Consider the following 113,075-nt stretch of genomic DNA (forward strand, 5'->3'; position numbering starts at 1 on the left):
GATCTGGCGCCAGTCGGTTTCCGCGGCGGAGGCTGCGTCGGTGTGTACGGCGTTGATCGCGGCCTGGAGCTGGTACGGACCGGGCTGGTTCCGGCGCAGGCAGCGCCGTACCAGGTCGTGACCTTCGGCGATCAGGCGGCGGTCCCAGAGTGTCCGGTTCTGGTCGGCCAGGCGCACCAGTGAGCCGTCGGGGCGTACGCGGGCCGGACGGCGCGACGCCTGGAGCAGCATCAGGGCGAGCAGGCCGACTGCCTCGGGTTCGTCGGGCATCAGCTCGACCAGCAGGCGGCCGAGGCGGATCGCCTCCGCGCACAGTTCGTCGCGGACGAGGGATTCGCCGGACGAGGCGGCGTACCCCTCGTTGAAGATCAGATAGACGACGGCGAGAACGCCGCGGACCCGCTCGGGCAGGTCGGCCTCGTACGGCACCCGGTACGGGATCCCGGCGGCGCGGATCTTCGCCTTGGCGCGGACCAGTCGCTGCGCCATCGTCGGCTCCGGCACCAGGAACGCATGGGCGATCTCGGCGGTGGTGAGGCCGCCGAGCATCCGCAGCGTCAGCGCGACCCGGACGTTGAGCGCCAGCGCCGGGTGGCAGCAGGTGAAGATCAGGCGAAGGCGGTCGTCCTGCACAGCGCCCTCCTCCACCGGTTCGGTCTCGGCGTGAAGCAGCGCCGCCTGGGCGTGCTTGTCCTCGCGTATCGACTCGCGCCGCAGCCGGTCGATCGCCCGGTTCCGGGCGGTGGTGATGATCCAGCCGGCCGGACTCGGCGGTACGCCGGTCTGCGGCCACTTCTCCACCGCCGCGGCGAACGCGTCCTGAACGGCGTCCTCCGCGATCTCCAGGTCGCCGAACACGCGCGTCAGTACGGCGACCGCACGCCCGTGTTCGGCCCGGAAGACACCGGCGATGTCCGTGCTCACGTGGCGAACGGCCGGACCTCGATGGACAGGGGTTCGAGGACCTTGGCCAATCGGCGCGCCCAGCTCAGGGCCGCGTCCAGATCGTCGACCTCGATCACGGTGAACCCGCCCAGGTGTTCTTTCCCCTCGGTGAACGGCCCGTCGGTCACCAGCACCTCGTCACCCGACGCCTTGAGCACGGTCGCTGTCTCCGGCGGGTGCAGCCCGGCCGCGAACACCCAGACGCCGGCCGCCTGCATCTCCTCGTTCAGCGCACCCAGCTCGCGCATGATCGGCTCGAGGACCTCGGGCTCCGGCACGGGCCCGTCGGGCTGGTAGATGCTGAGCAAGTACTGGTTCATCGCGACCTCCCGGTGAGTGTTGTCACCCCTAAACGAACCCGCTCACCCCGAATCGACAGCCAACGACAGACTAGTTCCACCACCACCCGCCGAGCGTTGTCCCGCCCGGAGCAGGCGCAGCGCTTCGCCGAGGGTCGGTACGACGGGCTCCCCCCAACGGTCGGTACGCACGGGTCCACCGAGGTCGGTAGGCGGTCATCCGTGCGCCGAAGGTGGTCGAGGCAGCCACCGCCAAAGTGGTCGAGGCAGCCGACGCCGTAGGTGGTGTTCCTTTCTCAGTCGGGATCGGCAGGTAACGACACCTTGATTTCCAGGCCGCCGCCTTGGCGGGGGGTGGCGATCACGGTGCCGTTGTGGGCTTCCGCGACCGAGCGGACGATCGAGAGGCCGAGGCCGGCGCCCTTGCCGGCGACGAGGCGTTCGGCGCCGAGGCGGTAGAAGGGCTTGAACAAGGACTCGACTTCGTACGGCGGGATGTCCGGACCGGTGTTCGTGACCACGACCTCGACCCGGTCGCCGACGGTTCTGCTGATCACGCGGACCCACCGGTCGCCCTCGGGCAGGTTGTGCCGGATCCCGTTCTCCACCAGGTTGTGGACGAGCCGTTCGAGCAGGAGCGCATCACCCTGCGTCGGCGCATCGCCCGGACCGCGGATCAGCTCAACGCCTGCCGCCGACGCCTCGGCCGACAGTTGGCCGGCGACGTGATTGACGACATCGCCCAGGTTCACCGGGTACCGCGCGGTCAGCTGCTTCTCCGAGTCGGCCAGGATCAGCAGCCCGTCGATCAGCTGCTCATGCCGTGCGTTGATCGTCAGCAGGCTCTCGCCGAGCTCCTTCACGTCGGCGGACGCCGTACGGCGATGCATCGCGACCTCGACCAGGGCACGGCCGAGCGTGAGCGGCGTACGCAACTCGTGTGAGGCGTTGGCGACGAACCGGCGCTGGCCGTCGAACGAGTGGTCCAGTCGCTCGACCATCGTGTCGAAGGCGTCAGCCAGGTTTTTCACCTCGTCATCGGGCCCGCGCAGCGCGATCCGCTCGTGCAGAGCCGCTGGAGACGCCGCAATGCGCCGTGCGGTCTCGGTGACGCGGTGCAGAGGTGCCAGCACGCGTCCGGCGACCAACCAGCCGAACCCGGCCGCAAGCCCGCCGACGACGAGCAAGGCGATGCTGCCCTGGGTGAGCAGGGACTCGACCGCCGCCTGCCGGACTTGCTCCCGCTGCTCCTGGATCACCCGCTCGGCCGCCGGGCCGGTCAGTACGTCGCCGTCCTTGTTCAGCACGAACAGCTGGTTCGGCGGCCTCGGCGCAGGACTAGTGACGGGCGTCGGACTCGTAAGCGGCGTAGGACTGGCAAGAGGCGACGGTGAATGGATGTACGTGCCCTGCACCAGCACCCGGTAGCCGCCACCGAGGTTCTGGCTGAACAGCACGTACGTCACACCGAGCAGCAGTACGCCGGCCACCATGAACAGTCCGCCGTAGATGAGGGTGAGCCGACCCCGCAGGCTCATCCGCCTCAGGGGATGCGGTAGCCGACGCCGGTGACGGTCTCCACCAGCCCCGGCTCCCCCAGCTTCCGCCGCAGCTTCAGGATGGTCAGCCGGACCGCCCCGGTGAACGGATCCACGTGCTCGTCCCATGCCTTCTCCAGCAGTTGTTCGGCCGAGACGGTCGCGCCGTCGGCTCGGAGCAGTTCCGCCAGTACGGCGAACTCCTTCTTCGACAGGGGTACGTACCGCCCGTCCCGGAACACCTCGTGCCGTGCCGGGTCCAGGGTCACACCGGCACGACGCAGTACCGGCGGGTCCGCCGGCCGGCTCCGCCGCCCGAGCGCCAGCACCCGCGCGGCCAGCTCGGCGAAGGCGAACGGCTTGGTCAGGTAGTCGTCAGCACCCAAGCCCAGTCCCTCCACCCGGTCGGTGACGGCGGCCGCGGCCGTCAGCATCAGCACCCGGGTCGCCGACCCGGACTCCACCAGCCGCCGGCACACCTCGTCCCCGTGAACGACGGGGATGTCGCGGTCCAGGACGAGTACGTCGTACTCGTTCACCGTCAGCCGTTCCAGCGCGGAACCGCCGTCGCCGGCCACGTCGACGGCATGCGAGTCGTCCCGCAACCACTCGGCGATCGCTGCCGCCAGCAACGGTTCGTCCTCGACCACCAGCACACGCACGCCTCCCATGATCCCCGACGGCCGTGTTTCCTCCGCGTTATCGGCTCCGGAAACGGCAGGGAAACGGGCCGCGGCCAAGGCTTACCACCCAGACCGATCCAAGGAGACGACATGCGTAAGACCACAGTGGCCGCTGCAACGCTGGCGGCCGCCGTACTGCTGCTGACCGGCTGCGGCTCGGACGAGCCGGCCAACCAGGTCGCGTCGGGTGCCGGGGCACGGCCTCAGGCGACCGCACCGAGCAGCGCGCCGGCCAGCCTCAGCCGCGACGAGATGGCGATCAAGTTCACCCAGTGCCTGCGCGAGCAGGGGCTGGACGTGCCCGACCCCGAACCCGGCAAGGGTCCGATGCTCAAGTTCGACCGGGGCTCGGGAGTGACCCAGGAGAAGGTCCAGCAGGCCATGGACGCCTGCAAGCAGTACAACCCGCAGGTCGAGGGCAGCCCGAACCCCCAGCAGGAGGAGAACGGCCGCAAGTTCGCCGAGTGCATGCGTAACAACGGTGTGGAGAAGTTCCCGGACCCGAAGCCGGGGCAGCGCGGGATCATGATCGGCCCCGGTGTCGGCGACGACCCGGACTTCCAGAAGGCGCAGGAGGCCTGCCAACCGATTCTGGCGGGTAAGTGATGCGTCGAGCACTCACCGCAGTCGTCGTCCTGGCCGCCGGAGGCGCAGCGAGCGCGTTCCTGGTGAACCGGGGCGACACCAGCCAGGCCGCGGACCAGACGGCGGCCGCAGTACCCGTCAACACCACCAAGGTCACGCAGCAGACCCTCAAGGACACCGAGACCGCGGACGGCGAGCTCGGCTTCGGTACGACGTCGTCGCTGGTCAACCGCGTCGCCGGAACGATCACCGCCGTACCGGACAGCGGACAGGAGGTCAGACGCGGCCAGACCGTCTACAGCGTGGACAACAAGCCGACCACGCTCCTGTACGGCGCACTGCCGGCGTACCGGAAGCTCGCAGACGGCACTGAGGGTACGGACGTCCTGCAGCTCGAGCAGAACCTCAGTGCGATGGGGTACACCGGCTTCACCGTCGACGACGAGTACACCGACGCCACCGCCGAGGCGGTCGAGGAGTGGCAGGAGGACCTCGGTCTGGACGAGACAGGGGTCGTCGAGCTCGGCAGTGTCGTGTTCGCACCGGGCCACATCCGGGTGGACAGCGTGGAGGCGCAGGAGGGCACTCCGATCGGGCCGAACCAGAACGTCCTCACTTACACCGGCACGAAGAAGGCCGTCACCGTCCAGCTCGACGCCGCCGACCAGCGGCTCGCGAAACCGCAGGCGAAGGTCGGGGTCGCCCTCCCGGACGGCAAGACCGTGCCGGGCCGCGTCGAGGAGGTGTCGACGGTGATCATCCCGGCCGAGAGCCCGGACAAGGACCCGGAGACCAAGGTCGAGGTGATCGTTGCCATCGACGACCAGAAGGCGGTGGCCGGCTGGTCGCTGGCGTCCGTCGACGTCACGTTCACCGCATCCGAACGCAAGAACGTGCTGACCGTGCCGGTGTCCGCGCTGGTCGCCCTGCGCGAGGGCGGCTTCGGTGTCGAGGTCACCGACGGTACGACGTCGCGCTACGTGCCGGTGAAGACGGGCCTGTTCGCCGCCGGCCAGGTCGAGATCAGCGGCACCGGGATCAAGGCCGGCACCGTGGTGGGGATCCCGAAGTGATCGAGCTGACCGAGGTGACCAAGGTGTACCCCGGCGGGGTGAGGGCCCTCGGCGGGGTCAGCCTGCGAATCGAGCGCGGCGAACTGGTCGCGATCGTCGGCCCGTCGGGATCGGGCAAGTCGACGATGCTCAACGTCCTCGGCACGCTGGACCGGCCGACGTCCGGCACGGTCCGGATCGACCGGTACGACGTGGCGCGGCTGTCCGACTCGGGTCTGTCCGCGCTGCGGGCGACCCGGATCGGGTTCGTGTTCCAGCAGTTCCACCTGGCCTCCGGCGTACGGGCGCTGGACAACGTCGCGGACGGGCTTCTGTACTCCGGTCTGCGGCCGTCCGTCCGGCGGAAGCGGGCGGCGGCGGCGTTGGAACGCGTCGGCCTCGGCCACCGGATGGACCACGAACCGCATGAGCTGTCCGGCGGTGAGCGGCAGCGGGTTGCCGTCGCCCGGGCGGTCGCCGGGGAGCCCGCCGTACTGCTGGCCGACGAGCCGACCGGGGCGCTCGACTCCCAGTCCGGTGCCGGGGTGATGCAGTTGCTGCGCGACCTGCACGCGGCCGGTACGACGGTCGTCATCATCACCCACGACCGGGACATCGCCGCGTCGCTGCCCCGCCAGGTCCGGATGCGCGACGGCCGGATCATCGAGGAGGTGCGATCGTGAACGAGTTGAAGCCGGCGAAGCTGTGGCCGCGGGACGTGGTCCGGGTCGGCGCGGTCGGGTTGCGCACGCGGCCGATGCGGGCGTTCCTGTCCGCGCTGGGGATCGCGATCGGGATCGCGGCGATGGTCGCCGTGGTCGGCATCTCGTCCTCGTCGCGGGCCGAGCTGGACAACCAGCTCGATGCCCTGGGCACCAATCTGCTCACGGTCGCGCCGGGCACCACGCTGACCGGCGAACAGGCCCAGCTGCCGTTGACCGCGGAGGCGATGGTCGGCCGGATCGGCCCGGTCCGGGCGCAGTCGGCGATCGGCCGGGTCGACGACGTCTCGGTCTACCGCAGCGACAAGATCCCGGCCGTCGAGACGAACGGCATCATCGCGTACGCCGCCCGGACGAACCTGCTGGACACCATCGGCGGCGCGATCCGCAGCGGCAAGTGGATCGACGCCGCGACCGGCCGCTACCCGGCGGCCGTGCTCGGGGCGAGTGCCGCCGAGCGGCTCGGGATCACCCGGGCGGGACCGGACACCCAGGTGCTGATCGGCAACAAGTGGTTCACGGTGCTCGGCATCCTCGAGCCGGCTGCCCTGGCTCCTGAGCTCGACAGTGCCGCCCTGATGGGGTGGCCGGCCGCGGACACCGCGCTCGACTTCGACGGGCACCCGACCACGATCTACACCCGGTCGGACGACTCCCAGGTCGAGGCGGTCCGTTCGGTGCTCGGAGCAACGGCCAACCCGGAGGCGCCGAACGAGGTCGAGGTGTCGCGGCCGTCCGACGCGCTCGCCGCCAAACAGGCCGCCGGTGAGGCGTTCACCGGGTTGCTGCTCGGCCTCGGCGCGGTCGCGCTGCTCGTCGGCGGGGTCGGCGTCGCGAACATCATGGTGATCTCGGTGCTGGAACGCCGGGCGGAGATCGGGTTGCGGCGTTCGCTCGGGGCGACGCGCGGTCAGATCCGGACCCAGTTCCTGACCGAGTCGCTGCTGCTGTCCGCGCTCGGCGGTGTCGGCGGGGCGATTCTCGGATCCGCGGTCAGCGCCGGTTACGCGTCGTACCAGAACTGGCTGACCGTCATCCCGCTGTGGGCGCTGGCCGGCGGGATCGCGGCCACCCTCGTCATCGGCGGCCTGGCCGGCCTCTACCCCGCCATCCGCGCGTCGAGGTTGTCGCCCACCGAAGCCCTGGCAACCCCTTAGCCGAAGACGGTGACCCCGATGCCGGTGAGCGCGAGCTGGAGCAGCGCCACCGGCACGAGGCCTTGCCAGGCAAGCTTCTGCAGCTGGTCGGCGCGCAACCGCGGGAACGAGACCCGCACCCAGATCACCACGACCGCCACCAGTGCCACCTTCAGGATCGACCAGATCCAGCCGATCGAGTCCGGCCCCGGCCCGCTCCAGCCACCGAGGAACAGCACGGCGGTCAGGCCGGCGAGTACGACGATGCCGGCGTACTCGGCGAGCAGGAACATCGCGAACCGGAGGCCGGTGTACTCGGTGTACGGGCCGAAGATGACCTCCGAGTCCGCGACCGGCATGTCGAACGGCGGCCGCTGCAACTCGGCCAGGCCGGCGATGAAGAACACGATCAGGCCGGGCAGCTGCCAGAGCAGCCACCACGGGTTCCAGGCCTCCGCGATACCGGTCAGGCTGAGCGAACCCGCCGCGACCGCGACGCTGGCGGCCGAGAGGACGAACGGCAGCTCGTAGCTCATCAGCTGGGCGGCGACCCGGAGACCACCGAGCAGGCTGTACTTGTTGCCACTGCCCCAACCCGCCATCAGCGAGCCGAGCACGCCGATGCTCATCACGGCCAGCACGAAGAACAGGCCGGAGTCCAGGTCCGCGCCGACGATGCCGGGAGCCAGGGGGATCGCGGCGATCGCGGCCAGGTACGGCAGGATCGCCACGATCGGGGCCCACTCGAACACCCGCCGGTCCGCGGCTGCCGGGACCACGCTCTCCTTCTGCACGAACTTCACGCCGTCCGCGACCAGTTGCGCCCAGCCGTGGAACGCACCCGCGTACATCGGACCGAGCCGCGACTGCATGTGCGCCATCACCTTGTGCTCGGCCTGACCGACCAGCAAGGGCGCCACCAGGAAGGCGACCACGACGCCCACCACCCGCACCACGAACTCGACCATGACCGCACCCTACCGACTCCGGCTTGACCTCAACCAACGTTGAGGTCAAAGGCTTGGTGTTCCACCGAGTTCACGAGGAGAACACATGATCGTCCTTGTCACCGGAGCCACCGGGCGGGTCGGCCGTCAGGTCGTGGCCGGCCTGCGAGCCGCCGGCGCGACGGTCCGGGCCTTGGTCCGTACGCCGGACGCGGCCGGGCTGCCGCCGGACGTCGAGTTGGTCCAGGGCGATATCTACGACCCGTCCGCCGTACGACGTGCCGCGAGCGGTGTCGACGCGGCCTTCTTCCTGTGGCCGTCGTTCAGCGCCGAGGGAGTCGCGCCGATCGTCGCGGAGTTGCCGAAGCGGGTCGTGTACCTGTCCGCGTTGAGCGCGGCGACCGGGGGTGTCTGGGGTGATGTTGAGGAACTGCTGCGGCAGGACAAGGACTGGACGTTCCTGCGGCCGAGCGGCTTCGCGGTGAACGCGCAGGGTTGGGCGGAGCAGTTCCGCAACGGCAACGTCGTACGACTGCCGTTCCCGAAGGCCGGGCGGTCCCTGATCCACGAACACGACATCGCGGCGGTCGCCGTACTCACCCTCCTGAACGACCACCACCTCGGCGAGACCTACGACCTCACCGGACCCGAAGGACTGACGCAGGCCGAGCAGGTCGAGACGATCGCACGGGTCATCGGCAAGGAGATGCGCATCGAGGAACTCACCCCTGCGGCCGCCCGCCAGTCCATGCTCGACCTGGGCGCCGACGCAACCCTCGCCGACAGTTCAGTCGCCTACTGGGCCTCCCTGGTCGACACCCCCGAACCAGTCACCCGCACAGTCCCCCGCCTGACCGGCCGCCCAGCCCTCACCTTCGCCGAATGGGCCCAGGAACACGCCACCGAGTTCATCTGACCCAGCGTCAGGCTTGCGCCTCGGTCGGAGGTGAGGGTTCTGATTGTTTGCGGGTACGGCGTTCGGTGGGGGTTCGGCGGGGGCGGGCCGGGGTGGAGGCGGCCTGGGCGGGGGCCAGCGGGTCCGGGTCGGGTGAGCCGGGTGGGCGGGGGCCCCAGCTGTCCGGGTCGGGGACCCCTGGCGGGAGCGTGCGGCGGCGGCTGGGTGCGCCGTGGGAAGGAGCGTGGTCCGACTCACCCGGCTCCTTCGCGCCCGGCCACGGCTTGGCCACTCGGGACGCGAGGACGAACTCCTTGCGCAGCGGGTTGCCCTCGAAGCCGTCCGGGAGCAGCAGCGGAAGAAGGTTCGGGTGATCCGTGAACGTGATGCCGAACATCTCGTATGTCTCACGCTCGTGCCAGTTGGCCCCGGCGTACAGGTCCGTCAGGGTCGGCAACTCCGGTTTGTCCCGCGGGACCAGCGTCCGGACCAGCAGGTGCTCGACGTGCGCGCCACCCCAGAAGTCCGCGAGATGCGACACCACCCGGAACCCGTCGGTGAGTTCGTCGCTCGCGGTCAGGAAGTCGAAGAACGTCAGCCCGACCGCGTCCCGCAGGACCTCGTGCGCCGTCACCCAGGCCGGCGCCGGTACGTCGATCGCCACCGGACCGAAGCTGTCCGCCTGGGTCGCCTCGATCCCGGCGGCGGTCAGCGCACTCAGCGCGTCGTTGATCACTGCGGCGTCACCAGTCCGCGGGTCAGCGCCGCCGCGGACGGCTCGTCGTACCGGCTCGTCATGTCCTCGCCGGCGATCTTCTCCTGCAGCTTGAGGATGCCCTGCAGCAGCGCCTCCGGCCGCGGCGGGCAGCCGGGCACGTACACGTCGACCGGGATGATCTGGTCGACACCCTTGGTCACGCAGTACGAGTCCCAGTACGGGCCGCCGGAGTTCGAGCAGGAGCCGAACGAGATGACGTACTTCGGCTCCGGCATCTGGTCGTAGAGCCGCTTGATCGCCGGCGCCATCTTGTCCGTCACGGTGCCCGACACCACCATGAGGTCGGCCTGCCGCGGCCCGGGCGCGAACGGGATCACTCCGAGCCGGATGAAGTCGTGCCGGCCCATCGACGCGGCGATGAACTCGATCGCGCAGCAGGCGAGGCCGAAGTTGAACACCCACAGGGAGTACTTGCGGCCCCAGTTCAGCAGGTACCGGACCGGCTCGGGCGCGAGCTTGGCCAGCGCACCCACGTCCGGGCGCACCGCGGGCATCCCCAACTCGGTCTGAGCCATGCTCGACAGCCTAGTGCGTCCACCCGCTGCCCGGTACGACGCTCGTCCTTGACCGTCTCCGCGGCCCGTCCTACCGTGATTGAACAGGACTGGACAGGTTCACTTCGGGAGACGGCATGGCCGACCGGCTGCAGGCAGAGCCCCGCGTGCTCACGGTGGAGAGCAACGGGCTGAACGTGATCGCGGACGAGGAGCGCAAGGGCCGGCCCAGCCAGTTGTTCTGGCCGTGGTTCGGGGCGAACGTCTCGGTGCTCGGGCTGAGCTACGGCGCGTTCGCGCTCGGGTTCGGCATCTCCTTCTGGCAGGCGCTGATCGCGGGCCTGGTCGGGATCGTGTTCTCGTTCCTGCTCTGCGGGCTGATCTCACTGGCCGGCAAGCGCGGTTCGGCCCCGACGATGGTGCTCAGCCGGGCCGCGTTCGGTGTCCGGGGCAACAAACTTCCGTCGCTGGTGTCCTGGTTGCTGACCGTCGGCTGGGAGACCGTGCTGACCATCCTCGCCACCCTGGCCACCGCGACGGTGTTCGAGCGGCTCGGCTGGGGCGGCGGCGGGTTGACGAAGGTGATCGCCCTGGTCGTCGTCGGCCTACTGATCGTGGCCTGTGGCGTGCTCGGCTTCGACCTGATCATGCGGGCGCAGGCGATCATCACGATCGTCACCGGCGTCCTGACCGTCGTCTACATCGTCCTGGTCGCGGACCGGATCAGCTGGAGCACGGTGTCCGGGCTGCAGAGCGGCTCGAGCCAGCAGCTGATCGGTGCCCTGGTCTTCCTGATGACCGGCTTCGGTCTCGGCTGGGTGAACCTGGCCGCCGACTACTCGCGCTACCTCCCGCGCCGTTCGTCCAGCGCGGGCGTGGTCGGCTGGACCACGTTCGGGGCGTCGATCGCGCCGGTGATCCTGTTCGGCTTCGGTCTGCTGCTGGCCGGGTCGTCGACGGACCTGAGCGACGCGATCGCCGCCGACCCGATCGGCGCGCTGGCGGAGGCGTTGCCGACCTGGTTCCTGGTCCCGTTCGTGATCGTCGCCGTCCTCGGCCTGGTCGGCGGCGCGGTGCTCGACATCTACTCGTCCGGCCTGGCCCTGCTCTCGATCGGACTGCCCGCACCCCGGTACGTCGCGGCATTCATCGACGGCCTGGTGATGATCGCCGGCACCATCTACGTGGTCTTCTACGGCGACGAGTTCCTCGGCGAGTTCCAGGGCTTCCTGATCACACTCGGCGTACCGGTCGCGGCCTGGTGCGGCATCATGCTGGCCGACATCGTGACCCGCCGGCGCGACTACGCCGAGGCCGACCTCTACGACCCCCGCGGCCGGTACGGCGACGTGCGCTGGCTGCCCGTGCTCACCATGCTCGTCGCCACCGCCATCGGCTGGGGCCTGGTGACGAACGCGCTGGCATCCTGGCTGACCTGGCAGGGTTACCTGCTCGAGCCGTTCGGCCTGGGCGGCAAGGAAGGCGCCTGGGCCTACGCGAACCTCGGTGTGCTGTTCGCGCTGGTCGCCGGGTTCGTGGTCCAGCTGGCCGGCGGGACGTCCGCCGTACGCAAACAGGAGAGGGAGGCCTGATGGCGCCGGTTCTCGCGCTGATCGACCTGCAGCGGATCTTCGCCGACCCGGACTCGGGCTGGGCCGCGCCGGACTTCCAGCGGGTGGTGAAACCGGCCAAGCAGCTGATCGAGATCCTGTCCCCGAACGTGGTCTTCACCCGGTTCGTGGCCCCGGAGAAACCGGCCGGTTCCTGGGCGACGTACTACGAGCTCTACCCGTTCGCGCTGCAGTCCCCGGATGCTGAGGACTACCAGTTGGTCGACGAGTTCAGGGGTACGTCGACACTGGACAAGACGACGTTCGGCAAGTGGGGTCCCGAGCTGGCCGAGGCGGTCGGCACCGGCGGTCATCTGGTCCTCGGCGGCGTGACCACCGACTGCTGCGTGATGACCACCGCGCTCGCCGCGGTCGACGCCGGCGTCTACGTCCAGGTCGTCGAGGACGCCTGCGCCGGCGCCGACGAGGACAGCCACCGCAAGGCGATCGACATCATGCGGCTGTACTCGCCGATGCTGGAGATCGTCACCGTCGAACAGATCCGCGCGCTGAACCAGTGAGCCGCCGATGCCCGAGGTCGCCCTGAAGCACGAGCGCATCGCCGCCGTGCTGGCCCGGGAGATTCGTTCCGGCCTGGTACGGCGGGGCGCTCAACTGCCCGGTGAGGTCGAACTGGCCAAGCGGTTCTCGGTCAGCCGGAACACGGTCCGCTCGGCGCTCGCCGTACTGGCCGAGGAGGGGCTGATCACCACCCGGACCGGCAAGGGGTCGTTCGTGCTGTTCGACGGGCGACCCGTGGACAGCGGGCCCGGATGGTCGTACGCGCTGGCCGAACAAGGGGTCGAGACCCGGATGCGGACGGTGCGGATCGAACTCGATCGGGACCCGGAGCTGGCCGGCCGGCTCGGACTCGAGTCGCCGGAGGTGATCGTGATCGAGCGGCTCCGGCAGCTCGCGGACGGCCCGGCGATCTCGATCGAACGCAGCCGGCTCCCGGCACTGGAGTCTCTCCGCGACCTGCCGGAGCGCGGGCTGGAGAACGGCTCGATCACGGCCACGCTGCACCGCGCCGGGCTCCATCTCGACCACTGCGAGCAACGGTTGCGCGGCCGGCCGCTGGACGCCGCCGAGGCCGAGCTGCTCGGGCGGCCGGAGGGGACGTGGTTCCTGCACACCGAGCGAACCAGCTGGACCGCTGACGATCGGTTCGCCGAGTACGCCGACTGCCTCCTCGACCCCGAACACTTCGAACTGAACCTCACCGACGCAGGCTGACAAGTCGGGGGTCAGTCGGGGTAGACGGCCGGATCAGCCACGACGGCCGGTGCTGTCCGGGGCAACAGCGTGGGATCGGAGCGGGCGGCGTCGGCCAAGTCTCGGCAGCGGGCGAAACGGACATCACCGCAGGACTGGGCGTACTCGATCAGTTCACGCAGGGCCAGCAGCCGGCTCGGCCGACCGGACAGGAAGGGGTGCAGGCACAGGTTGAACAGGCAGCGGTAGTGCCGCATCGCGTCCAGTTCCGCCCGCCACAGCTCCAGCACCTTGCGCGGCGACTCGATGACCGACCCGATCTGGGGCGACGGGAGATAGGCGTACTGCTCCCAGTCGTCCAGCGACCAGTGGACCGGGAGCTCGACGACCGGTCGACCGTCCACCGCAAGGACGTACGGCCGGTCGTCTCCCATCAGCGAGGAGTCGTACGACAGGCCGTACGACGCGATCAGGTCGAGGGTGACCCGGGTGGCTTCCCCACAGCGCGGCCCGGTGCCCGCGAATCTCGATGCCCTGAGCATCGAAGACCTCGAGGGCGCGTTCGAAGTCCGCCCGTTCCTCCGCCTCGGTCAGCGACGTCGGCGCGCGGTGACTGTACGAGTGGTGCGCGACCTCGTGGCCCCGCTCGACGATCGTTGCCGCCAGCCCCGGTCGCTGCTCGGCCACCCAGCCCGGCACGAAGAAGGTCGCCGGTACGCCGAGCTCCGCCAGCAGATCGAGGATCCGCGGTACGCCGACGTCCGGCCCGTACGCCTGATGCGACATCGTCATCAGGTGATCGGCGTACCGTCGTCCGGCCGCGAGGATCGGTGTCTCGGCGTCGACGTCGAAGGTCAGCGTGACGACGGCTGCTGCTCCGCCGTGCCACGTCGTACCTGTCATGACCGACCAGTCTGCCACTGCCTCGCGTTGGCCAGCGTCGCTGCCGGCTCCAGCATTTCGCGCTCGAACCGCGCCAGTTCGACGCCCTCGGCCAGCCGTCGCGGCAGGTCCGGGTTCGCCAGCGCGCCGCGGGCGACCGAGAGCACGTCGGCATGTCCGTCGGTCAGCACGCGGTCGGCCTGCGCGGGGTCGTGCATGCCGCCGTTCGCGATCACCGGCAGGCCGCTGACTCGCCGGGCCAGTCCGGTCAGCGTCTGGCCACCCTGCAGGCGGGCGGTCTCGAGCCAGTTGCGGCCTTCGCTCGCGATGTGCAGGTAGTCGATACCGGTTTCGGCCAGAGCGCCGAAGATGACCTCGGCGTCGTACGCGCCGCCGGGCCAGCGGTAGTCGAGGTCGTTCACCTTGGTCTGCGACAGCCGCACGCCGACCACGAACTCGGCCGGGGTCGCCGCGACGACGGCGCTCGCGACCTCGGCGGTGAGCCGGATCCGGTTCGCCACCGGTCCGCCGTACCCGTCGGTGCGGTGATTGGTGTAGACGGTGAGGAACTGGTCGAGCAGGTACCCGTTCGCGCCGTGGATCTCCACGCCGTCGAAGCCGGCCTCGCGAGCCCGCACCGCCGCGGCCGCGAAACCTTCGATCACCTCCTCGATCTCGCCGATCGACAGCTCACGCGGGACGGGCCAGGGGCCGTGTCCGCCGTACTCGGTGAGCATCTCGCCGATCGGCTGCACGGCCGACGGCCCGACCCGCTCCGTGCGATGCGGGTTGCCCTGCGAGATCGCGCCCGCGTGCATCAACTGGGCAATGATCGGCCGGCCGGCCGCGTGGACCCGGCGGGTCACCTCCCGCCAGCCCTCGACCTGGGCCGCCGTACTGAGCCCGGGCTGGTTCAGGTACCCCTGGCTGTACGACGAGTCCGGGTACGTCCCCTCGGTGATCACCAGGCCGAAGCCGCCCTCGGCGAACTCGGCGTAGTAGTCCGCCATCTCGGCCGTCGGTACGCCGTCCGGCGTGGCGGAGACCCGGGACATCGGCGCGACGGCGAAGCGGTTGGCGAGTTCGAGGCCGCCGAGTACGGCCGGCCGCAGGGCGGGATGAAGACGAGTCGTTGTCAGATCCATGCTCGCAACTCCATCACCCGGCGACACCGCCGATCGATGGACTCAACCACAGTAATGAGGGCCAAGATTGGATGATTCTCCACTGAGCCCGCTCGGCCGCCCTGCTTGAGTTGTCGCATGACGCACACAGTTGTTCGTACTCTCGTGCCCGCGCGGACCGGACGAGCCGTCCGGGTCGACCGGGGCAGTCACGTCCGGGTCGTCGACCTCGCCGGGCAGCAGGTCGGCGATCTCTTCGCGTACGTCGCGTCGCCGTCCGGCATCACCGGCGAGCACCTGAGCGCGTCGCACACCAGGACCGCGACCAGCAGGCTGTTCCCGGCGATCGGCGAGGCGTTCGTGACGGACCGCCGCAGGCCGATCCTGACCCTGGTCGAGGACAGTTCACCGGGACAGCACGACCTGCTCATCGCCGCCTGCGACGAGGCCCGGTACGCCGGCCTCGGCGCACCGGATCATCCGTCGTGCGCCCGGAACCTCCGCGACGCGCTCGGCGCCGAGGTCGTCGTACCGCAGCCGGTCAACGTCTTCATGCGCGTGCCGGTCGCCGCCGACCAGACACTGGACTGGTTGCCTGCAGCAACAGCTGCGGGTGACTCGATCACCTTCCGCGCCGAGCTCGACTGCGTCGTCGTGCTGTCGGCCTGCCCGCAGGACCTGACCGTCATCAACGGCGCACGGCCCACCGATCTGGCGATCGACGTACTGCGCTAGCGGGCCCGGGACATCTCGTCCGCCTCGAGGGCCAGGAACAGGTCCACCCGGTCCTCGGTGCGGGCGACGTCACGGCCGGTCAACTCGGTGATTTTCGCCAGCCGGTTCCGCAAGGTGTTCACGTGCACGTAGAGGGCGGCCGCGGTCGCGCCGAACTGCCCGTCGTGGGACAGGAAGGTCCGCAGCGTCGTCTCCAGCCGGCTGTCCCGCAGATTGTCGTGTTCGCGCAGCGGCCCGAGCACGCCGTCCGCGAACCCCTGGAGCGTCCCGGCATCCTGCAGACCGAGCAGCAGGCGGTGCGTGCCCAGCTCCCGGAACGACGCCACCGCCTGACCGGCCCGTCGACGCCGCAACACCTGACAGGCCTCGCGGGACTGCACCAGCGGCTGCCGCAATTCGCCCGCCGACGGCGCCGGGTCTCCGAGCCCCACCACGGGACGCCGGTCGGGGAACCGCTTGCGGACCACCGAGCACAGCGCCTCGGCGAGTTCCTTCAGGTCCTGCCGCGGACGTTGCAGTACGGCGACCACGTCCTGACTGCCACCGGCGACGACCACGGCCAGGGTCTGCGCCAGGAAGAACTCGCCGACCGTCTCCGACAAGCCCGGCAAGGTCGGCTCCGCTCCGTCGGCGAAGGCGACCGTCAGCACAACCAGCTCACCCGACGGATCGACCCCGAACGACCGGAGCCGGTCAGGAACCTCGGCCGCCCGCTGCGCACCGGACAGGATCATGTCGAGCAGCTCGCTGGCGAACCGCAGCTCGATGGCCTGGATCGCCTGCTGCTTCGCCACCTCCAGGCTGAGGAACCGAGCGGCCTGATCGAGCGCGTCCTGCTCGGCCCTGCTCAACCGGCTCACCGGCCGCAGGCACAGCAGCGCGGCGTCGGTGTCCCCCACCGCGCCGACCAGGAACACCGTCGCCCGCCCCTCCGGTTCGCCGAGGTCCATCTCGAGTGGCGGTGGGTGCCGGGCCAGGCCCTCTGCCACGATCCGGCGTTGCTCGGCCGACAGTTCCACGCCGGCGGCAGCCAGCGGCCGCGCCATCCGGTCGACGACGGCGAGCGGCAACTCGTGCTCGCGCCGCAGCACCGCCAGTACGCCGGAAGCCCCGGCACCGTGCGAGATCGCCGAGGCCAGCGCGTCGCCCCGCCGTACCATGCCGAGCAGGGCGTCCCGGCGCTGATCGGTGTGGATCGCCGACGCGGCCTCCGTCACAGCGGTGAACGGAACCTCGATCGAGATCTCCGCCAGCGGCAGACCTTCGCGCCGGCAGGCCTCGATCAACTCCGGCGGCGTGGCCGGCGTTTCCTTGCGCAGACCGAACACGATTCCCGCGGCACCCGCACGCCGGACGCTCGCCGCGAACTCCGCCGCCGTCGTCTGGTGCTGCCACAACCCGTTGGTCAACACGATCTCGCCCTCGCGCACGTACGGCGACGGGTCCGGCAACTCGGTGTTGTGCACCCACAACGCCTCGCGCTCGACCGCACCGGGCGGACCCGGCACCAGCAGCCGCAGTTCGAGCGCCGGGTTCGCGATCAGGGCGGCAAGACTCAGCATCCTGTGAACATATCCAGCCTCCGTCCCCTGGCAACGTCATCCCTGGGCCGTATCCGCTCCCACCTGACGTAGCTAAGGGGTCCGGGGCCGGGGGGATAGGGAGTTGTGCCGATGTGGCGGGCCTCCTCAGGCGAGCACTGTCGAGGCATCGACCAAGGCTCCCGGAGGAGACCATGTTCCAGTATTCAACCGCCGCCGTCCAGGCAGAGATCAGGTACCGCCAGGACCGGATCAAGCGGGACTTCCAGCGCCCGTTCTGGTTCCAGCGCACACCCAAGCGGCCGGTCCCGGAGCCCTCCACCCCCGAGCTCCGCGCCCGCCCCGCGATGTGAGCACCGAACCCCCCGGCGCGGCCGGCTCCTCCGAGCCGGCCGCGCCGGCGTTTCAGGAGTACTTAGACCGCCCGGACGCCGTACCCGGCCTCCCTAGGACCCCCTAGGGACCAGGGATAGGGAGGAGTCCCGATGTGCGGGCCTACCTCAGAGGAGCAGATTCGAGGCATCGGCAGGAAGCCGACACCACATCAGGAGGAACACCAGATGCACACGAACGAATCGGTCAAGGCCGAGGTCGACTACCGCAGGGAGCGCCTCAGCCGTGACTTCCGGCAGCACCGGACCCCCCGGACCCGCCGGAACCTCGTCCACCTGTTCGGCCGGAAAGCCTGAGAGGAGGAACCCCATGTTCATGACACCTCAGTCGATCAAGGCGGAGACCACCTACCGGCAGGAGCGGCAGTACCGGGTGGCGACCCGCCGGGAGCGCGCCGAGCGCACCCGGCGGCCCCAGCCGCGGCACGCTCGCCGGGCCCTTCGACCCACCATCGCGGCATGACCGCCGAGACCGCCGTCCCTGATCCGATCGCAGCGGACAGGGACGGCGTTTTCGTTGCCGCCGGCGACCACCGGAAGGGATGCCGTCGATTTGTGTCGGCGCCAGGGGCGAAGATGGACGACGTGCCCTGGACTTCGACACCTTTCGTCGGCCGCTCCGCCGAGATGGCCGCCCTGCTCAGCGCCGTCGACGACGCCAAGACGCGTCGCGCCGGCGCCGTTCTGCTGTCCGGTGACGCCGGCGTCGGCAAGACCCGGCTGCTGGACGAGGTGGCCACGGGTGCGCACGAGCGCGGTTTCGGCGTCCTGGTCGGGCACTGCACCGACTTCGGCGACGCCGGCCTGCCGTATCTGCCGTTCACCGAGATCTTCGGCCGGCTGGGCAGCGACCGGCCGGACCTGGTCGAGAGTGTGCTGGCCAACTTCCCGGCCATCGGCCGCCTGCTGCCCACGCACCGGCTGATCGGGGCCCAGCCTCAGCCGCAGGAGGAGCAGCTGGACCGGGCCGCCCTGTTCGACGCGGTCCTGGGCGCGCTCACCGCGCTGTCCACCAGCGAGCCGCTGCTGGTGATCATCGAGGACGCCCACTGGGCCGACGACTCGACCCGGGACCTGATCGGTTTCCTGATCACCCGGCTCACCTCGCAACGGCTGGCCCTGGTCGTCTCGTACCGCAGCGACGACCTGCACCGCCGGCATCCGCTGCGCCGACCGATCGCCGAGTGGTCCCGCAATCCGCGGGTCCGCCGGGTCAACCTGCTTCCCCTGGATGCCGACGAGTCCCGCGTCCTGCTGAACTCCCTGCTCACCGAGCCGCTGCCCGAGCCGGAGGTCCGGCGCATCCTCGAGCGGGCCGGCGGGAACGCGTTCTTCACCGAGGAACTCGTGGCCGCCTCGTCGATGGGCGACGGTGACGCCGTACCGCCGGATCTCGCCGATCTGCTCCTGGTCCGGCTCGATCCGCTGTCGGACGCGGCCCGGCAGGTCGCCAGGGTGATCGCGGTGGCGGGCCGGCGCGTCCCGCACGATCTGCTCACCGCCGTCGCGGGACTGCCCGACCGCGAGCTCGACGACGCGCTGCGCGAGCTGATCGACGCGCACATCATCGACGTACCGAGCAACGACCGCTACTACTTCCGGCACGCGCTGCTCGCGGAGGCGGTGTACGACGACCTGCTGCCGGGTGAGCGGGTCCGGCAGCACGCGGCGTACGTGCAGGCGCTGAAGGACCAGACCGTCGCGGGGACGGCGGCCGAGCTCGCCGGGCACGCCACCCGGTCGCACAACCTGGCCGAGGCCTTCGAGGCGCGGATCCGGGCCGGTGAGGAGGCCATATCGGTCGCGGCCCCGCAGGAAGCGCTGAAGCACTACGAGCTGGCGCTAGAGCTGTTCCCGAACCGGTCCCCCGAGAGCACCATCGACAAGACCTGGCTGATCGTGCAGACCGCGACCGCCGCGACGCTGTCCTCACAGCACCTGCGCGCGCTGAAGATCCTGCGCAAGGCGCTGGCCGAGCTGCCTGCGGACGCGCCGAAGACGCAGCGGGCCGAGCTGCTGCTGCCACTGGCCGAGATCGCCCTGATCATCGACCAGGACCAGGAGGCGAGCGAGGCGATTTCACAGGCGCTCAAGCTGGTCAACGACGAGCCGGCCAGCGTGTTCAAGGCACGCGTCGCGTCACTGTATGCCCGGGTCTCGGATGCGATGGGCCGGCCGATGGAGGCCGAGCGCTGGGCCCTGCAGGCGCTGGAAATCGCCCGCGAGGCCGGCCAGGAGTCCGCGATGGGCGACGCCGGGATCACCCTGGCCGTGCTGCGGCGCCGGGCCGGTGACCCGATGGGCGCGGTGCGGCAGCTGGAGGAGGCCGCCGTACGGGCTCAGTTGGCGGGAGACGCCGCGGCGGAGGTGCGGAGCCGGTTCCTGCTCGGCTCGACGCACTACGAGCAGGGCGACCTGCACAGCGCGAAGGCGGCGCTGGCGGTTGCCATGCGGCGAGCAGCCGAGCTCGGCCGGCAATGGGCCGTGTACGGGTTCGACGCGCGGCGGATGCTCGGGTTGACCCAGTTCGTCCTCGGTGAGTGGGACGAGGCGGCGGCGACCGCCCGGACGGACTCGATGACGCCGAAGGCGTCCGCGGCGGCGCTGCGGGCGTTGGAGTTCGCCGTCCGTGGTGGGCGCGGTGACACCTCGGTCGCGGAGGAGCTCGGGCGGCTCCGCAAGTGGTGGGACCTGGATGTGATGCTGCCGATCATCGGATTGCAGCCGGCGGTGGACGCCTACCGGCAGCTCGACCAGCCCGCCGAGGCGGAGAGGCTGATCGCCGACGTGTCCGCGCTGTGTGCGGACGTGTTCCAGACCGAATGGTTCATGGCGCGGATCCGGTTCTCGGCGCTCGGGCTGCAGGTGCTGTGTCACCGGGCGGTGGGCGAGCCGTCGGGGGCTCGGGAGCTGGTGTCCAAGGGGGCGGAGTTGCTCGCGGCCGGGCAGGCGACGGCCGAGAAGGGTCTGCCGCCCGGGCGCTTGATGGGAGTCGAGGGCCTGGCATGGCTGTCGCGGCTGGAGGCTGAGTGGGAGCGCCTGCGCTGGCTGACCGGGATCGACCCGCCGTCGCCCGAGGAGCACGTGTCCGCGTGGGAGCGGACCGTCGACGGGTTCGGGTACGGCTATGTCTTCGAGCAGGCGTGGTCGCGAGTGCGGTTGTCCGCCGCGCTGCGGGCCGCCGGGCGGGTGGCCGAGGCGAACGAACAGGCGGCCCTGGCTGCCGAGGTCGGGCGTGAGCTGGCGTCGAAGCCGCTGCTCGACGAGGTCGGCGGTGTCGAGGCCGGTGGCGGCGCGGGCAGCCTGACGTCCCGCGAGAAGGAAGTGCTCGCGCTCCTGGCCGAAGGGCGGACGAACCGGCAGCTGGCCCGGGAGCTCTACATCAGCGAGAAGACGGTCAGCGTGCACGTCTCCAACATCCTGGCCAAACTCGGCGTCCGCTCCCGGACCGAAGCCGCTGCCGTCGCCCGCCGAGACGGCCTCCTGGACTGACCGCCCGGACCGCTCACGTTCGGCGGTGTGCGTGTCCGCCGAACGTGAGCGATCGGTTGTGGGCGGTCCCGGGTGTGGGGCCCGGGCGCCTGTGACTCCGCGTGCGCGGAAAGCTCTGCGTCAACCGTGGCCGCGGCGGCGACCACGTTCGGGTTCGGCGCCGCGGGCTCGTGCCATGGCCCGCGCCCGGGCTCGGGCCAGTTCGTCACCGGTCAGGCCTGGATGATCGCTCTTTCCCGGGCGATCCAGCCGGGTGATGTCGGAGAAGACGTGCTGCGCGTGCCGCATCCTGGTCACTGCGAGTATCACGACCCCGCTCGCGAGCAGCGCGATGACCACCCACAGTTGCCACGACATAGCCTCACCGCCCTGTACTCACCCCGTTTCCCCGCGTGATCACCATAGCTGCGATCTCAGCAAATGGCGACGGGGTGTACGCATTCCGTTATCCCGGCGGCCGAACCTGTGACTTTTGTTGCCCGATGCAAACACAAAGGGTGATCAGGCAACGATCCCGGCGCCTGGGCGACGGCTACGGTCAGTCACCACGGGGCGAGAGCCGGCCGCCTCGAAAGAGGTACGCCGCCCGCCCGCCGGCCGGTCCACGGAACGCGAGCACCTCGTGCACGCCGTGCTGCGGCTCGGCCGAGATCAACCGCGACTCGTCCAGCGGCACGTACCGGATCCGCCGCGGTTCCGGCAGCACGACCTTCGCCGCCTCGCTCGCTGCCTCGTCCAGCACCCAGAACTCACCGTCCTCGACGGTGATCGTCGCCCTCAGCAGCACCCCGTCGTACCGGCCGGTGACGAGGTCCGCCGAGATCTCGGCCGGCTCCGCGGGTGGGACCGGACGCGTCGGCAGTTCGACCCCGGCGGTCTCCCGCAGGACGTGTCCGACGAGATCGTCGTACAGGGCTGGTGTGTCGCCGCCGTTGGTCAGCAGGGCTACCGCGACACGCTTGTCCGGGATCAGGCGGAAGTACGCGGACTGGCCGATCGTCCCGCCGTCGTGGCCGTACAGCGGGCCGCCCTCAGCGGTGAAGATCATCCAGCCGAGTCCCCACTGTTCCGCGAGCCCATCGGTCGGAGGTACGTCGACCTGCGGCTCCCACAGGCTGTCGACGACGGCCCGGGCGAGGAGGGTCCCATCCAGGTGCGCACGGGCGAAGCCGATCAGGTCGGTGGCGCTCATCGCGAGCATCGCTCCGGCCGGCGCCATCCCGTGCACGAGACTCCACTGCGGCGCGGCCTCCAGCGGCGCACCCGGGGTCGGCGAGACGTGCCCGAGCGCGGCGCGATACAGCAGCGCCTCGTCCGGGATCGTCGCCACCTGCTTCAGCTCCAGCGGTACGACGATGTGCTCGCGCAGGAGCTCGTGATACGGCTTCCCCCGCAGGACCTCGGCGATCCGGCCGAGAACCACGAAGCCGGCGTTGTTGTAGGAGAACCCGGCCCCCAATGGGACCTCCTGCGCGAGCCCGGGGACGATGTCGCGGACGTACAGCTCGACCCCGTCGTCACCGCGGGATGTCGGGGTGAAGGCGTCACCGGAGAAGCCGCCGGTGTGGGTCAGCAGATGCCGCGGTGTGACCGCGGCGGCGGCGACCTCGTCGGCGAGCTTGAACTCGGGCAGGTACTCGCGCACCGGCCGGTCGAGGTCGAGCTTGCCCTCGGCAACCAGTTGCGCGATCAGCGTGGTCGTCCACAGCTTGGTGACCGAGCCGATCTGGAAGACCGAGTCGGTGGTCGCCTCGACACCGGTGTTCAGGTTCAGCACCCCGGCGGCCGCCGCACTCACCTTCCCGTCGGCGAGCACCGCGATCGACGCGGCCGGTACGTCGTACTTCGCGATCAGCCGGGCGAGGTTCTCGTCGAGCCAGGTCTGCACGGTGTCACTCCTTCGACAGGACACGGATCAGGTTCGGGCCCAGGACCTTGCGGCCGGTCCAGAGTAGCCTCGGGGCGGTGAGAGTGCTGTCCGCCGAGGATGTACGCCGTACTGTCCCGATGAGTGTGGCGATCGACGCCGTACGGGATGCGTTCCAGGAACTGGCCGCGGGGAACTTCGTGGTGCCGGCGCGGCAGATCTTCGGGGACGGCGCGGTGCTGGTGATGTCGGCGTACCACTCGCCGAGCGGGACCGCGGTGGTGAAGAAGATCGGCATCGCGCTCGACCAGGTGCCGGCGATCCGCGCCACGGTGATCTGGACCGGCGGCGGTGACCAACTCGTCGCCGACGGCACCTCGATCACCACCCTGCGGACCGGCGCCGTCGTGGGGGTCGCCACCGACCTGCTCGCCCCGGCGGATGCGTCCCGGCTCACGCTGATCGGCACGGGTGCTCAGGCGACTGACCAGGTCCGCGCGGTTCTCGCCGTACGACGGATCGCCGCGGTGACCGTCACCGGTCGATCGGCCGATCGCGCCGCGGCCCTGAGTACAGCGCTGGCCGGTGAGTTCCCCGACGTGAAGTTCACGCCCAGCACGTCCGTCGAGGACGCGATCGCCGACACCGACATCGTCTGCTGCGCCACCTCGTCGTCCACCCCGCTGTTCGACGCCGGGGCCCTGCCGGACCGCGTCCACGTCAACGCCATCGGCGCCTTCCGCCCCACCATGCGCGAACTCCCCCGCGACCTCCTCACCACCGCGTCCACCGTGATGGTCGACCAGAGGGAAGCCGCCCTCGAAGAATCCGGCGAAATCATCGACGCCGTCGAATCAGGCGGCCTCACCGACCTTCTGGAACTGGGCCCCGCCCTCTCACAACCGCTCGACCCCGCCGGCCGCACGGTCTTCAAATCCGTAGGCATAGCCGCCCAGGACTGGGCCATAGCCGCAGCCCTCGCCCGCGCCTGAACCAGCCGCCGGGGCCCGAGCTCAGGTCCAGCGGAGGATGCCTTTGCGGTAGGCGTAGAGGAGGCCGACGGCGACGAAGGCGATGAAGACGAACATCTCGACGAGGGTGGCGAAGCCGAGGGTGGCGAAGATCGTCGCCCACGGGAAGAGGTAGATCGCGTCGACGGCGAAGATGACGTACAGATACGCGAACAGGTAGTAGCGGATGTGGACCTGCGCCCAGCCCTCGCCGACCGGGTCGACGCCGGACTCGTAGGTCTTGAGCTTGCCCTCGGTCGGGTAGGTGACGGTGAGCGCCTTGTTCAGCGCGAACGCGCCGAGCAGTCCGGCCAGGCCGAGGACGACGACCGCGGCGATGACGCCATAGCTCTCCGACACGGGCACCACTCTAATTCGTGCAGAGCATGATCGAGTCGACCGCGACGTACGGGCCGTAGCCGGAGCGGACGTCCGCGACCTGCAGCCGCAACCGGGTGAAGCCGAGGATCTTGTAGTTGAGCCATGTCTCCGTCTCCTGCTTCTGCAGCACCGATGTCATCGCCGTCGTCCGGTTGTGCAGTGAGGTCCGGACCGTCCCGTCGGTCAGGTTGCCCAGCCAGTTCCGCACGTAGCTGCAGCCGGTCGAGTCGACGTCACCCCAGACGTGCCCGCCCTTGTCGGCGAGCAGGTTGGCCTCCGCCCGCCGCGGCCCTTCCCTCGGCGGTACGACGTCGAACTGCGGCCTGCCAGTTCCGCCCGTGGCCAGCAAGCCCTTCTTGAAGATCCCGCGCCAGACGTAGTGCTTGAAACTGATCATCGGTGAGATGGCGGCCGGGTACGGCGCCTGGGGCCCGACCGCGATCCGGTAGGTCCGGACCGATCCCGGCTGCACGGTCCTGATCGTGACGCTGGTCCCGTTCGAGTAGCCGTGGGCGATCTCCTGCCAGCGGCGGGCCGACGGGATCCACTGGTGCAACGGAATCCGCGTGCCCGCCTTCGGGGCCGGCGACAGCGTGCCGATCACCGTGATCACGCCCTTGGTCGCGTCGGTGGTGCGGATGCTGTAGATCTTCGCGGCCCGGGCCGGCGCCGTCGCCGAGGCCGGCACCGCGGCCGCCGTACTGCCGAGACTCGGCGGACTGTCCGCGGGCGCCACCGGGGCGGCGGATCCGGCCAGCGCGAACGCCAACACCCCGACAACGCAACGCAGAGGGCGAATGCCCATGGGAACTCCAACCGGGATCACAAGTTGATGACGACACCCTGCCGGTTCTGATTCCGGATCGCAAGCGAACGCCTGCGGAGGGTGACACTTGATGGTTTTGTCCTACCCGACGAAGGCGCCCCGTAACACCACGTCCCAGGCTGTGGACCACCGGGGCTTGCACATGATTCCGTTCTAAGGGCGAACTAATATTGGGGTTATCGCCCTGACTGGGGGGATCGACCTGTCGTCCACGACGCGGCCGGCCGACCCAAGCTTCGACTTGGAGATGAACAGAACAGTGACCATCGAGGTCAAGCAGCTCGACCGCGTGGTGATCCGCTTCGCCGGCGACTCCGGCGACGGGATGCAGCTCACGGGTGACAGGTTCACAGCGGAAACGGCTTCGTTCGGCAACGACCTGTCGACGTTGCCCAACTTCCCAGCAGAGATCCGGGCACCCGCCGGAACCCTGCCGGGCGTGTCGTCGTTCCAGCTCCACTTCGCCGACCACGACATCCTGACGCCGGGTGATGCGCCCGATGTGCTGATCGCGATGAACCCGGCCGCGCTCAAGGCCAACCTGCGCGACGTACCGCGCGGCGCCACCCTGATCATCGACACCGCCGACTTCACTCCTCGCAACCTGAAGCGGATCGGGTACGACGAGAACCCGCTGGAGACCGGCGAGCTCGAGGCTTACCACGTCGTCCCGCTGAACCTCACCGGCATGACGGTCGAGTCGGTCAAGGAGTTCGGGCTGTCCCGCAAGGACGCGTCCCGGGCGAAGAACATGTACGCGCTCGGTCTGGTGTCCTGGCTGTTCCAGCGGCCGATCGAGTCGACGATCACGTTCCTGGAGACCAAGTTCGCCTCCAAGCCGGAGATCCGCGACGCGAACATCGCGGCGTTCCGGGCGGGCTACAACTTCGGCGAGACGGCCGAGGAGTTCTCGGTCCGGTACGAGGTGAAGCCGGCCAGCATGCCCGGCGGCACCTACCGGAACATCTCCGGCAACCTCGCGCTGGCGTACGGCCTGGTGGCGGGCGCGCAGCGTGCCGGCCTGCCGCTCGTGCTCGGCGCCTACCCGATCACCCCGGCCTCCGACGTGCTGCACGAGCTGTCCAAGCTCAAGCGGTTCAACGTCACCACGATCCAGGCCGAGGACGAGATCGCCGGGGTCGGCGCCGCGCTCGGCGCATCGTTCGGTGGCGCGCTCGGTGTGACCACGTCGTCCGGCCCGGGGATCAGCCTGAAGTCCGAGACGATCGGTCTCGGGGTGATGCTCGAGCTGCCGCTGGTGGTCTGTGACATCCAGCGCGCCGGTCCCTCGACCGGTATGCCGACCAAGACCGAGCAGGCCGACCTGCTGCAGGTGATGTTCGGCCGCAACGGCGAGGCCCCGCTGCCGGTGCTGGCGGCCCAGTCCCCGGCGGACTGCTTCGCGATCGCGATCGAGGCGGCCCGGATCGCGGTCACCTACCGCACCCCGGTGATCGTGCTGTCCGACGGCTACCTGGCGAACGGCTCCGAACCGTGGCAGATCCCGGCGATCGAGGACCTGCCGGCGATCGACCCGAACTTCACCCTCGAGCCGAACGCGACCGACGACAAGGGTCAGCCGACCTACCTTCCCTACCTGCGCGACCCGGAGACCCTGGCCCGCGCCTGGGCCGTCCCGGGTACGGCGGGACTGGACCACCGGATCGGCGGTCTGGAGAAGGAGGACAAGACCGGCAACATCTCCTACGACCCGGCCAACCACGACCTGATGATCCGCCTCCGGCAGGCGAAGGTGGACGGTGTCGCACGCTCGATCGACCCGATCGCCGTCGACGACCCGGACGGTACGGCGAACGTGCTGGTGCTCGGGTGGGGCTCGACGTACGGCCCGATCGGCGCCGGTGTCCGCCGGGTCCGCAAGGTCGGCGGCAAGGTCGCGCAGGCCCACCTGCGGCACCTCAACCCGTTCCCGCCGAACCTCGGCGAGGTGCTCCGCCGGTACGAGAAGGTTCTGGTCCCGGAGATGAACCTGGGCCAGCTGGCGATGCTGCTGCGGGCCAAGTACCTGGTCGACGTGGTGTCCTACGCCCAGGTCCGCGGCATGCCGCTCGGTGCGGCCGAGCTGGCCGAGGTGATCGGCAACCTGGTCGAGGAGACCGAGGGGATCGACGACGACGCCCGCCATCTGGGTGAGGCGGCCGCCAAGCTCACGCACGGCGAAGCACTGCACCAGACGGAGGGGGCACGATGAGCACGGTCGAACTCGGTATGCCGAGCCTGCCGGGCGGCCTGCGCGGCGTTCCCGCCGCGACCGAGCCGCAGAACCGCAAGGACTACGTGTCGGACCAGGAGGTCCGCTGGTGCCCCGGCTGCGGGGACTACGCGGTCCTGGCCGCCTTCCAGGGGTTCCTGCCGGACCTCGGGATCAAGCGGGAGAACGTGGCGATCGTCTCGGGCATCGGCTGCTCGTCCCGGTTCCCGTACTACCTGTCGACGTACGGCATGCACTCGATCCACGGCCGCGCGCCGGCGATCGCGACCGGGCTAACGGTCGCCCGGCCGGACCTGAGCGTCTGGGTGGTGACCGGTGACGGCGACGCGCTGTCGATCGGCGGCAACCACCTGATCCACACGCTCCGGCGGAACGTGAACCTGAAGATCCTGCTGTTCAACAACCGGATCTACGGTCTCACCAAGGGTCAGTACTCGCCGACCTCGGAGCCGGGGAAGGTGACCAAGTCGACGCCGATGGGCTCGGTGGACAACCCGTTCAACCCGGTCTCGCTGGCGCTCGGCGCGGAGGCGACGTTCGTGGCCCGAACGGTGGACTCCGACCGCAAGCACCTGACCTCGGTGCTGCGCGAGGCGGCGGAGCACCGCGGGACGGCGTTCGTGGAGATCTACCAGAACTGCCCGATCTTCAACGACAACGCGTTCGAGGCGTTCAAGGACCCGGAGACCCGGGACGACGCGATCATCCCGCTGGTGCACGGTGAGCCGATCCGCTTCGGCAAGGACGGCCGGCTCGGCGTGGTCCGCGACGGCTTCGCCTCGCTGGCGGTGCGCGAGGTCGCCGACCTGCCGAACGGCGAGGCCGACCTGGTCGTCCACGACGCGCACACCGACGACCCGGCGTACGCGTTCGCCCTGTCCCGGCTGACCGACGCCGGTGTCCTGCACCGGGCCCCGATCGGCGTCTTCCGCTCGGTCGAGCGCCCGGCGTACGACGACCTGGTCCGCCAGCAGATCACCACCGCCCAGGAAGCCCAGGGCCCCGGCGACCTGCAGGCCCTGGTCACCGGCTCCGACACCTGGACGGTCAGCTGAGAAACCCTCGGAGGGCTACCGTGAGCGGATGGGCGAACGGGTTGTCCTCGTGGTCGCGTACGACGGTGTCGAGTTACTGGACATCGCCTGTGTGACGTCGTGTCTGGACATCGCCAACCGGATCGGGGCCAGTCCGCCGTACCGGCCTGTGCTGCTGACGCCTGGCGGGCAGAGCGTCACGTGCGACTCCGGCCTGCGGCTGGAGTCGGACGAGGCGCTCGAGCGCTACAACGAGCCCTTCGACACCCTGCTCGTCTCCGGTGGGCTCGGGCATGAGCGGGCGGCCGCGGATCGGCGGCTGGTCGGTCACGTACGGCGTCTCGCCGCCCTGGCGCGTCGGGTCACGTCGGCCTGCACTGGCGCGACCGTGCTCGCCGAGGCCGGCCTGCTCAACGGCCGCCGGGTCACGACGCACTGGATGTACGCCGACCAACTCGCGGCCGGTTACCCGGACGTGCAGGTGGATGCCGACCCGATCTACATCCGGGACGGGCACGTCGCGACGTCCGGCGGTGTCACCAGCGCGCTGGATCTCACCCTCTCGTTCATCGAGGAGGACCACGGCGAGGCGCTCGCCCGCGGCGTCGCGATGGGAACGGTCGCCTACCTGCAGCGACCGGGTGGCCAGTCGCAGATGAGCATGTTCGTCGCGACCCGGCTGAGCGGCGACCTGCTGGTACGGCGGATCCGCGACCACATCCAAACTCACGTCGCGACCGACCTGACCACGCCCGCGCTGGCGCGATTCGCCGGCGTCAGCGAACGGCACCTGTCGCGGCTGTTCCTGACCCACGTCGAGCAGACGCCGGCGCAGTACGTCCGGCGCGTCCGGACCGAGGCGGCCGCGCATCTGGTGGTGTCGGGCGATCTGCCACTGGCGGCGGTCGCGCGGCAATGCGGCTTCGGTTCGACCGAGTCGCTCCGCCAGGCGTTCCTGGACCGGTACGGCGTACCGCCGTCGACGTACCGCCGGGAACAGGCCGGCTGACCACAGGAATCCGGCATACCTGCCCACGGATCCGGACACGATCGGCCGTCGGCAGACACCTGGCCGCGGGCGTTCCGCAGGATCGGCGCATGACGTGGTTCATCACCGCTCTGAAGAAGTACGCCGTGTTCGGCGGACGGTCGCGGCGCCGGGAGTACTGGTACTTCGTCCTGGTCGCGGTGCTCGGCTCCGGCGTACTGCGGCTGCTCGACACCGCGCTCGGGCTGAACTTCGGCGACCGGTCCACCTATGGCGCTCTGCAGTCGCTGTGGTGGCTCGCTCTGCTCCTCCCGAGTCTTGCCGTCGCGGTACGCCGGTTGCACGACACCGACCGCAGCGGCTGGTGGTGGCTGATCAACCTGGTCCCCCTCATCGGCACGATCGTCTTCATCGTCTTCGCCGCCCAGGCCGGCACCCCGGGTCCCAACCGGTACGGCGTGGACCCGAAGGCCGGGGAGTCCTGATGTCCGACACCGAGGAACGCAACCTCAGACGCCCCTCAGCACGAATCAGAGCAGTTCGCTGACGGTGTGGATGACGAGTCCGACCAGGGCTCCGACGACGGTGCCGTTGATCCGGATGAACTGGAGGTCGCGGCCGACGTGCAGTTCGATCCGGGCGGCGGCCTCGCGGCCGTCCCAGCGTTCGATGGTGTCGGAGATGACCGAGACGATCTCGCTGCCGTAGGTGCGGATGACGTATCCGACCGCGTCGGCCGCGCGGGCGTCCACCTTGGCGCTCAACGCGTCGTCGGTCTGGAGCCGCTTGCCGAGGTCCTGGATCGCGGCGGTCGCGCGCACCTGCAACGTGCTGGCCGGGTCGGCGATCGCGTCGATCAGCGCGGTGCGTACGGCGTCCCACACGGCGGTGAGGCTGGACCCCATGTCCGGATGGGTCAGCATCCGGCCCTTCCAGGTCTCGAAGCGGTCCATCATCGCCGGGTCGTTCTGCAGGTCGTCGGCGAGCTGACCGAGCAACCGGTCGACCGCCTGCCGGGCGGCGTGCGAGGGGTTGTCCCGTACGTCGGCGAGCCAGGCAAGCGCCTCGCGGTGGATCCGGTCGATCACCAGCCGGTCCACCCACTGCGGCGACCATCGCGGCGCCCGCGGGCCGACCACCTCGGTCAGCAGTTCCCGGTTGTCGCGGAGCCAGTCGTGCGCCTCCACCATGAGCAGGTCGAACAACGCGTGGTGGGCGCCGTCGTCGACGACCGACTGCAGGAAGTGGCCCGCGATCGGGCTCAGCGGCTCCTTCACGAACCGCGGCAGCAGCGACCCGCGGACGAACGCGGTCACGTCCTCGTCGCCGACCTTCGGCAGCGCGGCGCCGATCGTCCGCGCGCCCTCGGCCACGATCCGCTCGGCATGGTTGCCGGCGGCAAGCCACTCGCCGACCCGGCGGCTCACCTCGGCGGTGCGCATCTTCTCCGCCACCACCTCCTCGGACAGGAAGTTCTCGGTGACGAACTGCTCCAGGCTCTCGGCCAGGCTGTCCTTGCGGGTCGGCACGATCGCGGTGTGCGGGATCGGCAACCCCAGCGGATGACGGAACAGCGCGGTGACCGCGAACCAGTCCGCCAGCGCACCCACCATCGCGGCCTCGGCCGCCGCGTTCAGATACCCCCAGCCGCCGTCGCGGTGCAGCGTGGCCACGTAGACCACGGCCGCCAGCACCAGCAACGACAACGCCACCGACCGCATCTGCCGCAGCCCGCGCCGCCGTACCGCGTCAGCGGCGCTCAAGGTCAAGGTCGCCATACCCCGATCTAACCAAGTCGCCGGTGATCACGCCCTCAGGCGACTCCCCCGTCGGTCCATGAGACCCGAGACGAGGGCCAGGATCAGGCCGGCCAGGGCGAGGACGGCGCCGACGCGGCTGGGCCATTCGTAGCCGTAGCCGGCGGCCAGCACGACGCTGCCGAGCCAGGCACCGAGGGCGTTCGCGATGTTCAGCGTGGAGTGGTTGAGCGAGGCGGCCAGCGACTGTCCCTCGTGGGCGACGTCCATCAGCCGGGTCTGCAGCGCCGGGACCAGGATGCTCGCCGAGAACCCCATCGCGAACACCCCGGCGAACGCGCCCGGCCTGGTCTGCGCCAGCCACCCGAACGTCCCGAGCACGACCATGATCGCGATCAGGCCGCCGTACAGGCTGGGCATCAGGGCCCGGTCGGCGAGCCGGCCGCCGACCACGGTGCCACACGTCATGCCGACGCCGTACACGGCCAGCACGATGGTGACGGCGGCCGCCGAGAAACCGGCCAGTTCCGTCATCGTCGGGGTGATGTAGGAGTACGTCGCGAACATGCCGCCGAACCCGACCATGCCGACCAGCAGCGCCATCCAGACCTGCGGCCGGGACAGCGCGCTCAGTTCGCTGCGGACGTTCACGTCACTGCCGACCGGCTGCGGGGTCACCCAGAGCCAGACCGCCAGCAGCGTCAGCAGCCCGAGCCCGCCGACGGCCAGGAACGGCGCCTGCCACCCGAGTTTCTGGCCCATCAGCGTGGTCAGCGGGACGCCGATGATGTTCGACACCGGCAGGCCGACCATGCTCATCGACACCGCCCAGGCCCGCCGGTTCACCGGCACCATCGAGGCTCCGACCACCGCGCCGATACCGAAGAACGCACCATGCGGTACGCCGGTCAGGAACCGCGCGGCCATCAGGAACTCGTAGCTGGACGCAACAGCCGACAGCAGGTTGCCGAGCACGAAGACCGCCATCAGCCCTAGCAGCAGCCGTTTCCGCCCGGTCCGCGCGCCCAGCGCCGCGATCACCGGCGCACCGACGACAACGCCGATCGCGTACGCCGAGATGACGTGACCGGCGGTCGGGATCGAGATGTCCACCCCGTCGGCGATCTGCGGCAGCAGACCCATCGTCACGAACTCGGTGGTCCCGATCGCGAACCCGCCGGTCGCCAGCGCGAACAACGCCAGCCCGACATGCCGCGCGGTGAGACCGCTGTCAGGAGTCACCGAAGTCGTCACACCTGATTGTCGCATCACCGTTGAGGGCCCGGAGCCGGCATGGGAGCATCCGGCATGGGCAACTTCGGAGACCACCAGCTCGGCATCTACCTGCAGGGCATGCTGCAAGGCACCAGGCCGGAGATCACCACCGACCTGGCCCGGCTGGAGTCCCAGGCGGCCGGGAAGCTGTCGGCCGAGGCGATGGGCTACATCGTGCCGAGCGCCGGCAGCGGTGCGACCGCACGGGCGAACCTGGTCGCGTTCGACCGCTGGCGCCTGGTGCCGCGGATGCTCCGGGGCAGCACCGAACGCGATCTGTCCTGCACGATCCTCGGTACGCCGATGCCGGCACCGGTGCTCGTCGCGCCGATCGGCGTACAGACCCTGGCCCATCCGGACGGCGAGCTGGCGACCGCGCGCGCGGCCGACGCGCTCGGCCTGACCTACACGCACTCGACGCAGGCGAGTCACGCGTTCGAGCAGATCGAGGCGAGCAGCAAATGGTTCCAGCTCTACTGGCCGACCGATCGCGACGTCTGCCTGAGCTTCCTGCAGCGAGCCGAGGCCGCCGGGTACGGCGTTCTGGTCGTCACCCTCGACACCGGCACCCTCGGCTGGCGACCGGCCGACCTGGACCGCGGGTTCCTTCCGTTCCTCACCGGTGACGGGCTGGCGAACTACTTCAGCGACCCGGCGTTCCAGGCCAAGCTGGTCAAACCGGTCACCGAGGACCCGGCCGCGGCGGTGATGCACTGGGCACAGATGTTCCCGAACGTCGGGCTGAGTTGGGACGAACTGTCGTTCCTGCGCGACAACTGGGACGGCCCGATCGTGCTCAAGGGCATCACCGCGGTCGACGACGCCAAGCTCGCGGCCGAGCACGGTGTCGACGGCATCGTCGTGTCGAACCACGGCGGCCGCCAGGTCGACGGCGCGATCGCCGCACTGGACGCCTTGCCCGCGATCGCGGAGGCGGTCGGTGATCAGCTGACCGTGTTGTTCGACTCGGGTGTTCGCACCGGCGCGGACGCGGCGAAGGCGCTCGCGCTCGGGGCGAAGGCGGTGCTGCTGGGACGGCCGCTGCTGTACGGTCTCGCGCTGGCCGGCCAGGCCGGTGTGGAGCACGTACTGCGCTGCTTCCTGGCCGAGCTCGACCTGACGTTGGCGCTGTCCGGGTACGCGAACCACCGCGAGCTGAACCGCGACTCGTTGGTCCGCGCATGAAGGCGGTCATCTTCGACCTGGACGACACGCTGTTCGACCACACCACGTCGGCGACGAACGCGATCCACAGCTGGGTCCCGGAGCTCGGCGGTACGCTGTCCGACGAGCTCGTCGCGCAGTGGTTCGTGATCGAGAAGCACCGGTTCGACCGCTGGCTGAACGGCGACACGACCCATCAGGGCCAGCGCCGCGAGCGGTTGCGGGATTTCCTGCCGCTGATCGACCAGCCGGTGCCGGACACGGACGCCGAGCTCGACGAGATCTACGGCGGGTTCCTGCGGCACTACCGGGACCACTGGGTCGCCTTCGCTGACGCGGAGCCGGCGCTGAATGTTGCCCGGAGCAACGGGTGGCGGATCGGCGTGCTGACGAACGGCAGCAGCGCGCAGCAGAACGCCAAACTGGAGTCGATCGGGCTGGCTTCGCTGGTGGACGTGGTCTGCACGTCGGAGCTGCTCGGCGTCAGCAAGCCCGACCCCGCGGCGTACCTGAAGACCTGCCAGGCACTGGGGGCGGTCAGGCAGGGCTGACCGCCCACCACCTGAACCGGGCCACCGGAGTCACCTTGCTGGACCTGATCACCTCCCACAGCCAGCCGTAACGGCCAAGGGGTTAAATCCCGCAGTTCGGCGCATCCCAGACGTTGGTGGACCTGATGTCCACCCCGACCACAACGCCCGAAGGGCTAGATTCCGCAGTTGGGGGCGTCCCAGACGTTGGTGGATCTGATGTCCACCCGACCACAACGCCCGAAGGGCTAAATTCCGCAGTTGGGGGCGTCCCAGGCGTTGGTGGATCTGATGTCGAGGTGGGTGTGGTCGTTGTGGCCCGGGTAGCCGGGGCCGAAGATGCCGCCGAAGCCGTGGTAGCGGGCCTGCTTGGCCAACGTGCACAGGGAGTGCACCCCGACCAGGTCGGCCGCCCGGCCGTACAGGTGCTGGCTGTTGCTCGCACCGCCGACCGAGTTGTTGCACGAGATGCTGCGGAACCCGCTGGTGACGGTGAGCGGCTGGTCGCCGAGCGCGTGCCGCATCGCCTCCAGCTGCCACATGGTCTGCAACGCGTTGGCCCGGGTCGCGGCCTCACTCAGCGGCCCGCCGTCGTACCCGGACCCGCCGCAGCCGTCGTCAAGCTCGGCGTAGGTGAAGTGGATCGGCGTGCAGTCGTCGTCCTGCAACGCGTAGATCTTGCTGAACGTGGCCGATCCGGCGATCCCGTCGGCTGCCAGCCCGTACGCCGACTGGAACCGCTGCACAGCCGCCTTCGTCGCGGGCCCGAAAGCACCGTCGGTCGCCAGGTGCCCGCCGTACCCGGGCCAGCCCGCCACCCGGATCTGCAGCTGGCGTACGTCCTCGCCACTCATCCCTTGGGACAACGTGCGTCCCCAGGTGTAACAGCCGTCGGCGTGGGCCTTGGTCGCGGTCACCACCTGGGTCGTGACCGTCGCGGCCAGCATGGCCGCGAACAACATCAGGATCGCCAGGATCCGGGGCAGGGGTTTGCTGAAGAGCTGGGACATCGGACACCTCCGGGGCGGTGAAGGAACCTGTCCGGCCCAGCATCGCGGCACAATCCGCCCTTTGACCAGCCCTCAGCGAAACTTTCTGACAACACGCGGGAACCAGCCGGGACCACCGTGGAAGATGCGGGCCGCCTCGGGGTCGACCACGGCATCAGATCCACGACCGCGACATCAGATCCAGGAATGGAGGTCGGCGGCGTCCTTGGCGAGGCGGTCCGGGGAGTCGTCGGCGACGAACTCGAGGAGGGCGTTGATCTCGCGGTCCTCGGCGGCGAGGCGGTTGAGGACCGGACGCCACAGCGACTCGCGGCCGGACAGCGGGAGCCGGTGGTTGGACGGCCACCAGGAGAAGACGTGCACGGTGGTCAGCCAGGGCATCAGGGCCTCGAGTTGCTCGAGGCACTCGGCATCACTCAGGTCGACCGGCGGCTGCCAGTAGGTCTTCAGATTGGGCGCGCCGACGTCGAGCAGCAGCGTGATGGTCGAGTCGACCTCGTCGGTCAGCGTGTTGCGGTGGAACTCCATCGCGATCTCGATCCCCGACCCGGCCGCCATGTCGGCGAGCTCGCTGAGACCGCGGGTCACCGCCATCCGGTCCCCCACGCCGGCTTCCGCCGTACCGACGTTGCCGGCCCAGACGCGGATCCGTGATGCACCGAGCGCCTCGGCCGTGGCGACGGCGGAACGCATCTCCTCCCGGTCGACACTGCCGGCCCGCAGGTAGGAGCCGTACGCCGCGATCGCCAGCCCGCGGTCGTCGCACAGGGCCTTCACCCGCTTGGCGGTGTTCAGGTTCCCGAGCGGCACGTGGACGTCACCACCCCACTCGATCGCCGCCAGCCCCGCGCCGGCCGCGACGTCCACCACCTCGTCGGCCGGCAACTGGCGGAACGTCACCGAGACCAGACCGGTCCTCACAGCCACGCGTGCCTCCTCGTGTTCACCCCTCCATCCAACCGCATCGCACCAGCGCGTCTCACGTCATGAGCAAACTCTTTGGATGCCACTGTTGCGGAGGCATAGGCTGTCGGCTGTGCCAGAGCAGCGGAGAGGGTTCTTCTACGGCCTCACCGCCTATCTGGTCTGGGGTCTGTTCCCGCTGTACTGGAAGCTGCTCGACCGGTCCGGTGCGATCGAGGTGCTGGCCCACCGGGTCCTCTGGTCGATGGTGACGATCTCGCTGCTGGTCGTCGTACTGCGCAAGTTCGGCCGCCTGAAGGCGGTGCTGCGGGACCCGCGGCGACGGTGGCGGTTGATCGCGGCGGCGGCGCTGATCTCGGTGAACTGGGGCACCTACATCTGGGGCGTGCAGAACGACCGGGTCGTGGAGACCTCGCTCGGGTACTTCATCACCCCGCTCTTCACCGTGCTGCTCGGCGTCCTGGTTCTCAAGGAGCGACTCCGGACCGTGCAGTGGACCGCGCTCGGCATCGCCTTCCTGGCCGTGATCGGGCTGACGATCGAGAACGGCCGGCCGCCGTGGGTGGCGCTCGTCCTCACGTTCTCGTTCGGGTTGTACGGGCTGGCGAAGAAGCAGGCCGGCGCGGGGGCGATCGAGGGCATGGCGATCGAGACCGCCAGCGTCGCGCCGGTGGCACTCGCGGCCATCGTCGTCCTGGGTCTGCAGGGGCAGTCGACGGTCACGGATCACGGCGCCGGCTATCTGGCCGTGCTGATGCTGGCCGGGCCGATCACGTCGGTCCCGCTGATGCTGTTCGGGGCGGCGTCGACCCGGGTGTCGATGACGACGCTGGGACTGCTGAACTACATCACGCCGAGCATGCAGTTCGCCCTTGCGGTGTTGCTGTTCCACGAGGCGATGTCGCCGATGCGGTGGGCCGGGTTCGGGCTGGTCTGGTGCGCGCTGGCGATCTTCACCTGGGACAGCATGGCGCACCGGCGCCGGATCCAGTCGCTCGAGCGGGCCGCGATGACCGCCTCCGCAGTGTGACTGTTCCATTTCTCCTTGCTACTGAGGGAAACCTAAGCCTTGAGACGTTCACCTGACCTTCACTCACTCACCGCCTGACCTCCCTAGGGTCCCGGCGTGACCAAGTTCCTGCCGCTGATCAGCCAGATCGGCACCCGCCACGGGTCCCGAAGCTTCCGCACCTGCGAACTCAAGTGCGCCAACCAGTGCGACCACCCGGAGCCGAACGCCTCCGGCAACGAGCACATCCAGTCCGTGATGCGGTCGGCGTTCTCCCGCCGCAACGTCCTCAAGGTCGGCGCCGCCGGGGTCGCCGCCGCCGGGGTCGCCTCGCTGGCCACGAACCTTCCCGCCGCAGCAGAGCAGCCGGCGTCCGCCGCCGGTCCCGACGGCACACTCCCGGGCTTCGGCCCGCGCGGTGCGCTCACGCACGCCGTCGTACCGCCGAACCGCCAGGACGACATCGTCGTCCCGAAGGGCTACGAGCAGGCCGTCATCATCGGCTCGGGTGACCCGGTCCTGCCCGGCGCGCCGAAGTTCGACGCCTACCAGCAGACGCCCGCGGCGCAGGCCAAGCAGTTCGGGTACAACAACGACTACACGATGATCCTGCCGCTCCGCGACGACCGGAAGGCGCTGCTCGTCTGCAACCACGAGTACACCGACGAGTACCTGATGTTCCCGGCCGGCAAGTACGACGACGCCACGGTCAAGAAGATCGCGATGGCCGCGCACGGCATGACCGTCGTCGGCATCGAGCGGGTCGGCCGCAGCGGCCAGTGGCGCCGGGACAAGTCACTGCCGAAGTACAACCGGCGGATCACCGTGCACACCGAGTTCGAGGTCACCGGCCCGGCCGCGGCCGACGCCCGGGTCGGCAAGAAGGCGTACGGCACGATCGGCAACTGCGCCGGCGGCGTCACCCCGTGGGGCACGATCCTGTCCGGCGAGGAGAACTTCCAGGGGTACTTCGACGTGACCGGCACGGTCGCCGCCGAGCACACGGCCGGCTTCAAGCGGTACGGCGTACCGACCACGAAGACGACGCAGAAGGGCTGGAGCACCGTCGACGCCCGGTTCGACCTGACCAGGACCCCGACCGAGGCGTACCGGTTCGGCTGGATCGTCGAGGTCGACCCGTACGACCCGAAGTCGACGCCGAAGAAGCGCAGCATGCTCGGCCGCCTCAAGCACGAGGGCGCCACCATCACCATCACCGCCGACGGCCGGATCGCGGCGTACACCGGTGACGACGAGCGCGGCGAGTACATCTACAAGTTCGTCTCCACCGGCAAGTACAACCCGGACAACCGGAAGGCGAACTTCGACCTGCTGGACCACGGCACGCTGTACGTCGCCAAGTTCACCGGCGACGGCTCGGCCGACGGCCTGTACGACGGCACCGGCCAGTGGATCCCGCTGACCTCGGACAAGGAGTCGTTCATCCCCGGGATGAGCGTCGCCGAGGTGCTGATCAACACCCGGCTCGCGGCCGACAAGGTCGGTGCGACCCGGATGGACCGGCCCGAGGACATCGAGCGCAACCCGGTGAACGGCCGGATCTACGCCGCGCTCACGAACAACTCGAACCGCGGCGGGACGTTCCCGGTCGACGAGGCGAACCCGCTGGCCAAGTCGTTCGTCCGCGACACCCTGAACGGACCATTGGTGGAGAAGTCCGGCAACCGGAACGGGTACGTGCTGGAACTGTCCGAGGAGGGCGACGACGCAGCCAAGACCGGGTTCTCCTGGAACCTGTTCCTGGTCTGCGGCGACCCGGCCGCACAGGAGACGTACTTCGGTGGCTTCGACAAGTCCCAGGTCAGCCCGATCTCCTGCCCGGACAACGTCGCCTTCGACGGCTCCGGCAACCTGTGGATCTCCACCGACGGCAACGTGCTCGGCGCCAACGACGGCATCTTCACCGTCCCGGTGGCGGGCCCGAACCGCGGCCAGGTGAAGCAGTTCCTGTCCGTGCCGTTCGGCGCGGAGGCCTGCGGCCCGGTGGTGTCGGAGGACGACAAGACAGCGTTCGTCGCCGTCCAGCACCCGGGCGAGACCGATGACGCGACCTTCGAGAAGCCGACGTCGACCTGGCCCCACACCCACCCGTTCCCGCGCCCGTCGATCGCCTGCGTCTGGCGCAAGGACGGCGCCCGCATCGGCAGCTGACGCCTCACCGTCGTTACGGCGATTGCCACTTGCTGCAATCGCCGTAACGGCGGTTCGGCCACCTCGATATACCGGAGACGGGGACCGTCGGGTTCTCGACGTACCGATTCGAGGAACCTCTTGCACACGACCTTCCGAGCCGTGGTGCCGATCGTGCTGGCCGCTGTCGGCCTGACCGCGGCCCTCCCGGCCACCGCCGTGCCCGCCCCGCAGAGCGTCACCCAAGCGGCAAAGCTCCCGTCCACCCCGCTGGACGTCAAACTCGCCGGCACCCTCACCGGCGTCGACCTGCGCTGGACAGCGGCACCCGACGCCAACGACGACCAGGTCACCGGGTACAACATCCACCGAGTCGTCGACGGCGTCGACACTGTCCTGCCCTGGCAGCCCGCCTGGAACGACGTCGGCTACCAGTGGCACGAGTCCGAGCACATCCCGGGTGCGACGTACTCGGTCGCCGCAATCAACGCCGAGGGCGAGGGTCAGGCCAGTACGCCGATCGCGCTGCCACCGGCCCATCGGGCCATCACGGTCGGCCACACGATCTGGCTGGAGAACGGCAACACCCGCACGTACGCCGGCCAGATCGCCGTACCTGGCGGACAACAGGTCGTGCCGCTCGCGCCGGACGGGGCCACCCAGGTGATCGGCGACGTCGTCGCCGCGTCCCCCAACGGCCGCGAGATCGCCTTCGCGAAGGGGCAGAACACCCTCTGGCGGGTACGCGCCGACATCCCGCACGCGACCCCGGTCCAGATCCTCGACGGCTCCTCCGGCATCATCCGGATGGCGTGGTCACCGGACGGCACCCGGATCGCCTTCGAGCGACTCCAGCCCAACGCAAGCTCGTGCGTCGAGATCGTCGCCGCGACCGGCGGGACCCCGGTCCAGGTGGGCTGCAACATGCTGATGCCGACCTGGACCTCCAATTCGAATCTCATCGTGAAGGACGGGGTCAGCGGGCGGTTCGCCTTCGTCCAGGCGAAGAGCGCCGGAGTCAAGACCGGCACCATCGCCGGCACCGAGCAGGGCATCCTGCCGTCGGTGTCGCCGAACACTCGCTGGATCGCCTACATCGACGCCAGCAACGCTCCCGCGATCATCCCGATCGGCGGTGGTACGCCGAAGCTCGGCGTGGCGTCCGAGCAGCGGCCGGTCGGCATCACCTGGTCGCCCGACGCATCCGAGGTACTGGTGACCCAGCCCATCGCCTTCGGCGGGAGCGCACTGCTGACTCTTCCGGTCGCCTCCGACGGCACTCTCGGCGCGAGCCAGACCATTTACCGCACGCAGGGCACCGACCGCATCGGCTCGGCCGTGTGGCAAGGCGCTCGAGTGAACCTCGGACCGACGTCCGCTCCGATGGGTCCCGACATCCAGGTCCCGTTCGACACCAGCGGGATGGCCGGTCCGGTGACCGCGACGTGCCAGCTCGACGACACACCAGCTGTTCCTTGCACTTCGCCGTTCCGGAAGAGCGGAGTCGCGGCCGGCTCGCACAGGTTCTTGGTGAAGGCAGTCGACGCCGACGGCCACGCCAGCGTCGCCTTCAGGTATGTCGCAGTCGACGTGACCCCGCCTCAGGTGCAGATCACCGGCCCGGTCTTCGATGTGACGAAGGCGGCCACCGCGACCGTCACGTACAAAGCCAATGACGACATGGGCGTCCCCGTCAGCTCGTACGACATCCGCTGGCGGATCGCACCGACCGCCGGGAACTTCGGCGCCTACGCCCCGGTCAAGTCCGGTACGACGGCCACCTCGGTGCTGATCGGCCTCGCCCCGGGTTACGAGTACTGCGTGTCTGTCCGGGCCCGTGACACCGTCGGGAATCTGTCCGGCTGGACCGCCGACCGCTGCTTCTCTCGGCCGTCGGACGACCGGGCCATGGGGGCGACGAAGGGCTGGACCCGTGCTAGTCACCAGTTGTACTACCTGGGCACGGCGACCGGCACCAAGGCGACGAACATCTCCGTCTCCCGCAGCAGCGTGCAGGCCAAGCGCCTCTTTCTAGTCGCGACCAGGTGTCCCAACTGCGGCAGCTTGACCGTGTACTACAACGGGAAGTCCGTGGGGATCGTCGACCTCGGCTACGTCGCGACCGTCTATCAATCGATCGTGCCGCTCCCCGTGCCGGCAAGCTTCCTGACCGGCTCGGTGCTGCTCACCACCCGCGTGGCAGGCAAGGTCTATCAGATCGACGGCTTGGCAGTCCGCCGTACCTGATATCCCCCGCTGCGAAGTCAAGAGGCCCGGCACCCGAGGTGCCGGGCCTCTTGACTTCGGTTATTCAGGACATCTAATATCCAGATTGTGAAGATGAACGAGGGGGTCGAGTGGGCGGTGCACAGCTGTGTGAATCTCAGCTGGATGCCGGGGCGGCTGGTCACCGCCAAACATCTCGCCGCGTTCTACGACCTTCCGACGGCGTACCTAAACAAGCAGCTTCAGGCGCTCACCCGGGCCGGCATCCTCACCTCGATCTCCGGACCGAAGGGCGGCTTCCAACTCGCCCGCGATCCCCGCAACATCACCCTGCTCGACATCGTCGTCGCCATCGACGGGGCCGACGAGGCGTTCCGCTGCCTGCAGATCCTCAAGGCGGGGCCAGGTGCAGACCCGAAGACCGACTACACCAAGGCCTGCCTGGTCTCCCAGGCCATGCGGACCGCGGAGCTCGCCTACCGCCGCGAGCTGGCCGGCCAGACCATCGCGGACCTCGCCGACCGGGTCGTGAGCCAGACCCCCGATGCTCCCGAGAACACCCGCACCCGGTTCACCAACCTCAAGTCCTGACCGTCTCGGTTGCCCACACCCACCGATTCCGCCTGACCTGATTCTGGATGTTGAATATCCAAGATCGGAACCGCCCGCACAGCAAACGCCGATGCCGTCGGCAACTGATTCCGAAGGAGTTCCACCATGAAGGCTGTCCTGATTCGCGCCACCGACGCCGAGACCCTGCCGGCCAGTGGCGTCACCCTGTTCGCCGACGTTTCCGACACCAGCGGTCACCTCACCAGCCACCGCTCGGTCTTCAAGCCCGGTAAAGAAGGCGCTCCCCCACACCTGCACAAGGAGGCCGCCGAACTGTTCTTCGTGCTCAAGGGCTCGCTCCGTGTCCTCACCGGCGACGACGTGATCACGCTGACGCAAGGTGACTTCCTCGTCGTACCGCCCAGCACCCCGCACGCCTTCGAGGCGGCCGGTGAGTCCGACGCCGAGGTCCTGTTCGTCCTCACCCACGCCAAGCCCCGCTTCGAGTACTACCGCCTCCTGGAGTCCGTTTACCGAGGCGAGACCGCCCCCGCCGAGCTGGCCAAAACAAGTGACCTCTACGACAACCACTACGTGGATAGCCCCACCTGGCAGAACCGCTGAACCGGAACGCCCAGCCGGCACCTCGCCCGGCTGGGGCGCTGCCGCGTCAGCTCGATCCATCCCGCGCCGGCCCCAGGTTTCATGGACTGGGGGTTTGCGGGCACTGGGGAGTCATGACGCACGAGTGGTTCCTGACGGCGGAGGAGCGGGGCAACCCTGCGACGGAGATCGACGCCGACGGAGCTTGGACCGAGGGGAACCTCGTGCAGTCCCTGGTCCACGGGACGGCGTACTTCCGTCGGCTGTACGACGAGCTGCGCCTGCTGCAGGCCGGAGACCGGGTGTATTTCACCGACTGGCGTGGGGATCCGGACGAGGCGCTGGTACAGGACGGACCGAGCATCGGGACGGTGCTGTGCGAGCTGGCGCGGTCCGGGGTGGAGGTGCGGGCGTTGTTGTGGCGGTCGCACTCGGATCTCCTGAACTTCAGTTCGCAAGAGAATCAGCGGTTCGGCACCGAGTTGAACGAGGCCGGCGGCGAGGCGCTGCTCGACCAGCGGGTCCGGCGGCTCGCGTCACATCACCAGAAGCTGTTCGTGATCCGGCACCAGGACGATCCCGGGGCCGATGTGGCGTTCGTGGGTGGCATCGACCTCTGTCACGGACGGCGCGACGACGAGCGGCATCTGGGCGATCCGCAACCGGCGCCGATGGATCCACGTTACGGATCGCGGGCACCCTGGCACGACGTGATGGTCGAGGTCCGAGGTCCTGTGGTCGGCGACCTGCTCCGGTGCTTCGTCGAACGCTGGGACGATCCCCATCCGCTCGACCGCAGGACGCCGTACCGGATGATGATCCAGCGGCTGGCCCGGATGCCGCGCCATCCTTCGAACCTGCCGGAGTCGTTCCCGGATCCGCCGCCGGCCGGGCCGCATACCGTGCAGGTGCTCCGGACGTACGCTCACAAGCACCCGGGGTTCCCGTTCGCGCCGCGCGGGGAGTACAGCGTCGCGCGGGGCTACCTGAAGGCGTTCGCGAGGGCGCGGTCGCTCATCTACGTCGAGGACCAGTACCTGTGGTCCTCGGCGGTGACGCACAGCCTGCGGGAGGCGCTGGAACGGTCGCCGGAACTGCGGCTCATCGCGGTCGTACCGCGGTACCCGGATCAGGACGGCCGGATCAGCGGGCCGCCCGCCCGGTTCGCCCAACTGGAGGCTTTGCGGTTGCTGGAGTCGGATCGGGTGGCGGTGTACAACCTGGAGAACGAGGACGGCGTACCGATCTACGTGCACGCGAAGGTCTGCATCGTCGACGACCAGTGGCTGACCTGCGGCTCGGACAACTTCAACCGCCGCTCCTGGACGAACGACAGCGAACTGACCTGTGCGGTCGACTCCCCCGACCTGGCCCGGTCGATGCGATCGGAGCTGTGGTCCGAGCACCTCGGCATCGACGATCCGGAACTCGATCCGATCACCGGCTTCAAGCAATGGCGGCAGACGGCCGCCGCACTCGACAAGTGGCACGCCAACGGTTGCCAAGGGCCACGACCACCCGGTCGCATCCGTCCGCACCGCCCGGAGCCGGTCACGCGCTTCCAGTCCCTCTGGGCAGGCTGGCTGGCCCGCCACGTCTACGACCCCGACGGCCGCCCCCGCACCTCCCGCCGCCGCAACAAGTTCTAGACCTCCACACCACCGGGCTCAGGCTGGCAGCGCGGCACAAGGTGCTTTCAGAGGCCTTGCAAGGGGGGTGGGTGTCAGACGGAGCGGGTGGCGACCAGGTCGCAGAGGGAGTCGAGGGCGTCGCGGGCCGGGCCTTCGGGGAGGGCGGAGAGGAGTTTGCGGGCGTCGGCGGCCCGGCGGCGTACGTCGTCCTCGGCCTGCCCGAAGGCGGGGTGCGCGCGGAGCAACTCGAGCGTCTCGGCCAGGCGCGCGTCGTCGGTCAGGTCCGAGTCGAGCAGTTCGAGCAGCCGGGCGTCGGATGGGTTGGACGGATCGGCCTGGGCGCGGAAGATCAGCACCGGCAGCGTCGGCACGCCCTCGCGCAGGTCGGTGCCAGGGGTCTTGCCCGACTGCCCGGACTCCGAGGCGATGTCGAGGATGTCGTCGGCGAGCTGGAACGCCACGCCGATCTCCTCGCCGAAGGCGCGCAGCGACTCCTGGATCTCCTCCGGCGCACCGGCGTACCGGGCACCGAAGAGCGCCGACGTCGCGATCAGCGAACCGGTCTTGTCGGCGACCACGGACAGGTAGTGCGCCAGCGGGTCCTGGCCCTCGCCGACGCCGAGGGTCTCGCGGATCTGGCCCTCGACCAGCCGGCCGAAGGTCCGGGCCTGGATCCGGACCGCCTCCGGGCCGAGGTCGGCGACCAGGTCGGAGGCCCGGGCGAACAGCCAGTCGCCGGACAGGATGGCGACCGAGTTGTCCCAGGCGGCGTTCGCGGTGGACGAGCCACGCCGGAGCGCGGCCTCGTCCATTACGTCGTCGTGGTGCAACGTCGCGACGTGGGTCAGCTCGACCACCACCGCCGCCTTGATCACGTCCGCGGCGGCCGGCTCGGCACCGAACTCGGCCGCCAGCAGCACCAGCAGCGGCCGGAACCGCTTGCCACCGGCAACCATGACGTGCTGCGCGGCCGCGGTGACGAACGGCGCCTCGGACTGGGTCGAGTCACGCAGCGCCTGCTCGACGGACTCCAGGCCGGCACGAACCCGGGCCTCGAGCGCCTCGTCGGCGAACGCGAAGCCCAGGCTCTCGGCCGGCAGCGGGGTCGGACTCAACGGATGAACTCACCCGCGCGGGCCGCCAGTTCGAGCACCGGTCCGGGGACCAGGCCGAGAACCACCGTGGCGGCGAGACCGAGGGCGACCGCGGTCGTGGTCTGCCACCCGGGCAGGGCCACGTCCGGCGCGTCCGCCGGGAGGTCGGAGAAGAACATCAGCACGATCACCCGGACGTAGAAGAACGCGGCGACCACGCTGCACAGCACCGCGACCACGACCAGCGGCCACGCGTCGCCGGTCCAGGCCGCGCTGAACACCGCCCACTTGCCGGTGAAGCCCGCGGTCAGCGGGATACCGGCGAAGGAGAGCAGGAAGAAGGCGAAGATGCCCGCCAGCAGCGGCGACTTCTTGCCGAGGCCGGCCCACCGGGACAGGTGGGTCGCCTCGCCGCCCGCGTCCCGCACCAGCGTGACGACGGCGAAGGCGCCGATGGTCGCGAACCCGTAGGCGACCAGGTAGAACAGCACCGCCTGGGTCGAGGTGATCCCGCTGTGCACGCCGTTCGAGGCCTGCGCCAGCCCGACGAACGCGGTGAGCAGGAAGCCCGCGTGCGCGATCGACGAGTAGGCCAGCATCCGCTTCACGTCGGTCTGGGTGATCGCGACGATCGAGCCGACCACCATGGTGAGGATCGCGACGACCCACATCATCGGGGCCCAGTCCCAGCGGGTGCCGCCGAGGGCGACGTAGAAGACCCGCATCAGCCCGATGAACGCGGCGATCTTGGTGCAGGCCGCCATGAACCCGGTGACCGGCGTCGGCGCACCCTGGTAGACGTCCGGGGTCCAGGAGTGGAACGGTACGGCGCCCACCTTGAACAGCAGGCCGACGCCCAGCAGACCGGTCCCGGCCAGCAGGATCGCCTCGCCACCGGTCTCGTTGGCCAGCGCGTCGGAGATGCCGCCCAGCGACATCGTCCCGGAGTACCCGTAGAGCAGCGCGATGCCGAACAGCAGGAACGCCGACGCGAACGCACCCAGCAGGAAGTACTTCATCGCGGCTTCCTGCGAGATCAGCCGGCGGCGCCGGGCCAGCCCGCAGAGCAGGTACAGCGGCAGCGAGAACACCTCGAGCGCGACGAACAGCAGCAGCAGGTCGTTGGCCGAGGCGAACAGCATCATGCCGCCGACCGCGAACAGCGTCAGCGGGAAGATCTCGGTGTGCTCGACCTTCGCCGCGGTGCCCTCCCGCTCGGCCTCGGACCCCGGTACGGCGGCCGCCTGGCCGGCGAACGCGGACAGTCCGCCGTCGACCGACCGCTCGGCGAACAGCAGCACGCTGATCAGCGTCAGCGCGAGCAGCACCAGCCAGGTGAACAGCGCCGGGCCGTCGACCGAGATCGCGCCCTGCGCCGCGATCAGTTCCTTGTTGTCGGCCATCAGCATCGCGGTCAGCACACCGGCCACGACGAGCGAGACCACCGTGATCGTCAGCTGGGTCAGGTGCCGCAGCGGCCGGGGCAGGAACGCCTCGGCCACGACACCGACGCAGGCCGCACCGAACACGACGAACAGCGGCATCAGCTCGCCGTACTCGATCTTCGGCGCGGTGAAGTCCGCCAGCGGCAGAATCTGCGCGATCACTTCTGTCCCTCCGTCACGGGGATCTCCGGAGCCTTGTCGGTCACGCCGACGTGCTGCATGGTCGACTCCACCGCCGGCTTGATGATGTCCACCACCGGCTTCGGGAAGATCCCCAGGCCGATGATCAGGACGACGAGCGGCGCGATCGCGAGCACCTCGCGCACGTTCAGGTCCTTGAGCTTCTCGACCCCGTCACGCACCGGCCCGGTCATCAGGCGCTGGTACATGAGCAGGATGTAGAGCGCGGCCAGCACGATACCGAGCACGGCGATCACCGCGAGCACCCGGTGCCGGCTGAACGTCCCGGCCAGCACCATGAACTCGGAGATGAACGGCGACAGGCCGGGCAGCGCCAGGCTGGACAGGCCGGCGAACAGGAACGTGCCGGCCAGCACCGGCGCGACCTTCTCCACCCCGCCGTAGTCGGCGATCCGCGCGGACCCGCGCCGGGAGATCAGGTAGCCGGCCACCAGGAACAGCGCCGCCGTGGACAAGCCGTGGTTGAACATGTACAGCGTCGACCCGGTCAGGCCCTGCGACGTCAGCGCGAAGATGCCCATCACGATGAAGCCGAAGTGCGAGATCGAGGTGTACGCGATCAGCCGCTTGATGTCGGTCTGGCCGATCGCCAGCAGGGCGCCGTACAGGACCGAGATCAGGGCGAGCACCAGGACCACCGGGGTGGCCCACTCGGACGCGTTCGGGAACAGGCTCAGGCAGAACCGGATCATCCCGAAGGTGCCGATCTTGTCCAGGATGCCGACCAGCAGCACCGAGGTGCCCGGCGTCGCCTCCGCGGCGGCGTCCGGCAGCCAGGTGTGGAACGGCACCATCGGCGCCTTCACCGCGAAGGCGAAGAAGAAGCCGAGGAACAGCCACCGCTCGGTGTTCTGGCTGATGTCCAGCCTGATCAGGTCGGTGAGCAGGTACGACGGGTCGCCGGCCCGGGCCGACAGCACGTACAGGCCCACCACCGACGCCAGCATGAGCAGACCGCCGAGCAGCGAGTAGAGCAGGAACTTCACCGCGGCGTACGAGCGCTGCGCACCGCCGAAACCGCCGATCAGGAAATACATCGGGATCAGCGTGGCCTCGAACAGCACGTAGAAGAGGAACACGTCGGTGGCGGCGAACACGCCGATCGACAGCGCCTCCAGGGCGAGGATCCAGGCGAAGAAGGACTTCTCCGACCAGCGGCCGTTCTCGGCGTCGTTCCAGGACGCGGCGATCACGATCGGGGTGAGCAGCGCGGTCAGCACCACCAGGACGATGCCGACACCGTCCAGGCCGAGCGCGTAGTGCGCGCCGAACGCCTCGATCCAGGTGTAGGTCTCGGCGTAGTCCTCGGCGCCGTTGCGCTGGTAGCCGATCGCGACGATCGCGGTCAGCACCAGCGTGACGAGCGAGAACCCGAGCGCGACCTGCTTGGCCAGCAGCGCATTCGCCCTGGGCACCAGCATCGTCGCCAGCGCCCCCGCGAACGGCAGGAGCAGTAACAGGGTCAGCCAACCGATGTTCACGACAACCTCACCGCGAGGAGGGCGACGACCACGAATGCGGCGCCGAAGACCATGCTGAGTGCGTAGGAACGGACGAAGCCCGTCTGGACCCGGCGCAGACGGCCGGACATCCCGCCGAACAGGGCGGCCAGCCCGTTCACCAGGCCGTCCACACCGCGGTTGTCCAGCCAGACCAGCGTCCGGGTGAGGTACTGGCCCGGACGCATCAGGGCCGCCTCGTTCAGCGCGTCGCCGTACAGGTCACGGCGGGCGAAGGTGGTGACCGGCGAGCCGGCCGGGGCCTCCCGCGGGATGTCCCGGCGGTACATCAGCACCGAGATGACGATGCCGACGGCAACCACCGCGAGGGTGATCAGCGTCATCACCAGCGCGCTGACCGGCGGGTGGTGCTCCTCGTGCCCGACCACCGGCTCCAGCCAGTCGACGATCCAGTGACCGGCGAAGTACAGCGCACCGCCGCCGAGCGACAGCCCGGCCAGGATGATCAGCGGCCAGGTCATCACGGCGGGCGACTCGTGCGGGTGCACGTCGTCGGCCCAGCGCTTCTTGCCGAAGAACGTCATCAGCATCACCCGGGTCATGTAGAACGCGGTGATACCGGCGCCGAGGAGCGCACACAGACCGATGATCGTGTTCTCCGCGAACGCGGCCTCGATGATCTTGTCCTTGCTGAAGAAGCCGGCGAACGGCGGGATGCCGAGGATGGCCAGGTAGCCGAACGCGAAGGTGACGAAGGTGATCTTCAGCGGCGTCCGCAGGGCTCCGTAGTGGCGCATGTTCACGTCGTCGTTCATGCCGTGCATCACCGAGCCGGCGCCGAGGAACATGTTCGCCTTGAAGAACCCGTGGGTGAGCAGGTGGAAGATCGCGAACGCGTACCCGGCCGGGCCGAGGCCCGCGGCGAGCATCATGTAGCCGATCTGGCTCATCGTCGAACCGGCCAGCGCCTTCTTGATGTCGTCCTTGGCGCAACCGATGATCGCACCGGCCAGCGCGGTCACCGTACCGACGATGACGACGGCGGTGGACGCGGCCTCGGTGTGCTCGTAGATCGCGTGCGACCGGGTCACCAGGTAGACGCCCGCGGTCACCATGGTCGCCGCGTGGATCAGCGCCGACACCGGGGTCGGGCCCTCCATCGCGTCCAGCAGCCAGGACTGCAGCGGCACCTGCGCGGACTTGCCGCAGGCCGCCAGCAGCAGCATCAGGCCGAGCAACGTGGCCCAGGTGCCCGACACGCTCTCCGCGCCCGCGTCCACGGTCGCGAAGGCGGACGAACCGAACAGCGCCCACATGCTCATCACCGCGAGCGACAGGCCGATGTCACCGACCCGGTTCACCACGAACGCCTTCTTCGCGGCGACCGCGGCGGAGTCCTTGTGCTGCCAGAACCCGATCAGCAGGTACGACGCCAGGCCGACACCCTCCCAGCCGACGAACACCAGCAGGTAGTCGGCCGCCAGCACCAGCAGCAGCATCGCCGCGACGAACAGGTTCAGGTACCCGAAGAACCGGCGCCGCCGCGGGTCGTGCGCCATGTAGCCGATCGAGTAGATGTGGATCAGCGAACCCACACCGGTGATCAGCAGCACGAACAGGATCGACAGCGGGTCGATCAGCAGGGAGAAGTCGACCTTGATGCTGCCGACCGAGAACCACTCGAACAGCCGGACCGTCTCGGACCGCTCCTCGTGGCCCAGGCCCTGCATCTGGAAGAACAGCACAACGCCGCAGGCGAACGAGACCAGTGGCGCCAGCGTCCCCAGCAGGTGACCCCACGCGTCGGTGGCCTTGCCACCGAGCAGCAGGATCGCCGCGGACACGGCCGGGACTGCCACCAGCAGCCACATCAGCTCATGACTCATCGGTGATTACCTCAGTACTTGAGCAGGTTGGCGTCGTCGACCGAGGCCGAGCGACGGGTGCGGAAGATGGCCATGATGATCGCCAGCCCGATGACCACCTCGGCCGCGGCCACCACCATCACGAAGAAGGCGGCGATCTGGCCGTCGAGGTTGCCGTGCTGGCGGGCGAAGCTGACGAACGCGAGGTTGGTCGCGTTCAGCATCAGCTCGACACACATGAAGACGACGATGGCGTTACGGCGTACCAGCACGCCGAGCGCGCCGATGCTGAACAGGATCGCCGCGAGCACGATGTACGGCTCGGTCGTCACGACTTGTCTCCTTCGCCTTCGCGGTAGCCGGTCAGGTCCGTGCTCTCCGGCTCGGGCGGGGCCTCGTCGCCGACCTCGCCCGCGGTGAGCTTGCGGACCTCCTCGACGTCCGACCGCTCCTCAGCCTCGGGGTACACGGTGCCACGGGCCTGCAGCACCCGCGAAACCGAGGTCGGCGCGATCGACCCGTCGGGCAGCAGCGCCGGCGTGTCGACGGCGTTGTGCCGGGCCAACACACCGGGCGTGGGCAGCGGACCGGGGTGCACACCGGACTCGGCGTACTTGCGGATCCGCTCCTCGGCGAACTCGCGCTGGGTCTTCTTCTTGGTCAGCCGCTCCCGGTGCGCCAGCATCATCGCGCCGAGCGCCGCGGTGATCAGCAGTGCCGAGGTCACCTCGAAGGCGAACACGTACTTGCCGAACAGCAGTTGCGCGATGCCCTTCGGGTTGCCGTCCGGCTGCGCGTCGGCCAGCCCGGTCGGGTTGCCGTACACCGCGTTGCCGACGGCCGCGATCAGCAGGACCGCGAAGCCGAGGAACGCCAGCCCGGCGAGCAGTCGCTGGCCGCGGATCGTCTCCACCAGCGAGTCGCTCGCGTCCACGCCGACCAGCATCAGCACGAACAGGAACAGCATCAGGATCGCGCCGGTGTAGACGATGATCTGGACGGCGAACAGGAACGGCGCGTCCTGCGCGGCGTACTGGACGGCCAGGCAGATCATCACGGTGGCCAGCAACAGCGCGGAGTGCACCGCCTTGCGGACCAGCACCATCGCGATCGCGGCCAGCACCATGACCGGCGCCAGCATCCAGAACGCCACCTGGGCGCCGGTGACGAGGGTGATCACTTGCCGTCACCACCCTCGGCCGGTACGGCGGCACCGGTCAGGCCCAGGTAGTAGTCCTTCTCGGTGCTGCCGAGCTGCATCTCGTGCGGCGGCTCCTGCATCCCCGGCAGCAGCGGCGCGAGCAGGTCCTTCTTCTCGTAGATGAGGGACTCGCGGCTGCGGTCGGCCAGCTCGTACTCGTTGGTCATGGTGAGCGCCCGGGTCGGGCAGGCCTCGATGCACAGACCGCAGAGGATGCAGCGCAGGTAGTTGATCTGGTAGACGCGGCCGTAGCGCTCACCCGGGGAGAAGCGGCCGGAGCCGTCCGGCGTGTCGTCCACGTTGTCCGCGCCCTCGACGTAGATCGCGTCCGCCGGGCAGGCCCACGCGCACAGCTCGCAGCCGACGCACTTCTCCAGACCGTCGGGCCAGCGGTTCAGCTGGTGACGGCCGTGGAAGCGCGGCGCGGTCGGCTTCTTCTCGAACGGGTACTGCTCGGTGAACACCTTGCGGAACATCGTCCGGAAGGTGACCCCGAACCCGGCTACCGGATCCCAGAGGGACTCTTTGACTGTCTTTTTCTCAGCCACGGCTGACGTCCGCCTCGTTTCGGCTCGGAGTGTTGACGAGCGGTGGGGGCACCGGGTAGCCGCCGGCGAAGGCGTCGAACTCCTTCGCCCGGTCCTCCTCGGTGGTCTTCTCTTCCTTGGGCTTCTGCGGGATGAACATGGTGATGATCGCGATCACCAGCACCACGCCCGCGGCCACCAGCAACGTCGTACGGCTGAAGGTGGTCTCCCGGCCGACCGCGCGGACGGTGGCGACCAGCAGGATCCAGCCCAGCGAGACCGGGATCAGGATCTTCCAGCCCAGCTTCATGAACTGGTCGTAGCGCAGACGCGGCAGCGTTCCGCGCAGCCAGATGTAGAAGAAGATGAACAGCATCAGCTTGCCGATGAACCACAGCACCGGCCAGTAGCCGGAGTTCGCGCCGTCCCACATCGAGATCGGCCACGGCGCCCGCCACCCGCCGAGGAACAGCGTGGTCGCCAGCGCCGACACCGTCGCCATGTTGATGTACTCGGCCAAGAAGAACATCGCGTACTTCATCGACGAGTACTCGGTCAGGAAGCCGGCGACCAGTTCACCCTCGGCCTCCGGCAGGTCGAACGGCGCCCGGTTCGTCTCGCCGACCATCGAGATCACGTAGATCACGAACGACGGGAACAGCAGGAACGCGTACCAGCCGGGGATCGGGATGTCCGCGCCGAACAGGCTGATCGACTGGTTCGAGCCCTGCGCCGCGACGATCTCCGAGGTGGACATCGAGCCGGCGAACAGGAACACCGTGACCAGCGCCAGGCCCATGCCGACCTCGTAGGAGATCATCTGGGCGCTGGAGCGCAGGCCGCCGAGCAGCGAGTACGTCGAGTTCGACGACCAGCCGCCGAGGACGATGCCGTAGATGCCGATCGACGCGACCGCCAGCACGTACAGCACCGAGACCGGCAGGTCGGTGAGCTGCAGCCGGGTGTAGGTGTCGGTGAACGGGATCTTCACCGTAGGCCCGAACGGGATCACCGCGAAAGCCAGGAAGGCCGGGATCGACACGATCACCGGCGCGGCGACGAAGACGAGCTTGTCGACACCCTTCGGCATCAGGTCTTCCTTGAACATCAGCTTCATGCCGTCGGCCAGCGACTGCAGCAGACCCTGCGGGCCGTGCACGTTCGGCCCGATCCGGTGCTGCATCCGGGCCACGACCCGGCGCTCCAGCCAGATGTTGAACAGCGTCAGCACGACCAGGAAGACGAAGACCAGCAGCACCTTGAGGCCGATGACCCACCACGGGTCACTGCCGAACCCGGCCTCCGGCGTGGCAAGAGGTACGTGAATCATGCGTTCCCTCCGGCGATCGTGACGATCGAGCCATGGTCTGCGTGCAGCGACCGCCGTACGTGCGAGTCGGCCGAGTTGGTCGGCAGCCACACCACGTTGTCGGTCATCGGGGTGATCACCACCGGCAGCCGGATCGACCCGGCGTCGGTGCTGACCACCAGTTCGTCACCGTCGGCGACACCGACCCGGTGCGCGGTGGTGAGCGAGATCCGGGCGACCGGCGTCCGGGCCGTCGCGGTCAGGTGCGGTTCACCGTCGCACGCGCGGCTGTCGTCGATCAGCATCCGCCAGGTCGCCAGCCGGGTGGAGTCGAACGCCCCGAGCGACGGACCGGCCTGGTACGTCGGCTCCTGCGCACGGTCGCCGTCCCAGCGGCCGAGTTCGTCGAACTCCTTCTTCGCACCGGCCGAGGTGGTGAAACCGAGCGAGCGGTCCATCTCCTGGGCCAGTGCCGCCAGCGCCCGGACGTCGGGCATCGCGGCCGGGACCTGGAGCACCACCGGGAACGGCCGCTCGCGGCCCTCCCAGTTGACGAACGTGCCGTCCTTCTCCGCCGGCGGAACCACCGGGAAGACGACATCGGCGTGCTCGGTGACCTGGGACCTGCGGACCTCGAAGCTGACCACGAACGGCGCGGCCTCCAGCGCGGCCAGGGCCGCCGCCGGGTTCGGCAGGTCGTCGATCTCGACACCCGCGACCACCAGCGCCTGCAGCGAACCGGCGGCGGCGAGGATCTCGGTCAGGTCCCGGCCGACCGTGGCCGGCAGGCTGTCCACACCCCAGGCCGCCTGCATGTCGACCCGCGCCTGCGGGTCCGACACCAGCCGGCCGCCCGGCAGCAGACCGGGCAGGCAGCCCGCCTCGAGCGCGCCCCGGTCGCCCGCGCGCCGCGGAATCCAGGCCAGCTGGGCCCCGGTGTCGAGCGCCAAACGGAGCGCGGCGGAGTACCCGCCCGGCACGCTCGCCAGCCGCTCACCCACGATGATGATCGAGTCGGACCCGAGCGTGGCCAGCGCGGCCGCCCCGGTCTCCCCCGCGTTGCCGAGATCCCCCAGTACGGCGGCCTCGGTCCCGGGCGACGCCGGTACGACGACACCGTTGAGCTTCTCGACCCCGCGCGACGCGTAGGACGCGACCGTGAAGACCTTGAGACCGTGCGCGCGGACGCCCTTGCGGAGCCGGAGGAACACCGACGGCGCCTCCTCCTCGGGCTCGAACCCGACGAGCAGCACCGACCCGGCCTTCTCCAGGTCGCCGAACGTCGTCCCCAGACCCGTGCCGGCCACCGCGGCGGCGAGGAAGTCCGCCTCCTCCGCCGAGTGCGGCCGGGCCCGGAAGTCGATGTCGTTGGTCCCGAGGGCGACCCGGGCGAACTTCGAGTACGCGTAGGAGTCCTCGAGGGTGAGCCGGCCTCCGGTCAGCACCGCCGCGTTGCCGCGGGCCGCGGTCAGCCTCTCCGCCGCGAAACCGAGCGCCTCCGGCCAGGAGGCCGGCCGCAACTCGCCGTTCTCGCGGATCAGCGGGTGGGTCAGCCGGTCACCGGTGTAGGCGTAGTTGAACGCGAACCGGTCCTTGTCGGAGATCCACTCCTCGTTGACCTCCGGGTCGTCACCGGCGAGCCGGCGCATCACCTTGCCGCGCCGGTAGTCGACCCGGATCGCCGCACCGGAGGAGTCGTGCTCCGCCACCGACGGAACCGAGACCAGGTCGAACGGCCGGGACCGGAACCGGTACGCCGCGCTGGTCAGCGCGCCCACCGGGCAGATCTGGATGGTGTTGCCGGAGAAGTAGCTCTCGAACGGCTCCTTCTCGTAGATGCCGACCTGCTGCAGCGCACCGCGCTCGACCAGCGCGATGAACGGGTCACCGGCGATCTGCTCGGAGAACCGGGTACAGCGGGCGCACAGCACGCAGCGTTCGCGGTCCAGCAGCACCTCGGCCGAGATGTTGATCGGCTTCGGGTAGGTCCGCTTGATCTCGTGGAAGCGGCTCTCGCCGTACCCGTTGGTCATCGCCTGGTTCTGCAGCGGGCACTCGCCGCCCTTGTCGCAGACCGGGCAGTCCAGCGGGTGGTTGATCAGCAGGAACTCCATGTTCCCGTGCTGCGCCTTGTCCGCCACCGGCGAAGTGAGCTGGGTGCGGATCACCATGCCGTCGGCCACCGTCAGCGTGCAGGATGCCTGCGGCTTGGGCATCCCGCGACCGTTGCCTGCGTCAACGACCTCGACCAGGCACTGGCGGCAGGCGCCGACCGGGTCGAGCAGCGGGTGGTCACAGAACCGCGGGATCTGGACGCCGATCTGCTCGGCCGCCCGGATCGCCAGGGTGTTCTTCGGAACCTTGACCTCGATGTCGTCGATGGTCACGGTCACTGTGTCATCAACAGCAGTCCGCTCCGCGGCGTTGCTGCCGCCGGCCGGTGGGTTCGCTTGGATCGTCATGCGCTTGCTCCAGCGGTCGCGAAGACGGTCGATGCCATTGGGTCGAACGGGCAGCCGCCGTTCTCGAAGTGCGCGAGGTACTCGTCCTTGAAGTACTGGATCGAGCTGGTGATCGGGCTGGTCGCGCCGTCACCGAGCGCGCAGAACGACCGGCCGAGGATGTTCTCGCACAGGTCGAGCAGGGTGTCGAGGTCCTGCTCGGTGCCCTTGCCGTGCTCCAGCCGCTCGAGGATCTGCACCAGCCACCAGGTGCCCTCACGGCACGGGGTGCACTTGCCGCAGGACTCGTGCTTGTAGAACTCGGTCCACCGCAGGACGGCGCGGACCACGCAGGTGGTCTCGTCGAAGATCTGCAATGCCTTGGTCCCCAGCATCGAGCCGACCGAGCCCACACCCTCGTAGTCCAGTGGTACGTCGAGGTGCTCAGCGGTCAGCAGCGGCGTCGAGGACCCGCCCGGGGTCCAGAACTTCAGCTGGTGTCCTTCGCGGACCCCGCCGGCCAGGTCCAGCAGCTGCCGCAGCGTGATGCCCAGCGGCGCCTCGTACTGGCCCGGCCGGGTGACGTGCCCGGACAGCGAGTACAGCGTCATCCCCTTGGACTTCTCGGTCCCCATCGAGGAGAACCAGTCCGCGCCGTTCTTGATGATGGCGGGAACGGACGCGATCGACTCGACGTTGTTGATCACTGTGGGGCAACCGTACAGACCGGCCACGGCCGGGAAAGGAGGACGCAGTCGCGGCTGCCCGCGACGGCCTTCCAGCGAGTCGAGCAGCGCGGTCTCCTCGCCGCAGATGTACGCACCGGCGCCGGCATGAACGATGACATCCAGGTCGTAGCCGCTGCCGAGGATGTCGGTGCCGATGAAGCCGGCCTCCTTGGCCTCGGCGACCGCCTGCTGCAGCCGGCGGATCACGTGCAGTACCTCACCGCGGACGTAGATGAACGCCGTCGAGGCGCGGATCGCGTACGACGCGATGATGACGCCCTCGACCAGCGTGTGCGGCGAGGCCAGCATCAGCGGGATGTCCTTGCAGGTGCCCGGCTCGGACTCGTCCGCGTTCACCACCAGGTACTTCGGCTTCGGGTTGTCCTGCGGGATGAACGACCACTTCATCCCGGTCGGGAAGCCGGCGCCACCACGGCCGCGCAGACCGGAGTCCTTGACCGCGGCGACCACGTCGGCCGGCTGCATCCGCAGTGCGCTCCGCAGCGCGTCGTACCCGCCGGACCGCTGGTACGACGCCAGCTGCCAGGAGCGGATTTGGTCCCAGTTGTCGGACAGTACCGGGGTCAGCATGGTCAGTCCTCCTTCCGGGAGTCGTCGGTGTGGACGGCCTGCGACTCACGCCCGGGCTGGTCCTCGGGGCGGGGACCCGGGACACCGTCGATCGGCGCCGGGGAGCCGCCGCGTCCGCCGGGCGCGGTCCAGTTGCGCTCGCGGGCCAGCCGCAGGCCGGCCAGTGTCGCCTTGCCACCGGTCGGGCCCTCGTCGGCGCGGCCGTCGGGGAAACCGGCCAGCACCCGCTCGGCCTCGCGCCAGGTGCAGATCGTGGCACCGCGCGGGGACTTGACCTCTTTGCCCTCGCGCAGGTCGTCGACCAACTGGGTCGCCGACTCCGGCGTCATGTCGTCGAAGAACTCCCAGTTCACCATCATCACCGGCGCGTAGTCGCAGGCGGCGTTGCACTCCAGGTGCTCGAGGGTGATCTTGCCGTCCTCGGTGGTCTCGTCGTTCCCGACGTCGAGGTGCTGCTTCAGCCGCTCGAAGATCAGGTCGCCGCCCATGATGGCGCACAGCGTGTTGGTGCAGACCCCGACGTGGTATTCGCCGACCGGGCGGCGCTTGTACATCGTGTAGAAGGTCGCCACCGCGGACACCTCGGCACCGGTCAGCCCGAGCACGTCGGCACACGCCTCGATGCCCTCCGGGGTGATCCGGCCCTCGACCGACTGCACCAGGTGCAGCATCGGCAGCAGCGCGGACCGGCCGACCGGGTACCGGGCGGCCAGCTCGCGCAGCTCCGCGATCGTGGTGTCGGTGATGTTCGACTCACCGGTGCTGTACGGCACCGGCTTGTCGGTCGCAGTCGCGTGATTCTCAGCCATCTATCGGTCCACTCCACCCATCACCGGGTCAAGGCTGGCGACGGCGACGATCACGTCGGCGACCTGTCCGCCCTCGCACATGATCGGCATCGCCTGCAGGTTTGCGAAGGACGGGTCACGGAAGTGCGCCCGGTACGGCTTGGTGCCACCGTCGGAGACCAGGTGGCAGCCCAGCTCGCCGCGCGGCGACTCGACCGCCACGTACGCCTGGCCGGCCGGCACCCGGAAGCCCTCGGTGACCAGCTTGAAGTGATGGATCAGGGCCTCCATCGACTCGCCCATGATGTGCTTGATGTGGTCGAGCGAGTTGCCCATCCCGTCGCTGCCGACCGCCAGCTGGCTCGGCCAGCCGATCTTCTTGTCGGCCACCATCACCGGCTCGCCGTCCATCGCGGCGAGCCGGTCGGCGCACTGCTCGACGATCTTCAGCGACTCGTGCATCTCCTGCAGCCGGATCCGGAACCGCCCGTAGGCGTCCGCGGTGTCCCACGTCGGTACGTCGAAGTCGTAGGTCTCGTAACCGCAGTACGGCTGGGTCTTGCGCAGGTCCAGCGCGTACCCGGTCGAGCGCAGCGTCGGGCCGGTGATGCCGAGCGCCATGCAGCCGGTCAGGTCCAAGTGGCCGACGTCCTGCAGCCGCGCCTTGAAGATCGGGTTCGCGTTGCACAGCTCGGCGTACTCGGGCAGGTGCTTGTTCATCCAGGTGATGTACTCGCGGATCTTGTCCAGCGCACCCGGCGGCAGGTCCTGCGCGACACCGCCCGGCCGGATGAACGCGTGGTTCATCCGCAGGCCGGTGATCAGCTCGAACAGGTCGAGCGTCATCTCCCGCTCGCGGAAGCCGATCGTCATCACGGTGAGCGCGCCGATCTCCATCCCACCGGTGGCGATGCAGACCAGGTGGCTGCTGATCCGGTTGAGCTCCATCAGGAGCACCCGCATCACGTTCGCCTTCTCGGGGATCTGGTCCTCGATCCCGAGCAGCCGCTCGACCGCGAGGCAGTACGCCGCCTCGTTGTAGAACGGCGACAGGTAGTCCATCCGGGTGCAGAACGTGACGCCCTGCGTCCAGGAGCGGAACTCCATGTTCTTCTCGATACCGGTGTGCAGGTAGCCGATGCCGCAGCGGGCCTCGGTCACCGTCTCGCCCTCGAGCTCCAGGATGAGCCGGAGCACGCCGTGCGTGGACGGGTGCTGCGGGCCCATGTTGACGACGACGCGCTCCTCCGGCTCCTCGCCGAGGCCGGCCACGACCGAGTCCCAGTCCTGGCCGGTGACGGTGAAGACCTTGCCCTCGGTGGTGTCACGGGTCGAAGCGAACGCAGCGTACGGGTCTGCCTGTGTGTCAGTCATCAGTTGTACGACCTCCGCGTGTCGGGCGGCGGGATGACGGCGCCCTTGTACTCGACGTCGATACCGCCGAGCGGGTAGTCCTTGCGCTGCGGGTGGCCCGGCCAGTCGTCCGGCATCTGGATCCGGGTCAGCGCCGGGTGACCGTCGAAGATGATGCCGAAGAAGTCCCAGGTCTCCCGCTCGTGCCAGTCGTTGGCCGGGTAGACCGAGACGATCGACGGGATGTGCGGGTCGGCGTCCGGGCAGGACACCTCGAGCCGGATCCGCCGGTTGTGGGTCATCGACATCAGGTGGTAGACCGCGTGCAGCTCCCGGCCGGTCTCGTTCGGGTAGTGCACGCCGCTGACGCCGGAGCAGAACTCGAACCGCAGCGCCTCGTCGTCGCGCAGGTGCTTGCACACCTCCACCAGCCGCTCGCGGTGGATGTGCAGGGTCAGCTCGCCGCGGTCGACCACGACCTTCTCGATCGCGCCGTCACCGACCAGGCTCTCCAGCCGCTCGGTCGCGCCGTCGAACCAGGAGCCGTACGGCTTCGGCGTACCGCCGGGCAGTGCGACCTGACGGCGCAGGCCGCCGAAGCCGGAGGTGTCACCGGTGCCGCGGACACCGAACATGCCCTGGCGCTGGTCCACCACCTCCGCGGCCGGCGTCTGAGCGTCGCCGGCCGGAGAGGTCGCCGGAAGGTTCTCGGGCTGGTGCTCACTCACCGAAGCAGCCCCTTCATCTCGATGGTCGGCGCGGCGGCCAGCGCCGCGGCCTCCCGCTCCTGCAGTTCGGCCCGCTTGTGCGCGCCGAGCTTGCTGTGCCGGATGTGGTCGTGCAGCTTCAGGAACGCGTCCAGCAGCATCTCCGGCCGCGGCGGGCAGCCGGGCAGGTACATGTCGACCGGTACGACGTGGTCCACGCCCTGCACGATCGCGTAGTTGTTGAACATGCCGCCCGACGACGCGCAGACGCCCATCGCGAGCACCCACTTCGGGTTCGGCATCTGGTCGTAGATCTGGCGCAGGACCGGAGCCATCTTCTGGCTCACCCGGCCGGCCACGATCATCAGGTCGGCCTGCCGGGGGGACGCCCGGAAGACCTCCATGCCGAACCGGGCCGCGTCGTAGCGCGGCGCACCGGTGGTCATCATCTCGATCGCGCAACAGGCCAGGCCGAAGGTTGCCGGCCACAACGACGCCTTCCGCATGTAGCCGGACAGGCCCTCGATCGTGGTCAGCAGCACGCCGGCCGGAAGCTGTTCCTCAACACCCATGGCTCAGTCCCATTCCAAACCGCCGCGGCGCCACACGTAGGCGTACGCGACGAAGACGGTGACGATGAAGATGACCATCTCGATCAGCCCGAACAGCGCCATCTGGTCGAAGGCGACCGCCCACGGGTAGAGGAAGATGATCTCGATGTCGAACACGATGAAGAGCATCGCGGTGATGTAGTACTTGACCGGGAACCGCCCGCCACCGACCGGCTGCGGGGTCGGCTCGATCCCGCACTCGTAGGAGTCGAGCTTGGCCCGGTTGTAGCGCCGGGGTCCGACCAGCGCGCTCGTCACCAAGGTGCCCGCCACGAAGATCGCCGCGAGCACACCGAGAACGAGGATCGGTACGTAAGGGTGCATCGGCTTCGTGCTCCCTCCTTCAGCCGGTGGTCTGTCTGTCTGCGTTTCCGAACAGCACTGTGTTATCAGTACCGCTGTGGCTCATCTCACTCGCCCCGCCGGATCAGGCGGCCGGGGCGACCTTGGTGAGGCCGTTGATGATCTTGTCCATCACGTCGCCGTCGCGCGGGTCGGTGAGGTTGGCGAGCAACTTCAGGGTGAACTTCATCAGCGTGGTGCGCGGCAGACCGTACTTCGTGCACAGCCGCATCACCTCCGGATGTCCGATCAGCTTCACGAAGATCCGGCCGAGCGTGTAGTAGCCGCCGTACTCCTGCTTCAGCGCCTTCGGGTACGCCGACAGCGCGCGCTCGCGCTGGTTCGGCTGCCGGCGCAGGGCCTGGGCGGCGACCTCGGCGGCGAACGCCCCGGACTCCATCGCGTACGGGATGCCCTCGCCGTTGAACGGGTTGACCATGCCGCCGGCGTCGCCGAGCAGCATCAGGCCGCGGGTGTAGTGCGGCTGCCGGTTGAAGCCCATCGGCAGGGCCGCGCCGCGGATCGGGATGGTCTGGAACTCGTCCCGGAACTGCCACTCCTCCGGGGTGTTCTTCAGCCACTGCTTCAGCAGGTCGGAGTAGTCGACCTTGCCGAACGCCTCGGACGTGTTCAGGATGCCGAGGCCGACGTTGACGGTGCCGTCGCCCATCCCGAAGATCCAGCCGTAGCCCGGCAGCAGGTTGCGCTGGCCCGGGTTCTGCGGGTCGTCGGCCCACAGTTCGAGCCACGACTCGAGGTAGTCGTCGTCGTGGCGGGGGCTGGTGAAGTAGGTGCGGACGGCGACACCCATCGGGCGGTCGTCGCGCTTGTGCAGGCCCATCGCGACGCTGAGCCGCGACGAGTTGCCGTCGGCGGCCATCACCAGCGGCGCCCGGAACTCCAGGTCGTCACCGGCGCGGCGGCCGTTGTCGTCGACCGGCTTGGCGGTCACGCCCACGATGTGACCCTTGGCGTCCAGGACCGGGCCGGTGACGTTGGTCCGCTCCCGCAGCCGGGCGCCGGCCTTGACCGCCTGCCGGGCGAGCAGGTCGTCGAAGTCCATCCGGTTGCGGGTCAGCCCGTAGTTCGGGTGGCTGGCCAGGTCCGGCCAGTCGAGCTGCAGGACGTGCCCGGCGCCCTGGATGCGCAGGCCGTAGTTGCGGATCCAGCCGGCCTCTTCGGAGATGTCGATGCCCATGTTGATGAGCTGCTTGGTGCCGCGCGGGGTGAGCCCGTCGCCGCAGACCTTCTCCCGCGGGAAGGCGGTCTTCTCCAGCAGCAGGACGTCGAGCCCGGCGTTGGCCAGGTGGTATGCCGCCGACGATCCGGCAGGTCCGGCGCCGACGACGATCACATCGGCGGTCTCCACCTGCTGCCCGCTCGGCACGCTCTGGCTCATCTCGATTCCCGGCCTGGAAGTTGGGGGCTGTGCGCTCGTACTGTGTGACTTAGTGAAGGGATTCACGAAGGCTCGTCACCCGACAGTCTAGAACTGCCTGACTTGGACACGAAACCGGCCCGGACTCCCTTGTCTGCAAGCGATTTATGCGCAATTTTCCTTGCGTAATTAAGTGGGCTTCACCGCTCGGTGGATCGCCACCAAACCGCCGGTGAGGTTGCGCCACTGCACCCGGGTCCAGCCGGACGCCTCGATCGTGCGGGCCAGCGGCTCCTGCGCAGGCCAGGCCCGGACCGACTCGGCCAGATACTCGTACGCCTCCGGGTTGGTCGACACCGCCTTCGCCACCACCGGGACCGCGCGCATCATGTACTCCAGGTACGCGACCCGGAACGGCTTCCAGGTCGGGTGCGAGTTCTCCAGGACGACGAGCCGTCCGCCCGGCCGGGTCACCCGGAGCATCTCCCGGAGCGCGACCGTGACGTCGTTCACGTTCCGCAGCGCCCACGAGATCGTCACCACGTCGAACGTGTCGTCCGCGAACGGCAGCCGCAGCGCGTCGCCGGCGATCAGGTCGAGTTCGGGGTGGCGGCGCTTGCCGACCCGCAGCATCCCGACCGAGAAGTCGCACGACACCACCTCGGCGCCGGCCTCGCGCAACTTGATGCTCGACGCACCGGTCCCGGCGGCCAGGTCGAGGATCTTCATCCCCTTCGCCGGCGCGATCGCGCGCAGTGTCTGCGGCCGCCAGTGCAGCTTCTCCAGACCCAGCGTCTGGACCGCGTTGGTCCGGTCGTACCCCTCGGCCACGTTGTCGAACATGGCCGCGACGGCCTTCGGCTGCTTGCTCAGATCTGCCCGGGTCACGTGTCTAGTTGATCACGGGCCCGACAGGCACCGAAATTCGCCGGACTTCGGGCGGGCCTACGCTTGCATCTCGTGAGTGCATCTCCAGGGAGCCGGCCGTCGTGATCCGGGGCCGAGGCGCGAGCGAGGAGTGGTGCCGTGAGCTTGTCTGAGCCGGTCCGGAGCCAGGCTCCCCACCTGGTCATCCGGAGCCAGCCGATCGACGGGGTCTCCGCCGACCTGATGGACCATCTGCCCGCCGACGGCGCCCTCGCCTGGGTACGACGGGGCGACGGTCACGTCGGCTGGGGGGTCGCCGCCCGCCTGGACGTTGCCGGTGGCAACAGATTCCAGGAGGCCGTGGCCTGGTGGAAGGACCTGGTCGCGGCCGCGGTCGTGCGGGACGAGGTCGGCGTACCAGGGTCCGGGCTGGTCTGCTTCGGGTCGTTCGGGTTCACCGACGAGGACCCGAGTGAACTGGTCGTGCCGGAGGTGATCGTCGGCCGCCGCGGCGGGACCGCCTGGGTGACCACGGTCTCGCCGGCCAGTTCGCTGGCCGGCCCGCCGGAGCTCGTCAGCCACGAACCGTCGCCGGTGCACGACATCGCGTTCGCCGACGGCGCGCGGTCCGGCACCGACTGGTCGAGCATCGTCGCCGAGGCGATCGAGCGGATCACCGCCGGCGAACTCGACAAGGTGGTGCTGGCCCGCGACCTGATCGCGATCGCCGAGCAGCCGATCGATCTGCGCTGGCCGTTGCGCCAGCTCGCGGCGGCGTACCCGAACTGCTGGACGTTCGCCGTCGACGGTCTGATCGGCGCGACCCCCGAGCTGCTGGTACGGCGGGAGAAGGGGCTGATCACCTCCCGGGTGCTGGCCGGGACGATCCGCCGGACCGGCGACGACGCGCACGACCTAGCCCTGGCCGCCTCGCTGGCCCGGTCGAGCAAGGACTTGGAGGAGCACGAGTTCGCGGTCCGCTCGGTCGCCGACGCGCTGAAGCCGCACTGCACGTCGATGAACGTGCCGGAGACGCCCTTCGTGCTGCACCTGCCGAACGTGATGCATCTGGCCACCGACGTGGCCGGGGTCGCCGCCAACGGCGCGTCCGCCCTCGGCCTGGCCGCCGCGCTGCACCCGTCGGCCGCGGTCTGCGGTACGCCGACAGACCTGGCCCGCGACCTGATCGGCGAGATCGAGGGCATGCGGCGCGGCCGGTTCAGCGGACCGGTCGGCTGGATGGACGCGGCCGGCGACGGCGAGTGGTGCATCGCGCTGCGCTGCGGGCAGGCCGACCCGGACGACCCGCGGCGGATGCGCATTTTCGCCGGCGCGGGCATCGTGGCCGGCTCCGACCCGGTCGCCGAGCTGGCCGAGACGAACGCCAAGCTGGTTCCGATGAGAGACGCGCTGGGAGACTGACTGTGAAGCTCACCAAGTACGCGCACGCCTGTGTCCGGCTGGAGAAGGACGGCAAGGTCCTGCTCATCGATCCGGGGACGTTCAGCGAGGACGCCGTGTTCCAGCGCGCGGACGCGATCCTGGTCACGCACGAGCACCCCGACCACCTGGACGTCGAGCGCATCAAGGCGCTGGACGCGCCGGTCTACACCAACGCCGGCGTCGCCGCGCAGCTTGCCGACCTGGGCGACCGGGTCACCGTGGTGTCAGGCGGGCAGTCCTTCGAGGCGGCCGGTTTCGCGGTCCGTGCCTACGGCAAGGACCACGCCGTGATCCTGCCGGAGCTGGGTGTGCCGTGCGAGAACGTCGGCTACCTGATCGAGGACGCCGTCTACCACCCGGGCGACTCGTTCACCCGGCCCGATCGCGCCGTCCACACCAACCTGGTCCCGATCTCCGGCCCCTGGTTCTCCCTCCCGCCCGCGATCGAATACGCCCGCGCCGTCGAGTCGCAGCAGACGGTCGGCATCCACGACGGCCTCCTCAGCCCCATCGGCCTCGGCATGATGAAGCGGTGGCTGAGCGAACAGGGCGGCCGCCCCTACCTGGCCCTCACCCCCGGCGAGTCCACCGACCTCACCTGACAAGGACACCGCCTCCGGCCGCCCCGCGCGGTCAGGCGGTGAACTGGAGGTCGACGAAGTCGGCGACGGGGCGGTAGCCGGCCTGGTGATAGATCTTGTTCGAGGTCGGGTTGGCCAGGTCGGTGTAGAGGCACGCCTGGTTGCCCTGAGCAAGTATTTCGGCGGACACGTGGCTGGTGAGCGCACCGGCGTACCCGTGCCGCCGATGCTCCGGCGGCGTGTAGACCGGCCCGACCCGGCACACGCCGAAGACCGGCAGGTGGTACCCGACCATGCTCACCGGCTGCCCGTCGGCCTCCCAGATCCACATGGTCTCGTCCCGCAGGTGCCGCTCGGCCCACTCGCGGTACCCGGTCCGCAGCTCCTCGGCGAAACCGTCCCTCCCCCACGCGCCGACCAGGTCGACCTCGTCGTCCTTCATCGGGCGCGGCCGGCCCCGTCGGCCTCGAGAGGTGTCAGGGTGACCAGCTTGTGCAGCCGAGTGCCCTTGGTCTCCGTCGCCGTACCACCGCGCCGCTCGCACCACCGGTTCGCGAACCGCCAGGCGGCCGGCCGGTCACCCGCGACACCGTCCAGCTCCGGCAGTACGTCGACGTACGCGTCGGCCACCGCCTCCGCGAGGTCTTCGCGGAGCGCGCCGACGTACACCAGCCGTCCCGGGGTCCGCATCGCCGCGCCGGCGACATCGTCCCCGTCGTGCACGGAGACGAAGTACGACGGCTCGTCCTCGGCGCGGGCGGTTCCCTTGGCGCGTTCGTGGACGTTGCTCATGATGATCGTGTGCAGGACCGGATCCTGTTGCAGGAAAGGGAACACCGTGGCCTCGAACGCGGCGGGGTCACTCGTGACACGCACTTCCATGCCCACGGAGACTACGCCTGAGGACCCGGATCGGTCGCGCGGATTTACACTGCGCTCATGTCCACCACGCGGTTGCTGCTGCTCGGGGTCGTGCGGATCTTCCAGCCGGCCTACGGGTACCAGCTGCGCCGTGAGCTGCTCACCTGGAACGTGCAGGAATGGGCGAACATCAACCCCGGCTCGATCTACACCGGCCTCCGCACGCTGGCCAAGCACGGCTATCTGCAGGAGCTCGAGGAGGGCGCAGGGAACCGCCCGGGGCGTACGTCGTACAAGCTGACGGCCGACGGCGAGACGGAGTACTTCTCCCTGCTCCGGCAGATGCTCTGGAACGTGGACGGCTTCCATCCGGACCGGATGATGGTGACCTTGAGCTTCCTGTGGTCGCTGCGGCGCGACGAGGTGCTCGCCGCGCTCGAGGCGCGCATTAGTCAACTCGAGCAGCGGCAGAAGGCCGAGCCGTTCGCGGAGCGGCAGGTCCTCGAGGACCCCGGCACGCCCAGCCACGTCGTCGAGATGTTCCGGATCACCACCGCCCGGAATCGCGGCGAGCTCGAGTGGACCCGTTCGTTCCGCGAGCGGATCGCGAACGGCGCCTACTCGTTCGCCGGCGAGCCCGCCGACTGGACGCCGTACCCCGGCATGGTCACCCATTGGGGCGAGATCCCCGGCCCACCCTCCGAGTAGATCCACGGGCTCTCGGCGCCGCCAGTGGAGCCGCCTAATCAACGTTGACTATTCAAAGTTGATCACACAGACTGAGCGGCATGATGATCGAAGCGCGCGGACTGGTGCGCACCTTCAAGACCAAACGAGGCCCGGTGCAGGCCGTGCAGGGAGTTGATCTGGATGTCGCCGACGGGGAGATCGTCGGCTTCCTCGGGCCGAACGGGGCCGGCAAGACGACCACGATGCGGATGCTCGCGACGCTGATCAAGCCGACCGCCGGGACCGCGACGGTGGCTGGCTGCGACCTGGCCAAGGACCCGGTCGGTGTCCGCCGCGGCATCGGGTACGTGTCGCAGAGCGGCTCGACGCTGCCGGAGGCGATCGCCGGCGACGAGGTCGTCGACCACGCCCGGCTGTACGGCGTACCGAAGGCGAAGGCGGCCGCGGACGGTCAGCGGCTGTTCGACGAACTCGACCTGCCCGGCCTGTGGCGGCGGCAGTGCAAGACGCTGTCCGGCGGGCAGCGGCGCCGTCTCGACATCGTGATGGGGCTGATCCACGACCCGAAGCTGATCTTCCTGGACGAGCCGACCACCGGCCTTGACCCGCAGGCCCGGGCGAACCTGTGGCAGCACATCCGCGGCCTGCGCGACCGCGGCGCCACGATCTTCCTCACCACCCACTACCTGGACGAGGCGGACGCGCTCTGCGACCGGATCCTGGTCATCGACCACGGCCGGATCGTTGCCGCCGGCACCCCGGAGGAACTGAAGCAGCAGGTCTCCGGTGACGCGGTCCGGCTGAGTCTGGCCGACGCCGGCCAGGCGGCCGAGGTGACCAAGATCGTCGGCGAACTGGACGGTGCGACCGCGGTGGAGACCGACGGTGACGTGGTCGCCTTCCGGATCCCGCGCGGCGGTTCGGTGCTGCCCGGCCTGCTCCGCCAGGTCGATGCCCAGGGCATCGAGCTGGACGGCGTCGAGGTGCACCGCCCGACGCTGGACGACGTGTTCCTGACCATGACCGGACGCTCACTGCGCGACGACGAAACTCCTGTGGAGACGGCGAAGGAGGCGGCGGCATGACCGTGCTCCGTGAGACATGGATCGTCTTCCAGCGTGCCATGCGGCTGACCCTGCGGAACCCGATGTGGGCGATCCTGATGCTCAGCCAGCCGCTGATGTACCTGTTCCTGTTCGGCCCGCTGCTGAAGCCGATCACCGCGCAGATCAGCCAGGGCGCGACCACGAACGCCTACCAGGTGTTCATCCCCGGCCTGATCGTCCAGCTCGGCATGTTCGGCGCGATGTTCGTCGGCTTCGGGCTGATCGCGGAGTACCGGGCCGGCGTGATCGAGGCCGACCGGGTCACGCCCGCTTCCCGGATCGCACTCATGGCCGGGCGGGTCCTGCGCGATGTCGTCGTACTGGTCGTGCAGACGCTGGTCCTGCTTATCGCCGCGGTCCCGCTGGGCCTACGGGCGCCGTGGGGTGGCGTGCTGCTGTCGCTGGTGATCGTCGCCCTGCTGGGCGCCACGTTCGCATCCCTGTCGTACTCGGTCGCGCTCATCACGAAGAGCGAGGACGCGTTGGCGCCGCTGCTGAACGGCATCGCGATGCCGCTCCTGCTGCTGTCCGGCATCCTGCTGCCGATGCAGATCGGTCCGACCTGGCTGCAGCGGCTGTCGGACATCAGCCCGCTGAAGCACGTGGTGAACGGCGTCCGGGCGCTGTTCCGCGGCGACATCGACAACAGTTCGTCGCTGTGGGGCCTGTTCTGGGTCGTGCTGCTGACGATCGTCGGACTGGCCGTCGGTGCCCGCACTTTCCGCAAGGAATCCGCCTGACGCAAGGCTTTGTTCATCAGGGAGTCGCCCACGGCGGTTAACGTCCGCCCATGCGCTCGCCGATGGTCCGTGGGGTGGTCGGCTCCGTCGTAGTCGCCGTGGCGAGCCTGGTGACCTCGGTGGTGCCGCCCTCCTCGTGGGTGGCGTCGTTCCCCGTGACAGGAGATCTGCGGACCAGTCTGCCGGGCCGCATGGTCGGTCTTTCGTTCATGGTGGCCGGGCTCGGGCTGATGGCCTGGGCCTGGCTGTCCGCTGGCCGGCAGGTGATGGCCGGGCTGCGACCCCCAGTACTACGCGTGGCGGCGTGCTGGAGCACACCGCTGCTCCTCATCCCGCCACTGTTCAGCCGGGACGCGTGGAGCTACGCCGCTCAGGGTGCACTCGTTGCCGAGGGCTTCAACCCGTACGACGTAGGCCCCGGCGTACTGTCCGGACACGTCGTCGAGGCGGTCGACCCGATGTGGATGCAGACCCCGGCGCCGTACGGACCACTACCTCTGGCGTACGGCGGCCTGCTCGCGCGGCTCACCATGGACCCGTACGTGCTGATGCTGGCGCACCGGCTCCTCGCCGTAGGGGGGATCGTGCTGATCGCCTGGGCCGTCCCGCGACTCGCGACCGCCTGTCGGGTGGATCCACTGCTCGCCACCTGGCTGGTCGTCGCCAACCCGATGCTGCTCACTCACGGCATCGGGGCCGCGCACAACGACGTACTGATGCTTGGCCTGGCCTGCAGCGCGTTCGCGCTGGCCCTGACCGGTCGCTGGGGTACGGCGGCTGTCGTGGCCGGTGCCGCGGCTGCGGTGAAGCTGCCGGGCGGTCTCGTGGTGATTGCGATCGCCGCGGTGATGAGTCCACTGGCCGGGAAGGCTCTGCGGTTCGCCAGTCTCGCAATCGCCGGCGCGGTTTCTGTGCTCACGCTGGTCACCATCGGTGAGCTGACCGGTGTGGGCTCCGGGTGGCTCGGTGCGCTCGACGTACCCGGGCTGGTCCGCTCGCCCTTCTCGATCGCGAACCTGATCGGCATGGCGGCGTCCGGCGTACTCGGGTGGCTGGGCGAGGACACCGCGGCGGAGCAGGCGCTGCGGATCGTCCGGCTGGTCGGGATGGTTGCGGCTGTCACACTGATCGCCGTACTGAGTCTGCGGTCGTCCATCCATCACGCGGCGCGGGCTGTCGGCATCGCCCTGCTGGCCGTGGTGCTTCTCGGTCCCAGCGCGCACGACTGGTACTTCCTGTGGTGCCTGCCGTTCCTGGCCGTCGCACGACCCGGCCGGCGGCTCACCACCGCGATCACCGCGGTCAGTCTGATATTCACCATCGCCGCACCGCTCAACTCCTCGTTGCGCGGTGCCACCATCCCGATCCTCACCACCACCGCACTGGCACTGGCCACCATCGTCCCGCTGCTGAGCCACCTGCGGACGCTGCAGCCGGCGAAGCTACAGCTGGCTGAGCGCGGACACCAGCGCCTCGGTCAACGGCCGGTGAGTGCTGCGCGCGACGCGGGCCTCGACGACGTCCAGGCCGGCAACGGTGGGCGCTAGCGCCGCACGGAGGGCCTCCGGGGTTTCGGCCAGCGTGTAGGGCGTGCGGGTCGCGGCACACAGGGCCGACAGGTCGGTGTCGTGCGGCGTACCGAAGACTCGCTCGAAGTGCGCGGCGTGGGTCGGGTCGCCCTGCTCGAGAGTGGAGAAGATGCCGCCGCCGTTGTCGTTCACGACGATGATGCGCAGGTCCGGGCGCGCCTCGTCGGGGCCGATGATCAGGCCGTTGGCATCGTGCAGGAAGGCCAGATCGCCGATCAGCGCGTACGTCGGTCCCGCGTTCGCCAGCGCGGCGCCGACAGCCGTCGAGACGGTGCCGTCGATCCCGGCCAGGCCGCGGTTGGCGATGGTCCGGATCGGGACCACCGGCGCCAGGTCGAGGTCGCGGACCGGGTTCGAGGAGGCGACCACGAGCATGCCGTCGGCACCGACCGCCTCTCCGACGATCGCCGCGATCCCCGGCCCGGTGAGGCCGTCGGCGAGCACCTTGTCGATCTCGGGACGGGCCAGTTGGTCCGCGCGCTGCCAGCGATCCAGCCAGTCGGTGGTGTCCGGTCCGGCGACCTCCAACCCGGTGACGACGGACCTCGCCCGCCGGGCCGGGTCCGGCCACAGCCCGGTCGGCGAGACCACGATCACCTCGACGTCGGGCCGGGCGAGCAGTTTCGAGATCGGCCGCGACAACGTCGGATGGCCGAACACCAGCACCCGCTCGATCTCGCCCGCCATAGAGTTTGCCTGCAGCAACAACCGGTACGCCGAGATGACCGCGGGACCGGTCCGGGCCCGGCTGGAGGGTTCGGCGAACAACGGCCACCGGCCGGCTTCCGCCGCCAACCGCGCGGCCTGGGACGCGCCGTCCCCAGCCACCACCACAGTCTTCGGACCGGGCTGGACAGTCGAGGGCTGCCCGACCGCGGCGTGCACAGTAGTCCAGGGCCCGGAGCCACGGCCTTCCAGCGGCTCAGGCCAGTCGGGTCCGTCCGTAGGCACTAGGGGCTCCGCCAACGGGCAGTTGAGTTGCACCGGCCCTGGATCCGCCGACCGAGCACCTACCGCGTCGGCCACGGCACGTGCGACCTGCGAGCGCCAGTACGCGACCTGGCCGACCTCGCGGACCGGCGTACCCATCTCGTGGAACCGCCGTACGGCAGACCCGAACACCTTCAGCTGATCAGTCGTCTGGTTGGCACCGCTCCCCCGCAACGCCGGCGGCCGGTCCGCGCTCAGCACGATCAACGGCAGCCCGCTGTGCGAAGCCTCCAACACCGCCGGGTGCAGGTTCGCCACCGCCGTACCGGACGTCGTCACCACCGGCACCGGCAGACCGGTCCCGCGAATCACGCCGATCGCCAGGAACCCCGCCGTACGCTCGTCGATCCGGACGTGCAGCCGCAGCCGACCCTCACGATCCGCGGCGGCGAGTGCCAACGCCAGCGGTGCACTGCGGGACCCCGGAGCCACCACGGCCTCCCGTACGCCGCAGCGGATCAGCTCGTCGACCACCACAGTCGCAAACGCCGTGGACGGATTCATCCGGCACTCCTCTTCTGCACTCGGCTCATGCGCTCTTCCCACACCGCAGTCCTGGCCGCATCCGCCCGAGTAGCTTCCAGCAACGCAGGATCGGGCTGGACCCGCTTCACCGGCAGTACGCCGTCCACCGGTAGCAGGGGGTCGGCAACGACCTCACTGGTGAACATGGAGACGGTGGCCAGGCCGCAGGCGTACGGCAGCTCGGGAAGCGCGGCAGCCAAAGCGACACCCGCGGCGATGCCCACCGAGGTCTCGAGTGCTGACGACACCACCACAGGCAGGCCGATCTGCTCGGCGATCTCCAGACAGGCACGGACCCCACCGATCGGTTGCACCTTCAACACGGCGATGTCCGCGGCTTCCAGCTTCCTGACCAGCAACGGGTCCTCAGCCCGGCGGATCGACTCGTCCGCAGCCACCAGCACGTCGGTCCGGCGTCGTACCGCGGCCAGATCCTCGACGGCTGCGCAAGGCTGTTCCACATATTCCAGCTCGAAGCGCTTGAGTTCCTTCAGGCACCGCACGGCGTCGTCGACGGACCACGCGCCGTTGGCGTCGATCCGCACCCGGCCGTCGCCGATGGCATCCCGTACGGCCTCCACACGCGCCAGGTCGTCAGCCAGTGTCTGACCTGGCTCAGCGACCTTCACCTTGGCTGTGCGACACCCGGACGCCCGTACGATCTCGGCTGCCTTCTCGGGACCCACAGCAGGCACGGTGCAGTTCACCGGTACGGCGGAACGCACAGCAGTCGGCCACCCGTCGTACGCCGCCTCCCGCGCGGCCTGGAGCCAGGGGACGCAGGTGGCGTCGTCGTAGTCCAGGAACGGACTCCACTCCGCCCACCCGGCCGGTCCCTCGAAGAGCATGCCCTCGCGCACGGTGATGCCGCGGAACCTGTTCTTCAGGCCGATCGAGTAGGTGATCACCACACACCCTCCAGCAGCTGCCGGCGGTCAACCTTGCCCGAGGCAAGCATCGGCAGCGCGGTCAGCCGGATCACCTCGCGCGGCGCCCAGGTCCGCGGCAACGTCTCGGCGACGAAATCCCGCAACTCGTCCCGGCCGGGCTCACCCACGACGAACGCGACCACCCGCGTTCCCCACTCGGCGTCCGGCACCCCGAGCACCACCGCGTCGTCGACCTTCGGATGCTCGAGCAGCCGCGCCTGCACCGACGGCAGCGTCACGTTCACACCACCGGAGATCACCACGTCGTCCAGCCGCCCGATCACCTGCAGCCGGCCGTCCACCAACTGCCCGCGGTCCTGGGTCCGGAACCACCCGTCGCGCAGTACCTCCGCGGTCAACTCCGGCCGCAGCCGGTACCCGGAGAACAACGTCGGGCCCTTGATCAGGATCCGTCCGTCGTCGAAGCCGATCGACGTCCCCGCCAGCGGGACACCGGCGTACACACACCCGCTGCCCGTCTCGGTCATGCCGTACGCCGGGATCGCCCTGACAGCGGCCTCGGCGGCCCGGGCCTTCAGATGGGGCGGGGTGGCGGCGCCTCCGATCACGATGGCGTCGAACGACCGCAGAGCGTCCAGGTCCGTCTCCAGGTAGCGAGCCAGCTGGGTCGGCACCATCGCGGTGTAGCGGCGTGCCCCCGTCATCGACGCGGCCGCGGCGCTGAAGCTGTCTTCCAGCAACACAGGTGACTGTCCGGCCAGCACCGAGCGTGTGAGGATCTGCAACCCGCCGACGAAGTACGGCTTCATCGGCAGCAGCCACTGACCCGGTCCGCCCAGCCTGTCGTGTGTGGCGGTCGCGGACGCGATCAGCGCCTCCCGCGACAGCAGCACGCCCTTCGGCTCACCGGACGATCCTGATGTGGTCAGCACCACAGCGCAGTCGTCCTCCAGCGGCTGGTCCGGTGCGGCCGCCTGCCGGACCCGGGCAGCTTCGGCCGGATCGGAAGGCATCGGCGCGAACGGCGTACCAGTGCCGTCCAGTACGTCGGTGAGCGCGGACAGCACGGCATCCGGCGTACCGGGGACCAGGCGCAAGGTAGACATGTCAGCAACGAGCGTACGGGCCGGGCGCGGCGGCCCTGTCCGCGGCTGACACAATCGGCAGTCATGGCCACCCCTGCCCAGTGGATCGAAGGCGCACGCCCACGCACGCTGCCCGCCGCGATCGCTCCGGTCCTCGTCGGAACCGGTGCGGCCGCCTACCTGGACGGCTTCGTCTGGTGGAAGGCACTACTGGCACTCGGCGTTGCCCTGGCCCTGCAGATCGGGGTCAACTACGCCAACGACTACAGCGACGGCATCCGCGGTACGGACGAGAACCGGGTCGGTCCACTGCGCTTGGTCGGCTCCAAGGTCGCCACTCCGAGACAGGTGAAGACCGCAGCCTTCACCTGCTTCGGTGTGGGCGCCGCACTCGGGGTGATCCTGTGCGCGACGTCCAACTGGTGGCTGCTGGTCGCAGGAGCGGCCTCACTGGTCGGTGCGTGGTTCTACACCGGCGGCAAGCGGCCGTACGGGTACCGCGCGCTCGGTGAGGTCAGCGTCTTCGTGTTCTTCGGTCTGGTCGCCGTACTGGGCACCACCTACGTGCAGGCGGAGACGCTGAGCTGGACTGCTCTGGCCGGGGCTGTGGCGATCGGCGCGATCGCCTGCGCACTCCTGGTCGCCAACAACCTGCGGGACATCCCCACCGACACCGTGACGGGGAAGCGCACGCTGGCCGTCGTACTGGGTGCCGCACGCTCCCGGCAGCTGTACGCCGCTCTGATCGCCCTGGCGTTGGTCTTGGCCGTGGTCTCCGCTCTGGCAACCCCGTGGACCCTCCTGGCCCTCATCGCCCTCCCACTGGCCATCAAGTCCGTCAAGGTCGTACTCAGCGACGCCGTAGGCCCAGCCCTCATCCCCGTCCTGAAAACCACCGGCCTCACCGAACTCCTCTACGCCACCGGCCTAGCCGCCGGCCTGTGGATCGGCAGCTGATTCGTCCCACGCGACAGCCCGCACATCACAGCGCGGCAGCGCTGCACCAGGTCCGGCGGCAGCCCGAGACACACGCGGCCACAGGCCGCAACACGAGGGCGACAGCCCGAGACGCACGCGGGCGGCAGCCCGCAACACGAGGGCGACAGCCCGAGACGCACGCGGGCGGCAGCCCGCAGAGAATACGCCGGCGATAAGCCGGAGGGTGGGTGGGAGCGCGCGTAGCGGTTGCGACGGAGGAGCGGCCGCGTAGCACGCGTGGGTAGGCTCCTACACACCCACCGGTTCGCGCCAGCGGCCGGTGGTGGCGAAGGTTTCCAGGGTGGCTGTGTAGGGGGCGATGTCGATGCCGTTGGTGCGCAGCCAGGCGTCGTCGTAGTAGGTGTTGCCGTACCGCTCGCCGCTGTCGCAGAGCAGCGTGACGATGCTGCCGCGCTTGCCGGAGCGCCGCATCTCCTCGGCCAGCCGCAGCGCACCCCACAGGTTGGTCCCGGTCGAGCCGCCGACCAGACGGCCGGTCACCCGGGAGCAGAACCGCATCGCCGCGATCGAGGCCGCGTCCGGAACCGAGATCATCCGGTCCACCACGCCGAGGACGAACGACGGCTCCACCCGCGGCCGGCCGATGCCCTCGATCCGGGACGGGCGGCCGGTGGAGAAGTCGTCGTCACCGGCCTCGTAGCCGGGGAAGAACGCCGAGTTCTCCGGGTCGACCACGCACACCGAGGTGTCGTGGCGCAGGTAGCGGACGTAGCGGCCGATGGTGGCCGACGTACCGCCGGTGCCGGCCCCGACCACGATCCAGGTCGGGATCGGGTGCTCCTCGAGCTTCAGCTGGCCGAAGATCGACTCGGCGATGTTGTTGTTCCCGCGCCAGTCGGTGGCGCGTTCGGCGTACGTGAACTGGTCCATGTAGTGGCCGCCGGTCTCCTCGGCCAGCCGCTTCGCCTCGCCGTAGATCTGACCGGACCGCTCGACGAAGTGGCAGCGGCCGCCGTAGAACTCGATCAGCTCCACCTTCTCCCGGCTCGTCGAGCGCGGCATCACCGCGATGAACGGGAGGCCGAGCAGCCGGGCGAAGTACGCCTCGCTGACCGCGGTCGAGCCGCTGGACGCCTCGATCACCGTGGTGCCCTCGCGGATCCAGCCGTTGCAGAGCGCGTACAGGAACAGCGACCTGGCCAGCCGGTGCTTGAGCGAGCCGGTCGGGTGCACGGACTCGTCCTTCAGATACAGGTCGACCCCGGTGAGCTCGGGCATCGGAAACACATGCAGGTGGGTGTCCGCGCTCCGGTTCGCGTCGGCGTCCACGATCCGGACCGCCTCCGCTACCCACGCCCGCGCCTTCTCGTCGCGCCGATCGATCTCACGACACACCCCGTCAACCTCACTCATGCGGGCCAGGCTAAGTGCTACGGCCAGATTTGAGTATTCCTACGCTCGGTGACTGAACGCGGCGACGGGACGATGAGACCTATGGTTTCGATGGGTCCGATTGAGTTCTCGCCGGCTGAAGTGGCGGTGATCATGGGCGTCTTGGCGCTGGTCGGGGTCTGCGCCGCGTTGCCGGGGACGATCCCGCTGGCGATCGTCGGGCACCGCCGTGCGGTGCGGTATCCCGGCTGGAATGCGGTTTGGTACTGGCTGTGCGGCACGGCGCTGAGCGTGCTGATCATGGGCGGCCTCGTCCAGACCGGCCTCGGCTGGGCCGTCGTACCACTCAGCTGGCTGCCCACCCTGCTCGTCGCCTGGTTGCTCAAACCCCCGCACCCGCGACCCGGCGGCGAGCTAGGTTTGTCGGACACGATGTCGACGCAGGGGGAGCCATGAGCGAGCACGACGAGCGGCCGACGCGGCAGCGGACCACCTTGACGGATATCAGTTCGCGCGCGTGGGAGCACCCCGCGGACCGGGGCGCGCTGGTGGCGCTGCGGCAGCTGAAGGGGTTCGACTTCGTGCTCCGAAAGCTGTCCGGGCTGATCAACGAGCGGGCCTTCCGGCTGCAGTTCCTCGGTTCGGCGATCCGGGTCGACGAGCGGCAGTTCCCGACCGTGCACCGGCTCTACACCGAGGCCGGTACGACGCTCGACGTACGGCAGCTGCCCGAGCTGTACATCACCAACAGCCCGGTCTGGAACGCGGTCACCATCGGCATGGACCGGCCGTTCATCGTGGTCAACAGCGCGATGCTGCAGGGCCTGGACGAGGAGGAGCTGCGGTTCATCCTCGGTCACGAGCTCGGCCACGCGCAGAGCGGCCACGCGCTCTACCAGTCGCTGCTGTTCTGGCTGATGCGGCTCACCGGCGCGGTGAACTGGATGCCGATCGGCGCACTCGGCATCCGCGCGATCATCGCCGCCCTGCACGAGTGGTCCCGCAAGGCCGAGCTGTCCGGCGACCGGGCCGGTCTGCTCGCCGTACAGGATCCCGCGGTCGCGCTGCGGGTCCAGATGAAGCTGGCCAGCGGCGGCCAGCTCGGTCAGCTCGACACCACGGCGTTCCTGGCGCAGGGAACCGAGTACGAGAGCGCCGGCGACCTGCGCGACAGCGTGCTCAAGCTGCTGCTGCTCGAGGCCCAGTCGCATCCGCTGGCCGTCATCCGGGCGCACGAGCTGCGGCGCTGGGTGGACGAGGGCGAGTACACCCAGATCGTCTCCGGCACCTACCCGAAGCGGCAGGACGACGCCGGCGCCTCGATGTCCCAGGAGGCGAGGAATGCGGCCAAGTCGTACTCCGACGCCTTCGCCCGCTCCCAGGACCCGCTCGCCAAACTCCTCCGCGAACTCGGCGACGGCCTCGGCGGCGTCCGCGACTGGGTCTCCTCGAAGTTCCCCCCGCGCGCCTGACGGTACGACGAAGGGCCCGCTTCCCCCCTCCCGGGAAGCGGGCCCTTCGGGCTTTTTCGGTCAGCCCATGTGGACGGGTTGGCCGTCGTTCGCGAGGTCCTTGTGCTTGACGGACAGGCCGATCAGGGTGATCAGGGCGGCACCGAGGATGATGAACGCCGACACCAGGAACGCCCGGGTGAAGCCGTGCGTGGTGGCGATCCCGGTGAACTGCAGCTCCAACTGCTTGAGCTGCTCCGGCGACTGACCTGACTCGGCTGCCTTCTGCAGCCCCGGGGCGAGCTCGGCGAACCGGTCCTTGATCGCGTTGGTGGAGACCGTCCCGAGCAGGGCGAGGCCGATCGCGCCACCGATCTGCTGCACCGTGTTCAGTACCGCGGAACCGACACCGGAGTCCTCGTTCGCCACACCACTGACCGCGGTCAGCGTGAGCGGTACGAAGATCAGGCCCATCCCGAAGGACAGCAGCAGGATGTACGGCAGAAGATGCGTGAAGTACGTCGACGTCACGTCGAGCTGGCTGAAGCCGAACATCCCGCCGGCGGCCAGCGCCGCACCGGCACCGGAGATCCAGCGCGGGTCGACCCGCGACACCAGCGTCGAGGCGACCTGCGCCGCGGCCACGATGCCGAAGCTGAACGGCAGGAACGCGAAACCGGTCTTCAGCGCGCTGTAGCCCAGGATGGACTGGATGAAGATGCCGAGGAAGTAGAACATCGAGAACATCGCGGCGCCGACGATCAGCATCACGAAGAAGCTCACTCCGCGGGTCCGGTTCGCGAGGATCCGGAACGGCATCAGCGCGTGCCGCGAGCGGGCCTCGATGGTGAGGAAGACCGCGATCAGCGCCAGTCCGCCGAGGATGAAGGCCAGCGTGACAGAGTCGCCCCAGCCCTCTTCGGCGGCGTGCGTCAGGCCGTACACCAGCGCGGTCAGACCGACGGTCCCGGTGATCGCGCCGGGCAGGTCGAACTTGCCGGTCTGGCGGGCCGACTCACCCAGGTAGCGCACCGCGAGCACCGCCACGATCAGGCCGATCGGGGTGTTGATGAAGAAGGTCCAGCGCCACGACGCCTCGGTCAGCAGACCACCCAGGATCAGGCCGACGGCAGCGCCCGCACCGGACATCGCGGCGTACACGGCCATCGCGCGGTTGCGCTCCTTGCCGGCCGGGAAGGTGGTGGTGATCAGGGCCAGCGCGTTCGGCGAGGCCGCCGCGGCCGCAACCCCCTGGAGGATCCGGCTGGCCAGCAGAATCGTCTCGTTCTGCGCGATACCGCCGATGAACGAGGCGACACCGAACAGCACGACACCGAACATGAACACCTTGCGGCGCCCGACGATGTCGCCGATCCGGCCGCCGAGCAGCAGCAGGCCACCGAAGGCCAGCGCGTACGCGTTCACCACCCACGGCAGCGACGCGATGCTGAAGCCGAGATCGGTCTGGATGTGCGGCAACGCGATGTTGACGATGGTGCCGTCCAGCACCACCATCAGCTGCGCCATGCTGATCAGCGCGAGCGCGATGCCGAGGTGGCGGTGACCGTGACCCGGCTGCGGATCGGCCACCGTGTCGGCCGGCCGGTCCTCCGGCGGATCGGCCTTGACGACGTCTTCTGACATGAAAAACTTCCCCTCTTGGCAGACTGCGTTGGTAGCTGCGGACCGGCCCCTCACCGGTCAGCTCGCCTGCGACCCCCGCGCCGCAGGCAGGATCACGTGGTCGATCACTCGGAGGACCAGGTCGTCGGTGGGCTCGACGCCGAGGATGTAGGCGTGGTGCACGATGAGAGCCGGCAGCGTCACCGCCAGCAGCTCGACGTCGACGGCCGGCCCGATCTCGCCGCGCTGGACGGCCCGTTCGTAAACCCTGGCCACCAGCTGCTGCCGAGGCGCCAGGAAGCGCTCCTTGAACGCCTTCTGCAGGTCCGGGTCCCGGTGCAACGCGGTGAGCAGACCGGCGGTCACCGACATCGGAAGCTCGTCGGTGAAGCCGCCGTCGCCGCACGACATCGAGATCAGGTCGCCCCGCAGGCTGCCGGTGTCGACGTCCTCGGGCATCGGGCAGCCCTTCGCCCGGCTGATCGCGTCGACGACCAGGTCGGCCTTGGTGGACCAGCGCCGGTACAGCGTCGCCTTGCTGGCCTTGGCGGCCGTCGCCACCGCGTCCATGGTCAGCCGGTCGTAGCCGAACTCGGCCACCAGCGCGACGGTCGCGTCGAGGATCTCCTCTTCGCGATCGCCCTCGACCCGAGGCCGCTGCCGCACTCCCGCTGACTCCACCACTGATCACCCTGTGTAAGCAATACGCCACGAATAGAACGAAACGGTTTCGTTTCATCCATCACTCTACGGCTCATGTGAAGGAATGCACAAATGATTTTCGGCAGATAGCCCGAGTGGCCTGCGTCACTCTCCGTACCAGTTCTCCAGTGGTACGCCGTCCCGCCGCCGGAAAACCGCGGCATCACGCGGGGAGCATCAACAAGAACTGGTGGGCCTGGACTGGTCATTTCCTGTCCAAGCCCACCAGTAGGTGGTCGAAGCCGCGACCAGGTGACCAGAGCCGCCACCAGGTGGTCCAAGCCGCGATCAGGTGTTCCACGCCGCTGCGGACCGGTTGTTCCGGCCGCGACGGGCAGTACGCCGGCGAGCGGTCAGTCGTCGTCCTCGGCGGTGCGGGACTGTTCGATGCGGTGGGCGATCTTCTCCGCGCGGTGCTCGATCTTGTCGGCCAGGCGGTCACGGGCGGCGCGGAGGACGAAGATGGAGAGGATGGACGAGACGATCAGGGCCAGCAGTGCGATCGGCCAAACCGTCAGCCAGGTGCGCAGGGCGAACCACAGCACGGCGAAGCAGGCGGCGAACAGGGCCGCCCGCAGGCCGGTGTAGATGGCGAACTCCTTCATCTCACACCCCAGCGTAGGAGTGCAGACCGGAGACCAACAGGTTCACTCCGACGAAGTTGAAGACGAAGACGACCCAGCCGACGATCGCGATCACCGCGGCCCGGCGGCCACGCCAGCCGGCCGTCGCCCGGGCGTGCAGGTAGGCGGCGTACACCACCCAGGTGACCAGCGACCAGACCTCCTTCGGGTCCCAGCCCCAGTACCGGCCCCAGGCGTACTCGGCCCAGATCGGCCCGGCCACCAGGACGCCGAAGGTCCACAGCGGGAAGGCGAACGCCAGCACCTTGTACGCCGTACCGTCCATCGCCTCGGCACTCGGCAGCCGCCGCAACGACGCCGACATGGTCCCGCCGGCCAGTACGCGCTTCTCGGCCCGCGTCTTGATCAGGTAGAGCACAGAGACCAGTCCGCCGACGGTGAACGCACCACCGGAGATGGCCGCCGCGGACACGTGGATGACGAGCCAGTACGAGTGCAGCGCCGGCACCAGCGGCCCGGCCGGGGTGTAGAGCGCAAGCGTTGCGAGACCCAGTACGGCGGCCACCACCAGGGTGACGCCGAGTCCCAGCCACTGCAGCCGGTACCGGTGCACGAAGAGCAGGTAGACCGCGGTGACCGCGAGCGAGGCCGTGATCGTGAACTCGTACATGTTGCCCCACGGCACCCGGTCGGCCGCGAGACCACGCGTCACGACACCGCCCAGGTGCAGCACGAACGCCAGCCAGGTCAGCAGCAACCCGACCCGGCTCGCCGCCTCCATCCGCTCGGTTCGGCCGGCCGTGCTGTCGTCGACGTCCTCGCTCGCGGCGCCCGCGTTCACCCGCTCACCGTCGGAGGCGACGAGAACCTCTTCCTTCACCACGGCCTTGGCCACCGCGGCGCGGCCCATCGCCCACTCCAGGGCGTGCGAGACCATCGCCAGGGCGTAGATGACCGTGGCGGTCGGGACCAGCAGGTTGGAGACTTGCGCGTAGGTCTCCGGGCTCATGGTTTCTCCTGCGTGCTCGATCGATCTGGTTGGAGTGCCTGGCTGATCGCCTGGATCTCGTCACCGAGGCCGCGCTCGGGTCCGCGGTCCAGCCCCGCGACCTCGACCACGGTACGCCCGTCCTCGGTCCGGACCCGCACCCAGGTACGCCGTGGGTGCACGAACAGCGATCCCATCAGCCCGAGAATCGCGAGCAGGACGCCCGCCAGCGCGAGGTCCGTGCCCGGCGTGTGGCTGACCTGCAGCTTCACCCAGCGGCTGTAGCCGTCGAAGGTGATCGACCCCGCCTTGTCCGGCAGCGCGAAGCTCTGGCCCGGGGCGAGCCGGAAGCGCAGCTTGTCGCCGTCCTGCTCGAACTGCGTCAGCTTGGACTTGTCCAACTGGTACACCGACTGCGGCTTCCCGGTCTCCGGTTGCGGCCGGCCGTAGTACGCCGTCATCACCAGCCACGGCTCGAGGTCGTCGGGGAACACCGAGACCGGGCCGCGCTCGTCGATCACCGCGGTCGGCAGGAAGAACCCTTCGAAGCCGAGCTGGGCCGGCCGGGCGTCGGGGGCCTTGATCACGCCGAACGACGAGAAGTTGCCGTCCTGCGGCAGGAACGGCGCCGGCCCGGAGAACGCGACCTGGCCGTTCCCGTCCCGCACCGTCACCCGCGGCGCGTAGCCGTGGCCGAGCAGGTAGACGCTGCTGCCGTCGAGCTTGAGCGGGTGGTTGACCCTCAGGTCGTACGACTTCTCCGGCGCGTCCGGCGTCTCCTGGTAGCCAAGCTGCGCGTTGAACTCGCGGGCCGCGCCGCGCTGCGGACCGTCCTCCTGGAACTTCACGTGGAAGTCCTTCACGGTCAGCGAGAACGGTGGCAGGTCGTCCTCGCTGAACACCCGGCCCGGCGCGAAGTCGTCGTACTGCGCCAGCGAGTTGGAGAAACTGTTGCCGACGACAACGAGGACGGTACCGCGGTAGCCGTACAGCGAGCCCCAGGCGACCCCGATCAGCGCGAGGATCAGGGAGAAGTGGAAGACCAGGTTGCCGGCCTCGCGCAGGTAACCGCGCTCGGCCCCGACGGCACCGTCGTACGTCTGGACCCGGAACCGCCGCTTGCGCAGCTCGCGGGTCGCGGCCGCGAGCACGTCACCCGGGGCGTCGACGGTGAAGCTCTGGTAGCCGGGCAGCCGGTTCAGGTTGCGCGGCGGCTTCGGCGGGCGGGACCGGACGGCCTTCAGGTACACGCCGAGCCGGGGCACCACGCACCCGATCAGCGAGATGAACAACAGCAGGTAGATGGCCGAGAACCAGGCCGACTTGTAGACGTCGAACAACCCGAGCTTGTCGTAGATCGGGCCGAGGTTCGGGTGCGCCTCGAGGAAGTCCGCCACCTTGATCGGGTCGACCGGCGTCTGCGGGATCAGTGATCCCGGCACGGCGCCCAGCGCGAGCAGGAACAGCAGGACCAGCGCGGTCTTCATCGACGTGAGCTGGCGCCAGCTCCAGCGCAGCCACCCCACGAACCCGAGCGCGGGCGGTGGCTCCGGCGGCGCGGTGATCCGGTCCTTGACCTCGGTCACATCACACCGCCGACCCGAAGTTGCTGACCCACTGCCGCAGATCGGCGGTCATCGACTCCCACACTCCTGTCAGCAGCAGCAGTCCCACCGCGATCATCAGTACGCCGCCGATCCGGATGACCAGCACCTGGTGCGCCCGCACCCAGGCCACCGCGGCCAGCATCCGCCGGAACGCCAGCGCCGCGACGATGAACGGGATGCCCAGCCCGAGGCTGAACACCATCGCCAGCGTGGCGCCCCGCCCGGTGCTGCCCTCGGTCGCGGCCAGCGTCATCACGGTGCCGAGCGTCGGCCCGATACACGGCGTCCAGCCGAATCCGAACAGTACGCCGAGTAGCGGCGCCGCCGCGATCCCGACCGCCGGCACCCGGTGCACGCGCAGGTCCTTCTGCAGGAACCCGAACCCGCCGAGGAACACCAGGCCCAGGACGACGGTCAGCGCACCGAGCACCCGCGTGATCGTGGTCTGATGCTCGAGCAACACGTCCCCGGCGGCTCCGAAGACCACGCCGGTCAGGATGAACACGGTCGAGAAGCCGGCCACGAACAAGGCGGTCCCGGCCAGCATCCGCCCGCGCTGCTTCGAGCCCAGCTCGGCCGCGGACAGCCCGGTCACGTAGGACAGGTAACCGGGCAGCAGGGGTACGACGCACGGCGAGAAGAACGAGATCGTGCCGGCCAGCACCGCGATCGGCAGTGCCAGCAGCATCGAGCCCGTCATCGACTCGGCGAACCACTCAGCCATCAGACAGCGCCCTCATTGGGCATCTTTCACCATGCCGACCAGGGTCTGCTTGGTGACCTCACCGATGACCCGCGCGGCGACCTTGCCGTTCTTGTCGATCACCAGCGTGCTCGGGATCGCGGACGCACTGATCTGCCCGCGGAAGCCGAGCAGCAGCTTGCCGCTCGGGTCGTAGATGCTCGGGTACGTCACGCCGAACTCCTGGGCGAACTTGCGGGCCGGCGCCTTGTCCAGGTCCCGGGTGTTCAGCCCGACGAACTGCACCGACGGGCCGAGTTCCTTCGCCGCCGCGACCAGGTCGGGCGCTTCCTTCCGGCACGGCGAGCACCACGAACCCCACACGTTCAGCACGACGACCTTGCCGGCCTGGTCGGCCAGGCTCCAGGGCTTGTCGTCGAGGGTCGTGCCGCTGATCGCCGGCGCCGGCTTGCGCTCGGCGGGGGCGAACACGGACACGTTGCCCGAGCCGCTGACGAACCCGGTCTGGCCCTGCCGGTTCTCCGCCGCCTGCTCTCCCGAGCTGCAGCCCGCGACCACCAGCACCGCGGCGACGGCGAACGCCGTACGACGAACCATCACGCTCCACCCACGAACTTCTTGGGGTTCTTCACCGGCAACAGGTCCTTCGCCGGCTCGGCGTACCCCACCGAGACAATCGTCTCACCGTGGAAGGTGAACGAGGTGAGGCTGGCCAGGCTGCACTGCCGCTTGCGCGGGTCGTGCGGCAGCCGGCGGCCCTCGATCGCGGACCGGACGATCCAGATCGGCAGCTGGTGCGACACGATCAGCGCCTCGTGCCCGGCGGCCTTCTGCCGGGCGGTCTCGATCGCGTCCCGCATCCGGCGGACGATCTGCTGGTACGGCTCACCCCAGGACGGCTTGATCGGGTTGCGCAGCAGCCACCAGGCGCTCGGGTTCCGCAACGCACCGTCGCCGACGCCGAACTTCCTGCCCTCGAACAGGTTCGCCGCCTCGATCACCCGCTCGTCGATGTCCGGGGTCAGCCCGAAGACCTTGGCGATCGGCTCCATTGTCTCCTGGGCCCGCTCCAGCGGCGAGCTGACCAGGTGGACGATGTCGCGGCCGGCCACGTGCTCGGCGACCCGCTCGGCCATCTTCCGGCCCAGTTCGGACAGGTGGAAGTCGGGGATCCGGCCGTAGAGCACTCCGGTCGGGTTGTGCACCTCGCCGTGACGCATCAGGTGCACGACCGTCGTTTCGGTCACCGCTGCCGTTCCCTTCAGTTCTGTACTGCGGCTGCCGCACGGGCGGCCGGGACCAAGGCGGACTCCAACTCGGCCAGCGCGTCGTCGTCGATGGCGCTGCTGACGAACCAGGCCTCGAACGCACTCGGCGGCAGGTAGACGCCGGCATCCAGCATGGCATGGAAGAACGCCGCGAACCGGGGCAGCACCTGGGCGTTCGCCCCCGCGAAGTCCCGGATCTCGGCAGGTCCCTCCGAGGAGTTCACGAAGAAGACGCTGAAGAGGTTCCCGGCCGCCTGGATGACGTGCGGCACACCTTCCTTCTCCAGCGCGGTGCCGACCAGCCGCTGGATGGTGGCCGAGGTCTCGTCGAGCTTGGCGTAGACCTCGTCGGTTGCCAGTCGCAACGTGGTCAGGCCGGCCGCGGTGGCCACCGGGTTCCCGGACAGCGTCCCGGCCTGGTAGACCGAGCCCTCCGGTGCAAGATGGGCCATCACATCGGCCCGGCCGCCGAACGCGGCCGCCGGGAAGCCACCGCCCATCACCTTGCCGAACGTCATCAGGTCCGGGCGGACGCCGTCGACGCCGTACCAGCCGGAGCGGGTGATCCGGAAGCCGGTCATCACCTCGTCGCTGATGAACAGGGCGCCGTTCTCGGTGCAGATCCGGGCCAGGAACGCGTTGAAGTCGTCCCGCGGCGGGACCACGCCCATGTTCCCGGGCGACGCCTCGGTGATGACGGCCGCGATCTGGTCGCCGTACTCGGCGAAGGCGGCGGCGACGGCGGCCTGGTCGTTGTACGGCAGCACGATGGTGTCGGCCGTGGTGGCCTCGGTGACCCCCGGCGTACCCGGGATGCCCAGGGTCAGCACACCGGAGCCGGCCTGGGCCAGCAGTGCGTCCACATGGCCGTGGTAGCAGCCGGCGAACTTGACGATCTTGGCGCGCGCGGTGAACCCGCGGGCCAGCCGGAGCGCGGACATGGTCGCCTCGGTCCCGGACGACACCAGCCGGACCTTGTCCACCGGGGTCCGGGCGACGATCTCCTCGGCGAGCAGCACCTCGGTCTCGGTCGGCGTGCCGTACGACGTACCCCGGGACACGGCGGCCTGGACGGCGGCGGTCACTTCCGGGTGGGCGTGGCCGAGCAGCATCGGGCCCCAGGAGCAGACCAGGTCGAGGTAGCGGTTGCCGTCGACATCCGTGATGTGACATCGGTCACCCGATGCCATGAAGCGCGGCACGCCGCCGACGGCGCGGAACGCACGCACGGGAGAGTTGACCCCGCCCGGGGTGACTGCGGAGGCCCTATCGAAGAGCGCGGCGGACTGTTCTGTGTGGTCGGGCCCAGGGTTTGTCACCGGGCCATTCTCACCGACCGACCGGCCGGCCCGGTGGGCGGGCGGGACCCAGGGGCTTCACACGGGCGTTGTTACGCGCCAGTATGGGTACCCGGTGACCGCTCGTACACGGTCTCGTCCGGCGCGTAACCCACGCACGGGGCGGACGTTAGACCAAAGGACGACGGCAGCCGGAACGACGACATGACGTGTCCGCAGCGTGGGGCCGGGCAGGTCGATGAGTCACGGAGGGGATCATCGATGGCGAAGGGCAAGCGCCGCGCCACGGGTAACGGATGGCGCCAGGTGGCGCCGTTGATCCCGTTGGCGTTGTTCGCGAGCGCGTTCACCGTCAGCGCCACCGACGATCCGGCGGTTGCCACGGCCTCGCTCGAACAGGGAGTGTCCGGCAAGGACCCGGTCGTCGTACCGGCCAGACCGATCGCCGAGCCGGCCAACGTGCCGGTGCCGGGCGTGGTGGGCCACGGGGTCGATCCCGGTGAGCAGCCGACCCAGGTCGTCTCCGGCCTGTCCCGGAACGGGATCCCGACCCTGGCGCTGAAGGCGTACTCGCGGGCCCAGCAGGTGATGGCCCAGGTCGACCCGGGCTGCAACCTGCCCTGGACGCTGGTGGCCGCCATCGGCCGGGTCGAGTCGAACCACGGCCGCTTCGGCGGCAACTCGCTGAACTCCCAGGGCGTCGCCGTACCGGGCATCTTCGGCCCCCGCCTCGACGGCGTGAGCACGGCGCGGATCACCGACACGGACGCGGGTGCGTTCGACGGCGACGGCGCGTTCGACCGCGCGGTCGGCCCGATGCAGTTCATCCCCGGCACCTGGCGGTCGATGGGAGTGGACGGCGACGGCGACGGCGTCCGGAACCCGCAGGACATCGACGACGCGGCCATGTCGACCGCGGTCTACCTGTGCTCCGGCAAGACCGACCTGTCCAAGGCGAGCGACCTCAACGCGGCCGTCCTGCGCTACAACCACTCCCAGCAGTACGTCGACCTGGTCCTGAGCATCGCCAGGGCGTACGCCGGTGGCAGCTGGATCGCGGTCGGCAACGGGACCGAGGACGGCGACCAGGGCATCGACCGGGCCGGCGACCAGGTGGGCGACCCGGCCATCGACGCCCCGGCGGACGACAACCTGCCGCAGGCGGTGGACAACCCGACGTACCCGGGCACGGTGAAGCCGACGCCGTCGACCGAGCAGACCGGCAAGCCGACGACGAGCCCGACCAGGACCCAGCCGTCGACCTCCAAGCCGACGACGAAGCCGTCCACCAAGCCGCCCACGAACGACCCGACCACCTCGACACCGAAGCCGCCGCCGACCACCTCGACGCCGAGTGCGCCCGGGGTGGCCACGCTGAAGACAGCGGCCGGCGTCATCGTCGGCACGGCCGGCAGCACGCTGAGCGAGCTGACCAAGGCGACGCAGTACTGCCAGTCCGAGCTGGCGAAGGTGACCATCACCAAGCCGACCCAGGACCAGTTGCAGAAGTGTGTGACCGCCTACCAGACCGGCGGCACCAAGGCCGTCGACCAGGTGATCCGCAACCTGCTGTCCGTCCTCGGGCTGCTGGGCGTCCTCGGCGGAGGCCTGGGCGGAAGCTGACCTACTGGACCGGCGCGCCTGCCCCCACCCCTCCCTGGGCGCGCCCCTGGCGACGCCACGGAGCACCTCCCCCCGGCTTCGTGGCGTCGCCCTTTTTCGTCGGTCAGTTCACCGGACTGTCCAGGCCTTCTCGATCGTCTGGTCGATCCGGTTGCCGGCCCGGTCGGTCGCCGTGACCCGGATGCTCGCGTGCGACGCGTCACCCGGCGCGACCGGGATCCGCGCGGCCACCGCGCCGCCGAGACCCTGTGGGCGCAGCGCCAGCGGCTGCCAGGTCTTCCCGTCGTACGAGATCTCGGCGGTGGTCCGGAACAGCCCGAGGCCGTGGTTGCCGCGACGGACTCCCTGCTGGTACTCGGGCTTCAGCTCGAGCCGGCCGTCGGCCACCTTGTAGTCGACCTGCACGAGCGGCAGCACGGAGCGCTCGCGCGCCGGCCCCGAGAAGAACCGCCACTTGGTGTGGGTTCGCGTGGAGGTGGTCGCCCAGCTGTTCGGGCCGCGCGTCTGGTCCAGGGTCAGGTCGTACCAGGCGGCCTTCTCCGGAACCGGGAACTGTGCGAGGGACCAGGTCCTGCTGCCGAGCTTCACGCCGTTGCTGCTGAGCTCGAGCTTCGTCACGTCCCCACGGTCGCCCCAGCCGTAGACGTTGCCGTCACCGCTCACGTACTGCGGGATCGCGAACCGCAGCGCGTTCTCGAACCGGGCGGCCGGCAGGCCCTCGGCCTCGGTGCCGGGCCCAGTGTTCGGCGTCGCCGGACGCATCAGCGACTCCCACCAGCCGCGGGTCACCTTCTCGTTCGGGTGATAGGTGCGGGCGATCGAGTACTCGAACCCGGACTCGTTCCACTCCCCCGCGACGGTCCCTTCCTCCCACACGACGTCTCGCTGGTCGCTGGCGAGGTAGTCGGTCCGGGTGACCGGACCGGTCACCTCCCGCCGTGCGGACAGCCCGGTGGCGATGCCGGGAAGATAGGCGATCCGCTGGTCCCGGTGCAGGAACCACGCGTCGTTGCGGTGGAAGTTCGTGGTCACCGCGGCCGGGCGCATCCTCCCGATGTCGTACATCAGCGGACCGTCCACCGTGGACGGGCCGACAACCAGGTCGTAGCGGTAGGTACTGTCGAGCAGGCCGTTGAGCTGCAGAGCCACCGGCCCCTTGGCGAGCAGGTCGAGCAGTTGCTTTCCCTGCTCGGCCCGCAGCTTGTAGAACGGGATGCCCTGCTCGGCCCCGGCCCCCCAGAACCCGGGCTTCTCGTTGTACATGAAGACGGCCTTGGCACCGGCGTCCTTGGCCGCCTCGACCTGCTGCGCGGTCTCGTTCCAGCCGATGAACCGGACCAGCGTCACGGCGTCCTTCGCCCCGGCCAGCTCGGTCGGCGTACCGTCGCCGCCGTTGTGCAGCGGCAGCCTCTCGTTGCCGACGAAGACGTGCCGGTACGATCCCTCCTCGGGCGTCGGCAGGCGGAAGGTGCTGCCCGAGCCGCTGACGTCCACGGTCAGCTTGGGCTGGGCGAGATCCCAGCGCTGCACCACCTGAAAGGTGCCGTTGGCAACCTTTCCGAAGTCCTGCACGTAGACGCCGTTGGCGACGGTCTCGTTGAACGACCATCCGGACACCGCGTCGCGGTCGCCGACCCTGCGGTGCCAGGCGATCCCGATGCTCTGCGCGTCGGTCCGCAGCGGCGTCTTCACCGTCACCTTGTTCGCGGTCCGGGCGTCGAAGACGAAGGTGCGGTCGCGGTCGATCCACTCGTCCGGGTCGCCCATCAGCGTGATCGAGTTCGTCCAGTCGGCCTCGTCGCCGCCCATCGCGTACGCCATCACGCTGTATCGCCCGGTCGGCACCTCGAGGGTCCGGCTCCCGGTCTGGTCGAACGCGATCGCGTTCACGTCACCGGTGTCCTGGTTCCACAACTGGACGCCGCTAGCACCGGTCTTCGTGGTCGCGGGCCGGCCGTCGCGCCCGATCCCCTTCACCGTCACCTGGTGCAGCCGACCCCCGGCCGCGAACGCGAGCCCGGTCCGGTACGACGTGGTGCCGGCACGGGCGGTGAGGACGCCGGAGTACTTGGCCGGCTGGGTCTTGGCCAGGTCGAGGGTGACGGTGGCGGACGCCGTACCGCCGGCCGGGATCGTCAACCGGGTCGGGCTGACCGAGACCGCGGCCTTGATCTTCGCCGGCGACTCGGCGCCGACGGTCAGGTCGACGGTGACCGGGGTGGTGGAGTTGTTGCGGTAGGCAACAGTGCGGGTGACCGGCGCCGGCGCTGTGCCGGTCCAGGACAGGTCACCGAAGAACAGGTTCGCCGTGTCCGGGAGGACCAACGGGGTGAGCGCCTTCGGGATGTCGATCCGCCCGAGGCCCTGCTGGTCCGGGGTCGCGTCCTTCGACGGCGTCGCCGTCGCGGCCAGGGCGGCCTTCAGTTGCCGCCCGGTCCAGTCGGGGTGGCGCTGGGCGAGGATCGCGGCGGCGCCGGCGACGTGCGGGGTCGCCATCGAGGTGCCGCTCATCGCGGTGTAGTGCTCACTGAGCACGTGCCCCTGGTCGGTCCCAGCCGCGCGGGCGGCGGCGATCTCGACCCCGGGCGCGGTCACCTCGGGCTTCATCGCGCCGTCGCCGAGGCGCGGGCCGCGGCTGGAGAAACCGGCCAGTTTGTCGTCGGAGTCGACCGCGCCGACGGTCAGCGCCTCGGCCGCCGTACCGGGAGAACTCACGGTCTCCTCGGCGCCGGCGTTACCGGCCGCGATGACGAACAACGCACCGCTGGACTTCGACAGCCGGTCGACCGCCTCGCTCATCGGGTCGGAGCCGTCGGTCGGCCAGCCGCCCAGGCTCAGGTTGACCACCTTGGCACCCTGCTGGACAGCCCACTCCATCCCGGCGATCGCCTCGGAGTCGAAGCCGCTGCCGGTGTTGTCGAGCACCTTGCCGATCAGCAGATCGGCACCCGGCGCAACCCCCTTGCGGTTGCCGGCGGACGCCGTACCCAGGCCGGCGACGATCGACGCCGTGTGGGTGCCGTGACCGTGCAGGTCCTGGACCGCCTGGTCGGGGACGAAGCTCTCCGACGCGATCACCTGCTTGGCGAGGTCGGGGTGGCCGGCGTCGTACCCGGTGTCGAGCACGGCCACTTTGACGCCGTCGCCGTCGTACCCGGAGGCCCAGGCCGTGGGGGCACCGATCTGTTTCGTGGACTGGTCGAGGGTGGCGCGGGTCCGGCCGTCGAGCCAGATCTTGGTGACCTGACTGCTCTTGAACGTGGTCGGGCCGCTGACGCTGTCCCAGAAGGTCCTCGCGTCCGACTTCTGCACGCTGACCGCCGTGCTGCCGACGCTGGGAAGGGTACGGCGTACGGTCGCGGCTCGCGGGGCGGCCGGCGTACTGCGCAGGGTCGACGGCGCGGTGAGGAGGAGCGGCAGCCGGTCGCTGCTCGCGTCGTCGTACCCCTGGGCGACGAGGTCGGTGAGGTTGAAGAGCCGCTGGTCGAGGCGGCCCTCGGTGAGCAGCGGGTACGCCTTCGCGGGGACCAGGCTGAGGTCGCCGTCGAAGTTGCCGAAGTAGTACGGCTCGTCGCTGGTCAGCCGGGCGGACGCCTGCCCGTTCGGGCCGATGGTCAGTTCGGCGACGTCACCGGTCACCAGGGTGATCCGGTGCGTGCTCGCGCCGGACGTCGGCTGGGCGGTGCTGCCGTTGGTGGTGATGTTGTTGTCGCCGGCGGCGTTCGCCGGGGTGGTCGCCAGCAGCAGGGAACTGGCGACCACCGCCGCGAACAGGCTCTTCGCGAGACGTGACGACCGGGTAGTCACAGGGGGATACCTCCCGACGCCCCGACCCACGCGAGGCCATCTTCGGGAGCCTGACAGTTGCCCTCGGCCCCGGTCCACCACTCCACCTGACGTACACCCGCCATGACCGGTTTTGGTCACCACCCGCCGCACTGCAATTTGAGGGGTTATCCCCTCGAATTGCCCGTTCTTCCCCTTGCGTAATGAGGGAGAAGGGAGCAATCCGGGGGATAACCCCTCACATGCTCGGCCGGAGGTCAGGCCGGGTCAGCCGAAGTGCTCGGCTACTCGACCCCGGCTCTCACCTCTTCCTCAGGCGAAGCGCTTGGCGACCTGCTCCATCCGGTCGACCAGGTCGACGTCGTAGGCGACGCCGGGGACGTAGAAGTTGACGTAGTCGGCGCCGGCCTCCAGTGCGGCCTCGACCCTGTTCGCGATCTCGTCCTCGGTGATGATCAGGTTGTCCCGGTCGAACCGCTCCCGGTCGATCGGGCCGCGCGCCTTCTCGGTCGCCTTCTGCGGGTCGTCACCCTTGTCGATCGGGAACACGTTGAAGTTCGTCGACTTGATGATCTCGTCGTAGTCGCGGCCGACCTTCTCGCAGTGCTGCCGCAGGATGTCGCACTTCTCCTTGATCACCTCGGGGTTGCCGGCGCCGATGTTCGCCGCGTCGGCGTACTCCGCGACAAGCTTCAGCGTCACCTGCGGACCGCCGCCGCCGATCCAGAAGCTCGGGTGCGGCTTGCGGACGCCCTTCGGCTCGTTGATCGGCTGGTCGATCGAGTAGTACTTGCCCTGGTAGACCGGCTTGTCCTCGGTCCACATCTTGTAGATGATCTCGGTGGCCTCGCGGAACGCCGCCATCCGCGGCTTCACCTCGGTCCACTCATAGCCGTACGCCTTCCACTCGTGCTCGTACCAGCCCGCGCCGATCCCGGCGTACAGGCGGCCGTGGCTGGCGACGTCGACGGTGGACGCGATCTTGGCGTACAGCGCCGGGTTGCGGTAACCGTTGCAGCCGACCATCTGGCCGATGTTCACCCGCTGGGTGTCGCGGGCCAGCGCGGCCGTCGCGCTCCAGCACTCGAAGGTGGTGTTGTCACTGGGCTCCGGCACGGTGTGGAAGTGGTCGAACAGCCAGATCGAGTCCCACGACTGCTCGTCCGCGCGCTTGGCGACGGCAGTCATCGCCTCCCACTGCTCGATCGGATCCGCGATCTGCGCCAGATCCATCTTCCAGCCCTGCGGAACGAAAATGCCGAAACGTGTAGTCATGCCCCCATCCTTTCCACCCACCCGCACCCCGGTCCATCACCCCGACTACTGAATTGCTTCTCAATCAGACCACCACAACTTCTTAATCCCACCCAACGCCGTACCCGAGCCGAGGTCCTCCGCTTCCAGTTCGCGGTTGATCCAGAGGAGGTAGCGCTGGTTGAGGTTGGGTCGCCACTCGGCGTCCTTGCCTCTGAGACCGTCGATGGTTTGGGTGAGGAGCTCGGTGATGCTGCTGAAGCCGTGCATCGGCGGACTGTCGTCGAAGCAGTGCAGGACCTCTTCCGACCCGTCCACACGCACGGCCAGCAGGCAGCCCCCGTAGTCGCTGGCGAACGGCACTGCGGTCGCCAGACCCCACAGTCGCGTCAGGTGGTCGTACGTCCGGAACCGTTCGATCGCCTGGCTGATCGGGAGTGGGTAGTAGCCGCGGACGAAGTTGAACCCGGCCCCGCCGATCTGCGAGCTTCCGTCGTGTACGCCGTACAGCGCCCGGAGCGAGGGTGGAATCGGATGCCCGACCGCTTCGGCCCACTCGGCGAAATCCTGCTCGCTCGCCGGCGGCCTCAGCGTCGCCACCACCGCCGGAACCGACCTGAGTCCGGCCCGAATCTGCCCCCAGAGATCAGCGATCGTCACTACCCCTCCCCTTCCTCGGCCTTCGCCGGGGCCAATCATGCCGGGAAGGGCAGTCCGGCGGCGGGGGTGAGAGCGCTCTAGTTCCGGAACCGGTGAGGTCTTGACCGGGGGCGGGACAGAGCTGAGAGTCGGGCGCGAGACGCGGGTGGGGCCCGCGGCCGAGTCGAGGAGTCGCCCATGCCCAGGTCGCCTGTTCTTCGCCGATCACGACGCCGTACGGCGGTCGTCGTCGCGGCCGGACTGATCGCCAGTTTCCTCCCCGCGGCGCAGGCGGTCGCGGACGATCCGGCGCCGGTCGTGCTGGCGGGGTTCGAGGGGGCGGAGCCGTTCGCGTCACCGCCGAACCCGGGGATCTTCGGCTGGGGCAGCGACGGCGACGACCCGCCGACGATGGAACTGCAGGCCCGCGCCGACGCGCCGAGCGGCGAGAAGGTCCTGCACGGGACGTACAACATCAGCGGCTGGGGCGGCTTCACCCACAACGTCACGTTCGACCAGAACCCCGCTGACTGGTCGGCACACAAGGGCATCCGGTTCTGGTGGTACGGCCAGAACACCGCTCCCCTGCCGCCCGGATCGGGCAAGCGGATCTTCTTCGAGATCAAGGACGGCGGCGCGAACGCCGAGGCCTCCGAGCTGTGGAACACCAGCTTCACCGACGACTGGCAGGGCTGGCACCTGGTCGAGATCCCGTTCAGCGACCTGGTCTACCGCGGCGACTACCAGCCCGTCGGCGGGATCGACCAGATCCTGAACCTGACCCGGATGTGGGGTTACGCCTTCACCATGCCGGCCGGGTCGCCGGGCGAGTTCGCGATCGACCAGGTCGAGGTGTTCGGCAAGGCCGATGCCGCGCTGAAGGCGAGTGTGGTCACCGACGCCGGCGTCTACCCGGTCGACGAGGGCGGCACGGCCCAGGTCAAGATTTCCGTCGCGACCACCGGCAGCACGCCGCTCGAGGAACCGGTCACAGTCGCCTACCGGACCGGCACGGGGACCGCCGGCTCCGACGACTACACGCCGACCGACGGGACCATCACCTTCGCAGCTGGTACGGCGTCCGGCACATCGCAGACCGTCACCGTCGCAACCACGAAGGACGGCAGCGCCGAGGTCGCCGAGACGATCCCGCTCGAACTCACCGTCACCGGGGCGAAGCCACCGTCGGCCCAGCCGACCGTCGTCATCAACGCGCACGACCTGCCGTACCTGAACAGCAAACTGCCGATCAAGAAGCGGGTCGCGGACCTGCTGGCCCGGATGACGCTTGCGGAGAAGGTCGGCCAGATGACCCAGGCCGAGCGCAACGCACTCCGGTCCCGCACCGACATCGCGACGTACGCACTCGGCTCACTGCTGTCCGGCGGCGGCTCGGTTCCGACTCCGAACACCCCGGCCGCCTGGGCAGCGATGATCGACACCTTCCAGCTGAACGCCCAGGCGACCCGGTTGCAGATCCCGTTGATCTACGGCGTCGACGCCGTCCACGGCCACAACAACGTGGTCGGTGCGACGATCCTGCCGCACAACATCGGCATCGGCGCGACCCGCGATCCGGACCTGGCCCGCCGCACCGGCGAAGTGACCGCGACCGAGGTCCGCGCGACCGGCATCCCGTGGGACTTCGCGCCGTGCGTGTGCGTGGTGCGCGACGACCGCTGGGGCCGGACCTACGAGGCGTACGGCGAGGACCCGGCGCTCGTGCAGTCGATGGCCACCGTCATCACCGGACTGCAGGGCAAGCGCGACAGCAGCCAACTCAAACAGAACAACCGGGTGCTGGCGACGGCGAAGCACTTCGTCGGCGACGGAGGTACGACGTACGGCTCGTCGACGACCGGCTCGTACACGATCGACCAGGGCGTCACCGAGGTCACTCGTGAGGAACTGGAGAGGCTGCACCTGGCGCCGTTCAAGACATCGGTCGATCTCGGTGTCGGCACGGTGATGCCGTCGTACTCCAGCGTCGCCGTCGACGGTCAGCCGCCCGTGAAGATGCACGGCAACGGTGAGCTGATCAACGGGGTGCTGAAGGACCGGATGGGCTTCGACGGGTTCGTGATCAGCGACTGGCAGGCGATCGACCAGTTGCCGGGCGACTACCCGAGTGACATCCGGACGTCGATCAACGCCGGCCTGGACATGATCATGGTCCCGACCAACTACCAGGGCTTCACCCAGGGCCTGACCGACGAGGTGACCGCGGGCCGGATCCCGATCGGCCGGATCGACGACGCGGTCCGCCGGATCCTGACCGAGAAGTTCAAGCTCGGCCTGTTCGAGCAGCCGTACGCCGACACGTCGCGCATCGGCGAGATCGGGTCGGCCGCACACCGCGCGGTCGGGCGGGAGGCGGCGGCGAAGTCCCAGGTGCTGCTGAAGAACGACGGCAACCTGTTGCCGCTGACCCCGACGAAGAAGGTCTACGTCGCCGGCAGCAACGCGAACGACCTGGGCAACCAGATGGGGGGCTGGAGCATCAGCTGGCAGGGTGGCTCGGGTACGACGACCACCGGTACGACGATCCTGGACGGGATCAAGCAGGTGGTGCCGTCGGCAACGTTCAGCGCGGACGCGTCGGCTCCGCTGGACGGTCACGACGTCGGCGTGGTGGTGGTCGGCGAACGCCCGTACGCCGAGGGGATCGGTGATGTGGGCAACGGTCACGACCTGTTGCTGTCGGCGGCCGACAAGACCGCGGTGGACAAGGTGTGCGCGGCAATGGACTGCGTCGTGCTGATCGTGTCCGGCCGGCCGCAGGTGATCGCCGACCTGCTCGCCTCGATCGACGCGCTGGTGGCGTCCTGGCTGCCGGGGACCGAGGGCGCGGGCGTTGCAGACGTACTCTTCGGCCGGCGGCCGTTCACCGGCCGGCTTCCGGTCAGCTGGCCGCGGGCCGAAGACCAGCAGCCGTTGAATGTCGGTGACGCCTCCTACGATCCGCAGTACCCGTACGGCTGGGGCCTGACGACGCAGGCGGCGGCTCGTCAGAAGCTGGCCGAGGCGCGCAATGTCCTGCTGCGGAAGCACGATCCGTACGCAGTCGCCGCAGGCGTTGCCGCCGGTGTGGCGCTGCACGTCAAGGACTGGTCGGGGCCCCAGGCAACCATCGCGCTGGCTGCCCTGACCCAGTCCGCGAAGTACCTGGAGCGGACCACAGTGGACGGCTTCGCCGAGGCTGACGCGGTGGTCGGTGCGGCCCGATGGATCGCACAGCACCGGATCGGGCAGGACGTCGACGGCCCGACGTCGAAGCTCACGTCCGACGCCGAGCACCTGCTGCTCACCGGTCAGCTGCAGGCCGCGGTCGGCAAACTGACCGCGGCGTACAAGCTGAAGTAGACCGACGGGCGGGGCGGCCGCTACGCCGTCCCGCCCGTCGAACCGCTCAGACCGCGGCGAGCTCGCGGTCGCGGACCTCGGGGCTGGCTGTGGCCGGCAGCTTGTTCGGCCACCAGGCCTTGCGACCTAGCAGGACCAGGATCGAGGGCAGGACCACGATCCGGATCAGGGTCGCGTCGATCAGGACGGCGACGGCCAGGCCGACACCCATCTGCTTCATCTCGAGCATGCTGAGGGTGGCGAAGACGGCGAAGACCGAGACCATCACGGCGGCCGCGCTGGTCACCACACCGGCCGACTCGGTGACGCCCTTGCGCACCGCCTCCCGCGGCGTCAGCCCCTGCATGACGCCTTCGCGGACCCGGCCGAGCACGAACACGTGGTAGTCCATCGACAACCCGACCAGGATCACGAACAGGAACAGCGGGATCCACGACACCACGAACCCGGCCGAGGTGAAACCGAGCAGACCTTCCGCCCACGAATGCTGGAACACCAGCGCCAGCACCCCGAAGCAGGCCGCCACCGACGCCAGGTTGAGCACGGTCGTCACCACCGCGATCGCCAGGCTCCGGAACGTCACCGCCATCATCACCAGGGTCAACGCCAGCACGAACGCGATCACGAACGGCAGCTTGTCCCGCTGGTGATTGCCGGAGTCAACGGACTCTGCCGACATACCACCGACCGCCCAGGTCGCCGAACCCAGCGCCGCCGGTGCCAGCTCGGACCGCAACTGGTTCAGTGCGATCTCGGCGTTCTCGCTGTTCTCCGGCAGCACCGACACCAACGTCAGCGCCGCAGTTCCGTCGGCCTGCTTGATCGCCTCGCCCGGCGGCAGCACGAAGTCTCCGCTCCGTACGGCGGAATCCTGCAACCCGGTCAACGCCGCGACCGCACCTTCGCCCCGCGCGACCACGTCGTACGACAGACCGCCCTGGGACGGGAAATTCGCCTGCAGTTCCTTGAACGTGCGCACCTCGGGGATGCTCTGCGGCAGCGTGTTCAGATCGGCCGGCTCGGTCTTCATCCCCAGCGCCGGTACGGCGAGCGCCACCACGGCGACCGCGGAGATCGACAGTGCGGCGCGCGGATACCGCAGGACCGGGGCCAGGACGCGTCGGCTGATGCCACCCGGACCGATGCGCCGGTTGAGTCGCCACAGCAACGGGACCCGCGGCCTGTCGACGCGGTGCCCCAGCTTCGCGAGCAACGCCGGCAGGACGGTCAGCGAACCGAGCACGGCCACCGCGACGACCACGATCGTTGCCGTTGCCATCGAGGTGAAGGTCGCGTCCTGAGCGACGTACAGACCCGCCATCGACACGATCACGGCAAGCCCCGAGACGACGACCGAGTGTCCGGACGTCGCGGCGGCGATCTCGACCGCGTCCAGGGTGGTGCGACCCTTACGGCGTTCCTCTCGCTCACGTTTGAGGTAGAAGAGCGAGTAGTCGACGCCGACCGCCATCCCGATCAGCAGTACGACGTTCGCCACCGAGCCGCCGTCCGGGAACAGGTACGACAGCGGTGCGTAGAACCCGAGCGCCGCGCCGACCGCCGAGAACGCCAGCAGGACGGGGATACCGGCCGCGATCAGCGCGCCGAACGCCAGCAGCATCAGCGCGAAGGTGATCGGCAGGCTGAGCTTCTCCGCCTTCGCGAGGTCGGAACCGACCTGCTTCCAGATGCCCGCGTCGACCGACGCGTTGCCGGCCTGCGTGATGGTCAGGTCCGGGTTCGCCTGCTGAACCTCGGCCGTGGTGGCGACGATCTTCTCGATGTTGTCCGAGGCATCGTCCGCCGTACCTTTCAGCTCCATCGGGACCAGCGCGGCCTTGCCGTTCTCCGACCAGACCGGCTGACCCACGGACTCGATCGAATCGAGCGCCTCGAGCTTCTGCCGAAGCTGAGCGATCGCCGTACTCGCGGCGGCCTTGTCCAACGGGCCGTCGGGATCGGTCAACAGGACCGTCTCCGACGGCCGGTCGCCGAGTCCCGCCTTCTCGATCATTTCCGCGGCCTGGCCGGACTGACCGACCCAGGTGTCCTTGTCCTCTGCCTGCTGTTTCGGGATGACCACCGACATCCCGACCGCCACCGCGACGAGCACCAGCCAGAGGCCGATCGCCCGCCATGGATGGGTAGCACTCCAGCGCGCGACGCGTACAGTCACCGATCCCCTGCTCACCCTGGCCCACCTCTCGTAGTTCCGGTCAGGACGAGCCTGGCCGGACGGCGGGCGGAACTCAGGAGTCCTGGGTCCCCGGCAGGGGTGGTGTTAGGCCTACCCTGCGACCGCGACGTCGGTGCGGGAGCGGAGGCGGCGGAGCATCCGGGCGTCCTCGAAGCCGACGGCCCGCGCCGCGGCCTCGACCGTCGCGCCGTGGCCGATCAGGTGTTCGGCGCGTTCGAGCCGCAGGAGTTGCTGATAGCGCAGCGGCGTGAGCCCGGTCGCGGAGGTGAAGATCCGGGTCAGCGTCCGCTCGCTGACCCCGACGTGCCGGGCGAGGTCGGTGAGGAGCAGGCGTTCGGCGTACCGGGCGTCGATGACGTCCTGTACCCGGTGGGCGAGGTCGCTGAGGTGAGCGCGGTGCCGCAGCATCGCACTCTCCTGCAACTCGTCGCCGTTCCGCCGCGCGTAGACGACCATCTCCCGCGCGACCCGAGCCGCCGCCTCAGCGTCGTGCTCGACCGCGACCAGGTGCAGCGCGAGGTCGATCCCGCTGGCGATCCCCGCGGACGTGATGACCCGATCGTCGACGACGTACAGGACGTCGCGCACGATCGTCGCCCGCGGGTATCGCGCGGCCAACTCGTCGGTGAGGTCGTGGTGGGTGGTGTACCGCCGCCCGTCCAGCAATCCGGCCGCCCCGAGCGCGTCCGCGCCCGAGCACACACTCGCCACCGATCCCCCGGCCGCATGGTGACTGCGCAGCCGCTGCCTGGCCTCCGGACCGATCGGCGGAACCGGCGACAACCGCGGCGAACGCCAGCCGGGTACGACGATCAGGTCGCCCGGCCCCAGGTCGGGCCAGTCCAGCCGCGCCTTCACCGGGACGCCTTGCGCGGTGAGGATCTCGTCGGTCTCGGCCACGTAGCTCAGCCGGTAGCCGTACCCGAGGTCGTTCGCGGTCGAGAAGACCTGCGCCGGCCCGGCCAGATCCAGCAGGTGCAGCTTCGGCACCAGCAGGAAGGCCACCTGGGTAGGTCGTCGCTCGTCATCCCGCGCCGTCGCGAGCAGGTGCTCGGTGCGGTGCATCGGCGTGCTGGAGCGGAGGTTGCGATGCGGAGCATCGTGGCCTTCGCGCCAGTGCGGCGAGGTGCCGTGCCGAGTGCCGCGCAGTAGGCGCGGGATGACGAGCGACGACCTCAGTCTCATCCGGTCAGGATGACACGGCGACGGCGGTCAGTTCGTCGAGGGTCCGAATGGTGGCGAACCGGCCGGCCAGGGCGTACTCGGTCCGCTCGGTGACGACCTCGGGGCTGAGGGTCCGCGGGTCGGCCAGGATCTCCTCGAGGGTCGCGTCGGCCGGCATCGTCCAGTGCGGCAGCGGCGTGGTCGCGGTCGCCTCGGTGACGAACACAACGTCGTACCCGAGGTCGGACGCGACCCGGGTCGTCGTCTCACAGCACTGCTCGGTGCGGATGCCGCTGATCACCACCTCGGTCACTCCGTGCTGGGTCAGGATCTGCTGCAGATTCGTTGTGGTGAAGGCGTTGTGGGACGTCTTGGAGATCACCGGTTCGGTGGGCAGCGGTTCGAGACCCTCGATCAACCGGACGTGACCGTTGACCGGGTCGAACGCACCGCCGGTGCCGGGCTCGGTGTGCAGGACCCACACCACCAGGTCGCCCCTGTCCCGCGCGGCCCGGACCAGCCGGCCGACGCGCTCGGCGATGTCGGGGTGGTTCACGGCCTGCCAGTTCGGGCGGACCCGGAAGGATTCCTGGACGTCGATCACGATCAGCGCGGTTCGGCTCATGACGCCCATGCTCGCGGCCGGACGCCGTACCGCAGAAGGCCCGATCGGGCCCGGCACCGGACCGATCCGGTCACCGGCCGCGAAACCCTTCGGCGAACGCCGTGACCCAGGCCAGTTCGGTCGGTGGTACGCCGGATAAGTTGACCGCCATGGGTGAACACCACGGCAGGTTCGAGATCCGCAAGGACCCGTTCGGCACCACTCCCGACGGCCAGGCGGTGGACGTGTACACGTTCACCAACGGCCGCGTCACCATCTCGATGCTGACCTGGGGCGCGACCATCCAGCGGGTCGAGACGCCGGACCGGCGCGGCCGGACCAGGAACATCAGCCTCGGGTTCGACAACCTGCCGGACTACGCGACGCTCAGCCCGTACTTCGGCGCCACCATCGGCCGGTACGGCAACCGGATCGCGAAAGGCCGGTTCACCCTGGACGGGACGACGTACCAGATCCCGGTCAACGACGATGAGAACGCGCTGCACGGCGGCACCGCCGGCTTCGACAAGAAGGTTTGGCACGCCGAGGTGGTCCGATTCGAGGAGACCGTCGGCGTCGCCTTCAGGTATGTCAGCCCGGACGGCGAGATGGGCTTCCCGGGTGAGCTGACCACAACGGTGACCTACACGCTCGACCGGAGCGACACCCTCCGGATCGACTACCACGCGACGGTCGCGGGCGAGCCGACGATCGTGAACCTGACCAACCATGTGTACTTCAACCTGGCCGGCGAGGGTCGTGGTTCGGTCGAAGGCCACGTCCTGCACCTGGACGCACCGTCGTACACCCCGGTCGACGACGGCCTGATCCCGACCGGCGAGATCGCGCCGACGGCCGGTACGCCGTTCGACTTCAGCGAACCGACCCCGATCGGCAAGCGGATCCGCGACGACCACCCGCAACTGGTGATCGGGCGCGGGTACGACCACAACTTCGTCCTCGGCGGCGAGCCCGGCGAGGACGGCCTGCGCTACGCCGCCCGCTTCTGGGAACCCGAGGACGGCCGCACGGTCACGGTCCACACCACCGAGCCGGGCGCCCAGTTCTACAGCGGCAACTTCCTCGACGGCACCTTCCAGGGCATCGGCGACAAGTCGTACCGCCAGGGTGACGCCTTCGCCTTCGAAACCCAGCACTTCCCCGACTCGCCCAATCACCCCGACTTCCCCTCCACGGTCCTCCGCCCCGGCGAGACCTACACCTCCACCACCACCTACACCTTCGGCACCAACTAGCCGGTGCTCAGCGGTCGCGACGCCAGACGGTGCCCTGGCGGTCGCGGCCGGTCCACTGCTCGAGGGCGACGATCTCGGCGGCGGCGCCCAATTCGCGTTCCAGCAGCCAGCAGGCGAGGTCGACGCCGGCGAACCAGCCGGAGCCGCAGGTGACCAGGTCGCCGTCGTCGACGATTCGGGCGTCGACGACTTCCGCCCACGGCTCGAGGCATTGATAGTCGGCGCGGTGCGTGGTGGCGGGGCGGCCGTCGATCAGGCCGGCGGCGCCGAGCAGGAGCGAACCCGAGTCGATGCCGGCCAGGATCAGGTCGTCGCCTCCGGCCCGTTTCGCGTCGGCCAGCTGCTTCGGGATCACCCCGCGCTCGATCTCCTCCAGGATCCAGCCGCCGGACACCGCGAGCACCCGCGCGGTGGTGGGCGACCAGGGTTCCAGGCCGGCGAACGTCGTTCCGTAGCAGCCGGTGACCTCCGTCGTCCCGTCAGCGGTCACCAGCCGGGGGTCCACCTCGAGCCCGCGCCGCTTCGCGGTGGCGAACACCGCGTACGTCGCCAGCGCGTCGACCTCGGCCACACCTTCGAACATCAGCACGTCGATCCGCATGCCCCTCAGCCTGGCCGCCTTCCACGGGAGAGCGAGAGTGGCTGGAAAGACATCATCAGCTAGATTCGCGCCATGCAGACCGTCGCCGTACTCGCCCTCGAAGGCGCGATCGGGCTCGAACTGGCCGGCGCGTGCCAGGTCTTCGCCACCGCCGAGGGCTTGTACGACGTCCGCGTCTGCGGCTCACCTGGTACGACGTTGATGGCGCATGACCGCCCCATCCTCCGGGCAGAGGCGCCGTACCCGCTCACCGAAGCGCTCCGCGCGGACACCCTGGTCGTGCCCGCTTCCTTCGAGCCGAGTGACGAGGCGGTGGACGTGGTCCGGCAGGCGCATCGGCGTGGAGTGCGGATCGCGTCCATCTGCACCGGTGCATTCGTGCTGGCGGAGGCCGGCGTACTGGACGGCCGGCGGGCGGCGACGCATTGGGCACACGCCGAGGAGTTCGCTCGCCGCTACCCGAAGGTCGAGGTGGTGGTCGACGCGCTCTATCTCGACGACGGCGACGTACTGACCTCCGCCGGTGTGACGGCCGGGCTGGATCTGTGTTTGCATCTGGTCCGGCGCGACCACGGCTCGGCGGTCGCGGCGGCAGTCGCCCGACGACTGGTGATGGCGCCGCACCGGGACGGCGGTCAGGCCCAGTTCGTCAGCGCACCGGTTGTCTCGGGCAACGATTCTCTCGAGCCTGTGATGTGCTGGATGCGCGACCATCTGGACGAACCGCTCACCCTCGGCACCATCGCGGCCCACGCCGCGATGAGCCCACGCACCTTGTCCCGTCAGTTCCGCGCCCAGACCGGCACGACTCCCCTCCAGTGGCTCATCCGCCAGCGCCTCACCCGAGCGCAGGAACTCCTCGAAACCACCACGCTGTCGATCAACCAGATCGCCACCGCGTCCGGCTTCACCACTCCCCTGCTCCTCCGTCAGCACTTCACCAAGACATTCGCCACGACGCCCACCGCCTACCGCCGCACCTTCACGCAGTCTTCGTGACGCCGATCAACCTGACACGTCAGAGAAGTTGCCCGGCTGCTTCTTTCAGTGCGGTCAGCTCACGGTCGGCCCAGCCTTCGGTGCGGGACTCGGCGCCGCGGATCAAGGGCTTGTCGACCAGGTGGAAGCGCAGGTTCGCGATCCGCGCGGCGACGCCGAGGTAAGGAAGGGCGGCCTCGTCCTCGGCGGTGATCGGGAGACGGGTGGTGTAGCCGGCCTTGAAGGCGGGCCAGTACGGCGTCGCCGCGACGCCGGTGAAATCGGCGACGCGGTACCCGACGCCGGCGAGGTCGAAGTCGTAGAGGGCCAGACCGTTGCCGGTGGCCAGGAGATTGTCCAGGGTCACGTCGCCATGGCAGATGCCGCGGGCCGGACGGTACTGCGCGAGGTGGTTCCGTACAGCGTCCGCGAGAGCCTGGAGCAGGTTTTCCTCCGCCGACGCAAGGTGCGGCCGGAGTTCGTCGAGACTGTATGACAGGTCGGCCGTCCGGCGAGGAAATCCGGACACATAGGAATCGGCCATTTCGTGGAACCGGGCAACCAGTACGCCGAACTCCCGGTAGACCCCTTCTTCGTACGGCGGCTTCGTCCCGTCGAGAAATTCCTGAAGCACGAACGGGCGCGGTCCCTCGGCCGCGTCGAGCAGTCCGACCGAGTCTCCGTCGGGCAGTGGAACGACCCGTGGCGTCGGCAGTCCGTTGGCGATCAGATGAGCCGAAAGCCCTGTCTCCCAACGGATTTCGTCAGCTGCCCGGCCGCCGTACCGGTAGAGCTTGAGGATGTAGCGGGCGTCCTTCGAGGCCACCTCGTACACGTCGTTCACCAGGGAACGCAGCAGCGTGCAGCCGGTGAGGCCGAGGCCGTAGCGGTCGCTCAGGTACGTCGTCAGCGCGCCGGAGTCCGGCAGTGAGCGCAATGTCGGGAACACGACGTCGAGACTAGAACGCGCAGGTGTGAAACCGGGTCGGAGTGGGGAGGTTCGAGATCGTTTCCGGGTTCGCCTCCCCTTCCGGGGCCGGAAACCGGTAGCCTCGTGCAGCCGCCCTTTGGGGGAGGCCCGAAAAACCTCACAGCACCATCCCGACGAAACTGCCGGAGAGCCCAAACCCGGTCAGGAGACCACGTCTTGCAGGAGAACACCACCAGCACCAGTCCAGGCGAACTGGCGAACGTACCCCTCACCGGTGCGGACAAGGTCGCCTACGCCTTCTACGCCACGGCGGCCACCGCCGCCCTCGTCGGCCAGGTCTGGGCCGGCGTCACCCACATCCCATGGCCCGAGGAAGGCTTCTCGACCTTCCTCAAGATCGTCCTGGTCACGCCCGCGGTGGCCGTGCTCGAGCTCGGTGGTGTCGCCACCGCCGCGCTCGCGGACCTGCGCCGGCGCAAGGGTGAGCAGGCCTACGCGTACCGCGCCATGTCGCTGTTCGCGGCGCTGGTCGCGGTCGTCTTCAACGTCGTCGGTCACTGGCGGCCGGAGGAGCGGTTCCTCGCCTTCGGCTTCGGCGGCCTGTCCGCGTTCGCCTATGTGCTGTGGCTGATCCACAGCTCGGCCCGGCGCCGCGACGCGCTCCGCCGCGCGGGTCAGATGGCGACCACCGGCCCGGTGTACGGCGTGATCCAGTGGGCCCGCGAGCCGAAGGTCACCTGGCTGGCCCGGTCGCTGGCCCTCGAGCACGGGTACGGCCTGTACGAGAGCCTGCGCGCGGCCCGGCACCAGATCCGGAACCGGACCCGGCGCGAGGCCATCGCCGGAACCGTTGCCGAGTACATCCGTTCCGAGCACCAGGACGAGCGGCTCGCCAAGATCGCCGAGACGACGTACGACCCGGACCGGCTGGCCGGAATGCTCGAGGAACGGATCAACTACGAGGTCATCACCAACAAGCTGACCAAGGCGATCTCCCCGCCGCCGGAGCCGTCGGACGACCGACCCGCCGTACCGGCCGCCGTCTGGGTGCTCGAGGGCGGGCAGCCGCGGCCGCTGCGTGCGGAAAGCACCGGGGTGTCGCTGCGCGACGAGGACGCGTGGACCGGCGAGCTGATGGCGATCGTCGACCAGACGCCGGACCGCGCCGAGAGCGAGGAGCCGGTCGCCGAGGCCGTCGTCGTCGAGGACGAGAGCGAGCCGCAGCACGTCGTACAGCCGAACGGCGGTACGCCGGTGAACGGGTCGGTGACCGGCAAGCTGAGGCCGTTCGCGCCACAGCCGAAGGCCGAGCCGGTGGTGCAGAAGCCACAGCCACCGTCGCCGTTCGCGGACTCGACCGACACCACGCCGCCGGCGCTGATCACCACCCCCAAGCCCGCCGTCACCGAGCCGGTGGTCCCGAAGACCGAGCCGGTGGTCGCCGAGAAGATCGAGAAGCCGGTCGTGGTGACCAAGCCGGCCGAGGACGAGCCGGAGCCGACCGCACTGGAGAAGAAGCGGATGCGCGCGTACGCCCTGCTGTCCGACTGGCCGGAAGGACACGAGCGGACGGCGAAGAAGCTGGCCGACGCGATCGCGTCGAGTGAGCCGATGGCCGCGAGGTTCATCGAGCAGTACGAGGCCGAGCACGGCCTGGCGTTCACCTCGCAGAACTGAGCGAACCCCGCGCCGGCCGCATCCCGGCGCGGGTCAGTTCCCCAGGTTCACCGGCAGTTCGGCCAGACCGCTGACCAGGACGCGCCGCCAGCCGAGCTCCTCGGCCGGCTTGGCCAGGCTCAGCCGCGGGAAACGCCGTACCAGGGCCAGCAACGACTCCTGCAGTTCGATCCGGGCCAGCTGTGCGCCCAGGCAGAAGTGCGGGCCGAAGCCGAACGACAGGTGCTTGTTGTCCTTCCGGTCCAGCCGCAGCTCGTCGGGTTCGTCGTACGCGCGGGGATCCCGGTTGGCCGAGTTCAGCGCCGCCATCACGCCGTCGCCGGCCTTGATCCGTACGCCGTGCAACTCGACGTCCTCGAGCGCCACCCGCAACTGCCCGACCTCGCTGAAGCGGTTGAAGCGCAGCAACTCCTCGACCGCCGACGGCACCAGGTCGTGGTTCGCGACCAGCTTCGCCCAGTTGTCCGGCCAGCGCAGCAGCGTGGCGACACAGCTGGAGATCTGGTTCGCCGACGTCTCGTGGCCGGCCACCAGCAGGTTCACCCCGAACGCGATCAGCTCGTCCTGGCTGAGCCGATCGCCTTCCTCACGCGCCCGGACCAGCTCGTCGAGCAGGTCCTCGGCCGGCTGGTCGGTGTTCGCCAGCTTCTTGGTGACCAGGTCCTCGATGTACGCGGTCAGGTTGGTCATCGCGTCCTCGACGAGGTCCTTCTCCGCCATCCGCATGCTGTAACCGAGCTCGGTCCACGCGCGGAACTGCTCACGGTCCTCGTACGGTACGCCGAGCAGCTGGCAGATCACCTGGATCGGCAGCGGCAACGCGACCAGTTGCCGGATGTCCGCACCGTCACCGGCCGCGGCCACGTCCTCGGCCAGTTGCGCCGAGAGCTCCGCGACCCACGGCCGGGTCCGCTCGATCCGCCGGTGCGCGAACGTCGACGACACCAGCTTCCGCAGCCGGGTGTGCTCCGGGGGATCGGTCGTGGTCAGGCTGTTCGGCATCGGCCTCGCCAACGCCACCCGCGGCGCGCCCTGCTTCACCACCGCGGCGCGGGAGAACCGCGGATCCGCGAGCACCATCCGCACGTCGTCGTACCGGGTCACCAACCACACTTCGGCACCCGCCAAGGTCCGCACCCGGGCGACGGGCCGGTTCTCCCGCAACTCCGCGAAGGTAGGCGACGGGTCGAACTGAAACGCATCCTCGAACGGAATCTCGAGCACCGGCTCCGACATACCCCGACCCTAAGCGCGTTCGGCGACCCTTCGCTCACCCACTCAGCGCGTCCGACCTCAGCCTGCGGCCAAGGCCTTCTGGGCCTGGGTGGCCAGGGCGCTGGCTCGCTGGTCGTCGGAGGCGCCGTCGGCGACCAGGACGGCGTAGCGGAAGCGGAGGGTGGACCCGGGTTCGAACGGGAGTTCTTCGGAGAAGAACGGGGCGGGGCAGACGGCGGCGAAGTCCTCGGAGCGGACGAACCACTGCGGTGGGTGGCGGACGTTGTCGGCGGCGTCGGCGATGATGATCGTCGACGCGCGGTCGTTGTTGTCGTGCTTGCCGCTGAAGCCCATCCAGGCCGCGCGCCGGCCGCGCAGTTCGTCGCCGCCCTTGCCCTGCGGCGCCAGCACCGTGCCGTTGGTGAACGACCGCGGTCCGCGCCAGAACAGACCGCCGTACCCGGCGTTCTCCCGGCCGGCCGTCGTCGGGCTGCCGATCTGGACGGTCTCACTCGACACGTTCGTCATCGCGGTCTCGTAGACCAGCACCCAGCCGTCGTCTGCGATCCGGGTGGTCAGCGACCGCGACTCGTCGACGACATGCTGACCGGCCTGGGTCCGCCAGGACAGGTGGTGGGCGAACCGGACCAGGTCGCCGGACACGTCGAGCGCCTCGATCCGGTCGTGGTCCATCGAACCGTTGTTGTCGAGTTGCTGGTAGCCGGCCTCCTTCGAGAACGTCGGCCCGCCCCAGAAGTTCTCGTGCCCGAAGTGCGGCAGCGACCAGGTCAGGCCCTTGTGCCAGACGTGGTCGTGCGGCCGGAACACGCTGACCAGATCGCCTTCCAGCGTGCGGATCGGGTGCAGGTACGGTCGCGGCGACTCCAGTTGCGGATCGGTCGCCCGGTAGACGTAGGTGAACAGCTCGCTGTCTCCCGCCGTGACCTGGATCGACCGGCCGACAGCGTGGTTGCAGCCGAGGTTCTGAGACATCAACTCTCCCGTTTCTGATGGATGGTCCATGGCGCCCCGAGTTCGCTGAACAGGGCGAGTTCGTCCGACGCACGATCGATCCACCGCTCCACGTCGACCACGATCGGGTGCCGCTGGAGTCCTTCGCCTTCCCAGCGCACCAGCGCACCCGGGATCTCGGCCGGCGCCTCCGCCACCCGGACCGCCTCGACGACCCTGGTGAACCCACCGGTCGCGGACAGCGGGCAATAAAGCGGTACGGCGGGATCCACCCGATGGGCGAGCAGGTTCTCCAACAGGTCTTCCCGGTCGTACTTCGTCACCGTCGTACCACTGCCGTCGTGCAGTTCGATCGTGTCCGAGGCGTACTTCAGGACGGCGCGAGCGGCCGAGCCGTGCACGATCACCTCGGGCTCGAGATGCTCCGACGCGCACAACGTGACCGCGATCAGGATCGTCGTACCGCGGCCGGTGACGACCCGGACCGTGGACGTGTCGTCGGACTCGATCGGGTTGGCCCGGAAGAGCTCGGTCTCCACCGACCGTACGTCGTCCGCTCCGGGCGACCCGTCGAGCAGCAGCGCCGCCGCGGTCGAGTGGGCCAGCGGGTTCGTCACCGCGCCGTCCACGACCGCGACACCGTCGAGGGTACGGCGGCCGGCCCATCGGGCGCGCCGGAAGTACTGGGCCTTGCGCACCCATTTGCCGACCGCGCTGATCCCGCGGATCTCACCGAGCCGCCCGTCGGCCGCCAGCCTGGCAAGCGTCAACGTCGCCGCGGACGCCTGCGCCTGGAAGCCGACCTGGCAGGCTCGTCCGGTGTCGGCGACCACCGCGGACAGCTGCTCGAACTCGGCGAGCGACGCGGTCGGCGGCTTCTCCAGCAGTACGTCGGCCCCCGCCCGCATCGCCAGCGTGGCCAGCGGGACGTGCGTCTGGATCGGCGTACTGATGATCACCACGTCGACCTCGGTCGCCGCGAGCAGCTCCTCGAGGCCGGCGAAGACCTGGACATCGGGCGGCAGGTCCTCGGCAGGCCGGGGGTCGGCGACGGCGACCAGGCGGGCGCGGCCGGCCTGGGCCAGCCGCGCCACGTTCCGGACATGGGACGCCCCGTGGCCGTGGACACCCGCCACGGCCACCCGAGGCGCCGTCATCGGCAATCAGTTGCCATCAGCAACACTTACTTGAGCTCCCCGTTGACCTCGTCGATGAACCCCTGCGCCGCCTTGTCCGGCGTCTGCCGGCCGAACAGCACCTCGGTGGTGTAGCGCTGGATGATCTTCTCCACCTGGCCACCACCCACCGGCGGCGCCGGCGACGGGTCGCCGAGTTCCTTGCCGATGTCCTGGATGAACTTCGCGGACGCGGCGTCGGCCGGCTGCAGCTTCGGGGTCACCGCGGCGCGGATCTCGGTGTTCGGCGGCACGCCCCGCTCGGCCAGCAGGATGTTGCCGGCAGCCGGGTTGTTGGCCAGGAAGTTGACGAACTCGGCGGCCTCCTTCTGGTGCTTCGACCGCGACGAGATCGACCAGAACATGGATCCCTTGTAGTACGAGCCGTTCGCGCTGGCCTTGCCCTCGACACTGGGCACCCGGAGCAGCTTGAGCTCCTGGCCGGCCGCCTTGCTCATGGCGTTCAGCTGGTTGCTCCACATCCAGCTCATGGCCAGCTTGCCGGTGGCCATCGCGGACTGGTCGAGCGGGGCGTTCATGTCCTGCGCGACGAACTCCGCCGACGGGATGGCCTTGGCGTCCCGCAGCTTCAGCACCTGCTGGTAGAACGCGGTCACCTGGTCGGCCGAGACGCCGAGCTTGCCGTCCTGGGTCCACAGCGACTCGCCGTGCTGGCGGGCCCACAGGTTCAGCGCGGCCTCGTTGGTACCTGGCGCGCCGGTCCCCCAGCCCTTGCCCTTCAGCTTGGTGGTGAGCTCGGCGGCGAGCTTGGTGTAGTCGTCCCAGGTCCACGTGGTGTCGTCCGGCAGCGCCACGCCGGCGGCCTTGAAGACAGCGGGGTTGGCGACGATCGCGAAGGAGTTGATCCCGGCGTTGAGGCCGTAGAGACCGCCGTCGAACTCACCGGCCTTGAGGGTGTCCTCCTCGAACTTGCTGGTGTCCAGCCCCTCGGCCTTCTTCAGGTCGAGCAGTGCGCCGCGGTCGGCGTACTCGCGCAGGTACTTCTCGTCCATCTGGATGATGTCCGGTGCGTCGTTCGCGGCGACCGTGGTGGCGAGCTTGTCCCAGTACCCGGACCACTCGCCGAACTCACCCTTGATCGTCACGTTCGGGTGGTCCTTCTGGTACGCCTCGATCGCCTGCTGGGTCATCTTGGTGCGGGTGTCGCCACCCCACCAGGTGAACCGCAGCGTGACCTTGCCGTCCGCGGATCCGCTGCTGCCACCGGAGTCACCGCCGCAGGCACTGGCGGCCAGCAGGCTGGAGGCGATCGCGACAGCGGCCAGCGCACGCAGGCGCCGGCGCGCGGTGGGTGGAATGAGCTGCCTCATGATGTGCACCTTTCGGAGTTACTTGATGCCGGTGGTGGCGATGCCCTTGATCAGGAACCGCTGGCCGAGCAGGAAAGCTAGGAAGATCGGGACGAGGGACACGACCGACATGGCGAACATCGATCCCCAGGACGATTCCGCGGTCGCGTCGACGAACGCGCGCAGTGCGACCGGGACGGTGTACATCTTCGGGTCGGTCAGGTAGATCAGCTGGCTGAAGAAGTCGTTCCAGGTCCAGATGAACGTGAAGATCGTGGTGGTGGCCAGGGCCGGCACCATCAGCGGCAGGATCACCCGCAGGAAGATCCCGGCCCGGCCGCAGCCGTCGATCCGGGCCGCCTCGTCCAGCTCTCGCGGGATGCCGCGGATGAACTGCACCATCAGGAAGACGAAGAACGCGTCGGTGGCCAGCAACTTCGGGATGACCAGCGGCAGGAACGTGTTGATCCAGCCGGCCTGCGAGAACAGGATGTACTGCGGCACGATCACCACGTGGATCGGCAGCATGATGCTCAGCAGCATGATCGCGAACCAGACCTTCTTCCCGACGAACTCCAGCCGGGCGAAGGCGTACGCCGCCATCGAGCAGGACACCAGGTTGCCCACCACACTGCCGAGCACCACGGCCGCGGAGTTCAGCAGGTAGCGGGTGAACGGCTCGGTCAGCGCGTTCCAGCCGATCCGGTAGTTCTCGATCCGCAGATCCTTGGCCAGGATGCTCGGGTCGCGGAAGATCTCGTTGCCCGGTCGCAGTGAGCTGACCACCATCCAGATCAGCGGGTAGAGCATCACCAGGGCGGAGGCCGCCAGCGCCAGGTGGATCACCACCGGCCGGATCCGGACCCAGCTGATCACCGCGGGCCGTGCCGCCACCGTGCTGCGGAGCGTCTCAGTCGTCATAGAACACCCAGTACTTCGAGGCGAAGAAGTTCGCCGCGGTGAAGGCCCCGATGATCACGAGCAGGAACCACGCCATCGCGGAGGCGTAGCCCATGTCGAAATTGCCGAAGCCCCGGTCGTAGAGGTAGAGCGTGAAGAACATGGTCGAGTCCGACGGCCCGCCGGTTCCCCCGGAGACGACGAACGCCTGGGTGAACGACTGGAACGCGTGGATGATCTGCAGCACCAGGTTGAAGAAGATGATCGGCGTCAGCAGCGGCAGCGTGATGCGGAAGAACCGGCCCAGTACGCCGGCGCCGTCGACGGACGCGGCCTCGTAGTACATGGTCGGGATCTGCCGCAGGCCGGCCAGGAAGATCACCATCGGCGACCCGAACGTCCACACGTTCAGCACCACCAGGGTGCCCAGCGCCGTACTCGGGTCGGAGATCCAGCCCTTGCCGTCGATCCCGACCAGGGCGAGCACCTGGTTCAGCAGGCCCTCGGTGCCGAACACCTGCCGCCAGAGGATCGCGATCGCGACACTCGAGCCGAGCAGCGACGGCAGGTAGAACACCGAACGGTAGAACGCCATCCCGCGCACTCCGCGGTCGAGGACCACGGCCAGCAGCAGGGCGACGGCCAGTTGCAGCGGCACCGAGACGAACACGTAGGTGAACGTCACCCGCAACGAGTTGTGCAGCCGCTCGTCGGACAGCATCCGGGTGAAGTTCTCGAACCCGATCCACTCGGGCGCCTGGATCAGGTTGTAGTCCGTGAAGGACAGGTACAGCGAGGCCAGCATGGGCCCGATCGTGATCAGGAACAGCCCGAGCAGCCACGGCGCGAGGAACAGGTAGGCGGCCAGGTTGTCGCGCTTGTGGGCCTTGCCCGCCCCGCTGCCCCGGCCGGGCTTCTGCCCTGCTGGCTTCTTCCGCCGGAGCGTGGCGAGCTCGCCCAGCGCACTCATACCTGGTTACCTCCGGAAACTTCCGGGCCGCACGGAAAGCGCTTGCCTTGGCCGGTCAAGTTAGCCCAGGAAACCGGTTCACACAAGACTTGGGCCCGACCCGGACTGACCAGATGCGGTCAGCTGCGAAGTATTGACAGGACAAAGGTCGAAGGGGACAGTACTGGGCATTTGGCAACCGCTTACCGATCTGGCGGGCGCCTCCTCCCCTGCCCCTTGGAGGCTTCCATGCAGCGTCGCACATTCCTCGCCGGCACAGTG

General features: G+C 69.3%; 105 protein-coding genes and 1 pseudogene (2 of these 106 running past the window's edge). 41 read left to right on the forward strand and 65 right to left on the reverse strand.

All coding sequences use genetic code 11. The features are described 5' to 3' along the window. The 4 genes from ACYVOK_RS02295 to ACYVOK_RS02310 all read right to left on the reverse strand — a co-directional run. Positions 1-924, reverse strand: the 5' portion of a protein-coding gene (locus tag ACYVOK_RS02295; protein ID WP_460660524.1) for an RNA polymerase sigma factor. Its footprint begins 279 nt before the window's first position; 924 of the gene's 1,203 nt are visible here — the first part of the coding sequence; its start codon is at positions 922-924; the stop codon falls past the left edge of the window. Further along, entirely contained in the window at positions 921-1,265 is a 345-nt protein-coding gene (locus ACYVOK_RS02300) for a YciI family protein (RefSeq protein WP_460660525.1), read from the reverse strand. Before ACYVOK_RS02300 ends, ACYVOK_RS02295 begins: the two co-directional genes overlap by 4 nt. Positions 1,266-1,540: 275 nt before the next feature. Next, positions 1,541-2,782, reverse strand: coding sequence for a sensor histidine kinase (locus ACYVOK_RS02305; RefSeq protein WP_460660526.1), 1,242 nt, complete (start codon positions 2,780-2,782; stop codon positions 1,541-1,543). Positions 2,783-2,787: 5 nt separating this feature from the next. Next, complete coding sequence (locus ACYVOK_RS02310) at positions 2,788-3,444, reverse strand: response regulator transcription factor (RefSeq protein ID WP_460660527.1); 657 nt, start codon at positions 3,442-3,444, stop codon at positions 2,788-2,790. A gap of 111 nt (positions 3,445-3,555) precedes the next feature. Between ACYVOK_RS02310 and ACYVOK_RS02315 the strand changes: the two genes are divergently transcribed. The 4 genes from ACYVOK_RS02315 to ACYVOK_RS02330 are packed head-to-tail and all read left to right on the forward strand — an operon-like array spanning position 3,556 to position 6,981. After that, positions 3,556-4,071: a hypothetical protein gene (locus tag ACYVOK_RS02315; RefSeq protein WP_460660528.1), complete on the forward strand. Its 516-nt coding sequence runs from the start codon at positions 3,556-3,558 to the stop codon at positions 4,069-4,071. Then, the gene (locus tag ACYVOK_RS02320) at positions 4,071-5,123 is read left to right on the forward strand and encodes an efflux RND transporter periplasmic adaptor subunit (RefSeq protein ID WP_460660529.1); all 1,053 of its coding nucleotides are present in this window, start codon (positions 4,071-4,073) and stop codon (positions 5,121-5,123) included. The genes ACYVOK_RS02315 and ACYVOK_RS02320 overlap by 1 nt, the downstream gene beginning before the upstream one ends. Beyond that, positions 5,120-5,785 (forward strand): ABC transporter ATP-binding protein, encoded by a 666-nt coding sequence (locus tag ACYVOK_RS02325; protein ID WP_460660530.1) that lies wholly within the window; start codon positions 5,120-5,122, stop codon positions 5,783-5,785. Before ACYVOK_RS02320 ends, ACYVOK_RS02325 begins: the two co-directional genes overlap by 4 nt. Then, positions 5,782-6,981, forward strand: a complete 1,200-nt coding sequence (locus ACYVOK_RS02330; protein WP_460660531.1) for an ABC transporter permease — start codon at positions 5,782-5,784, stop codon at positions 6,979-6,981. The genes ACYVOK_RS02325 and ACYVOK_RS02330 overlap by 4 nt, the downstream gene beginning before the upstream one ends. Here ACYVOK_RS02330 and ACYVOK_RS02335 read toward each other — a convergent pair. Continuing rightward, entirely contained in the window at positions 6,978-7,928 is a 951-nt protein-coding gene (locus tag ACYVOK_RS02335; protein ID WP_460660532.1) for a complex I subunit 1/NuoH family protein, read from the reverse strand. The two genes, ACYVOK_RS02330 and ACYVOK_RS02335, sit on opposite strands and share 4 nt — an antisense overlap. A gap of 85 nt (positions 7,929-8,013) precedes the next feature. Here ACYVOK_RS02335 and ACYVOK_RS02340 point away from each other — a divergent pair, with 85 nt between their 5' ends. Then, positions 8,014-8,823 carry an SDR family oxidoreductase gene (locus ACYVOK_RS02340; RefSeq protein ID WP_460660533.1) on the forward strand — a complete coding sequence of 270 codons (810 nt, stop codon included), beginning with the start codon at positions 8,014-8,016 and terminating at the stop codon, positions 8,821-8,823. Positions 8,824-8,830: 7 nt separating this feature from the next. On the opposite strand, the gene ACYVOK_RS02345 is transcribed toward ACYVOK_RS02340, so the two are convergent. Together ACYVOK_RS02345 and ACYVOK_RS02350 are read right to left on the reverse strand one after the other, a co-directional pair. Then, positions 8,831-9,538 (reverse strand): NADH-quinone oxidoreductase subunit C, encoded by a 708-nt coding sequence (locus ACYVOK_RS02345; protein ID WP_460660534.1) that lies wholly within the window; start codon positions 9,536-9,538, stop codon positions 8,831-8,833. Next, entirely contained in the window at positions 9,535-10,095 is a 561-nt protein-coding gene (locus ACYVOK_RS02350) for an NADH-quinone oxidoreductase subunit B (RefSeq protein WP_460660535.1), read from the reverse strand. Before ACYVOK_RS02350 ends, ACYVOK_RS02345 begins: the two co-directional genes overlap by 4 nt. A gap of 116 nt (positions 10,096-10,211) precedes the next feature. On the opposite strand from ACYVOK_RS02350, the gene ACYVOK_RS02355 reads away from it, so the two are divergent. Genes ACYVOK_RS02355 through ACYVOK_RS02365 form a run of 3 tightly spaced genes read left to right on the forward strand, consistent with a single transcriptional unit; the run spans position 10,212 to position 12,920 of the window. Continuing rightward, entirely contained in the window at positions 10,212-11,666 is a 1,455-nt protein-coding gene (locus ACYVOK_RS02355) for a purine-cytosine permease family protein (RefSeq protein WP_460660536.1), read from the forward strand. Continuing rightward, positions 11,666-12,205: a cysteine hydrolase family protein gene (locus ACYVOK_RS02360; protein WP_460660537.1), complete on the forward strand. Its 540-nt coding sequence runs from the start codon at positions 11,666-11,668 to the stop codon at positions 12,203-12,205. The genes ACYVOK_RS02355 and ACYVOK_RS02360 overlap by 1 nt, the downstream gene beginning before the upstream one ends. 7 nt (positions 12,206-12,212) lie before the next feature. Further along, positions 12,213-12,920 carry a GntR family transcriptional regulator gene (locus ACYVOK_RS02365; protein ID WP_460660538.1) on the forward strand — a complete coding sequence of 236 codons (708 nt, stop codon included), beginning with the start codon at positions 12,213-12,215 and terminating at the stop codon, positions 12,918-12,920. Positions 12,921-12,931: 11 nt separating this feature from the next. Here the strand turns inward: ACYVOK_RS02365 and ACYVOK_RS02370 are convergent, their stop codons facing one another. The 3 genes and pseudogenes from ACYVOK_RS02370 to ACYVOK_RS02380 all read right to left on the reverse strand — a co-directional run bounded on the left by ACYVOK_RS02370 (position 12,932) and on the right by ACYVOK_RS02380 (position 14,926). Further along, positions 12,932-13,441 (reverse strand): polysaccharide deacetylase family protein, encoded by a 510-nt coding sequence (locus tag ACYVOK_RS02370; protein WP_460660779.1) that lies wholly within the window; start codon positions 13,439-13,441, stop codon positions 12,932-12,934. 55 nt (positions 13,442-13,496) lie between these two features. Further along, a pseudogene (locus ACYVOK_RS02375) lies at positions 13,497-13,802 on the reverse strand (polysaccharide deacetylase family protein); the annotation flags it as partial. Continuing rightward, positions 13,799-14,926, reverse strand: a complete 1,128-nt coding sequence (locus ACYVOK_RS02380) for an oxidoreductase (protein WP_460660539.1) — start codon at positions 14,924-14,926, stop codon at positions 13,799-13,801. The gene ACYVOK_RS02380 and the pseudogene ACYVOK_RS02375, both read right to left, overlap by 4 nt. A gap of 117 nt (positions 14,927-15,043) precedes the next feature. Here ACYVOK_RS02380 and ACYVOK_RS02385 point away from each other — a divergent pair, with 117 nt between their 5' ends. Beyond that, on the forward strand, positions 15,044-15,640 hold the full coding sequence (locus tag ACYVOK_RS02385) for a DUF1989 domain-containing protein (RefSeq protein WP_460660540.1): 597 nt from the start codon (positions 15,044-15,046) through the stop codon (positions 15,638-15,640). On the opposite strand, the gene ACYVOK_RS02390 is transcribed toward ACYVOK_RS02385, so the two are convergent. Continuing rightward, the gene (locus ACYVOK_RS02390; RefSeq protein ID WP_460660541.1) at positions 15,637-17,202 is read right to left on the reverse strand and encodes a PucR family transcriptional regulator; all 1,566 of its coding nucleotides are present in this window, start codon (positions 17,200-17,202) and stop codon (positions 15,637-15,639) included. The two genes, ACYVOK_RS02385 and ACYVOK_RS02390, sit on opposite strands and share 4 nt — an antisense overlap. A gap of 173 nt (positions 17,203-17,375) precedes the next feature. On the opposite strand from ACYVOK_RS02390, the gene ACYVOK_RS02395 reads away from it, so the two are divergent. The 4 genes from ACYVOK_RS02395 to ACYVOK_RS02410 all read left to right on the forward strand — a co-directional run bounded on the left by ACYVOK_RS02395 (position 17,376) and on the right by ACYVOK_RS02410 (position 21,065). Further along, positions 17,376-17,534, forward strand: a complete 159-nt coding sequence (locus tag ACYVOK_RS02395; RefSeq protein ID WP_460660542.1) for a hypothetical protein — start codon at positions 17,376-17,378, stop codon at positions 17,532-17,534. Between the two features lie 207 nt (positions 17,535-17,741). Further along, positions 17,742-17,870: a hypothetical protein gene (locus ACYVOK_RS02400; protein ID WP_460660543.1), complete on the forward strand. Its 129-nt coding sequence runs from the start codon at positions 17,742-17,744 to the stop codon at positions 17,868-17,870. A gap of 13 nt (positions 17,871-17,883) precedes the next feature. After that, positions 17,884-18,036, forward strand: a complete 153-nt coding sequence (locus tag ACYVOK_RS02405) for a hypothetical protein (protein WP_460660544.1) — start codon at positions 17,884-17,886, stop codon at positions 18,034-18,036. A gap of 113 nt (positions 18,037-18,149) precedes the next feature. Then, on the forward strand, positions 18,150-21,065 hold the full coding sequence (locus tag ACYVOK_RS02410) for a helix-turn-helix transcriptional regulator (protein ID WP_460660545.1): 2,916 nt from the start codon (positions 18,150-18,152) through the stop codon (positions 21,063-21,065). 120 nt (positions 21,066-21,185) lie between these two features. On the opposite strand, the gene ACYVOK_RS02415 is transcribed toward ACYVOK_RS02410, so the two are convergent. Further along, entirely contained in the window at positions 21,186-21,422 is a 237-nt protein-coding gene (locus tag ACYVOK_RS02415; RefSeq protein WP_460660546.1) for a hypothetical protein, read from the reverse strand. Positions 21,423-21,603: 181 nt separating this feature from the next. After that, positions 21,604-22,953 carry a serine hydrolase domain-containing protein gene (locus ACYVOK_RS02420; protein WP_460660547.1) on the reverse strand — a complete coding sequence of 450 codons (1,350 nt, stop codon included), beginning with the start codon at positions 22,951-22,953 and terminating at the stop codon, positions 21,604-21,606. Positions 22,954-23,030: 77 nt separating this feature from the next. Between ACYVOK_RS02420 and ACYVOK_RS02425 the strand changes: the two genes are divergently transcribed. Next, positions 23,031-23,924, forward strand: a complete 894-nt coding sequence (locus tag ACYVOK_RS02425) for an ornithine cyclodeaminase family protein (RefSeq protein WP_460660548.1) — start codon at positions 23,031-23,033, stop codon at positions 23,922-23,924. Positions 23,925-23,945: 21 nt separating this feature from the next. On the opposite strand, the gene ACYVOK_RS02430 is transcribed toward ACYVOK_RS02425, so the two are convergent. Both ACYVOK_RS02430 and ACYVOK_RS02435 read right to left on the reverse strand, forming a co-directional pair. Beyond that, positions 23,946-24,302, reverse strand: coding sequence for an NADH-quinone oxidoreductase subunit A (locus tag ACYVOK_RS02430; protein ID WP_460660549.1), 357 nt, complete (start codon positions 24,300-24,302; stop codon positions 23,946-23,948). A 10-nt stretch (positions 24,303-24,312) separates the two neighbouring features. Then, a complete protein-coding gene (locus tag ACYVOK_RS02435) occupies positions 24,313-25,128 on the reverse strand; it encodes a hypothetical protein (protein ID WP_460660550.1) in 816 nt (271 codons plus the stop codon). A gap of 268 nt (positions 25,129-25,396) precedes the next feature. Between ACYVOK_RS02435 and ACYVOK_RS02440 the strand changes: the two genes are divergently transcribed. The 4 genes from ACYVOK_RS02440 to ACYVOK_RS02455 all read left to right on the forward strand — a co-directional run bounded on the left by ACYVOK_RS02440 (position 25,397) and on the right by ACYVOK_RS02455 (position 29,889). Further along, positions 25,397-27,361: a 2-oxoacid:acceptor oxidoreductase subunit alpha gene (locus ACYVOK_RS02440; RefSeq protein WP_460660551.1), complete on the forward strand. Its 1,965-nt coding sequence runs from the start codon at positions 25,397-25,399 to the stop codon at positions 27,359-27,361. Continuing rightward, complete coding sequence (locus ACYVOK_RS02445; RefSeq protein WP_460660552.1) at positions 27,358-28,437, forward strand: 2-oxoacid:ferredoxin oxidoreductase subunit beta; 1,080 nt, start codon at positions 27,358-27,360, stop codon at positions 28,435-28,437. Before ACYVOK_RS02440 ends, ACYVOK_RS02445 begins: the two co-directional genes overlap by 4 nt. Positions 28,438-28,465: 28 nt before the next feature. Continuing rightward, a complete protein-coding gene (locus ACYVOK_RS02450; protein WP_460660553.1) occupies positions 28,466-29,425 on the forward strand; it encodes a GlxA family transcriptional regulator in 960 nt (319 codons plus the stop codon). Between the two features lie 89 nt (positions 29,426-29,514). Beyond that, a complete protein-coding gene (locus ACYVOK_RS02455) occupies positions 29,515-29,889 on the forward strand; it encodes a DUF805 domain-containing protein (RefSeq protein ID WP_460660554.1) in 375 nt (124 codons plus the stop codon). A gap of 45 nt (positions 29,890-29,934) precedes the next feature. Here ACYVOK_RS02455 and ACYVOK_RS02460 read toward each other — a convergent pair whose 3' ends face one another. Beyond that, positions 29,935-31,182 carry a DUF445 domain-containing protein gene (locus ACYVOK_RS02460; RefSeq protein ID WP_460660555.1) on the reverse strand — a complete coding sequence of 416 codons (1,248 nt, stop codon included), beginning with the start codon at positions 31,180-31,182 and terminating at the stop codon, positions 29,935-29,937. Between the two features lie 27 nt (positions 31,183-31,209). Then, positions 31,210-32,403, reverse strand: coding sequence for an MFS transporter (locus ACYVOK_RS02465; protein WP_460660556.1), 1,194 nt, complete (start codon positions 32,401-32,403; stop codon positions 31,210-31,212). A gap of 66 nt (positions 32,404-32,469) precedes the next feature. Here ACYVOK_RS02465 and ACYVOK_RS02470 point away from each other — a divergent pair, with 66 nt between their 5' ends. Together ACYVOK_RS02470 and ACYVOK_RS02475 are read left to right on the forward strand one after the other, a co-directional pair. After that, the gene (locus tag ACYVOK_RS02470; protein WP_460660557.1) at positions 32,470-33,621 is read left to right on the forward strand and encodes an alpha-hydroxy-acid oxidizing protein; all 1,152 of its coding nucleotides are present in this window, start codon (positions 32,470-32,472) and stop codon (positions 33,619-33,621) included. Next, positions 33,618-34,151 carry an HAD family hydrolase gene (locus tag ACYVOK_RS02475; RefSeq protein WP_460660558.1) on the forward strand — a complete coding sequence of 178 codons (534 nt, stop codon included), beginning with the start codon at positions 33,618-33,620 and terminating at the stop codon, positions 34,149-34,151. The genes ACYVOK_RS02470 and ACYVOK_RS02475 overlap by 4 nt, the downstream gene beginning before the upstream one ends. 227 nt (positions 34,152-34,378) lie before the next feature. Here the strand turns inward: ACYVOK_RS02475 and ACYVOK_RS02480 are convergent, their stop codons facing one another. Next, complete coding sequence (locus tag ACYVOK_RS02480) at positions 34,379-35,140, reverse strand: D-Ala-D-Ala carboxypeptidase family metallohydrolase (RefSeq protein ID WP_460660559.1); 762 nt, start codon at positions 35,138-35,140, stop codon at positions 34,379-34,381. 174 nt (positions 35,141-35,314) lie between these two features. Beyond that, positions 35,315-36,067 (reverse strand): sugar phosphate isomerase/epimerase family protein, encoded by a 753-nt coding sequence (locus tag ACYVOK_RS02485; RefSeq protein ID WP_460660560.1) that lies wholly within the window; start codon positions 36,065-36,067, stop codon positions 35,315-35,317. Positions 36,068-36,176: 109 nt separating this feature from the next. Here ACYVOK_RS02485 and rarD point away from each other — a divergent pair, with 109 nt between their 5' ends. The 6 genes from rarD to ACYVOK_RS02515 all read left to right on the forward strand — a co-directional run bounded on the left by rarD (position 36,177) and on the right by ACYVOK_RS02515 (position 44,254). Beyond that, positions 36,177-37,094 carry an EamA family transporter RarD gene (rarD, locus tag ACYVOK_RS02490; RefSeq protein WP_460660561.1) on the forward strand — a complete coding sequence of 306 codons (918 nt, stop codon included), beginning with the start codon at positions 36,177-36,179 and terminating at the stop codon, positions 37,092-37,094. A 96-nt stretch (positions 37,095-37,190) separates the two neighbouring features. Further along, complete coding sequence (locus ACYVOK_RS02495; RefSeq protein ID WP_460660562.1) at positions 37,191-39,245, forward strand: PhoX family protein; 2,055 nt, start codon at positions 37,191-37,193, stop codon at positions 39,243-39,245. Positions 39,246-39,365: 120 nt separating this feature from the next. Next, the gene (locus tag ACYVOK_RS02500; RefSeq protein WP_460660563.1) at positions 39,366-41,471 is read left to right on the forward strand and encodes a hypothetical protein; all 2,106 of its coding nucleotides are present in this window, start codon (positions 39,366-39,368) and stop codon (positions 41,469-41,471) included. A 93-nt stretch (positions 41,472-41,564) separates the two neighbouring features. Further along, entirely contained in the window at positions 41,565-42,041 is a 477-nt protein-coding gene (locus ACYVOK_RS02505) for an RrF2 family transcriptional regulator (RefSeq protein ID WP_460660773.1), read from the forward strand. A 126-nt stretch (positions 42,042-42,167) separates the two neighbouring features. Beyond that, positions 42,168-42,626, forward strand: coding sequence for a cupin domain-containing protein (locus ACYVOK_RS02510; protein ID WP_460660564.1), 459 nt, complete (start codon positions 42,168-42,170; stop codon positions 42,624-42,626). 113 nt (positions 42,627-42,739) lie between these two features. Then, positions 42,740-44,254 (forward strand): phospholipase D-like domain-containing protein, encoded by a 1,515-nt coding sequence (locus tag ACYVOK_RS02515; protein WP_460660565.1) that lies wholly within the window; start codon positions 42,740-42,742, stop codon positions 44,252-44,254. A gap of 74 nt (positions 44,255-44,328) precedes the next feature. Here the strand turns inward: ACYVOK_RS02515 and ACYVOK_RS02520 are convergent, their stop codons facing one another. The 17 genes from ACYVOK_RS02520 to ACYVOK_RS02600 all read right to left on the reverse strand — a co-directional run bounded on the left by ACYVOK_RS02520 (position 44,329) and on the right by ACYVOK_RS02600 (position 63,165). Beyond that, a complete protein-coding gene (locus tag ACYVOK_RS02520; RefSeq protein ID WP_460660566.1) occupies positions 44,329-45,351 on the reverse strand; it encodes a polyprenyl synthetase family protein in 1,023 nt (340 codons plus the stop codon). Then, entirely contained in the window at positions 45,348-46,874 is a 1,527-nt protein-coding gene (gene nuoN, locus ACYVOK_RS02525; protein WP_460660774.1) for an NADH-quinone oxidoreductase subunit NuoN, read from the reverse strand. The genes ACYVOK_RS02520 and nuoN overlap by 4 nt, the downstream gene beginning before the upstream one ends. Positions 46,875-46,933: 59 nt before the next feature. Beyond that, on the reverse strand, positions 46,934-48,457 hold the full coding sequence (locus ACYVOK_RS02530) for an NADH-quinone oxidoreductase subunit M (RefSeq protein ID WP_460660567.1): 1,524 nt from the start codon (positions 48,455-48,457) through the stop codon (positions 46,934-46,936). Then, positions 48,454-50,322, reverse strand: a complete 1,869-nt coding sequence (gene nuoL / locus ACYVOK_RS02535; RefSeq protein WP_460660568.1) for an NADH-quinone oxidoreductase subunit L — start codon at positions 50,320-50,322, stop codon at positions 48,454-48,456. The genes ACYVOK_RS02530 and nuoL overlap by 4 nt, the downstream gene beginning before the upstream one ends. Before the next feature lie 11 nt (positions 50,323-50,333). Beyond that, positions 50,334-50,633 (reverse strand): NADH-quinone oxidoreductase subunit NuoK, encoded by a 300-nt coding sequence (nuoK, locus tag ACYVOK_RS02540; protein WP_130384807.1) that lies wholly within the window; start codon positions 50,631-50,633, stop codon positions 50,334-50,336. Beyond that, a complete protein-coding gene (locus ACYVOK_RS02545; RefSeq protein ID WP_460660569.1) occupies positions 50,630-51,481 on the reverse strand; it encodes an NADH-quinone oxidoreductase subunit J in 852 nt (283 codons plus the stop codon). Before ACYVOK_RS02545 ends, nuoK begins: the two co-directional genes overlap by 4 nt. Beyond that, positions 51,478-52,050, reverse strand: a complete 573-nt coding sequence (gene nuoI / locus ACYVOK_RS02550) for an NADH-quinone oxidoreductase subunit NuoI (RefSeq protein ID WP_460660570.1) — start codon at positions 52,048-52,050, stop codon at positions 51,478-51,480. The genes ACYVOK_RS02545 and nuoI overlap by 4 nt, the downstream gene beginning before the upstream one ends. Further along, positions 52,043-53,359: an NADH-quinone oxidoreductase subunit NuoH gene (nuoH, locus tag ACYVOK_RS02555; RefSeq protein ID WP_460660571.1), complete on the reverse strand. Its 1,317-nt coding sequence runs from the start codon at positions 53,357-53,359 to the stop codon at positions 52,043-52,045. The genes nuoI and nuoH overlap by 8 nt, the downstream gene beginning before the upstream one ends. Beyond that, positions 53,356-55,800, reverse strand: a complete 2,445-nt coding sequence (locus ACYVOK_RS02560) for an NADH-quinone oxidoreductase subunit G (RefSeq protein ID WP_460660572.1) — start codon at positions 55,798-55,800, stop codon at positions 53,356-53,358. The genes nuoH and ACYVOK_RS02560 overlap by 4 nt, the downstream gene beginning before the upstream one ends. Further along, positions 55,797-57,098 (reverse strand): NADH-quinone oxidoreductase subunit NuoF, encoded by a 1,302-nt coding sequence (gene nuoF / locus ACYVOK_RS02565; RefSeq protein ID WP_460660573.1) that lies wholly within the window; start codon positions 57,096-57,098, stop codon positions 55,797-55,799. The genes ACYVOK_RS02560 and nuoF overlap by 4 nt, the downstream gene beginning before the upstream one ends. A gap of 2 nt (positions 57,099-57,100) precedes the next feature. Beyond that, the gene (gene nuoE, locus ACYVOK_RS02570) at positions 57,101-57,907 is read right to left on the reverse strand and encodes an NADH-quinone oxidoreductase subunit NuoE (RefSeq protein ID WP_460660574.1); all 807 of its coding nucleotides are present in this window, start codon (positions 57,905-57,907) and stop codon (positions 57,101-57,103) included. After that, the gene (locus ACYVOK_RS02575; RefSeq protein ID WP_460660575.1) at positions 57,908-59,260 is read right to left on the reverse strand and encodes an NADH-quinone oxidoreductase subunit D; all 1,353 of its coding nucleotides are present in this window, start codon (positions 59,258-59,260) and stop codon (positions 57,908-57,910) included. It lies immediately after the preceding gene. Then, a complete protein-coding gene (locus ACYVOK_RS02580) occupies positions 59,260-59,967 on the reverse strand; it encodes an NADH-quinone oxidoreductase subunit C (RefSeq protein ID WP_460660576.1) in 708 nt (235 codons plus the stop codon). Before ACYVOK_RS02580 ends, ACYVOK_RS02575 begins: the two co-directional genes overlap by 1 nt. Beyond that, entirely contained in the window at positions 59,964-60,518 is a 555-nt protein-coding gene (locus tag ACYVOK_RS02585; protein ID WP_460660577.1) for a NuoB/complex I 20 kDa subunit family protein, read from the reverse strand. The genes ACYVOK_RS02580 and ACYVOK_RS02585 overlap by 4 nt, the downstream gene beginning before the upstream one ends. A 3-nt stretch (positions 60,519-60,521) precedes the next feature. Further along, positions 60,522-60,881: an NADH-quinone oxidoreductase subunit A gene (locus ACYVOK_RS02590; RefSeq protein WP_132209850.1), complete on the reverse strand. Its 360-nt coding sequence runs from the start codon at positions 60,879-60,881 to the stop codon at positions 60,522-60,524. Between the two features lie 103 nt (positions 60,882-60,984). Then, complete coding sequence (locus tag ACYVOK_RS02595) at positions 60,985-62,298, reverse strand: geranylgeranyl reductase family protein (protein ID WP_460660578.1); 1,314 nt, start codon at positions 62,296-62,298, stop codon at positions 60,985-60,987. A 168-nt stretch (positions 62,299-62,466) separates the two neighbouring features. Then, positions 62,467-63,165 carry a demethylmenaquinone methyltransferase gene (locus ACYVOK_RS02600; protein ID WP_460660579.1) on the reverse strand — a complete coding sequence of 233 codons (699 nt, stop codon included), beginning with the start codon at positions 63,163-63,165 and terminating at the stop codon, positions 62,467-62,469. A 138-nt stretch (positions 63,166-63,303) separates the two neighbouring features. Here ACYVOK_RS02600 and ACYVOK_RS02605 point away from each other — a divergent pair, with 138 nt between their 5' ends. Both ACYVOK_RS02605 and ACYVOK_RS02610 read left to right on the forward strand, forming a co-directional pair. Then, entirely contained in the window at positions 63,304-64,566 is a 1,263-nt protein-coding gene (locus ACYVOK_RS02605; protein ID WP_460660580.1) for an isochorismate synthase, read from the forward strand. Between the two features lie 2 nt (positions 64,567-64,568). Further along, a complete protein-coding gene (locus ACYVOK_RS02610; RefSeq protein ID WP_460660581.1) occupies positions 64,569-65,189 on the forward strand; it encodes an MBL fold metallo-hydrolase in 621 nt (206 codons plus the stop codon). Between the two features lie 31 nt (positions 65,190-65,220). Here the strand turns inward: ACYVOK_RS02610 and ACYVOK_RS02615 are convergent, their stop codons facing one another. Together ACYVOK_RS02615 and ACYVOK_RS02620 are read right to left on the reverse strand one after the other, a co-directional pair. Next, positions 65,221-65,610, reverse strand: coding sequence for a GNAT family N-acetyltransferase (locus ACYVOK_RS02615; RefSeq protein WP_460660582.1), 390 nt, complete (start codon positions 65,608-65,610; stop codon positions 65,221-65,223). Next, positions 65,607-66,050 carry a hypothetical protein gene (locus tag ACYVOK_RS02620; protein WP_460660583.1) on the reverse strand — a complete coding sequence of 148 codons (444 nt, stop codon included), beginning with the start codon at positions 66,048-66,050 and terminating at the stop codon, positions 65,607-65,609. Before ACYVOK_RS02620 ends, ACYVOK_RS02615 begins: the two co-directional genes overlap by 4 nt. Positions 66,051-66,107: 57 nt before the next feature. Between ACYVOK_RS02620 and ACYVOK_RS02625 the strand changes: the two genes are divergently transcribed. From ACYVOK_RS02625 to mptB, 4 genes are all read left to right on the forward strand, one after another. After that, a complete protein-coding gene (locus ACYVOK_RS02625; protein ID WP_460660584.1) occupies positions 66,108-66,737 on the forward strand; it encodes a PadR family transcriptional regulator in 630 nt (209 codons plus the stop codon). An 80-nt stretch (positions 66,738-66,817) separates the two neighbouring features. Then, positions 66,818-67,804 carry an ATP-binding cassette domain-containing protein gene (locus tag ACYVOK_RS02630; protein ID WP_460660585.1) on the forward strand — a complete coding sequence of 329 codons (987 nt, stop codon included), beginning with the start codon at positions 66,818-66,820 and terminating at the stop codon, positions 67,802-67,804. Beyond that, a complete protein-coding gene (locus ACYVOK_RS02635) occupies positions 67,801-68,565 on the forward strand; it encodes an ABC transporter permease (protein ID WP_460660586.1) in 765 nt (254 codons plus the stop codon). Before ACYVOK_RS02630 ends, ACYVOK_RS02635 begins: the two co-directional genes overlap by 4 nt. 50 nt (positions 68,566-68,615) lie before the next feature. Beyond that, on the forward strand, positions 68,616-70,112 hold the full coding sequence (gene mptB / locus ACYVOK_RS02640; RefSeq protein WP_460660587.1) for a polyprenol phosphomannose-dependent alpha 1,6 mannosyltransferase MptB: 1,497 nt from the start codon (positions 68,616-68,618) through the stop codon (positions 70,110-70,112). Here the strand turns inward: mptB and menD are convergent. Genes menD through menE form a run of 3 tightly spaced genes read right to left on the reverse strand, consistent with a single transcriptional unit; the run spans position 70,008 to position 73,665 of the window. Then, the gene (gene menD, locus ACYVOK_RS02645; RefSeq protein WP_460660588.1) at positions 70,008-71,648 is read right to left on the reverse strand and encodes a 2-succinyl-5-enolpyruvyl-6-hydroxy-3-cyclohexene-1-carboxylic-acid synthase; all 1,641 of its coding nucleotides are present in this window, start codon (positions 71,646-71,648) and stop codon (positions 70,008-70,010) included. The two genes, mptB and menD, sit on opposite strands and share 105 nt — an antisense overlap. Continuing rightward, positions 71,645-72,577: an o-succinylbenzoate synthase gene (locus ACYVOK_RS02650; RefSeq protein ID WP_460660775.1), complete on the reverse strand. Its 933-nt coding sequence runs from the start codon at positions 72,575-72,577 to the stop codon at positions 71,645-71,647. The genes menD and ACYVOK_RS02650 overlap by 4 nt, the downstream gene beginning before the upstream one ends. Then, the gene (menE, locus tag ACYVOK_RS02655; RefSeq protein WP_460660589.1) at positions 72,574-73,665 is read right to left on the reverse strand and encodes an o-succinylbenzoate--CoA ligase; all 1,092 of its coding nucleotides are present in this window, start codon (positions 73,663-73,665) and stop codon (positions 72,574-72,576) included. Before menE ends, ACYVOK_RS02650 begins: the two co-directional genes overlap by 4 nt. A 63-nt stretch (positions 73,666-73,728) precedes the next feature. Here menE and ACYVOK_RS02660 point away from each other — a divergent pair, with 63 nt between their 5' ends. After that, positions 73,729-74,601: a 1,4-dihydroxy-2-naphthoate polyprenyltransferase gene (locus ACYVOK_RS02660; RefSeq protein WP_460660590.1), complete on the forward strand. Its 873-nt coding sequence runs from the start codon at positions 73,729-73,731 to the stop codon at positions 74,599-74,601. A gap of 270 nt (positions 74,602-74,871) precedes the next feature. Here ACYVOK_RS02660 and cds1 read toward each other — a convergent pair whose 3' ends face one another. Then, the gene (cds1, locus tag ACYVOK_RS02665) at positions 74,872-75,996 is read right to left on the reverse strand and encodes an L-cysteine desulfhydrase Cds1 (protein WP_460660591.1); all 1,125 of its coding nucleotides are present in this window, start codon (positions 75,994-75,996) and stop codon (positions 74,872-74,874) included. Positions 75,997-76,086: 90 nt separating this feature from the next. On the opposite strand from cds1, the gene ACYVOK_RS02670 reads away from it, so the two are divergent. Together ACYVOK_RS02670 and ACYVOK_RS02675 are read left to right on the forward strand one after the other, a co-directional pair. After that, on the forward strand, positions 76,087-76,431 hold the full coding sequence (locus tag ACYVOK_RS02670) for a hypothetical protein (RefSeq protein WP_460660592.1): 345 nt from the start codon (positions 76,087-76,089) through the stop codon (positions 76,429-76,431). Then, complete coding sequence (locus tag ACYVOK_RS02675) at positions 76,428-77,447, forward strand: M48 family metallopeptidase (RefSeq protein ID WP_460660593.1); 1,020 nt, start codon at positions 76,428-76,430, stop codon at positions 77,445-77,447. The genes ACYVOK_RS02670 and ACYVOK_RS02675 overlap by 4 nt, the downstream gene beginning before the upstream one ends. A 60-nt stretch (positions 77,448-77,507) precedes the next feature. On the opposite strand, the gene ACYVOK_RS02680 is transcribed toward ACYVOK_RS02675, so the two are convergent. From ACYVOK_RS02680 to hemL, 9 genes are all read right to left on the reverse strand, one after another. Then, positions 77,508-79,070: an MFS transporter gene (locus ACYVOK_RS02680; protein ID WP_460660594.1), complete on the reverse strand. Its 1,563-nt coding sequence runs from the start codon at positions 79,068-79,070 to the stop codon at positions 77,508-77,510. Between the two features lie 57 nt (positions 79,071-79,127). Further along, positions 79,128-79,730, reverse strand: coding sequence for a TetR/AcrR family transcriptional regulator (locus tag ACYVOK_RS02685; RefSeq protein ID WP_460660595.1), 603 nt, complete (start codon positions 79,728-79,730; stop codon positions 79,128-79,130). A 374-nt stretch (positions 79,731-80,104) separates the two neighbouring features. Beyond that, complete coding sequence (locus ACYVOK_RS02690) at positions 80,105-80,356, reverse strand: DUF4229 domain-containing protein (RefSeq protein ID WP_460660596.1); 252 nt, start codon at positions 80,354-80,356, stop codon at positions 80,105-80,107. A 1-nt stretch (position 80,357) separates the two neighbouring features. Continuing rightward, positions 80,358-81,344, reverse strand: coding sequence for a c-type cytochrome biogenesis protein CcsB (gene ccsB, locus ACYVOK_RS02695; protein ID WP_460660597.1), 987 nt, complete (start codon positions 81,342-81,344; stop codon positions 80,358-80,360). Beyond that, positions 81,341-82,909, reverse strand: a complete 1,569-nt coding sequence (resB, locus tag ACYVOK_RS02700; RefSeq protein WP_460660598.1) for a cytochrome c biogenesis protein ResB — start codon at positions 82,907-82,909, stop codon at positions 81,341-81,343. The genes ccsB and resB overlap by 4 nt, the downstream gene beginning before the upstream one ends. 1 nt (position 82,910) lies before the next feature. Next, entirely contained in the window at positions 82,911-83,654 is a 744-nt protein-coding gene (locus ACYVOK_RS02705; RefSeq protein ID WP_460660599.1) for a cytochrome c biogenesis CcdA family protein, read from the reverse strand. A 12-nt stretch (positions 83,655-83,666) separates the two neighbouring features. After that, entirely contained in the window at positions 83,667-84,230 is a 564-nt protein-coding gene (locus ACYVOK_RS02710; protein WP_460660600.1) for a TlpA family protein disulfide reductase, read from the reverse strand. Continuing rightward, entirely contained in the window at positions 84,230-84,880 is a 651-nt protein-coding gene (locus tag ACYVOK_RS02715; protein ID WP_460660601.1) for a histidine phosphatase family protein, read from the reverse strand. The genes ACYVOK_RS02710 and ACYVOK_RS02715 overlap by 1 nt, the downstream gene beginning before the upstream one ends. Before the next feature lie 14 nt (positions 84,881-84,894). Next, positions 84,895-86,220, reverse strand: a complete 1,326-nt coding sequence (gene hemL / locus ACYVOK_RS02720; RefSeq protein WP_460660602.1) for a glutamate-1-semialdehyde 2,1-aminomutase — start codon at positions 86,218-86,220, stop codon at positions 84,895-84,897. Between the two features lie 240 nt (positions 86,221-86,460). Between hemL and ACYVOK_RS02725 the strand changes: the two genes are divergently transcribed. Next, complete coding sequence (locus ACYVOK_RS02725; protein ID WP_460660603.1) at positions 86,461-87,822, forward strand: lytic transglycosylase domain-containing protein; 1,362 nt, start codon at positions 86,461-86,463, stop codon at positions 87,820-87,822. 108 nt (positions 87,823-87,930) lie between these two features. On the opposite strand, the gene ACYVOK_RS02730 is transcribed toward ACYVOK_RS02725, so the two are convergent. The 3 genes from ACYVOK_RS02730 to ACYVOK_RS02740 form a co-directional block, all read right to left on the reverse strand. Then, positions 87,931-91,629: a S8 family peptidase gene (locus ACYVOK_RS02730; protein WP_460660604.1), complete on the reverse strand. Its 3,699-nt coding sequence runs from the start codon at positions 91,627-91,629 to the stop codon at positions 87,931-87,933. Between the two features lie 291 nt (positions 91,630-91,920). Continuing rightward, positions 91,921-92,883 (reverse strand): LLM class F420-dependent oxidoreductase, encoded by a 963-nt coding sequence (locus tag ACYVOK_RS02735; protein WP_460660605.1) that lies wholly within the window; start codon positions 92,881-92,883, stop codon positions 91,921-91,923. Positions 92,884-92,943: 60 nt separating this feature from the next. Beyond that, positions 92,944-93,522, reverse strand: coding sequence for an SMI1/KNR4 family protein (locus tag ACYVOK_RS02740; protein WP_460660606.1), 579 nt, complete (start codon positions 93,520-93,522; stop codon positions 92,944-92,946). A gap of 177 nt (positions 93,523-93,699) precedes the next feature. Here ACYVOK_RS02740 and ACYVOK_RS02745 point away from each other — a divergent pair, with 177 nt between their 5' ends. After that, a complete protein-coding gene (locus tag ACYVOK_RS02745; protein ID WP_460660607.1) occupies positions 93,700-96,864 on the forward strand; it encodes a glycoside hydrolase family 3 protein in 3,165 nt (1,054 codons plus the stop codon). Between the two features lie 46 nt (positions 96,865-96,910). Here the strand turns inward: ACYVOK_RS02745 and ACYVOK_RS02750 are convergent, their stop codons facing one another. The 3 genes from ACYVOK_RS02750 to ACYVOK_RS02760 all read right to left on the reverse strand — a co-directional run bounded on the left by ACYVOK_RS02750 (position 96,911) and on the right by ACYVOK_RS02760 (position 100,850). Beyond that, positions 96,911-99,040 (reverse strand): MMPL family transporter, encoded by a 2,130-nt coding sequence (locus tag ACYVOK_RS02750; RefSeq protein WP_460660608.1) that lies wholly within the window; start codon positions 99,038-99,040, stop codon positions 96,911-96,913. Positions 99,041-99,151: 111 nt separating this feature from the next. Further along, entirely contained in the window at positions 99,152-100,246 is a 1,095-nt protein-coding gene (locus ACYVOK_RS02755) for a GlxA family transcriptional regulator (RefSeq protein ID WP_460660609.1), read from the reverse strand. A 4-nt stretch (positions 100,247-100,250) separates the two neighbouring features. Next, on the reverse strand, positions 100,251-100,850 hold the full coding sequence (locus tag ACYVOK_RS02760; protein WP_460660610.1) for an isochorismatase family protein: 600 nt from the start codon (positions 100,848-100,850) through the stop codon (positions 100,251-100,253). A gap of 149 nt (positions 100,851-100,999) precedes the next feature. On the opposite strand from ACYVOK_RS02760, the gene ACYVOK_RS02765 reads away from it, so the two are divergent. Continuing rightward, the gene (locus ACYVOK_RS02765; protein ID WP_460660611.1) at positions 101,000-102,085 is read left to right on the forward strand and encodes an aldose epimerase family protein; all 1,086 of its coding nucleotides are present in this window, start codon (positions 101,000-101,002) and stop codon (positions 102,083-102,085) included. 7 nt (positions 102,086-102,092) lie between these two features. Here ACYVOK_RS02765 and ACYVOK_RS02770 read toward each other — a convergent pair whose 3' ends face one another. Then, positions 102,093-102,686 (reverse strand): DJ-1/PfpI family protein, encoded by a 594-nt coding sequence (locus ACYVOK_RS02770; RefSeq protein WP_460660612.1) that lies wholly within the window; start codon positions 102,684-102,686, stop codon positions 102,093-102,095. Positions 102,687-102,758: 72 nt separating this feature from the next. Between ACYVOK_RS02770 and ACYVOK_RS02775 the strand changes: the two genes are divergently transcribed. Continuing rightward, on the forward strand, positions 102,759-103,685 hold the full coding sequence (locus ACYVOK_RS02775; protein WP_460660613.1) for a GlxA family transcriptional regulator: 927 nt from the start codon (positions 102,759-102,761) through the stop codon (positions 103,683-103,685). A 19-nt stretch (positions 103,686-103,704) separates the two neighbouring features. On the opposite strand, the gene ACYVOK_RS02780 is transcribed toward ACYVOK_RS02775, so the two are convergent. Next, on the reverse strand, positions 103,705-104,613 hold the full coding sequence (locus ACYVOK_RS02780; RefSeq protein WP_460660614.1) for a phosphotransferase enzyme family protein: 909 nt from the start codon (positions 104,611-104,613) through the stop codon (positions 103,705-103,707). A 198-nt stretch (positions 104,614-104,811) separates the two neighbouring features. Here ACYVOK_RS02780 and ACYVOK_RS02785 point away from each other — a divergent pair, with 198 nt between their 5' ends. Further along, positions 104,812-106,272 (forward strand): hypothetical protein, encoded by a 1,461-nt coding sequence (locus ACYVOK_RS02785; protein WP_460660615.1) that lies wholly within the window; start codon positions 104,812-104,814, stop codon positions 106,270-106,272. 33 nt (positions 106,273-106,305) lie between these two features. On the opposite strand, the gene ACYVOK_RS02790 is transcribed toward ACYVOK_RS02785, so the two are convergent. The 6 genes from ACYVOK_RS02790 to ACYVOK_RS02815 are packed head-to-tail and all read right to left on the reverse strand — an operon-like array spanning position 106,306 to position 112,814. Then, positions 106,306-107,508 carry a cytochrome P450 gene (locus ACYVOK_RS02790; RefSeq protein ID WP_460660616.1) on the reverse strand — a complete coding sequence of 401 codons (1,203 nt, stop codon included), beginning with the start codon at positions 107,506-107,508 and terminating at the stop codon, positions 106,306-106,308. Positions 107,509-107,565: 57 nt separating this feature from the next. Continuing rightward, complete coding sequence (locus ACYVOK_RS02795) at positions 107,566-108,480, reverse strand: DUF6807 domain-containing protein (RefSeq protein WP_460660617.1); 915 nt, start codon at positions 108,478-108,480, stop codon at positions 107,566-107,568. Further along, positions 108,480-109,616: a Gfo/Idh/MocA family protein gene (locus ACYVOK_RS02800; RefSeq protein WP_460660618.1), complete on the reverse strand. Its 1,137-nt coding sequence runs from the start codon at positions 109,614-109,616 to the stop codon at positions 108,480-108,482. The genes ACYVOK_RS02795 and ACYVOK_RS02800 overlap by 1 nt, the downstream gene beginning before the upstream one ends. Before the next feature lie 26 nt (positions 109,617-109,642). Then, entirely contained in the window at positions 109,643-110,965 is a 1,323-nt protein-coding gene (locus ACYVOK_RS02805; RefSeq protein ID WP_460660619.1) for an ABC transporter substrate-binding protein, read from the reverse strand. 18 nt (positions 110,966-110,983) lie between these two features. After that, a complete protein-coding gene (locus ACYVOK_RS02810; protein ID WP_460660620.1) occupies positions 110,984-111,865 on the reverse strand; it encodes a carbohydrate ABC transporter permease in 882 nt (293 codons plus the stop codon). Beyond that, positions 111,855-112,814, reverse strand: coding sequence for a carbohydrate ABC transporter permease (locus tag ACYVOK_RS02815; RefSeq protein ID WP_460660621.1), 960 nt, complete (start codon positions 112,812-112,814; stop codon positions 111,855-111,857). The genes ACYVOK_RS02810 and ACYVOK_RS02815 overlap by 11 nt, the downstream gene beginning before the upstream one ends. A 228-nt stretch (positions 112,815-113,042) precedes the next feature. Between ACYVOK_RS02815 and ACYVOK_RS02820 the strand changes: the two genes are divergently transcribed. Then, positions 113,043-113,075, forward strand: partial view of a hypothetical protein gene (locus ACYVOK_RS02820; protein ID WP_460660622.1) — the start only. The gene runs 1,725 nt beyond the window's last position; 33 of the gene's 1,758 nt are visible here — the first part of the coding sequence; its start codon is at positions 113,043-113,045; its stop codon lies beyond the right edge, outside the window.

Source organism: Kribbella swartbergensis (assembly GCF_054784135.1).

What these genes read in the sequence shown, in the direction of transcription:
- ACYVOK_RS02300 (WP_460660525.1), bottom strand. Translation starts at nt 1,265, where the DNA reads ATGAACCAGTACTTGCTCAGCATCTACCAGCCCGACGGGCCCGTGCCG.
- ACYVOK_RS02305 (WP_460660526.1), bottom strand. Translation starts at nt 2,782, where the DNA reads ATGAGCCTGCGGGGTCGGCTCACCCTCATCTACGGCGGACTGTTCATG.
- ACYVOK_RS02315 (WP_460660528.1), top strand. Translation starts at nt 3,556, where the DNA reads ATGCGTAAGACCACAGTGGCCGCTGCAACGCTGGCGGCCGCCGTACTG.
- ACYVOK_RS02320 (WP_460660529.1), top strand. Translation starts at nt 4,071, where the DNA reads ATGCGTCGAGCACTCACCGCAGTCGTCGTCCTGGCCGCCGGAGGCGCA.
- ACYVOK_RS02335 (WP_460660532.1), bottom strand. Translation starts at nt 7,928, where the DNA reads ATGGTCGAGTTCGTGGTGCGGGTGGTGGGCGTCGTGGTCGCCTTCCTG.
- ACYVOK_RS02340 (WP_460660533.1), top strand. Translation starts at nt 8,014, where the DNA reads ATGATCGTCCTTGTCACCGGAGCCACCGGGCGGGTCGGCCGTCAGGTC.
- ACYVOK_RS02350 (WP_460660535.1), bottom strand. Translation starts at nt 10,095, where the DNA reads ATGGCTCAGACCGAGTTGGGGATGCCCGCGGTGCGCCCGGACGTGGGT.
- ACYVOK_RS02355 (WP_460660536.1), top strand. Translation starts at nt 10,212, where the DNA reads ATGGCCGACCGGCTGCAGGCAGAGCCCCGCGTGCTCACGGTGGAGAGC.
- ACYVOK_RS02360 (WP_460660537.1), top strand. Translation starts at nt 11,666, where the DNA reads ATGGCGCCGGTTCTCGCGCTGATCGACCTGCAGCGGATCTTCGCCGAC.
- ACYVOK_RS02365 (WP_460660538.1), top strand. Translation starts at nt 12,213, where the DNA reads ATGCCCGAGGTCGCCCTGAAGCACGAGCGCATCGCCGCCGTGCTGGCC.
- ACYVOK_RS02370 (WP_460660779.1), bottom strand. Translation starts at nt 13,441, where the DNA reads ATGCTCAGGGCATCGAGATTCGCGGGCACCGGGCCGCGCTGTGGGGAA.
- ACYVOK_RS02380 (WP_460660539.1), bottom strand. Translation starts at nt 14,926, where the DNA reads ATGGATCTGACAACGACTCGTCTTCATCCCGCCCTGCGGCCGGCCGTA.
- ACYVOK_RS02385 (WP_460660540.1), top strand. Translation starts at nt 15,044, where the DNA reads ATGACGCACACAGTTGTTCGTACTCTCGTGCCCGCGCGGACCGGACGA.
- ACYVOK_RS02390 (WP_460660541.1), bottom strand. Translation starts at nt 17,202, where the DNA reads ATGCTGAGTCTTGCCGCCCTGATCGCGAACCCGGCGCTCGAACTGCGG.
- ACYVOK_RS02395 (WP_460660542.1), top strand. Translation starts at nt 17,376, where the DNA reads ATGTTCCAGTATTCAACCGCCGCCGTCCAGGCAGAGATCAGGTACCGC.
- ACYVOK_RS02400 (WP_460660543.1), top strand. Translation starts at nt 17,742, where the DNA reads ATGCACACGAACGAATCGGTCAAGGCCGAGGTCGACTACCGCAGGGAG.
- ACYVOK_RS02405 (WP_460660544.1), top strand. Translation starts at nt 17,884, where the DNA reads ATGTTCATGACACCTCAGTCGATCAAGGCGGAGACCACCTACCGGCAG.
- ACYVOK_RS02410 (WP_460660545.1), top strand. Translation starts at nt 18,150, where the DNA reads ATGGACGACGTGCCCTGGACTTCGACACCTTTCGTCGGCCGCTCCGCC.
- ACYVOK_RS02415 (WP_460660546.1), bottom strand. Translation starts at nt 21,422, where the DNA reads ATGTCGTGGCAACTGTGGGTGGTCATCGCGCTGCTCGCGAGCGGGGTC.
- ACYVOK_RS02435 (WP_460660550.1), bottom strand. Translation starts at nt 25,128, where the DNA reads ATGGGCATTCGCCCTCTGCGTTGCGTTGTCGGGGTGTTGGCGTTCGCG.
- ACYVOK_RS02440 (WP_460660551.1), top strand. Translation starts at nt 25,397, where the DNA reads ATGAACAGAACAGTGACCATCGAGGTCAAGCAGCTCGACCGCGTGGTG.
- ACYVOK_RS02445 (WP_460660552.1), top strand. Translation starts at nt 27,358, where the DNA reads ATGAGCACGGTCGAACTCGGTATGCCGAGCCTGCCGGGCGGCCTGCGC.
- ACYVOK_RS02450 (WP_460660553.1), top strand. Translation starts at nt 28,466, where the DNA reads ATGGGCGAACGGGTTGTCCTCGTGGTCGCGTACGACGGTGTCGAGTTA.
- ACYVOK_RS02455 (WP_460660554.1), top strand. Translation starts at nt 29,515, where the DNA reads ATGACGTGGTTCATCACCGCTCTGAAGAAGTACGCCGTGTTCGGCGGA.
- ACYVOK_RS02460 (WP_460660555.1), bottom strand. Translation starts at nt 31,182, where the DNA reads ATGGCGACCTTGACCTTGAGCGCCGCTGACGCGGTACGGCGGCGCGGG.
- ACYVOK_RS02470 (WP_460660557.1), top strand. Translation starts at nt 32,470, where the DNA reads ATGGGCAACTTCGGAGACCACCAGCTCGGCATCTACCTGCAGGGCATG.
- ACYVOK_RS02475 (WP_460660558.1), top strand. Translation starts at nt 33,618, where the DNA reads ATGAAGGCGGTCATCTTCGACCTGGACGACACGCTGTTCGACCACACC.
- ACYVOK_RS02480 (WP_460660559.1), bottom strand. Translation starts at nt 35,140, where the DNA reads ATGTCCCAGCTCTTCAGCAAACCCCTGCCCCGGATCCTGGCGATCCTG.
- ACYVOK_RS02505 (WP_460660773.1), top strand. Translation starts at nt 41,565, where the DNA reads ATGAACGAGGGGGTCGAGTGGGCGGTGCACAGCTGTGTGAATCTCAGC.
- ACYVOK_RS02510 (WP_460660564.1), top strand. Translation starts at nt 42,168, where the DNA reads ATGAAGGCTGTCCTGATTCGCGCCACCGACGCCGAGACCCTGCCGGCC.
- ACYVOK_RS02515 (WP_460660565.1), top strand. Translation starts at nt 42,740, where the DNA reads ATGACGCACGAGTGGTTCCTGACGGCGGAGGAGCGGGGCAACCCTGCG.
- nuoN (WP_460660774.1), bottom strand. Translation starts at nt 46,874, where the DNA reads ATGCCGCTGTTCGTCGTGTTCGGTGCGGCCTGCGTCGGTGTCGTGGCC.
- nuoL (WP_460660568.1), bottom strand. Translation starts at nt 50,322, where the DNA reads ATGAGTCATGAGCTGATGTGGCTGCTGGTGGCAGTCCCGGCCGTGTCC.
- nuoH (WP_460660571.1), bottom strand. Translation starts at nt 53,359, where the DNA reads ATGATTCACGTACCTCTTGCCACGCCGGAGGCCGGGTTCGGCAGTGAC.
- ACYVOK_RS02560 (WP_460660572.1), bottom strand. Translation starts at nt 55,800, where the DNA reads ATGACGATCCAAGCGAACCCACCGGCCGGCGGCAGCAACGCCGCGGAG.
- nuoF (WP_460660573.1), bottom strand. Translation starts at nt 57,098, where the DNA reads ATGCTGACCCCGGTACTGTCCGACAACTGGGACCAAATCCGCTCCTGG.
- nuoE (WP_460660574.1), bottom strand. Translation starts at nt 57,907, where the DNA reads ATGGCTGAGAATCACGCGACTGCGACCGACAAGCCGGTGCCGTACAGC.
- ACYVOK_RS02575 (WP_460660575.1), bottom strand. Translation starts at nt 59,260, where the DNA reads ATGACTGACACACAGGCAGACCCGTACGCTGCGTTCGCTTCGACCCGT.
- ACYVOK_RS02585 (WP_460660577.1), bottom strand. Translation starts at nt 60,518, where the DNA reads ATGGGTGTTGAGGAACAGCTTCCGGCCGGCGTGCTGCTGACCACGATC.
- ACYVOK_RS02590 (WP_132209850.1), bottom strand. Translation starts at nt 60,881, where the DNA reads ATGCACCCTTACGTACCGATCCTCGTTCTCGGTGTGCTCGCGGCGATC.
- ACYVOK_RS02595 (WP_460660578.1), bottom strand. Translation starts at nt 62,298, where the DNA reads ATGAGCCAGAGCGTGCCGAGCGGGCAGCAGGTGGAGACCGCCGATGTG.
- ACYVOK_RS02615 (WP_460660582.1), bottom strand. Translation starts at nt 65,610, where the DNA reads ATGAAGGACGACGAGGTCGACCTGGTCGGCGCGTGGGGGAGGGACGGT.
- ACYVOK_RS02620 (WP_460660583.1), bottom strand. Translation starts at nt 66,050, where the DNA reads ATGGAAGTGCGTGTCACGAGTGACCCCGCCGCGTTCGAGGCCACGGTG.
- ACYVOK_RS02625 (WP_460660584.1), top strand. Translation starts at nt 66,108, where the DNA reads ATGTCCACCACGCGGTTGCTGCTGCTCGGGGTCGTGCGGATCTTCCAG.
- ACYVOK_RS02630 (WP_460660585.1), top strand. Translation starts at nt 66,818, where the DNA reads ATGATGATCGAAGCGCGCGGACTGGTGCGCACCTTCAAGACCAAACGA.
- ACYVOK_RS02635 (WP_460660586.1), top strand. Translation starts at nt 67,801, where the DNA reads ATGACCGTGCTCCGTGAGACATGGATCGTCTTCCAGCGTGCCATGCGG.
- mptB (WP_460660587.1), top strand. Translation starts at nt 68,616, where the DNA reads ATGCGCTCGCCGATGGTCCGTGGGGTGGTCGGCTCCGTCGTAGTCGCC.
- menD (WP_460660588.1), bottom strand. Translation starts at nt 71,648, where the DNA reads ATGAATCCGTCCACGGCGTTTGCGACTGTGGTGGTCGACGAGCTGATC.
- menE (WP_460660589.1), bottom strand. Translation starts at nt 73,665, where the DNA reads ATGTCTACCTTGCGCCTGGTCCCCGGTACGCCGGATGCCGTGCTGTCC.
- ACYVOK_RS02660 (WP_460660590.1), top strand. Translation starts at nt 73,729, where the DNA reads ATGGCCACCCCTGCCCAGTGGATCGAAGGCGCACGCCCACGCACGCTG.
- cds1 (WP_460660591.1), bottom strand. Translation starts at nt 75,996, where the DNA reads ATGAGTGAGGTTGACGGGGTGTGTCGTGAGATCGATCGGCGCGACGAG.
- ACYVOK_RS02670 (WP_460660592.1), top strand. Translation starts at nt 76,087, where the DNA reads ATGGGTCCGATTGAGTTCTCGCCGGCTGAAGTGGCGGTGATCATGGGC.
- ACYVOK_RS02675 (WP_460660593.1), top strand. Translation starts at nt 76,428, where the DNA reads ATGAGCGAGCACGACGAGCGGCCGACGCGGCAGCGGACCACCTTGACG.
- ACYVOK_RS02680 (WP_460660594.1), bottom strand. Translation starts at nt 79,070, where the DNA reads ATGTCAGAAGACGTCGTCAAGGCCGATCCGCCGGAGGACCGGCCGGCC.
- ACYVOK_RS02690 (WP_460660596.1), bottom strand. Translation starts at nt 80,356, where the DNA reads ATGAAGGAGTTCGCCATCTACACCGGCCTGCGGGCGGCCCTGTTCGCC.
- ccsB (WP_460660597.1), bottom strand. Translation starts at nt 81,344, where the DNA reads ATGAGCCCGGAGACCTACGCGCAAGTCTCCAACCTGCTGGTCCCGACC.
- ACYVOK_RS02705 (WP_460660599.1), bottom strand. Translation starts at nt 83,654, where the DNA reads ATGGCTGAGTGGTTCGCCGAGTCGATGACGGGCTCGATGCTGCTGGCA.
- ACYVOK_RS02710 (WP_460660600.1), bottom strand. Translation starts at nt 84,230, where the DNA reads ATGGTTCGTCGTACGGCGTTCGCCGTCGCCGCGGTGCTGGTGGTCGCG.
- ACYVOK_RS02725 (WP_460660603.1), top strand. Translation starts at nt 86,461, where the DNA reads ATGGCGAAGGGCAAGCGCCGCGCCACGGGTAACGGATGGCGCCAGGTG.
- ACYVOK_RS02735 (WP_460660605.1), bottom strand. Translation starts at nt 92,883, where the DNA reads ATGACTACACGTTTCGGCATTTTCGTTCCGCAGGGCTGGAAGATGGAT.
- ACYVOK_RS02745 (WP_460660607.1), top strand. Translation starts at nt 93,700, where the DNA reads ATGCCCAGGTCGCCTGTTCTTCGCCGATCACGACGCCGTACGGCGGTC.
- ACYVOK_RS02755 (WP_460660609.1), bottom strand. Translation starts at nt 100,246, where the DNA reads ATGAGACTGAGGTCGTCGCTCGTCATCCCGCGCCTACTGCGCGGCACT.
- ACYVOK_RS02760 (WP_460660610.1), bottom strand. Translation starts at nt 100,850, where the DNA reads ATGAGCCGAACCGCGCTGATCGTGATCGACGTCCAGGAATCCTTCCGG.
- ACYVOK_RS02765 (WP_460660611.1), top strand. Translation starts at nt 101,000, where the DNA reads ATGGGTGAACACCACGGCAGGTTCGAGATCCGCAAGGACCCGTTCGGC.
- ACYVOK_RS02770 (WP_460660612.1), bottom strand. Translation starts at nt 102,686, where the DNA reads ATGCGGATCGACGTGCTGATGTTCGAAGGTGTGGCCGAGGTCGACGCG.
- ACYVOK_RS02775 (WP_460660613.1), top strand. Translation starts at nt 102,759, where the DNA reads ATGCAGACCGTCGCCGTACTCGCCCTCGAAGGCGCGATCGGGCTCGAA.
- ACYVOK_RS02790 (WP_460660616.1), bottom strand. Translation starts at nt 107,508, where the DNA reads ATGTCGGAGCCGGTGCTCGAGATTCCGTTCGAGGATGCGTTTCAGTTC.
- ACYVOK_RS02795 (WP_460660617.1), bottom strand. Translation starts at nt 108,480, where the DNA reads ATGTCTCAGAACCTCGGCTGCAACCACGCTGTCGGCCGGTCGATCCAG.
- ACYVOK_RS02800 (WP_460660618.1), bottom strand. Translation starts at nt 109,616, where the DNA reads ATGACGGCGCCTCGGGTGGCCGTGGCGGGTGTCCACGGCCACGGGGCG.
- ACYVOK_RS02805 (WP_460660619.1), bottom strand. Translation starts at nt 110,965, where the DNA reads ATGAGGCAGCTCATTCCACCCACCGCGCGCCGGCGCCTGCGTGCGCTG.
- ACYVOK_RS02810 (WP_460660620.1), bottom strand. Translation starts at nt 111,865, where the DNA reads ATGACGACTGAGACGCTCCGCAGCACGGTGGCGGCACGGCCCGCGGTG.
- ACYVOK_RS02815 (WP_460660621.1), bottom strand. Translation starts at nt 112,814, where the DNA reads ATGAGTGCGCTGGGCGAGCTCGCCACGCTCCGGCGGAAGAAGCCAGCA.